This is a genomic window from Streptomyces sp. NPDC034049, assembly GCF_055575575.1.
Map to the genome: position 1 here is coordinate 1 of NZ_JBVISJ010000021.1, position 112285 is coordinate 112285.

The window sequence follows — 112285 nt, forward strand, 5'->3', positions numbered from 1 at the left end:
AGAGCTACCTGGCCGGACTTCATCTCCGCGCAGCCACCATCTGGATCGGCAGCCTTCTGCAAACCTGATGATCCCAACTAGAGACGCGCCCTAGCGGGGCATCGGCGCTTGGCAGCAGGAGCTGACTGGCCTGGCTCCGGGTGCGGGCGTGAGCTCGGTGGCGATCACGCCGGCTTCGCTCAGAGCAGCCCGCGAGTGCGGGCGTTGGAGATGAGCTGGGCCCGGTTGCGGGCGGCGAGCTTGTGCATCATTTCCCGTAGGTACGTCTTCACCGATGGCGTGGTACGACGTCACGGCCCAGCCGTCCGTGCTCGTGGTGCGTCGGGCGTTGACGACGGACGTGGTCCGGCAGGTGGTTGTGGATGTGTGCGCGGTGGAGCATGGGATCGAAGGGCTCCCAGTCGGCCGGTGCTTGAGCTGGTACGGAATAGCGGAAGTAGATCAACTGGACGCGAGTGCGAGCTGGCCGCAACAGAGTTCACGGATGCACTCGACCAATTGACAAGCACGGGGCCCATCGAAGCCTGGAGCGTGCACCCGAGGTCAGGAGATCTGCACTGGACACACTGGCAGAACACGGATTGCGTAGATGCGGAGGCACGGCTCGCCGGTGACCGACAGACGCCGAAGGTCGCCGTCAGGGCGACGGGGGTGTCGCTCTCGTTCTCAGCGTCGCCGCGGGAGCCTGGTGGGCTAACGTCGAACTCCTGCCGCCCGCTTCTGAAGCGTCCGCTGAGCGGTCGGCGGCCTCGTCCTCACCCCGCACGCCGCCGCAGGCGACCTGTGGCTTCCCGACGGCAGCAGGACGACTCTGAGCGAAACCGTCGTCCCCGTCGGGAACCTCATTCGGCTGCGACCAAGTCCCGTGGCGCCCGCCGCCGCCGACCCCATGTGGGACCGGCAGCACGACTTCTTGGCGATCGCGGACAAGAAACACTTGCCCGCCTACGCGTCGCCGTCGTCGGCCTTGGCGGTGTGGGCAGCATCCTCGTCGAAGAACTCGCCCGGCTCGGCGTCGGGGATCTCGTCCTCATCGACAACGAAACCGTCGACGCGACCAACCTCCCGCGGCTGCTCGCAGCCGAGCGCAGCGATATCGGAAGCCCACCGAACTCGCCATCGAAATGCACCCCGAGGCCGAACGCGAACAGGCCCGGTACGTCCCCGGCGTACCCGCACCCAGCGTGATGCCCTTCAACACACTCGCCGTCGGCGAGGCCGTGACCCACTTCCTTCTCGCATCCGCCGGCCTGCACGAGAGCGGCGACGATCTCGGATCAGTCATCCACCGTCCTCGAACCCGCGAACGGCATCTCCAAGATCCCCGTCAGAACGCCCGCTGCCGCTGGTGTACGTCCACGGGCAACCTCGGACGCGGCCCCGACGGAGAACTCGCGACCCGGCAGACGGTAACCACTCGATCTTGAATGTCAAACGTAACCACAGGCAGCGGACATAAAGTGAACTGGCCTGGCCAGAAGGTAACCGGCTGGGGCCATCCTCGCCACGGATTCAGAGTCGACGACGATTCAAGTCCTCGCGGCAACTGCCGCGCGACGACTCAGCCACCACCTCGACCCCTTAGAGTTTTGGTGCCAACTATCCCCGGTATGTGACAACTAGCGTCTGTGGTCACAATCGATCAGCGCCGTACTCGGGGCATCCCCAGGCCGATCCACGAGATGATCTCGCGCTGGATCTCGTTGTTTCCGCCGCCGAAGGTGAAGATGACGGCCGAGCGGTAGCCGCGTTCGAGTTCGCCGTGGAGGACCGCGCCGGCCGAGCCCTCCTTGAGGGCGCCCGCGGCGGCGACGATCTCCATGAGCCAGGCGTACGCGTCACGGCGGGCCTCGGAGCCGTAGACCTTGACGGCGGAGGCGTCCTGCGGGGTGAGCGTGCCGTCCTGGACGGCGCTGACCATGCGCCAGTTGAGGAGTTTGAGGGCGTCGAGCCGGGTGTGGGTGCGGGCGAGCAGGCGGCGCACCCAGGGCAGGTCGATGACGCGGCGGCCGTCGGCGAGTTTGGTCTCCATGGCCCAGCGCTGCACGTTGTGCAGGGAGCGGATGGCCATCGTGCCGTGGGCGGCGAGGGTGACGCGTTCGTGGTTGAGCTGGTTGGTGATCAGCCGCCAGCCCTTGTTCTCCTCACCGACGCGGCGGGAGACGGGGACGCGGATGTTCTCGTAGTAGCTGGCGGTGGTGTCGTGGGAGGCGAGGGTGTTGATGAGGGTGCAGGAGTAGCCGGGTTCCGTGGTCGGGACGAGGAGCATGGTGATGCCCTTGTGGGGCGGGGCGTCGGGGTCGGTGCGGGTCGCCAGCCACACCCAGTCGGCCGTGTCGCCGTTGGTCGTCCAGATCTTCTGCCCGTTGACCACGTACTCGTCGCCGTCGCGGACCGCGCGGGTCCTCAGCGACGCCAGGTCCGTGCCCGCGTCGGGTTCGCTGTAGCCGATGGCGAAGTCGATCTCGCCGGAGAGGACGCGGGGCAGGAAGTACGACTTCTGCTCCTCGGTGCCGTACTGCATGATCGTCGGCCCGACGGTGTTGAGCGCCATCAGCGGCAGGGGGACGCCGGCCTGGGCGGCCTCGTCGAAGAAGATGAACTGTTCGATGGCGGTCAGACCGCGCCCGCCGTACTCCTCGGGCCAGCCCACGCCGAGCCAGCCGTCACCGCCGAGGCGGCGGATGGTCTCCCGGTAGAACCGCTTCTGGGCGGCCGGGTCGGCATGGCGGGTGTAGGCGCCGTCCGGGACCAACTCGGCGAAGTAGGCGCGCAGTTCGGTGCGCAGCCGCTGCTGCTCGGGCGTGTATTCGAGGTGCACGGCGCCTCCAGGCTCCCCAGGGCCGACCTGACGGCGCACACGCTAGAACGTGTTCCAGTAATTGGGAACAGGCGAGGGCGACCCCCTTTTCACGGCACGGCGCGCGGCGCGGCGGTTCAGCGGAGGACGGCGAGGAAGTCCGTGCAGGCCTGGGCGCACTCGCGGCAGGTCTTGGCACCGTCCTCGGCGCCGGGGGTGTCGTCGAAGACGCGGGCGCACTCCAGGGCGACGGTCCGGCACCACTCCACCTGGAGCCGGATGGCGCCCTCGTCGAGGCTGGTCTGCTCGGAGAGCACCCTGCACGTGGCGTCGCACACCTCCGCGCACATGATGCCCTTGCGTCGCATCTTCTCCTGACCCTCGGGGCCGTCCGGATCGGCGAGGCTCGCCCGCAGCGCGCAGGCACGCGCGCATTCGGTGCAGGCCTGCGCACAGGCGAAACGGTCCTCGAGGAACCGGATGAGTTCCTGGTGGGATGTCGTCGTCGAGGTCACCCCGGGCGGGTAGCCGGAGGCGCCCCCGCCAAACACGGCCGCGCCCCCGCCGGCCAACGGCGGCGTCCCCGGCGAACACGGGGTGCGGCGCCCTCCCGCCCCCGGTTCGCGGGATTCCGTTTCCCCCGGTACCGGGCGGGGCACCCGTCCGCTCCCGGGCCGCCCCTGCGGAACGGGGCCGGTTCACTCGACATATTGGGGGTATTCATCCCTTATGAACATGGAATGGACTGATATAGCCGCAGAACGCAGTGTCCTGGGCGGTATCGCCCCGTTCCTGGCAGGCGTCGCGGTGGTGGCCATGCTGATCGGCGCGCTCTGGCTGGGCGCCCGTGTACGAGCCCGTGAGCCGCGCCGACCGCGCCCCGACGAGCAGCCCCGGATTCCCGAGGGCGGCCCTGTCCACGAGGAGCGGTCGCACCGCGAGCCGGACGAGATCCCCCAGAGCGACCGCCGGCTGACACCGTACGAGGTGCACGGCAACCAGGGGACCCGGCCGAGTCCCGACAAGGAGCGGCCGCGCTGGAGCAACAACAGCAGCGGCGGCTTCGGCAGCGGCGGCCTCGGCGCCCACTGACACCGACGGCTTTCAGGGCGCTCCCCCTGTGCGCGGCAGGGAGAGCGCCCACAGCCGTGCGCTCACCGGCCCTCAGCCGTGAGCGCCGCACGGTCGCGGCCCTACGCCGACCGGTGCCCCGCGTCGAGCGGGAGGCCCGTGTAGTTCTCGGCGAGTTCGGCCGCCGCGTGGCGCGAGGTGGCGACGCGGTCGAGCTGCGAGAGCTGGAGCCGGGTCTCGAACGGCGACTGCCCCGGGTCGGTGTGGAGGGTCGTGGTCATGAAGTACGAGAAGTGCTCGGCCCGCCAGACCCGGCGCAGACAGGTGTCGGAGTAGGCGTCGAGCAGGTCGGTCGAGCCGGTCTCCTTGAGCCTGGCGAAGGCGCGGGCCAGCACGATGACGTCGGTGGCGGCCAGATTGAGGCCCTTGGCGCCGGTGGGCGGCACGATGTGGGCGGCGTCCCCCGCCAGGAAGAGCCGGCCGTGACGCATCGGCTCGGTGACGTGGCTGCGCATCGGCAGGACCGCCTTGGACGTGACGGGCCCCCGCTTGAGCCGCCAGCCCGGGTTGGCGGTCAGCGCGAACCGGGCGTCCAGCTCGTCCCAGATCCGTTCGTCGGACCAGTCGGCCGGGTCGGTGCCGTTCGGGACCTGGAGGTAGAGGCGGCTCACGGACGGGGACCGCATGCTCGCCAGCGCGAAGCCGCGTTCGGAGTGGGCGTAGATCAGCTCCTCGTAGACGGGCGGGGCGTCGGCGAGGATGCCCAGCCAGGAGTAGGGGTACGTCCGCTCGTACGTCGTCCGCACGCCGTCCGGGACGGCGTCCCTGGCCACACCGTGGAAGCCGTCGCAGCCGACCACGTAGTCGCAGGTCAGCGTCTGCTCGCGGCCCTCGTGCGTGTACCGGATCACGGGCCGGTCGGTGTCGGCGCCCTCCACCGCGTGCACCTCCGCCTCGAACAGCAGCGGTCCGCCGTCGGTGAGCTGGAGGGCGATGAGGTCCTTGACCACCTCGGTCTGGGCGTAGACCCAGACGCGGCGGCCGCCGGTCAGCTCGGGGAAGTCGACGCGGTGGGCCCGGCCGTCGAAGCGCAGCTCGATGCCGTCGTGGGGGATGCCCTCGGCGTCCAGCCGTGCGCCTGCCCCGGCGGAGCGCAGCACGTCGACGGTGGCCTGCTCCAGGATTCCGGCGCGCTGGCGCTGCTCGACATAGGTGCGGTCCTTGCGTTCCAGGACCACACTGTCGATTCCCGCGTTGTGCAGCAGGCGGGCCAGCAACAGCCCCGCGGGGCCGCCGCCGATGATGCCGACGGTGGTGTGCATTGAGTACTCCTCGTCGTTGAGGACGAGCCGCGTCCCGTCCCCCGGGCGCCGACCTTGTTCGCCTTGTTCGTCTAGTGAAATTCACTTCACTCTCTGGGGTCGAGTCTGCGCCCGGCCCGTCCACCTGTCAACGGTCACCCTCCCCCATCGGCCGGTCCAGGAAGTGGAAGCCGGGGCGCGGATGCATCAGGAAGTCGTGGTGCGAGATGTTCCAGGCGTACGCGCCCGCGAGGGCGAAGGCCACCCGGTCCCCCGCGCGCAGCCCGGGGGCGTGGGCGTCCCGGGCGAGCAGGTCCTTCGGTGTGCACAGCTGGCCGGTGAGGCTGACGTACTCCCCCTCGGCCGCCGGGCGCGGCCAGGGGTACGGCCACTCCTCCACCGTCAGCACCGAGCACGGCTGGTCGTGCCCCTTGGTCGCCGGGGTGCGCAGATGATGGGTGCCGCCCCGGACCACGGCGAACTCCTCGCCGTGGCTGCGCTTCACGTCCAGCACCTCGGTGGCGTACCAGCCGCAGTACGCGGTGAGCGCGCGGCCGGGTTCGACACGCAGCGTCAGTTCCGGCTGGGCGTCGGCGAGTTCGGCCAGGCCCGCGCCGTACGTCCGCCAGTCGAAGCGGCTCTCGGGGCGTGCGTAGTCGACGGCCATGCCGCCACCCACGTTCACCTCGGAGATCGGTACGCCCAGGCCCGTGGCCCACTCCACGATCGAGCGGGCCACCGAGAGCAGTTCGGGTGCGTCGAGTCCGCTGGCCAAGTGGGCGTGCACGCCGCGGAGTTCGAGGTACGGGTGGGTGCCGTCCGTGAGGGGGCGGAGCACGTCCCGCGCCTGGGTGGGGTCCAGGCCGAAGGGGGTGGGCCGGCCGCCCATCGCGAGGGAGCTGCCCGCCAGCGAGCCGTCCGCCACCGCGAGGTTGAAGCGGAGCAGCACCCCGACCCGCGCGGTCGGCGCCGCCCGGCGGGCCAGCTCGGCGAGCACGCGCAGGTCGTGCTCGCTCTCGACGTGGAAGCGTCGGACCCCCCGCTCCAGGGCGGCCCGGATCTCGTCGGGGGTCTTGCCCGGCCCGCCGAAGGCCAGCGGGCGGCCCGGCACCGCCTCGGCGACGTGGGCGAGTTCGCCGCCGGAGGAGACCTCGTAGCCGTCGACGTACGGGCCGAGCGCGGCCAGGATCCGCGGCTCCGGGTTGGCCTTGGCCGCGTAGTACAGCTCGACCCGCTCGGGGAGCATCTCGCGCACGTACGCGGCGTGCTCCCGCAGCGCCGCCAAGTCGTAGACGTAGGCGGGTAGTTCGGCGGGTGACAGGGCGAGGACTCGGTCGCGCACGGCGGGGGTGGGGAGGGTCATCGTGGACTCCTGGCTCATGACGCGCCGGCGGCTCGTCCGGGGCTCGTGGTTCACCGGGGGCTCCAGCGCAGGACGTCCTCGGCGAGGGGTGAGGGCAGACGGACGTAACCGGCCTCGCGGTCGGCCTTGCGTTCCCAGCGGGTGAGGAGGTTGGTCTTGGCGGGGAGCGGGACGCCCGCCAGGAGGGCGGCGAGGCGAGGCGGGCAGCCCTCCTCGTCGGCGTAGTCCCGGATGGCCGCCCGGACCGCGGCCCACAGGTCGGCCTCGGTCTCGGGGTGCAGGTCGGCGAGCGCGGCGAGCAGTTCGGCGACATGGTTGACGAGCAGGCAGTACACCACTCGGTCCCAGCCGCGCCGGGCGTCGTACGACAGGGGGCCCGCCACCTCGGGCGGGAGCGCGGCGAGGGCGTCGGCGTGGTGGTCGGGGACGAGCTTGGTGCCCTCCAGGTCGCGGAAGAGGACCTGGGCGGGCATCCCGTCGCCGTCGACGCAGATCAGGACGTTCTGGAGGTGGGGTTCCAGAACGAGGCCGTGGTCGAAGTAGGCGGCGAGCACGGGCGGGACGAGCAGCCGCAGGTACGCCTGCCACCAGTGCAGGGCGGTCCGCGGTCCGGCCCCGTCGAGCAGGCGGGAGACGTGGGCGGCGCTGGTGGGGTACTCGTCGGCGACGGCGGCCGCCAGCAGCGGGGTCGTGCCCGGCAGCAGCCGCCGGGACAGGCCCTCGCGGACGATGACACCGAAGCCTTCGAGGAGGGACCGGTCGGGGGTGCCGTCGGGGCCGGGCAGGGCGAGGCTGCGGTAGGCGGGTTCGCGGAGCATCGCGCTGCCGGGGAAGCGGGTCTGCAGGTCGGTGAGGGCGGGGGCCAGCACGCGGGTGAGGGCGACGGCGCCGGAGAGTTCGTAACTGGCGTTCTTGCGCAGGCAGTTGGTGATGCGGACGTTGAGGCTGAACTTCAGGAAGGTGTCGCCGTCGAAGAGGGTGCGGACGGAGGCGGTGGCCGCGTACTCCCGGCCGCCGGGACCCAGGTCGAGGATGTCGCCGCGGCCCAACGCCTCCCGCAGCAGCCGGTGTTCGCGGAGCATCGCGTACTGCCAGGGGTGGGCGGGCAGCACACGGTAGCCCTCGGGGACGTCACCGCGTTCCCGGTCGAGCACGGCGGTGGCGCCCTCCTCGGCACTCTCTTCGGCGATCAGGTGGTCGCGGACGGCGAGGTGGCGCAGCGGGAAGGAGGCCCCGGCCTCGGGGGCGTACGACTGCCAGGCGTCCGCGTCGCCCGTGCGGGCCTTGGGGGTGGGGTGGAAGCGGTGGCCGAAGAGCAGCGACTGCTCGGAGGCGAGGTAGTCCGGCTGCCCGTCGGGGGTGGTGGCGCGCGGGCCCGGCGCGGCGGACTCACGCCCTGCGCGCTCACCGGCCGCGCGGCCCGCGAGCGCGGTGGCGACGGTGCGGTGGCTGGAGTCGATCTGGTGCAGGAACTCGTCGTTGCGGACCCCGGTGCGCAGGGACAGCTCGTCGTGCGTGTACTCGGCGAGCCGGCGCCAGTCCAGCGGGGCCCAGCCGGTGTCGGACTGCTCCTGGACGGGGCCGGTGAAGCGGTGGGCGCCCAGCAGCGACGTGCGCCGCAGGGCGACCCGGAGGAGGAGGCCGCGGCGGGGCAGGCGGAGCAGGAGGTGACCGTCGATGACGGCGGTCTGGTGTTCGGGGCCGGACACCTCGCGCAGCAGGCAGTTGAGGAGGGTGTGGGCCACCGCGTCGTCGGCGGTGGGCAGGTGGGTGGTACCGAGCGAGTCGGTGAGCGGGGGCATTCAGTGGCTCCAGCGGGTACGCGGATGTGGGGGAAGGAGGGTCGCGAAGACGGTGAGTGCGGCTATGCCGCCGCCTATGAGCACCGGGGCGGCGGGCCCGAACCGGGCGCTGCCCACGGCGGCGGTCACTCCGGCGGCGACGGCGCCGGCCTTGGAGAAGAACTCCAGGGAGCCGAACATCCCGCCAGGGGCGCGGCCGCGGGCGCAGTCGGCCGCCAGGACCGACAGACCGACCATGCCGAGGGTGAGTCCCGCGCCGAGGAGCAGCCGTACGGCGACGAGGCCCGGCAGGGTGTCGGCCACGCCGTGTCCGGCGAGGCCCAGGGCGATCAGTGCGAAGCCGAGGGCGATGCCGTGCCGGGGGCGGCTGCGGACGGCGCGGTGCACCGTCAGGGCGGTGAGCAGGTAGCACAGGTGCGGCAGGGCGAAGAGCAGGCCGGACAGGGCGGCGGAGGCCCCGGGGAGGCGTTCCTGGACGAGGGAGATCAGATAGGGGAAGGAGATCACGGTGGAGAACACGAAGGCGAACTCCAGGGCGTAGAGCCGGCGCAGGGCGGCCCTGGGGGCGGGGTCGGCGGCCTCCGGCTCCCGCTCCGCCGTCTCCTCGGCCTCGGCCGGTTCGGGCAGCGCGACGAGCAGCAGGGCGGCGGCGAGCGGGAGCAGGGCGAGGAGGGCGTATTGGCGGTGCGGGGAGAGCCACGGTGACAGCGCGCCGACGACGATCGGCGCGAAGACGAGGGCGGCCCGCGCGCTGCCCTGCATCAGGGTCAGCGCCCTCGACAGCCGCGGACCGTCCAGGGCGGCGCCCAGATAGCCGTTGGAGGCGGCGAACGTGCCGCCCAGGATGCCCTGGAGCACCAGTGCCGCCGTGAACATGGTGAGCGAGTCGGCCCAGCCCGCCAGCAGGAAGGAGACGGCGAGGCCCAACTGGGCCCGCAGCAGCAGTCGTTTTCGTCCGAAGCGGTCGGCGAGCCGCCCCCACAGGGGTGCCGCGAGTGCGCTGAACACGGTGGGCACGACGTACAGCACACCTGCCCAGCGGCCCGCGCGGTCGCCCAGTTCGGGCAGGATCTGGGTGAAGTACGGCGGCAGCCCCAGCGCGGCGAACGACGCCACGAAGTAGCAGGCGGCCACCGCGTGCACCTGTCGGCGGCCGAACGCGGGGCGCGACACCGCGAGCGCCTCGGCGGTCATGCCGAACCACCCTCCCCCAGGAGGTAGTTGGGCCCGGTGGTGTAGTGCTTGTTGATGTCGGCGGCGCCCGACCGGGCCTTGCTGAGCAGGGTCCCGGCGGTCACCATCGCCTTCACCGGCAGCTCGGGCGCGTCGAGCACCCGCGCCCGCAGGACGTCCGCCGCGTCCCCGCCGAGGCGGTCGACGGCCTCGGTGAGGCGGTCGCGGACCAGACGCAGCAGCTCGGCCAGCGGGGCACGGCCGTGCCGGGCCAGGCCGAACGCGTAGGCGCCGGCGCAGAGGTGGACGGTGATGGTGGTGAACAGGTCGGCCACCGCCCGGTCGTCGGTGGTGAAGGTGCGGGGGTCGTCGAAGCCCCGGCTCCCCCCGTCCGCACCGAGCCTGGCGGCCAGTCGGGCGCGGTTGACGCGGGGCCCGTCGTTGTCCTTCAGCAGCAGGCGCAGGTCTCCGGGGCCGGGGCCGAACACCAGGGAGATGTTCTGCTGGTGCGATTCCAGGGCGATGCCGTAGCCGAAGAGCGTGGTCTGCCAGTCGAACAACAGGGTGAGCACGGCGTCGAGCAGCGCGAGCGGGTCGCCGCCGTGGTGGCGGTCGGCGAGATGGTCGACGACCAGACGTCCGCCGGGGGCCTCGGCGAGGAGGGCGGCCATGGGGACGACGGCGCAGTCGTCGAGGTCCGTCGGATAGCGGCGGCACAGGACGGCGAGCAGTTCGTGTCCGGCGTGCGCGTACACCGTCTCGTCGGCGTGCAGCACCCGGCCCCGGAAGCGGGGCTCGCGGTCGGTCACCTCCGCGAGGAGCCGCTGTCCGGCGGCACCGTCGACGAGGGTCCCCGGCTTGATGGACCGCTTGTTGCGCAGGCCCAGGGTGGCGGTGGCCAGGGGCAGTTTGAGGTGCAGGGAGGGGGCGGAGGCGGGGGCGACCGTACGCATCGACAGGGTGGGGACGACCGGGAGGTACGCCCGGTCGGCGAGGACGGCCCGGTCCGCGAGCCCGGCCTCGCGCAGCGCCGCGTCCAGGGGCGCGCCGACGGTCAACGGGTGGACGGGCAGGGTGACATGGGTGTGGTCGAGGTCCGCGAGTCCGAGCCCGGAGGGGGTGGGCCAGCCGTCCGGGAGGTCCCCGGCGACGGTGACGGCCTCCCTGGGCAGGGCGAGCCACCGGAGCGCGAACGTCGGATGGAACTCGGGTGCGTGGTCCCGCAGTTGCCGCTCGTCGAGGCCGGAGCGGCCGCGTGCGGTCGGGTAGACGGGGTGGTCGAGTCGCGCCGCGAGCGTCTCGTACGCCAGGCCGCCGCGCAGGCCCGTCCAGTCGGCGAGGTCGTCGCCGTAGAGGTCGGTGAGCCCCTCGGCGATCTCCTGTGCCGTCTCCTCGTGCAGCCGCATCGTCGTGAGGGTCTGACGGCACTCCTCGGCGTAGGCGTCGAAGCCGTCGCGGTCGGCGGGGTCGGCCAGGGCGCGCAGGGCGGCGAGGACGGTGTCGCAGGTGGGGAGGTGGGTCCCGTCCGACTCCCGGACGAGCAGGGGCAGTCGGGCGGTGACGGGGTGCTGGAAGCCGTCCTCGGTGACCGGGAGGAGGAGGGCGTCGTCGCCGTCGGGGGTGGGCAGGCGCAGCCAGAGGCCGTCCGGCAGGTCGACGCGCGTACTGCGGGTGCGCAGGCCCACGACGTCCTCGCGGAGGAGGGCGCCGAGCACACGGGTGAGCAGTTCGGCCTCGGTGGTGTCGGCGGGGGTGGCCGTGCGGACAGCGGTGGTCTCGGGGGCCGTTGCGGTCATGGGGGTGCCCTCCGGGGGCACGGCGGTCGGGGCGGTCACGGCTGGATCTCCCAGCGTCGGTCGGCGAGGAAGTCCGCCACCGCACGGTCCACGCTCCGCTGAGCGGTGCCGGTGGCGCGGAGGACGCCGAGGTAGTCGCGGTTGGTCCGGTACAGCTCGTGGTGCTCGCCGGGCGCGCGCAGCGGGCGGTACGTCAGACGCACCCCGTCGACGGTGACGTCGGTCGCGGCGGGAGCGGCGACGAGGGTGCCGGCCCGGTCGGCGCAGGGGTACTCCAGACGGGCCGCGCCGTCGCGCCGGATGCCCAGGTCGTCGGGGAGCGGCTTGCCGAGGTGGGTGCGGAGGATGTGCTCGAACAGCGGGACGTCGAGGAGCTGGGCGAGCAGCAGATCGCACTGGTCGCCGATGGCACGGTAGTTGACCTCGATGATGCGGGCCCGGCCCTCGTGGACGACGAACTCGGTGTGACAGGCGCCGAATCCGACGCCCAGCGCGTCGAGTTGGGCGAGCACCTGAGCGACGACCGGCTCGGGGTGGGCCGGGAGGAAGGTGAGCCGCTCCTCGATGAAGTACGGCGGCGGGGACAGCTCGGTGTGGAAGCCGCCGAGCACGTGCCGGACGCGGCCGTCGCCGAGGGTCTCCAGGGTGTACAGCTCCCCGGGCAGGTACTCCTCGACGACGAGGGTGCTGCCCGGGCGCCGGGCCAGGATCTCCTCGGCGCGCGCCACGAGGTCCTCGGCGGTGTCGACGAGCACGACGTCCTCGCTGGCGACGCCCTCGCGGGGCTTGACGACCAGGGGGTACGGGGCGTCGACGACGAGTCGGCCGGTGAGGTCGGCCGCGGCGGTGATCTCGGCGGACCACACCGTGTCCACGCCTGCCGCGGCGAGGTGGCGGCGCATCTCGCCCTTGTCCTTGGCGCGCAGGGCGGCCCGCCAGTCCTTGCCCGGGAGGTCGAAGTAGTGGGCGGCGAGGGCGGCCTGGGTCTGGAGGTGGTCGCTGTTGGTGAAGACCGCGTCGGGCCGGTGGTGGCGGGAGATCCGGGTGATGACGGCACGGTGGTCCCGTACGTCGCAGTGGAGGACCTCGATCCCGGGACGGTCCGGGTACGCCGCGCGGTGCGCGTCGGGCTGATCGGTGAGGAGGGTGATGTCCAGGCCCAGCCGGGCGGCGGCGGGCAGGAAGCCCTCGGTGACGGAGTCGGTGGGGTTGAGGGCGAGCAGGTACAGGCGCATGGGGTGGGGCACGGCTTCCGCTGGCGGGTGGGGGGTCGGGCGGGGCGGGCCCGTCTCGTGGTGGGGCCCGCCCCTGGTACCGCGGGGGTTACTGCTTCGGGAGTTCGACGCCGGTCGCCTTCGCGATGTCGGCGAGCATCTCCTCGGCGGCCTGGACGCCGATGCCGGACATCCAGGTCTCGTCCGGGACCTCGAAGACCTTGCCGTCCTTGACGGCGGGCAGGTCCTTCCAGACGGGGTTGGAGGTGACCTGCTTCTGCTGGGTCTTGTCCGGGGTGTCGGCGGTGGTGACGAAGATCAGGTCGGCGTCGGCCTGGTCGATCTCCTCGGGGCTGACATCCTTCATGGTCACGGCCGGGTCGTCGGAGATCTGCGACTTCGGGCGCTGGAAGCCGACGTCGTCCAGGACGACACCGCTGTAGGAGTTGGAGGCGTAGAGGCGGGTCGGGCCGGCGACGAAGCGGACGACGGAGACGGTCGGCAGGGCGCCGTCCTGCTTCTCGATCGCCTCACCGAGCGCCTCGGCCCGCTGCTCGTACTCGTCGAGCTTGGCCTCGGCCTCGTCCTCCAGGCCCAGCGCCTCGGCGTGGACCTTGAGGTTCTCCTTCCAGACGCCGCCGGTGGTCTCGGTGAACACGGTCGGGGCGATGGCGCTGAGCTTGTCGTAGACCTTCTCGTGCCGGACCTTGGAGGACAGGATCAGGTCGGGCTGGAGGGAGGCGATCTTCTCCAGGTTCGGCTCCAGGAGCGGGCCGACGTCCGTGGTGTTCTTGAGGTCACCCTCCAGATACGTGGGGAAGCCGCCCTCCGTCTTGAAGTGCGGGGCGACGGCGCCGACCGGGTCGATGCCGAGCAGGGTGACGTCGTCGAGTTCGCCGGTGTCGAGGACGACGACCTTCTTGGGCTGCGCCGGGATCTCGACGTCGCCCATCACGGTCCTGAGGGTGCGGGGGAAGGCGGCGCCGTCGGCACCGGCCTGTGCGGCGTCGTCCGTCTTCGCCGTGTCGGAGTCGCCGCAGGCGGCCAGGAGGCCCGTGCCGAGGACGACGGTGAGCAGCGCGGCGGTGGGACGGCCGAATCCGCGCAGGGGTGATCGCTTGAGCATGAGGGGGTGGTCTTTCTCGGTGAAGGGGTGAAGGGGTGAGGGGAGGAGTGGGTGAGAGGAGTGGGTGAGTGGGGTGGGCGGTCGGTCGGACCGCGGGGGCGGGTCGGTCAGGCGGTGGCGGGCGTGGTGGTGTGCCGTGCCGCGCCGCTCTTCGGGACGACCAGCGGTGTGCCGGTCTCCGGGTCGGGGATGACCCGGCAGTCCACGTCGAACACGGACTTGACCAGGTCCGCGTCGAGCACCTCGGCCGGTGGGCCGGCGGCGGCGAGGCGCCCGTCCTTGAGCACGACCATGTGGTCGGCGTAACGGGCGGCCTGTCCGAGGTCGTGCAGCACCATGACGACGGTGCGGCCGGCCTCGGCGTGCAGGGCGGCGACCAGGTCGAGGACGTCGAGCTGGTGCCGGAGGTCGAGGAAGGTGGTCGGTTCGTCGAGCAGGAGCAGTTCGGTGTCCTGCGCCAACGCCAGGGCGATCCAGGCGCGTTGGCGCTGTCCGCCGGAGAGTCTGTCGACGGGCTGGTCGCGCAGCGCGGTGGTGCCGGTGCAGTCCAGGGCCTCGTCCACGGCTCGCTGGTCGGCGGCCGACCAGGGGCTCAGCAGACGCTGGTGGGGGAAGCGGCCGAGCCGGACGAGCGCCTCGACGGTGGTCGCCTCGGGGGTGACGGGCTGCTGCGGCAGCAGTCCCATCCGCAGGGCCAGTGCGCGGGCCGACATGCGGTGGATGTCGGAGCCGTCGAGGGTGACTGTGCCGGCGGTGGGGGCGAGCAGGCGGCTGAGCCCTCTCAACAGGGTCGATTTGCCGCAGGCGTTGGGGCCGACGATCGCGGTCACGGCCCCGCCGGGGAGGGTCAGGTCGAGCCCGCCGACGACTGTGCGGTCGCCGTAGCGCAGGTCGAGGTGGTGGGTGGAGAGTTGGTTGGTGGGGGGCATGTGGGGTGGGCTCCTGGGGGCGGGGGGGGTGGGGGGTGGGGGCGCGGTTCGTTGGGGGGTGCGGGGTTCGTCGGCGGGTGCGGCTCCGGTGGGGCTTCTCGCGCAGTTCCCCGCGCCCCTAAAAGACCAGGCCCCTGCGGGCCTGAAAGACCAGGCCCCTGCGGGCCTGAAGGACCACGGCCCTGCGGGCGTGAAAAGCAGCGCCCCTGCGGGCCTGAAAAGCAGCGGGGCTACTGGCTGAAAAGCGGCGGGGCTGCGGGCCTGGAAAGCGGCGGGGCTGCGGGCTGAAAAGCACGGGGCGCAGCCCCTGCTTTTCAGGGGCGCGGGGAACTGCGCGAGGGGCCCCATCCACCCGCACCCGACAACGCGCCCCCCGGCCCCCCACGAACCGCGCCCTCACACCCCCCTCCGCACCGGCGCGCTCTGGCGGAGCATCAGCAGCAGCAGCCACGGCGCCCCCAGCGTCGCCGTCACGGCGCCGACCGGCAGGCCCTCCACCGGGAGGACGTGCTGGACGACGAGGTCCGCGGCGAGGAGGAGGACCGCCCCGGTGAGCGCCGCCAGCGCGAGCGTCGCCGCCGTCGGTGGGCCGGTGAGGAAGCGGACGATGTGCGGGACGGCGAGGGCGACGAAGGTGACCGGCCCCGCGAGGGCCGCCGCCAGCGAGGCCAACGCGACCGCGACGAGGAGCAGTTGGAGGCGTACGGCGGAGGTGTCGAGGCCGAGCGCCCCCGCCGAGTCGTCGCCGAGGTCGAGCACGGCGAGACGGCGGTGGGTGATCAGCGCGGCGGCCAGGGCGAGCAGCACGGCGGCGCCCGCGCCCCAGACCTCCGTCCAGGTGCGGCCGTACACCGACCCGGTCGTCCACTGGAGGGCCGAGCCCGCGAGTTCGGCGGGGAAGCGCACGATCATCAGGTTGACCGCGGCGGCCAGGCCCGCCTGGACGGCGAGGCCGGTGAGGACGAGGCGGGTGACGGCGAGCCCGGACCGCCAGGCGAACACCCCGAGGAGCAAAGCGGCCAGCAGGCCACCGGCCAACGCACCGAGCGGGATGAGGAGTTGGGAGGCCCCGGCGGCCAGCAGGGCGACCGCGCCGAGCGAGGCCCCGCCGGTCACCCCCATCACGTCCGGCGAGGCGAGGGGGTTGCGGAACAGCCGTTGCAGGACGCAGCCCGCCGCCCCCAGGCCGGCGCCGGCCACGACGGCGGCGACGGCGCGCGGCGCCCGGAACTCCCGCACCACCAGGACGTCGCCCGGATCGCCGAACCCGAGCAGCGCGCGGAGCGCCACGGACGCGGGCATGTTCATCTCCCCCGTGGAGACGGCGACCGTGAGCAGAGCGAGGAGGGCGAGGAGGCCGGTGGCGCCGTACGCGAGGAGGCGGGGCCGGCCGGGTGGGCGGCGCATGCCGGGACGTACAACCGCCTTGTGCGTCAGGGTCATCGGGCGGCCTTCCGGGCGAGCAGGGCCAGCAGGGGCGCGCCGAGGAACGCGGTGACGATGCCGACCTCCAGTTCCGCGGGGCGGATGACCAGGCGGCCGAGGATGTCGGCGGTGAGCAGGAGCAGGGGGCCGGCGACGAGGCAGCCGGGGACGAGGAGGCGGTGGTCGCCGCCGAGGAGGGGGCGGACCAGGTGGGGCGCGGCGAGGCCGATGAACGCGACCGGGCCCGCGACGGCGACGGCGGAGCCGGCGAGGAGGACGACCGCGAGGCCTCCGGCGAGCCGGATGCGGGTGACGGGTACGCCGAGCGCCTGGGCCGAGTCGTCGCCCAGGGCGAGGGCGTTGAGGGCGGGCGCGACGGCCGCGGCGAGCAGCAGGCCGAGCACCAGGGACAGCAACACCGGCCAGAGCGTGTCGAGTTGGCGTCCCGCCAGGGAGCCCGCCAGCCAGAAGCGCGCCTCGTCCAGGGTGCGCTGACTGGCCAGCATGACGGCCGAGGTCCAGGACAGCAGCACCAGTTGGAGCACCGTGCCGCCGAGGGCGAGCCGTACGGGGTCGATGTCCCCGGCGCGGCGGGCCAGCGCCTGGGCGAGGACGGCCGCTGCGGCGGCCCCGGCGAAGGCGAACCCCACGTACTCGACGGGGTCGGTGAGTCTCAGCGCGAAGATGGCGACGACGACCGCGAACCCCGCACCCGCGTTGATGCCCAGGGTGGTCGGGGAGGCGAGCGGGTTGCGGGTGATCCCCTGGGCCACGGCGCCCGCGACGCCGAGGGCGGCGCCGACCGCGAGGCCGATGAGCGTGCGCGGAAGCCGAAGTCCCGTCACCACCAGGGCGTCCCGGCCCTCCGCGTGTCCGGACAGCGCGTCGAGCACGGTGGGCAGGGGGACGGAACGGGTTCCGAGGGCGAGGCTCAGCGCGGCGCACAGCGCCAGCGCGCCGATTCCGCCGAGGAACAGGGTCAGGTGCCTCAGGGCACGCGAGGGCGCGCCGGTCGGCGCGACCCCTTCGGTCGCAGTCACGAAACGTGAGCTTAGGTTAGGCATGCTTTAGCTTTCAACGGCTGTGGGCTCACTGTGATCCACGACGCCCTTGATCAACTCGTAAGTAACTTCGCTGGTCAACGACGTACACGACTACTTCACACGCCACCTGGTCATCGGCGCGCGATCTTGGAGCTAAGGTAAGCCTTACCTCCCTCGCTCGCCAAACCCTTCACGCTCTGGAGTTACCGATGACCGTGGCCCACCTGGAGACCGCCCAGGCCGACACCGCCACGTCCGTCCCGACACTCCTCTCGTCGGCCTACCGCCGCCTGGACGCGATGTGCGAGGCGCTGTCCGTACGGATCGGCGGACCCGGCCGAGCGCCCGGCCGGTCGCCCGGCCGAACCGTCGGCCTGACGGACGGTCAGGAGGACGTCGAGGCCTTCGTGGAGGCGGAGGCCGCCCGCATCCGCGAGCGTCACGACCACACCGCGCCCCGGCATGTCGCCGCCTCCCGCGCCCTGCACGACTACGCCTGGTCGGTTTCCCTGCTGATGAGCGGCGTGTGGTTCCTGGAGCGGCGCGTGCCCCGGATCGCCCCGGGCGACATACGGATCGACCTCGCGTCGGGCGCGTTCGAGGTCACCCCCGGCACCGATCTGGTCTGCCTCCCGGACGACCCCGCCGCCCTGCTGCCCGGCACCCGGACCGTCGCCCACCAGGAGGCGCTGCGCGCCGAGTTGAGGTCCGCCGTGGCGGACCACCTGGGTCCGGTGCTGGAGGCGATGGGCCCGTACACCCGCCGGGGCTCGCGCGCGCTGTGGGGGCTGGTCTCCGACGACCTGGTCTCCGGCCTCTGGTACCTCGGGCGGACCCGCGGCGACGAGGCCGCCGGTGTCCGGGCCGCCTCCGCGGTCCTGCCCGCCGCGCACGCGCCCTTCCCCGGCGGCGCCGGCTTCCGCTCCCTGCGCACGGACGACGGACGCGAGCACCCGACCCGCACCCGTCTGGGCTGCTGCCTCTACTACACGATCCGCCCGGCAGAGGCCTGCTCCACCTGCCCGCGCACCTGCGACGCGGAACGACTGCGCCGGCTGGAGGGCTGACCGGCTTTCGGCCGGTGCGGCGGTGGGGGCCCCTCCCGCTCGAAGCGAAGACGAGAGTGGGGGAGCGTGCCGGGCGCCGTGGGTGCTGTGCGGGACTTTCGGAGCACCCCCTGGCCCGCCCTCCCCGAAACTTTCGCTGCCACCCCGGACCCCTGCGCCGATTGACGCCACTCGGCGCAGATAGCAACACTCTTCGACGGGGTTTCCCACAGGAACTGTCAAAAGGTCGCAGCCTTGGAGGTCGGCTTGCAGGAGTACGCCGGATACGTCTTCGTCTACTTCACCGGCGAGGACGGCCCGGAGGGCGAGCGGATCCGGTTCGCGCTCAGCCGGGGCGACGACCCGCTGCGCTGGCGCGAGCTGAACGGCGGCGCGCCGGTGCTCACCTCGGACCTCGGAACGGGCGGGCTGCGCGATCCGTTCCTCGTGCGCGACCCCGACGGCGACCGGTTCTATCTGATCGCCACCGACCTCCGGATGCACGGCGAGCCGGACGGCGACTGGGACCGGGTGCAGCGCACCGGATCCACCTCGCTCATGGTCTGGGAGAGCACCGATCTGGTGCGCTGGACCGACCGCCGACTGGTGCGCGTCGCCCCCGACACGGCTGGCAACGCCTGGGCGCCCGAGGCCTGTTACGACCCGGAGCTGGGCGCGTTCGTCGTCTTCTGGGCGTCGAAGCTGTACGCGGAGGACGACCCGGAGCACACCGCCGACACCCACAACAGGATGCTGTACGCGACCACGCGTGACTTCCGGGTCTTCAGCGAGCCCCGGCTGTGGAACGACCCCGGCCACTCGGTCATCGACTCGACGGTGGTCCGGCACGACGGCGCCTACTACCGCTTCACCAAGGACGAGCGCGGCAACTCCCCCGCCGCGCCCGGAGGCAAGTTCATCACCGTGGAGAAGTCGAAGGGGCTGCGCGACACCTCCTACGACTTCGTCGCCGACCGGATCGGTCACGGGACCGTCGAGCAGGGCGAGGGGCCGATCGTCTTCAGGTCGAACACGGACGACCGCACCTGGTACCTGTTCGTCGACGAGTTCAGCGGGCGCGGCTATGTGCCCTTCGAGACCACCGACCTGGACTCCGGCGCGTGGACGCCGTGTGCGCGGTTCGCGCTGCCGCCCGGCGCGCGGCACGGCTCGGTGCTGCCGGTGACACGGGCCGAGTACGAGCGGCTCCTCGCCGGGTTCGCGCCGCCCGCGTCCGTCGTCGACGCACACGTGCCGGAGGGCCTGAAGGCGTACGCGCTCGTCGACGACGTCGCGTCGAAGGTCGTCCTGCCGGTACATCGGGACACCGAACTCGGCTCCCTCGCACCGGAGTTCGACCTGTCGGCGGGCTCCCGGATCGAGCCCCCGTCGGGCACCCCGCGCGACTTCCGCACCCCGCGGAGCTACACCGTCACAGCGGCCGACGGGACTTCCCGCACCTGGACGGTGGAGGCGGTGGCGATGCGCAGCCCGCTGCTGCCGGGGCTGTACGCCGACCCCAACATCCAGGAGTTCCACGGCCGTTACTACGTCTATCCGACGACGGACGGCTTCGAGGGCTGGGGCGGCACCCGCTTCGAGGTGTTCTCCTCCGACGACCTGGTCACCTGGGAGAACCACGGCGTCGTCCTCGACCTGGAGTCGGACGTGAGCTGGGCGGACGGCCACGCCTGGGCGCCGGCCGCCGCCGAACGCGACGGGTCGTACTACTTCTACTTCTGCGCCGACCAGCAGATCGGCGTGGCCGTCTCCGACAGCCCGACCGGCCCCTTCCGGGACGCCCTGGGCCGGCCGCTCATCGCGCGCGACGACTACCCCGGCCAGATGATCGACCCGGCCGTCTTCACGGACCACGACGGCACCGCGTATCTCTACTGGGGCAACACCGAGGCGTACGGCGTCCCGCTCGGCGCGGACATGGTGTCCTTCGACCCCGCGCGGGTACGGCGGTTCACCCCGGAGAACTTCCGCGAGGGGGCCTTCGTCGTCGAACGGCGGGGCGTCTACTACTACATGTGGTCGGAGGACGACACCCGCAGCGAGGACTACCGCGTCGCCTACGCCACCGGCCCCACCCCGCTCGGCCCGTGGACCGAGAAGGGCGTGATCCTGCGCAAGCGCCCGGAGTACGGGATCCTCGCCACCGGCCACCACACCGTGGTGAACGTCCCCGGCACCGACGACTGGTTCATCTGCTACCACCGGTTCGCGATCCCGGGCCCCGGCACCCCGCGCGGGGACGGCGTCCGGCGGGAATCCACCCTGGACCGGCTGGTGTTCGCGGCGGACGGCTCGATCGAGGAGGTCGTGCCGACGCTGGAGTCCATCGGCCCGGTGGCCAGCCGAGGGTGACCCGGGCGACGACCGGCAGGTGGTCGCTGCCGGTGGCGGGCAGCGCGCGGATGTCGGCGACGGTCGCCGAGCGGGCCATGACCTGGTCGATCCGGGCAAGCGGGAGACGGGCGGGGTAGCTGAAGGCGAAGCCGCGCTCCGCCGCGTTCATCCGTGCGGTGAGCGGCGCGAGACCGCGGTCGTCGACCGTGCCGTTGAGGTCGCCCAGCAGGATCACCGGGTCCCGCGTCTCGGCGGCGACGGCCCGGCCCAGCAGACCGGCGCTCTCGTCCCGCCGCTGCGACGCGAGCCCGCCCGCCCCGACGCGGACCGAGGGCAGATGGGCGACGTACACCGCGAGGTCGCCGTGCGGGGTGCGGACCGAGGCCCTGAGCCCTCGCCTCCAGTCCGCCGCGATCCCCTCGGGCCTGATGTCCAGCTGGCGGGTCCCGGTGAGCGGATGCCGCGACCAGAGCCCGACGGTGCCCCGGACCGCGTGGTGCGGGTACTCCGGCGCGAGGGTCCTCTCATAGACCGGCAGCGCCGCGGGCACCAGCTCCTCCAGCGCGATGAGGTCCGGCCCGGCGTCGGCCAGGGCGCGGGCCGTGCCCGCCGGGTCGGCGTTCTCGTCGCTGACGTTGTGCTGCACCACGACCAGCTCGCGCGGACCGGGCCGCGCGCCGGGCAGCAGCAACCCTCCGAAGGTGTACGTCCAGGCCGCCACCGGCAGCAGGAGGGCCAGCAGCGCGACGGCCGAGCGGTGCAGCAGTCCCACGGCCAGCAGGACCACGGCCACCAGGCCGAGCCACGGCAGGAACGCCTCCAGCAGACTGCCCAGCCGGCCCACGGAGTTGGGTACCGAGCGGGGGAACAGCACGAGCCCGGCGGTCAGCACGGCCACGACGGCGCTCACCCGTCCGGCACCGCGGCGGTCCGGCCGCACGCGCGCGCCGTCCGGCCGCACGCGCGCGCCGTCCGGGGCGGGCCGCATCGGCGGCCGGGGCGGGGACGGCGGGTCTTCGGCGGTCACGCATCGTCCTCAGTCGTGCGGTGCCTGGCCGCTGACCCGGTGGTCCGCGTGACTGAGCGCCTCCACGACCAGGCGCCTGAGATGCCCGTCGGCGAGGCTGTAGTGGATGTGCCGCCCCTCGCGCCGGGTGTCCACGAGGCCGGCGAGCCGCAGCTTCGCCAGATGCTGGCTGACGGCCGTGCGGGACGCCTCGCAGCGGTCGGCCAGCGAGCCGACGTCCGACTCGCCCTGCGCGAGCAGCCACAGCAGATGCAGCCGGGTGACGTCGGAGAGCATCGCGAACACTCCGGTCGCCTCGGTGAGCCGTGCGCTGTCGGGGGCGCGCAGATGCGCACCGGACGCAGGTGACACGGCGTGGCGTTCAGGCATGCCCCCAGCGTAGGCGCTCCGCTGGGGGCATGGGGGCACGGGGGCATGGAGGGCCGTCTTTCGTCCGCGGGTCCGTGGGGGCTGGTCGCGCGGTTCCCCGCGCCCCTTCGGGGTCGCCTCCTCAGGTCGTCATGTGCACAGATGCGCACATGACGACTACACTGGGCCGACCGATGTGACGCCACGCCGAGGGGAGCCCCGTCATGCTCGTCGTTCTGCGTCATCGCGCCTATCGGCGGCTCTTCGCCGCACAGGTCGTCGCCCTGGTGGGCACCGGGCTCGCGACCGTCGCACTCGGGCTGCTGGCGTACGACCTCGCGGGCGCCGACGCCGGGTCCGTCCTCGGTACGGCTCTCGCGCTCAAGATGGTGGCGTACGTGGTGATCGCCCCGGCCGTCGGCGCGGTCGCCGACCGGCTGCCGCGCCGGGCGCTCATGGTGACGGCCGACCTGGTGCGCGCGGGGATCGCCGTGTCGCTGCCGTTCGTCGGCGAGGTCTGGCAGGTCTACGTCCTGGTGTTCCTCCTGCAGTCCGCGTCGGCCGTGTTCACGCCCACGTTCCAGGCCGTCATCCCCGATGTGCTGCCCGAGGAACGCGACTACACGCGGGCCCTGTCGATGTCCCGGCTCGCCTACGACCTGGAGAGCCTCTTCGCCCCCGCCCTCGCGGCCGCGCTGTTGTCCGTCATGACCTACGACGGGCTGTTCACCGGCACGGTCCTCGGTTTCCTCGCCTCGGCCGCGCTGGTGGTCTCGACCGCCCTGCCCGAGCGGGCCGTCGGCGCCGCCCCGCGCACGGGCGGCGCGTTCGCCAGGGCCACCGCCGGCACGCGCCTCCTCCTGGGCGTGCCGGAGCTGCGGGCCCTCATCGCCCTGAACCTGGCGGTGGCGGCGGCCGGGGCGATGGTGACGGTGAACTCCGTCGTCTACGTCCGCGAGGTGCTGGGCCTGTCGGCGGGCGCCCTGCCGCTGGCGCTCGGGGCGTACGGGGCGGGGTCGATGGCCGTGGCGCTGGTGCTGCCCCGGGTGCTGGACAAGGTGCCGGACCGGGCCGTGATGCTGCCGGGCGCGCTGTCGCTGCCCGTCGTCTTCGCCGCTCTCGGGGTCGTCACGGGCGCGCACGGCGGGAGTTGGCGGCTGCCGGGGCTGCTGGTGCTGTGGGCCGCGTTCGGTGCCGCGTGCTCGGCGGTGCTCACTCCGGCCGGGCGGCTCGTCCGCCGCTCGGTGGCGCCCGGGGAGCGTACGGCCGCGTTCGCCGCCCAGTTCTCCCTCTCGCACGGCTGCTGGCTGCTGACGTATCCGCTGGCCGGCTGGCTGGGGGCGGCGGCCGGGCTTAACTGGGCGGTGCTCGCCCTGGGTTCGCTCGCACTGGGCGCGGCGCTGCTGGCCGTACGGCTGTGGCCGGCGGCATCGACGGCCGACGCGGCCCATGTGCACGCCGACCTCCCCGTCGGTCACCCCCATCTGGCGGGCGCCCGGCGCGTCCCGAACGGATGGCGGCACAGCCACGGCAACCTCACGGACGGGCTGCACGCCCACTGAGGTGAGGTCGCGGCATCACCCCGCGCCGGCGTCGGCCTCCCGTCGGCCAGGCCGGCGGAAGGGGCGGGGTTCCCTGCCCCTTCCGCCGGCCTGGCGAGAACCACGACCCGCCGCCGCGGCCCTGATCCCCCGATGGCAGCGCGCCGAGCAGCTCACCGACGAGTTGCAGGCGCCGCTCTGCACCACACTGACCGACCGGCAACGCACCGGGTTCGCCCGGCTCGTCGACGCCCTGACCGCCTCCCCCACCGCATGGCGTCGACCGGCATGGCCGTCGCCCGTGCCCCGGGGGACCATGGAGGCGTGATCACCATTCATCTGAAGTACGAGATCGACGCCGACAAGCTCGAGGACTTCGAAGAGTACGGCCGGCGCTGGGTTCGGCTCGTCAACCGTTTCGGTGGGACGCACCACGGCTACTTCCTGCCGAGTGAGAGCGACAGCGACATCGCCTACGCCCTCTTCTCGTTTCCCAGTCTCGCCGCGTACGAGCGGTACCGCACGGACAGCATGTCCGATCCGGAGTGCCAGGACGCCTTCGCGCTGGCCCGCGACACCCGCTGCATCAAGCGGTACGAACGCCGTTTCCTCCGGCCGCTCGACGACGTGTCCTGAGGAAAGGTGAGGCGCCCGTGCGCCGTGGTGCGGGTGGGTGGTGGGTGTTCAGCCCGCCGTCCACTTCTCCTCGATCCGGGCGAACCGCCAGACCAGCAGGGCGACCGCCCAGGTGGCGAAGAAGAGGCCGACGACGACATAGCCGACGGTGTTGAGGTCGAGGCCGGCGACCCCGTCCCAGAAGGTGCCGTGCAGCCGGGCCTTCTCGGCGACGAGGCCGAGGAGTTCGACCGTGCCGATGACGAGGGCGACGGCCACGGACAGACCCGTGATCACCAGGTTGTAGTAGACCTTGCGGACCGGGCGGGAGAAGGCCCAGCCGTAGGCGAAGTTCATGAACGTGCCGTCGACGGTGTCGAGGAGGGACATCCCGGCGGCGAACAGGACGGGCAGGCACAGGATCGCGTACCAGGGCAGCCCGGAGGCGGCGCCCGAACCGGCGAGCACCAGGAGCGCGACCTCCGTCGCCGTGTCGAAGCCGAGGCCGAAGAGCAGGCCGATCGGGTACATCTGCCAGGGGCTGGTGAGGGACCTCGTCAACCTCCCGAGGAGCCGGTTCATCAGGCCCCGGTTGTTCAGTCGCTCCTCCAGCGCGGCCTCGTCGAAGGTGCCCGAGCGCAGCTCACGGAACACCTTCCAGATCCCCACCATGATCACCAGGTTGACGACGGCGATGACGTACAGGAACGTCCCCGAGACGGTGGTGCCGATCCAGCCGGTCACGTCGTGCAGCGTGGAGTCGCCGTCGCGGGCCGGTCCGGCGAGCGTCTTGACGCCGAGGGTGAGCAGGAAGGTGAGGGCGAGCACGATCGAGGAGTGGCCGAGGGAGAACCAGTAGCCGACCGACAGCGGGCGTCGCCCCTCCCCCATCAGCCTGCGGGTGGTGTTGTCGATGGCGGCGATGTGGTCGGCGTCGAAGGCGTGCCGCATGCCCAGGGTGTAGGCGGTGACGCCCATGCCGATGCCGAAGGATCTGCTGCCGACGCTGTAGTGCTCGGGGGCGACGATCACCACCAGGGTGAACCAGCCGACGAGGTGCAGTGCCAGGATGAACCCGGCCATCCCGCCGAGGCTCGCCCACTCCCCCCGCGTCATCGAGGCGCGGATCCGCCGCCAGGAGAGACCGCCCGTCGCGGCGGTGGCCGAGGGGGCGGTGTCGGTGCCAGGAGCCATGGGGCGTGCGCCTTCTCTTCGTCCGTGGGGTCGGATCCCCTCAGCGTCGTGCGCCGAGTTGGCAGCTGCAAGTATGTTGCAGTAAAGCTCCCGTCTGCTTTCGGTCAGGTCGGGCACCTCGGCGTGGCGCGGGGCGTGCGCCGGGGTGTGAGCTGGTGCACGGCGCCTGCGCGCCCCTCGCCTCCGCTTGTCAGCCTCCTTGTCCGGGCACTACTGTCACCACGCCTTGGTGAACGGGAAATCCGGTGTGATGCCGGTGCGGCCCTCGCCACTGTGAATCGGGAAGTCCGGCTCCGGTCCTCACGGACAGCCACTGGGTCTTCGGACCCGGGAAGGCGGAGCACGGGCGGTGTCACCCGTAAGCCAGGAGACCGGCCAAGGCACGTCAACCATCCACGAGGTGCTGGAGAGGGTCTGCTGAGCCATGCACATAGCCGAGGGTTTCCTTCCTCCGGCGCACGCGATCGCCTGGGGTGTCGCGTCCGCGCCGTTCGTCGTCCACGGAGTCCGGGCACTCACACGTGAGGTCAGGGAGCATCCCGAGAGCACGCTGCTGCTCGGCGCCTCGGGGGCCTTCACCTTCGTCCTGTCCGCGCTGAAGCTCCCGTCGGTCACCGGGAGTTGCTCCCACCCCACCGGCACCGGTCTCGGTGCCATCCTGTTCCGGCCGCCGATCATGGCGGTCCTCGGCACCATCACCCTGCTCTTCCAGGCACTGCTGCTGGCACACGGCGGTCTGACCACGCTCGGCGCCAACGTCTTCTCGATGGCGATCGTCGGCCCCTGGGCGGGTTACGGCATCTACCGGCTGCTGCGACGCTTCGGAGTGCCGCTGATGGTGACGGTGTTCTTCGGCGCGTTCGTCGCCGACCTGGTCACCTACTGCGTCACCAGTGTGCAGTTGGCGCTCGCGTTCCCCGACCCGAGCAGTGGTTTCCTGGGCGCGCTCGGCAAGTTCGGCTCCATCTTCGCCATCACGCAGGTCCCGCTCGCGGTCAGCGAAGGTCTGCTGACGGTGCTGGTGATGCGTCTGCTGGTGCAGTCGAGCAAGGGCGAACTGACCCGGCTGGGCGTGCTCCTGACCGGGCGGCGCGACCGCACCGGGGCCGAGACGGAGACCGGGACCGAGGCGGTGGCCCGATGAACCGGAACACGAAGATCAACGTACTGCTGCTGCTCGCCGTGGCCGCGCTCGCCGTCCTGCCGCTGGCCCTCGGCCTCGGCGACCACAAGGAGGAGCCCTTCACGGGGTCCGACGGCGAGGCGGAGACGGCGATCACGGAGATCGAGCCGGACTACGAGCCGTGGTTCTCGCCCCTGTACGAGCCGCCCTCCGGTGAGATCGAGTCGGCGCTGTTCTCCCTCCAGGCCGCCCTCGGCGCGGGGGTCCTCGCCTACTACTTCGGCATCCGCCGGGGCCGGCGCCAGGGCGAGGCCCGGGTGCGGGCACTGCTGGACGCGGCGGACGAGACGAGCACGGCTCCGGAACAGCCGGCGGACGAGACGGTCGCGGCATCCACCGCGTCCGGCGTGTCCGGCACGCCCGGCGGTGAAGTCCCGCTGTCCGGTGGCTCCGGGGAGTCCCCCGCCGGGCGGGGCTGACGCGGGTGCTGCCGATCGACGCGGCGGCGCACAGCAGTCGCTGGCGCCGCCGCCACCCCGTGGACAAGGCCGTGCTCGGGCTCGGTCTCACCGTGCTCGCGATCTCCCTGCCGCCCTGGCCCGGCGCGGCCCTGGTCCTGCTGACCGCGCTCGTGGTGCTGCTGGGCCCCGCGGGTGTGCCCGGCCGTCGGCTGTGGCGGGCCTACCGGGTGCCGTTGGGCTTCTGTGTGACCGGAGCCCTGCCGCTGCTCGTCCAGGTCGGCGGACCCGACGGGTTCGTCACCCTCGCCGACGGCGGCCCGGTCCGCGCGGCGGAACTGCTGCTGCGCACCTCGGCCGCCTCCCTCGGCGTCCTCCTGTTCGCCTTCACCACCCCCATGTCGGACCTGCTGCCCCGGCTCGTGCGGGCCGGGGTGCCCGCACCGGTCGTGGACGTGGCCCTGGTCACCTACCGCATGAGCTTTCTGCTCCTGGACTCGGTGCGGCGGATCCGGGAGGCGCAGGCGGCCCGGCTGGGGCACACCACCCGGGCCGCCACCTGGCGTTCCCTCGCCGGGCTCGGCGCCACCGCGTTCGTACGGGCCTTCGACCGGGCGGCACGGCTACAGACCGGGCTCGCCGGACGCGGGTACGACGGCACCCTGCGCGTCCTGGTGCCCGAGGCCCGGGTCTCCGCACGCTTCACCGCGGCCAGTGTCGCGCTCCTCGCGGCCGTGGCCGCCCTCACCTTCGTCCTGGAAAGGCCGCTGACATGAGCGAGCCCGTGCTGGTCTCCCTACGGGGCGCGTCGTTCGCGTACGAGGACGGGCCGACCGTGCTGAGCGACCTCGACTTCGACGTGTGCGAGGGGCGCGCGCTCGCCCTGCTGGGCCGCAACGGCAGCGGGAAGACCACGCTGATGCGGCTGCTCAGCGGCGGACTGCGACCCCGTACCGGCGAGTTGACGGTCGAGGGGCGGCCGGTGACGTACGACCGCACGGGTCTCACCCGGCTGCGGACGACGGTCCAGCTGGTCGTCCAGGACCCGGACGACCAGCTCTTCGCGGCGTCCGTCGCGCAGGACGTGTCGTTCGGACCGCTGAACCTCGGGCTGTCCGACGCGCAGGTGCGGGCGCGGGTGGACGAGGCCCTCGGCGCGCTCGGCATCGCCGCCCTCGCCGACCGGCCCACCCATCTGCTCTCCTACGGCCAGCGCAAGCGGACCGCCATCGCCGGGGCGGTCGCGATGCGGCCCCGGGTCCTGATCCTCGACGAGCCGACCGCCGGGCTCGACCCCGACGGGCAGGAGCGGCTGCTGGCCACCCTGGACGAGCTGCGCCGGTCCGGTACCACCGTCGTGATGGCCACCCATGACGTCGACCTCGCGCTGCGCTGGGCCGACGACGCGGCGCTGCTCACGCCGTCGGGCGCCCGCACCGGACCGGTGGCGGAGATGCTCGCCCGCACGGATCTCCTCCACCAGGCGGGACTTCGGCTCCCCTGGGGCGTGGCGGTCGCCGGACTGCTGCGCGGACAGGGGCTGTTGGCCGAGGAGGAGGCGGGTCCGCGCACGGCGGACGAGCTGGCGGCCCTGGCGGGGGCGGACACCGGCGGGCCGGCGGTGCCTCAGATCCGCAGGCCGTAGACGCGGACGGCGGTGCCCGCGAAGACCTTCCGGTGTTCCGCCTCGCCGAGTCCGGACATCAAGGCGTCGGCCACGTCCAGGACTTCGACGTAGTCGGAGGCGAGTTGGCAGACCGGCCAGTCGGAGCCGTACATCAGCCGTTCGGGACCGAAGGCGTCCAGCACGGTGTCGGCGTACGGGACGAGGTCCGCGACCCGCCAGGAGTGCCAGTCGGCCTCCGTGACCAGGCCGGAGAGCTTGCACACGGTGTTCGGCAGGGCCGCCAGCCGCCGGATCTCCCCCGCCCACGGCTCCAGTTCACCGGAGGCGATGGGCGGCTTCCCCAGGTGGTCGAGCACGAAGGTGAGTTCGGGGAGGCCGGCCGCCGCCTCCACGGCGGCCGGGAGCTGGTGGGGCTTGACCAGGAGGTCGTAGACGAGTCCCGCGTCGGCGACCGCGGCGAGGCCCCGCCGGACGTCCGGGCGGGTCAGCCAGCGCGGGTCGGGTTCGCCCTGCACCTGGTGGCGGATCCCCACCAGGTACTGCCCGCCGGGGCCCTCGCGCAGTGCGGCCAGGGCGTCGGCGACGGCGGGTGAGGTGAGGTCGGTCCAGCCGACGACACCGGCGACCACGTCGCTGCCGGCGGCGAGGGCCAGGAACTCGGGGGTCTCCTCGGGCACGGTGATCGTCTGGACCAGGACCGTGGCGGTCACACCGGCGATGCTCGCGGCGGACTCCAGCTGGTGGAGGGTGAAGTCGCGGCGCAGCGGGGCGAGTTCGGGTCCGGTGATCCAGTCCTGGTCACGGACGGAGAGGTCCCAGACGTGGTGGTGGGCGTCGACCGTCCAGTCGCCGGTGTCATCCGTGTGCTCGCTGTCGTCCGGGCCGCCCGTGCCGTGCGGGCCGGTCACAGGTGCCACACCACGGGCAGGCCGGCGTCGGAGCCGTCCGCCGAGTAGTCGTGGACGACGTCGAGGAGTTCGGCCATGCGGGCCTGCCAGGCGATGTTGACCGGCAGTTTCTCCAGTTCGGCGATCATCGCCGGGTAGTTCTCGACCTCCAGCAGATGGAAGAGGTCGGTACCGCTGCGCCAGATCGTCCACTCGCTCACCCCGGCGGCGCGGATGGCGGCGGTCAGTTCGGCGGGCACCTCGCGGTGGGCCGCCTCGTACTCCTCGACGCGGTCGGCGCGGACCTTGGTGTGCAGGGCGACCCTCACGACGGCTCCTCGGGGTGCGGGACGGGGACGTTCGGGCCGAGCAGCCCCTCGGCGCGCAGCTCGTCCCAGAGGGCGGCCGGGACCAGGCGGCCGTGCAGGTCGACCGTGTCGCGCACCTCCTCCGCCGAGCGGGCGCCGGTCAGCACGGCCGCCACCGCCGGGTGGGCGGAGGGGAACGCCAGGGCCGCCGCGCGCAGCGGCACACCGTGGCGTTCGGTGACTGCTTTCAGCCGCAGGGCGCGGTCGAGCACGGGGGCCGGCGCGGGGGCGTAGTCGTACGGGGCGCCGGGCTTCGGGTCGATCAGCAGGCCGGAGTTGAAGGCGCCGCCGATCAGGACGCTGCGTCCCCGGGCGGTGGCCTCGGGCAGCAGTTCCGCCAGGCCCTCCTGTTCGAGGAGGGTGTAGCGGCCGGCGAGCAGGACCACGTCGACGTCGGTCTCGCGCAGGAAGCGGGTGGGTGCGGCGCACTGGTTCATACCGACGCCGATGGCACCGACGACGCCCTCGCCGCGCAGCCGCTCCAGTGCCGGGTAGGCCTCGCGCAGTGCCTGCTCGACGTGGTCGTCGGGGTCGTGGAGGAGGACCACGTCCACCCGGTCCAGACCGAGCCGGACCAGGCTGGCCTCCAGGGAGCGCCGGACGCCGTCGGCGGTGAAGTCGAAGACGCGGCGGTGGGTGGCCGGGACGGCGAAACCGTTCGCCAGGTCGTCGCCCTCGGGGGTGCTGTTCTCCACCAGCAGCCGGCCGACCTTGGTGGAGATCGTGTACGACTCCCGGGGGCGGCCCCGGAGCGCGGCGCCGAGGCGGCGTTCGGAGAGGCCGAGCCCGTAGTGGGGGGCGGTGTCGAAGGTGCGGATACCGGCGTCCCAGGCGGCGTCGACCGCTGCGGCGGCCTCCTCGTCGGGCACCGGGCGGAAGAGGTTGCCGATGCCGGCGGCGCCGTAGGCCAGCTCGGTGACGCGGACCGCGGTGCGGCCGAGGGTCCGGGTCCTCATGAGCCCGCCGGGCGCAGGCGCAGGCCCTGCATACCGCCGTCGACGGCGAGGGCGGTGCCGGTGACGGACGCGGCGGCGGGGCTCGCCAGGTAGACGATGGCGGCCGCGACCTCGTCGGCGGTGACGAGACGGCCGAGGGGCTGGCGGGCGTGGAGGGCGGCGCGCTCGGCTTCGGGGTCGTCGGCGGCGTCGAGGAGCCGGCCGACCCAGGGGGTGTCGGCGGTGCCGGGGTTGACGCAGTTGACGCGGATGCCCTCACGGACGTGGTCGGCCGCCATGGCCAGGGTCAGGGCGAGGACCGCGCCCTTGCTGGCGGAGTACAGGGCGCGCTGCGGCAGTCCGGCGGTGGCGGCGATGGAGCAGGTGTTGACGATCGCGGCGTGGGAGGAGGCGCGCAGCTGGGGCAGGGCCGCGCGGCTGGTGCGGACCATGCCGAGGACGTTGACGTCGAGGACCCGGTGCCACTGGTCGTCGGGGTTGTCCTCGACGGTGCCCTGTGCGCCGATGCCGGCGTTGTTGACGAGGATGTCGAGCCCGCCGAGCCGTTCGACGGCCTCGGCGACGGCACCCCGGACGGAGGCGTCGTCGGCGACATCGGCCCGGAGGCCGAGCAGCGGGGCCGTGGCCCCGGACGGGTCGAGGTCGAGGACGGCCACGGCGGCGCCGCGGGCGGCGAGCAGCCGGGCGGTGGCCAGCCCGATGCCGGACGCTCCCCCGGTGACGATCGCCCGGAGTCCGCTCAGCTCACCTGTCTGCCCGGTCATGCGACGTCCTCCCGTCCAGCGAGGTCGGCGGCCCAGAACGCGCCGTCCGGGTAACGGTATGCGGCGAGCGACCCGGGATGCATGGTCGCGGAGAAACCGGGGGTCAGGGGGGCGACGTAGTGGCCCTCGCGCATCACCACGGGGTCGGTGAAGTGCTCGTGGAGGTGGTCGACGTACTCGATGACCCGGTCGTCGGTGGTGCCGGACAGGGCGAGGTAGTCGAACATCGACAGGTGCTGGACCAGTTCGCACAGGCCCACGCCGCCGGCGTGCGGGCAGACCGGGACGCCGAACTTGGCGGCGAGCAGCAGGATGGCGAGGTTCTCGTTGACGCCGCCGACGCGGGCCGCGTCGATCTGGAGGACGTCGAGGGCTTCGGCCTGGAGGAGCTGTTTGAAGACGATGCGGTTCTGGACGTGTTCGCCGGTGGCGACCTTCACGGGGGCGACGCCCCGGCGGACGGCGGCGTGGCCGAGGATGTCGTCGGGGCTGGTGGGTTCCTCGATCCAGTACGGGTCGTACTCGGCGAGGGCCCGGGTCCACTCGATCGCCTCGTCGATGTTCCATCTCTGGTTGGCGTCGATGGCGATGCGTACCGAGTCGCCGACGGCGGCGCGGGCGGTGCGCATCCGGCGGACGTCGTCGTCGAGGTCGGCGCCGACCTTCAGCTTGATCTGGGTGAAGCCGTCGGCGACCGCCTGCTTGGCCAGCCGGGTGAGCTTCTCGTCGGAGTAGCCGAGCCAGCCCGGCGAGGTGGTGTAGCCGGGGTAGCCGCGCTCCAGCAGCCGGCTCTCGCGGTCGGCGAGTCCCGTACGGCCCCGCCGCAGCAGGTCCAGCGCCTCCTCGGGGGTGAGTGCGTCGGCGATGTAGCGGAAGTCGACCTGGGAGACCAGCCACTCGGGCTCGGCGTGGGCGAGCAGCCGCCACAGGGGCTGACCGGCGCGCTTGGCCGCGAGGTCCCAGACGGCGTTGACGACGGCGCCGATGGCCATGTGCATCACGCCCTTCTCGGGGCCGAGCCAGCGCAGCTGGCTGTCGCCGATCAGGTCGCGGTTGACGGAGCCGGGGTCCGCGCACAGTTCGTCGACGGAGCGGCCGACGAGGTGGGGTCGCAGGGCGCCGATGGCGGCGACCTGGACGTCGTTGCCGCGGCCGATGGTGAAGGTGAAGCCGTGGCCTTCGTGGCCGTCGGCGGCGTCGGTGCGCAGCACGACGTAGGCGGCGGAGTAGTCGGGGTCCGGGTTCATGGCGTCCGACCCGTCCAGCTCCCGCGAGGTGGGGAACCGGACGTCGTAGGTGTCGACCGCGGTGATCCGGGCGGGGGTTGCAGTCACGGAGCTGCCTTTCACGCTTGGCCGAAGGTCTGGCGCTGGCTCCCGAGTCCGTCGATCTCCAACTCGACGGAGTCACCGGGGCGGAGATAGGGGGTGCCGGGCAGGCCGAGGGCGACGCCCGCGGGCGTTCCGGTGTTGATCACGTCGCCGGGCTCCAGGACCATGTACCGGCTCAGGTAGGCCACGATCTCGTGGACCGGGAAGATCATGTCGCGGGTGTGCCCGTCCTGGCGCTTGACGCCGTTGACGGTCAGCCGCAGCCCGAGGTCCTGCGGATCACCGACCTCGTCGGCGGTGACCAGCCACGGGCCCATCGGGTTGAAGGTCTCGCAGGACTTGCCGAGGTCCCACTGCGAGGAGTACTCCAGCTGGAACTCGCGTTCGGAGACGTCATGGCTGACCACGTAGCCCGCGATCACCTCGGAGGCCTCTTCGGGGCCCGCCAGATAGCGGGCCCGCCGTCCGATGACGACCCCCAGTTCGACCTCCCAGTCGGTCTTGACCGAGCCGCGCGGGATCAGCACCTCGTCGTACGGGCCCACGACCGTGCTCGGGTCTTTCATGAAGACCACCGGGCGGGGCGGGATCGCGGCGCCGGTCTCGGCGGCGTGGTCGCGGTAGTTGAGTCCGACGCAGACGATCTTGCCGGGGCGGGCGACGGGGGCGCCGACGCGCAGGCCGTCGGTGTCGAGTTCGGGCAGGGCGCCGGCCTCGACCGCCGCGCGGGCCCGGTCGACTCCGCCGGAGGCGAGGAAGGCGCCGTCGATGTCGGAGGCCAGGGAGGACAGGTCGAGCAGCGTGCCGTCGTCGGTTCGGACGGCCGGCCGCTCCTCTCCCGGGGCGCCGACGCGTAGCAGTTTCACTGGGGCAGCTCCCTTGCCATGGGTTCATGCATTCATCGGAGGAATGACGCACCGCGACTTTAGGGGCAGTTCGGCGCCCTGACAACGTATTCCTCGGATGTATCTGATCGACGTCAGGCTTTCCGCAGCTCACAGATCCGACATGTGCGACTTCGCCGCGACCGGAGCGCCGACGCCGGCGCACGATCACCCCGTCGAATTCCTCGTGAGCGACCCCTTGTCAACCCGGGCAATGCCGTCGTAACGTCCTCGACGTCCGAGATACATCGGAGGAATCGCTCCACCACCCTCAGCGAGGTAGTGGCCCTTCCAACTCCGCTGCTCGTTCACCGGTTGACCCTCTCTGCCTCCCCTCCGTCGGTCCGCGTATGCCTCCCGGGGGGCGGCCTCCCTGTCTTGGCTAAGGAGAACCCGGCCATGAAGCTCGCTCGCACCCGCTCCACCGCCGCAGCGGCCTGCGCCCTCGCGGCCCTCACCCTCCTCACCGCGTGCAACCGCGACACCTCCTCCGGGTCCGCCGGCTCGGGCGGGGACAAGCCCGCCATCGGCGTCGACCTGCCCCGCTCCGACTCGGACTTCTGGAACTCCTACGCGGAGTACCTGAAGAAGGACATCAAGGCCGAGGACATCAACGCGCTGCCGATCAGCAACTCGCAGAACGACATCACCAAGCTGGTCGCCAATGTGCAGGTGTTCCAGAACACCGGTGCCAAGGCGGTGGTGATGGCGCCCCAGGACACCGGCGCCATCGCCTCCACCCTCGACACCCTGGCCTCGAAGAAGATCCCCGTGGTCAGTGTCGACACCCGCCCCGACAAGGGTGACGTCTACATGGTCGTGCGTGCCGACAACCGCGCGTACGGCACCAAGGCGTGCGAGTTCCTCGGCAAGCAGCTCGGCGGCAAGGGCAAGGTCGCCGAACTTCAGGGCGCGCTGGACTCGATCAACGGGCGGGACCGCTCCGAGGCGTTCGCGGAGTGCATGAAGACCAAGTTCCCGGACATCAAGGTCTTCGAGCTGCCCACCGACTGGAAGGGTGACGTGGCCTCCGCCAAGCTGCAGAGCCTGCTCGCCCAGCACCCCGACCTGGGCGGCATCTACATGCAGGCCGGCGGTGTCTTCCTCCAGCCGACGCTGGCGCTGCTGCAGCAGAAGGGCCTGCTGAAGCCGGCCGGCCAGAAGGGGCACATCTCGATCGTCTCCAACGACGGGATCCCGCAGGAGTTCGAGGCGATCCGCAAGGGCGAGATCGACGCCACCGTCTCCCAGCCCGCCGACCTCTACGCCAAGTACGCGCTGTTCTACGCCGAGGCAGCGGCCGAGGGTAAGACGTTCAAGCCCGGTGCCACCGATCACGGCTCCACGATCATCGAGATCCCGGGCGGGCTGGAGGACCAGCTCCCGGCACCGCTGGTCACCAAGGACAACGTGGACGACAAGACCCTCTGGGGCAACAACGTCGGCTAGGGGGTGTCCCCCCTGATACCCCCGTTTCCCCGGACCGCAGCCCGCTCGTCTCTCTCCCCTCGAAGGACGGTATCCACCATGGCGGACACCGCGACCGCCGCGGCGCACGGCGGCGGCCACCCCGCCGCCGGGAGCGGCGCCCCGGTGGCCGAGGCCACCGGCATCAGCAAGAGGTTCGGCGCCACCGTCGCGCTGCGCGACGCCCGGATCACCATCACACCGGGCGAGTCGCACGCCCTGGTCGGACGCAACGGCGCCGGCAAGTCCACGCTGGTGTCGATCCTGACCGGACTCCAGCAGCCCGACACCGGAACGCTCAGGTTCTCCGGCGGGCCCGCGCCCGCCGTCGGGGACATCGACGCCTGGCGCTCCAAGGTCGCCTGCGTCTACCAGAAGTCCACGATCATCCAGGATCTGACCGTCGCCGAGAACCTCTTCCTGAACCGGCAGAGCGACGGCCCGCTGCGACCCATCCGTTGGAAGCAACTGCGCGCCCGCGCCGAGGAGTTGCTCGCCGGATACGGTGTGGACGTCAAGGCCGACGCGCGAGCGCGGGACCTCACCGTCGAGCAGCGGCAGTTCGTCGAGATCGCCCGCGCCCTGTCGTTCGGCGCACGCTTCATCATCCTCGACGAACCCACCGCCAAACTCGACGCCCGCGGCATCAACCGGCTCTTCGACAAGCTCCGCGACCTCCAGCGGCAGGGTGTCGCCTTCCTCTTCATCTCGCACCATCTGCAAGAGGTGTACGACCTCTGCACCACCGTCACCGTCTACCGCGACGCGGCGCACATCCTGACCGCGCCCGTCGCCGAACTCGGTCACCGGGCACTGGTCGAGGCCATGACCGGCGAGACCACCCGCACGGCGGCGGCAGCCGTCGAGAACCGCCCCCCGGTGCGGGCGGGCGCCCCCGAGCTCCTCACCGTCGACGGCCTCACCCTGGCCGGCGCCTGCCGGGACCTGTCGCTCACGGTGCGGGCGGGCGAGGTCGTCGGCCTCGCCGGGGCGGCGGCCAGCGGCAACGTGCGGGTGGGTGAGACCGTCGCCGGGCTGCACCGCCCCGAGCAGGGCACGATCTCGGTCGGCGGTCGGCGGGTGCGCGGCGGCAGCGTGCCGTCGGCGCTCGCCGTCGGTGTCGGGCTCGTCCCGGAGGACCGGCACCTCCAGGGCCTGGTGAACAACCGCAGCGTGGCGGAGAACGCGACGCTCACCGTCACCGACCAGCTCGGCCCGTACGGCACCGTGCTGCCCGCCCGGACCCGGAGCTTCGCCCAGCGCATGATCCGGGACCTCGACATCAAGACCCCGGGCGGTGCCACGCCCGTGTCGGCGCTCTCCGGCGGCAACCAGCAGAAGGTCGTCGTCGCCCGAGCCCTGGCCACCGACCCGCATGTGCTGGTGGCCATCCGCCCCACCAACGGGGTGGACGTCAAGTCCAAGGAGTTCCTGCTGCGCCGGATCCGGCAGGTCGCCGACGGCGGGAAGGCCGCGCTGATCGTCTCCGACGAGCTGGACGACCTGAAGGTGTGCGACCGGCTCGTGGTGATGTTCCACGGGCGGGTGGTCGCCGAGTTCGACCGCGGCTGGAAGGACGAGCACGTGGTCGCCGCCATGGAGGGCGTGGCCGACCGGGCGGAGGCCCCCGGCGGCGCCGCAGCCCACGCAGCCCCTACCGGCGCCCACGACCCCGCCTCTGCCGGCCCCACCCCTGCCGATCCCACCGCCGGCACCACCGAAGAGCACGGAAGGTAGTCATGTCCGCCACCACTGATGTCACCGACCCCGCCACGAGCGTGGCGCGGGAGACCGGGTCCGGAGACACCCGCCGCGGGCTCGACCTCGGTCGCTTCCGTGAGCTGTCCCTGGTCCCCGCCATCCTCGTGCTCGGCCTGATCGGGTTCATCGTCTCGCCGGCCTTCCTGACCGCCGACAATCTCATCGGCGTGGCCCAGCAGTCCACCGAACTGAGCCTGCTGGTGCTGGCCACCGCGCTGATCCTGATCTGCGGCCGGATGGACCTGTCCCTGGAGTCCACGATCGGCGTGGCGCCCGTCATCGCGGTCTGGCTGGTGCTGCCCACCAGCGGGGCCCGGTTCACCGGGCTCGGGCTGCTGCCCGAGTGGACGGCCGTACCGCTCTGTCTGCTGGTGGGCGTGGTGATCGGCGCCGTCAACGGGTTCCTGATCCTGAAGCTGCGCCTGAACGGGTTCATCGTCACCCTCGGCATGCTGACCATGCTGCGCGGCCTCCAGGTCGCCCTCTCCGAGGGCCAGTCCATCGTGGAGCTGCCGTCCTCCTTCACCTACCTCGGCAAGGCGTCGTGGCTCGGAGTCCCGGCCGCCATCTGGATCTGTGTGGTCCTCTTCGCCCTCGGCGGCAGCGCGCTGGCGTGGCTGCGGCACGGCCGGGCGCTGTACGCGATCGGCGGCAACGCCGAGGCGGCCCGCACCGCCGGAATCCGAGTGGACCGGATCGTGTGGGCGGTGCTGATCCTCGGCAGTGTGCTGGCCGCGTTCGCCGGCATCCTCTACAGCGGTCACTACGGTTCGATCTCCGCCACCCAGGGCAGCGGCTGGATCTTCCAGGTGTTCGCCGCGACCGTCATCGGCGGTGTCAGCCTCAACGGCGGCAAGGGCTCGGTGTTCGGCGCGCTCACCGGTGTGCTGACGCTCCAACTCGTCGTGAACGTCATGACGTTGGCGGGGGTGCCGCCGCTGTGGAACCAGTTCCTCAACGGCGCGATCATCATCGTCGCCCTGATCATCTCCCGCTTCGCCTCGGGCGAGAAGCAGGAGTAGTCCCGCTGGAGGGAGGCACCTCGTGGCACTCACGGACGAGGCGATGGACAAGATCAAGGCGATGATCGTGGCCGGTGAGCTGGCGCCGGGCTCACGTCTGCCCAAGGAGGAGATCCTCGCCGCACAGCTCGGCCTGTCCCGAAGTTCGCTGCGGGAGGCGGTGCGGGCGCTGACCGCGATGCGGATCCTGGTCACCCGGCAGGGCGACGGCACCTATGTGTCGAGTCTGGAGCCGCATCTGCTGCTGGAGTCGCTCTCCTTCGCCTCGGACGTCTCGCAGGGGCAGACGGCCCTGCAACTGCTCCAGGTGCGGCGGCTGCTCGAACCGCAGGCGACCGGGGCGGCCACCGCCCTGCTCACCACCGCCGACCTCGACGAACTGGGCCTGATCCTGGAACGGTCGCGGGCGGCCGCGACCGTCGAGGAGTTCGTCGGCCACGACATCGCGTTCCATCTGCGGATCGTCGAGGCGGTGGGCAACCCGGTGCTGTCGATGCTGCTGCGGGTGCTCTCCACCCGCACCCAGCGGGCCCGGATCGTCCGGGGCAGCCGCACCGAGCGGGCCGTGGAGCACGCCCACCGCGAGCACGAGGAGATCCTCCGCGCCCTGCGGGCCCGTGACGCCGCCCTGGCGGTGTCGGCGGCGACGGTCCATGTCGCCGCCGTCGAGCAGTGGATGGCGAACGGGCTGGTCGGGGAGGATCCCCTCGGCGCGGCCGAGGGTGGACCGCCCGCGGCCGAGGGCTGACCGGCCTACAGGTCGGCGGCGTCCGCCAGTTCGCCGAGGTCGACGAACTTGAAGCCGGTCGCCGTGCGCGTGCCGCCCTCGCCGTCCGGGACCTCGGGGGTCTCCTGTCCGTCCTGGACGACGAGCAGGCCGCGCGGATAGCGGCTGCCCAGCGGGGCGTTGAGGACGGCCGCGCCGTCGCACTCCTGCACGGCGTCGAGGGTGTCCGAGGCGACCCCGACGCGGAAGCCGCCCTCGTACTCGTTGCCCTCGCTCACCTCGCGGTCGTACAGGGCGAAGGTGTCGTCGCCCTGGCTGGAGGCGAGCAGATAGCCGTCCCCGTCGCGCTCCTGATAGAGCGTCAGGCCCTCGACGTCGGCCGACAGCCGCTTCCCGCCGTAGCCGGGGTCGGCGCCCGGCACGCACTCCTCGGTCTCCTCGTCGTACGTGCCCGGGACGCCGTACTCCCTGGTCCTGTCGACCAGGACGGGCTTGCCGGTGAGGTCGGCGCGCAGACGCCAGATGCCGATGTCCTCCTGGCCGGCATAGAGGGTGCCGGTGGCGGGGTCGACGACCATGCCCTCGACCTGCGGGAGTTCACCGGGCTCACCGCACGGGCTCCACCGGGTGCCGTCGGGCAGCCGGAAGGAGGCGGGCAGGTCGAGGGTGCGGATCGTGCGGTAGCCGACCGTGCCGTTGGCCGCCGGGAGGAGTTCGAGGAGGGCGAGCCGGGTGCGTTCGCGTCGGCTGACCAGGGCGTAGGACCGGCCGGTGGCCCTGTCCGTCCAGGTGGCGAGGCCGTACGCGGTGCGCTGGTCGTTGATCTCGGCCTGGTCGGCGGAGAACACGGGGGCGGCGTCCGGTGCGGTGACGTCGGTCAGCGGGGCGGTCGGGCGGGCGGGGTCGATGCGGTAGATCCGCAGCCGGTCGTTGCCCCGGTCGCTGACCACGGCCACGTCGGCCCGGCCCGCGGGGGTGCGCAGTCCGGTGACGAGGTCGACGTTGTTGTAGCGGCCCGGTGCGTCGTCCGCCGTCGGCGGCTTCGGCGCGGCCAGGGACTGCACGAGGCGGGCGTCCAGATCGTAGACGCGCAGGCCTCCCTCCTTCGCGGTGGCGACGACGAGGCTGCGGTCCGGGTCGGCGGGGTTCCGCCAGATCGCCGGGTCGTCGGCGTCGGCGTTGCCGCCGGCCTCGTCGTCGTACAGCGCGGCCGACTCGCTCGTCGCGGTCACCGTCGGGAGGGCGGACGTACCCGCTCCGGCGGGGGACACCGCGAGGAACGTGGTCAGCGCGGTGCCCGAGGCGAGCAGGGCGACTCTTCGAGCAGTGCGGGGCGTTCTCACAGGCGTTCGCATCCTTACCGTCGTGACGGCCGTCGATGGTCGCGGCCGGGTCGGTGGTCGGGTCGGTGGTCGGGTCGGTGGTCGGGCCGTGCGGATGATCAGGGCCATGTCGATGGTGCGGAGAGAAGCTTGCGCGCAGACGGACGCGAGCTGTCCATCCCGACGTGGGGAAAGGGCCGCGGTTTGGCCGAAGTTCGCCCGGAGGTCGCCCGGTCCCGGTCACTTCACATGGCGCGCCGGGAGCGTACCGAGGTGCAGCAGATGCTCCAGCGGTCCACGGCGGAACCGGCGGGTCCAGGCGGTGGCGAGCAGCAGGGCGGCGAGGCTGTAGACGAGCAGGTCGACGAGGGCCGGGCCGGTCTCCTCCTCCATGCCGAACTCCCGGATGGCGAGGATGTGCAGGACGTACGCCGTCAGGGCCGTCATGCCGACGGCGCACACGGGCCTGGCGAGGCGCGCGCAGCGCGGCAGGCCGTCCACAGCCGTCACGCACAGCACCACCACGAGGAGCGCGACACCGGTGTTGCCGAGGATGGAGAAGGTCGTCTGGCTGTGCGGCGCGCCCACCAGGAGCCAGGCCGCGGGGGTGTCGCCGTCGAGGTTGCCGACGGTGTCGGACCACCAGGCGGACGCGGCCGAGTCGCCGTCCGTGGCGGCGGCGACGGTGGCCCGCGCGTGCGGGACGAGGCTCAGCGCCAGCCAGGACCCGCCGTGGCCGAGCAGGGCCGACAGGCCGCCCACCCACGCCAGTCGGGTGCGGACGGTGCCCAGGGTGAGGTCGAGCCGGGCCACCGCCATGCCGGCCAGCATGAACGACATCCAGGTGAGCACCGGGTACTCGCCCGTGAACAGCAGCTCCAGGAGGCCGTCCGTGTCGCTGATCCGGGCCAGCGGGTCGGAGGCGACGACCGCGTCCGCCCAGTCACCATCCTCGATCGACAGCCGTGTCATGTACAGGAGTTGGGGCATGCCGAGCGCTCCCGCGGCGGCGAGGAGGGCGAGCGTCCGGGCGCGCAGGCGGTGGAAGGGGAGGACGGCGAGGAAGGTCAGCCCGTAGAAGGCGAGGATGACGTCGACGTCGGTGCCGAGGGCGGTCAGGGCGAACCCGAGGGCGATCAGGACGAGCGAGCGGATGACCGTCCGGACGACCGCCTGCCGTCCGGCGCGCCCGGTGCGCGGGTGCGGGCGGCCGGTGATCAGGACGAGGGTGAAACCGGCGAGCAGCGCGAACAGCGCGGAGGAGCGGCCCCGCGCCAGTTCCATCACGAAACCCAGCGGTCCGCCGTGGGCCGGGTCCGGGCCGACGTGTGCGGCGTACATGCCGAAGACCGCGAGCCCACGGGCCAGGTCGATGCCGACCAGCCGCCCGGTGGACGGGTTCGCCGGGTCCCCGACGGCCGTGGGGGTCTCGGCGGGCGGGACAGCGGGGGCAGGAGCGGGGGCAGGAGCGCGATCGAGGTCGGGGGCGGGGACAGAAGCGGCGGTCGGGGCTGGGGCGGGAAGGGATACGGCGACCGGCTCGGACGACAGGTCCGTCGACGTGTCTGGTGTCATGGCCTTCAGCGTCGGGGGCGCGAGGGGCGCGTTCCCATCCCGCGGGTGGCTGGAGGAATCCCCGCCGACCAGCCGGAGCCGCCCCCGCCAGGTGACCGGAAACGCGGAGGAATGGGAACCCGGCGGCGACTTCGGACGTCGTAGCGGTTCCAGCAGAAGTCCAGTGGTGGTCCGACGACGAGCGGGGCACAGGTGATCCGGGTACTGGTGGTCGACGACGAAGCCCTGATCCGTACGGGCTTCGAGCACATCCTCAACTCCGCGGACGACATCGCCGTGGTGGCGGCGGTCCCCGGCGGCCGGGCCGTCCACTGCGTGCGGGAGCTGCGCCCCGAGGTCGTCCTGCTGGACATCCGTATGCCGGACGTGGACGGTCTCACGGTCCTCGCCGAACTCAGAAGACTCCCCCGCCCTCCCGTGGTGGCCATGCTCACCACGTTCGACATGGACGAGTACGTGGCGGCCGCCCTCCGCTCGGGAGCCGCGGGCTTCCTCCTCAAGGACACCGACCCGGAGCAACTGCCGTATCTTGTACGGACTTTGGCGGCCGGTGGGGTCGTCCTGTCGTCCCGGGTGACCCGGACGGTCGTCGACGGGTACCTGGACAACGGGCCCCGGGAGGCCGCCGTCCGGCTCGTGGACCGGCTGACCGAACGTGAGCGGGACGTCCTGGTCCTCATCACGGAGGGACTGTCCAATACCGACATCGGTGACCGGATGCATCTGAGCACGGGCACGGTCAAGGACCATGTGAGCGCGCTCCTCACCAAGTTGGAGGTGGGCAGCCGGGTGCAGGCGGCGCTGCTGGCCGAGCGTGCGGGTCTGCTCAGGCCCTCGCGCGCCGTCGGCGGCGGACGGGAGGCCGGATGAGGGCGCCCTCCCGTCTCCCGCACGCGGGGACGACGGACGCCGTGCTCGTCGCGGCCTGCCTGGCGGACGTGTGGATCCACGGCGTGGGTCCCCATCACCCCCTGGAGCTGGCGGCGGCCCTGCTCGCGGTCTGCGCGCTGGTCGTGCGCCGCGCGCTGCCGCTGCCGACCTTTCTGCTCACCCTGCCGACCGCCCTGTTCACGGACGCGGTGTTCGCCACGCTGGTGGCGCTCTACACCCTCGCCTCGCGCACCCCTCACCGGGTGCCGCTGGCGGTGTGCGCGCTGGCGTTCACGGTCTGCGACCTGACCTGGTGGTCGTGGCCGTCACCGGAGTTCACCGACCTCGACGACCGGCAGGCCCTGATCCCGCTCTCCTACAGCGTGGCGCAGGCGACCGCGCCCGTCTTCCTCGGGCAGCTCGTCCAGGCGCGCCGGGAGCTGTCGCTGCGTCTGGTCGAGGTGTCCGAGGCGCGCGAGCACGAACGGCTGCTGATCGCGCAGAGCGTCCTGGCGACGGAACGCGCCCAGCTCGCCCGGGAGATGCACGACGCCGTCTCCCACCAGGTCAGTCTGATCGCCGTGCGCGCCGGAGCCCTCCAGGTCGGCAGCCGGGACTCGGAGGCGAAGGAGGCCGCGGCGACGATACGGCGCCTGAGCGTGCAGACCCTGGACGAGCTGCGGCACATGGTCGGCGTACTGCGGGCCTCCGGGAGCCGCCCCACCGAACTCACCCCGCAGCCCTCCCTCGCCGATCTCGACCGGCTGGTCGCCGCCAGCGGCATCGACACCGACCTGCGGACGGAGCTGCCGGCCGACCTGCCGCCGCCGGTCCAGCGGGCCGTCTACCGCACCGTGCAGGAGGCGCTCACCAACATCCGCAAACACGCTCCCGGTGCCACCGCCACCATCCGGGTACGCCGACGGGACGGCACGCTGCTCGCGACCGTGACCAACACCGCGCCCAGCCGCCCGGCCCTCTCGCTGCCGGGCGCCCACCACGGCCTGATCGGTCTGCGGCAGCGGGCCGAACTCCTCGGCGGAACGGTCACCTCCAGGCATCTGGCCGACGGTGGTTACGAGCTGCGGCTGGAGCTGCCGATCGACAGCGCGCCCTGAGCCATGAAGAAACACGATCGCCGTGCCCGGCGGTGTCACGGGACCGCTGATCGTGGAAGCTCGGCCGGCGAAGGCTCTCACCCCAACTCCTGAGTCATCAGGACGTGTTGATCGTCCGGGACGGCAGCAGGATGACTTCCCTGCTGCCCAGGACCACCGGCTGACACGAAGGCGCCCCGGGCCGCAGCCGGCCCGGGGCGCCCTGTCACCCGCTACGCGACTCCGACGGTCTGGGCTCGGACCCCGCTCCGGCCCGTCAAGCGGAACGTTTCGTCCATGCGGTCCGTCCGGTCCGTCCGGTCCGTCCGCAGCGCCAGGATTCCCGCGCGCAATGCGGTCACGACGAGATGTGTGCGGTTCTTCGCACACAACTTCTCCCGGATGCTGCGCATATGGGAAGCCACCGTGCGGACCGAGATCGACAGCTGACGAGACATGTCCGCGTCCGACATGCCATGGGCTGCCAGAAGGAGGATCTCCATTTCCCGGGCGCTGAGTCGGCCGGAGCTGTCCAATGCCATGGGTGCCTGCCTTGTTCAAAGTGGGGGTCGAGGACCCGCGTGCCGTTCGTCTGCTGCGCTGTGACTCTTCCGTGACATCCGGGCAGCGGGCATCGACCATTCGACCGATACCCGGCAGTAGTCATCGGCCGATCGGCCTCGGTTCTCCGCTCCGGGGCGGAACTTTCGCCGGGTAAGCGCCAACCGCCCGATTCGGCGGGGGTGTTCGCCCGGCCGGCTTCCCCGGACCGCCGGACCGGCCGGATGATCCGTGGCATGCTCGGCCGCGTGAGCAGCACCCCCACACGTGTGATGATCGCCGACGATCAGGATCTGATCCGGGCCGGTTTCCGTCTCATCCTCGACGCCCAGGAGGGCATCGAGGTGATCGGGGAGGCCGCCGACGGACTCGCGTGCGTGGAGGCGGCGCGCGCGTTGCGGCCGGATGTGTGCCTGGTGGACGTCCGGATGCCGAAACTGGACGGGCTGGAGGTGACCCGGCTGCTGGCCGGGCCGGGGGCCACGCACCCGACGCAGGTCGTGGTGGTGACCAGCTTCGACCAGGACGACTACCTCAACACCGCGCTGCGCAACGGCGCGTGCGGTTTCCTCCTGAAGGACGCGGCGCCCGCGCTGCTGATCGAGGCGGTGCGGGCCGCGGCACGCGGTGACGCGCTGGTCTCGCCCGCGGTGACGGTCCGGCTGCTGAAGCAGTTGGAAGAGCGGGCGGCGGCCCCGGTGGACGGCGTGGGCGTGCCCGAATCCGCCCTGAGCGTAAGGGAGTTGGAGGTGGCCCGGCTGGTCGCGGTGGGCCGGACCAACCAGGAGATCAGTGACGAGCTGTGTCTGTCGCTGTCCACCGTGAAGACGCATCTGGGCCACATCCACCACAAGCTCGGCGTACGCAACCGCGTCGAGGTGGCGGCCTGGGCCTGGTCCAACGGGACGGTACGGACCGGACGCTGACGGGGATTCCGTGAACGCCCTGTAATGGATCTATGACGCTGCCCACACATCGATCCACTCCCTGCCGGGGAAGCATGTGCGTGCCTAGCCTCCGGTTGTATGACAACTTCGTCACTCGCGGCACTCTCGGCACGAGCGACCCAGCCGCACCACCACGGCCGCCCCCGGTCACGCGCACGACGGCTGGACCACCGCGCCCTCTACCCGGCGCTGGGTGTGCTGTGGCTGCTCGACGTGGGCATCATCGTGTCGCAGCAACGGGGCTTCCTCGACTGGCTGCCGCTGGTGACGGGCCCCGTCGCCCTGGCCCTGGTGCTCGTGCCCGACGAGCGGCTGAGCATCACCTGGCGCACGGGGTTCTGCGCGGCCGTCTCGACGGCGGTGACCCTGGGCACCTCCCTGATGGGCTGGGCCATGCCCGAGTGGGGGCTGCTGGAGACGGCGTGCATGCTGGTGCTGCTCGCCCGCACGTGCCGCGACGTGGCCCGGCCCCGGGTCGCCCTGGCCCTGGCCGCCGCGATGGGGGCCAGCGTCATCGACGAACCCCTGCGCACCGGGGGCACCGCCATCACCCTGACCTACCCGTTCCTGCTGACGTTCGCGGTCGGCGGCGCCGTCGGCGCCGGGTGCTACCTGCGCACCCTGGACGCCCGGCGCCGTCGTACGATCGCCGCCGTACGGCTCGCCGAGCGGATCCAACTCGCCCGGGAGCTGCACGACTTCGTGGCCCACCATGTGACGGGCATCATCGCCCAGGCGCACGCCGCCGGCGTGATCCACGAGAGCGCGCCGGATCAGGTCGGCCCCATCCTGGGCAACATCGCCGAGGCCGGGCAGCGGACCATGGACTCCATGCGCCGTCTGATCAAGGTGCTCCGCGAGGACGGCGAACAGATCTCCCTCGAACGGCCCGAGGAGCCGTACGCCGAACTCACCAAACTGGTCTCGGAGTTCAGCGGTCAGGGCGACGGGTCGACCGCCCAGCTGGAGATCACCGGAGCCGCCCGCAGAAGCGCGCTGCTGCCCGAGGTGGGCTCCGCCGTCCACCGTGTGGTGCAGGAGGCGCTGACCAACGTACGGCGGCACGCACCGGGCACCCAGGCCACGGTGCGCGTCCACCGCACCCGCGACGACCTGCTGCGGATCGACGTGTACAACGAGGGGCCGGAGCGCCGGGTGTCCCGTCCCACGGGAGGCCGCGGCGGCTACGGCCTGATCGGGCTGCGCGAGCGTGTGGAGACGGTCGGCGGCTCACTGGCGGCCGGCCCTGCCGACGACGGGGGATGGTGGGTCATCGCCCATTTCCCCGTGGCTCCCACGGCCGTGCCGTCGGGCGCCGAGGAGACCGGAGGGCCGGGTCAGGTGTCCCGCAGGCCGTCCGGGCGGCACGCGAAGCCGAACGCGCACGCGGAGCCCGAGCCGGATATGAGTTGGGACGCGAGTTGACCGATCCGCCGCGTGAATTAGGCAATTCTACGAATCGCACCCGGCCGGTCCGCCGTCTATCGTCGAGGAAAGAAAAAGGCGCCGGGACGGCCTTTCCCACGTCCCGCAGAGTGGTGAATCGGCCCGGACCGGGCCCTTTCGAGGGCCCGGTCCCCGTCACCCCACACCAGTGCGCGAACCGGTCGTTTCCCGTCCGCCCATGTCCGGGCCCGGAACCGGCGGCCGTCAACGAGGAGGCGCGGAGCATCCATGACTACGGCCGTCGTGGTGGGCAGCGGTCCGAACGGGCTCGCCGCCGCCGTCCTCCTCGCCCGTGAGGGCGTGGAGGTCACCGTCCTCGAAGCCGCCGACAGCATCGGCGGCGGCACCCGCACCAGCGAACTGACGCCCGGGCTGCTGCACGACCACTGCTCCGCCACCCATCCCATGGCCGTCGCCTCGCCGTTCCTGCGCGACCTCGACCTCGCCCGGCACGGCCTCACCTGGCGCCTGCCGGAGATCGACTGCGCGCACCCTCTGGACTCCGGCGAGGCCGGCGTCCTGCTCCGGTCGGTGCGGGAGACGGCCGACGGCCTCCCCGAGGGGGACGGCCGCCGGTGGCGGCGGCTCTTCGAGCCGCTCGCGGACGGCTTCGACGCGCTGGCCGACGACCTGATGCTGCCGCTCGCGCATGTGCCGCGTCATCCGCTGCGCCTCGCGGCCTTCGGGTCGCGGGCCCTGCTGCCCATCACCGCCGTGGCCCGCCGGTGGCGGTCGCCGGCCGCCCGCGCGCTCTTCGGCGGGGTGGCCGCGCACGCCTTCCGCCCGTTCCATCTGCCCGCCGGCGCCGCGGTCGGTCTGACCATCATCGCCGCGGGCCACCGGCACGGCTGGCCGGTGGCAGCGGGCGGCTCCCGGGCGATCAGCGACGCGCTCGCGGCCCGGCTCGGGGAGTTCGGCGGCCGGATCGAGACGGGCGTGCGGGTGCGCACCCCGGCCGATCTGCCCCCGGCCGACGTGGTCCTGTTCGACCTCGCGCCCCGCGCCGTCGCCGACATCCTGGGCGACCGGCTGCCGGGCCGGGTGGCACGGGCCTACCGGCGCTTCCGCCACGGCCCCGGAGCCTTCAAGGTCGACTTCGCGGTCGAGGGCGGTGTCCCCTGGACCAACGAGGCGGCCCGCCGGGCGGGCACCGTCCATCTCGGCGGGACGTTCGAGGAGATCGCCCACACCGAGCGGACGATCCAGGCCGGGCGCATGCCGGAACGGCCCTTCGTCCTGGTCGGCCAGCAGTACCTGGCCGACCCGGGCCGTTCCCAGGGCGACCTCCACCCGGTATGGACCTACGCGCATGTCCCGCACGGCTACGACGGCGACGCGACCGAGGCGATCATCGGGCAGATCGAACGGTTCGCCCCGGGGTTCCGTGACCGGGTCCTCGACATGGCCGTCCGCTCCCCCGCCGCGTTCGCGGACTACAACCCGAACTACGTCGGCGGGGACGTCGTCACCGGGGCGAACACCGCCCGGCAGCTGGTGATGCGCCCCCGGGCGGCGCCCGACCCGTACCGCACGGGGGTCCCGGGGATGTACATCTGCTCGGCGGCGTCCCCACCGGGGGCCGGCGCCCACGGCATGTGCGGCGCGAACGCCGCCGCGTCGGCCCTGCGTCACCTCGGGCGGCGGCGCGGTCGGGAATGAAACGGGAGCCGTTTGCCGCGGCATTCACCGGAAGGGCCCGGACCACATCGGTCCGGGCCTTTCCGCGTCCGCGTCCTGACTCCGGCGCACTGGACGCCTTTCGAGAATAGGCATTTTTATCGATGTGGCGGGGGCCTGCGAAGCCCTAATGTTTTCTCCAGAAGGGCGACGGAAGAAAAAAGAACTTCCGCAGTCCCGAATGCGAGAGGATGAAAGAAATGAGCAGCATCGAGAACGCGCTGAACAGCGTGGAAATCCCCGTCGAGGGTGTCGTCTACGTCGCCGCTCGCCCGACCCTGGGCACCCCGCGGATCGCCCGTATCGGCCGCATCGCCCAGGCGGCCGAGGGTATCGGTGCCATCGCGGCGGCCGCCACCGCGGCGGTCGGCGTCGCCCAGGCCGCGGAGGCCAACAACCTGGCGGCGGAGGCCAACGCCCAGAACGCGGCCGCTCTCGCCGCTGTCGGTGGTACGCCGCCCGCGGCCTGACGACCGGCGGTGAACGCATAGGAACCCGCTGTCGGACCAGAGGGCTGTTCTGGTCCGGCAGCGGGTTCCGCCGTACGCGAAAGACGAATTCGAAAGTATCAGGAAAAGAGGTTCCATGAAACTCGTCCGAAGGATCACCTCCGCGGTCCCGGACAGGGTCGCCTCCGCCGTGCTCGGCCCGATACCCGTCGGCCGGGACCGTGCGCTGGGCCTCTCGGAGCGGCTGGCCGCCGCGACGAGCCTCACCTCGTCCCTCGAATACCTCACCCAGCGCCACGAGATGGGCAAGGGGGGCATGAACGACTGGGACATCGCCAAGGACAGCATCGCGCACGCGAACCCCCTGCTGCGCCGAGTGATCGACATCGCCAGCGGACGCCGGACCACGACGGCCCTGCACGTCGCACGGGCCGCGGTCGCCTCCGCCATGCTGCTGCCGGGCCGGTCCGCCTGGCGCGGGGCGGGCAGCCTCTTCCTCGGTGCCTCCTCCGCCCTCCTCGGGCCCCGCCAGCACTACGGCAGCGACGGGGCCGACCAGGTCGCGACCCTCGTGCAGCTCGCCACGGGCGGCGCCCGTCTGGTGCCCTCGCCGGCCGCCAAGGACGCCCTGCTGTGGTACGTCGCCCTCCAGTCCAACCTCTCCTACCTGGTCTCCGGCTGGGTCAAGCTGCTCGGCCCGGACTGGCGCGACGGGTCCGCCCTGCCGGGGGTGATGCGCACCCACACCTACGGCCACGAGGGCATGCACACCTGGATCCGGAACAACCCCCGGCCCGCCAAGCTGCTCGCCCACGGTGTGCTGGCGCTGGAGTGCCTCTTCCCGCTCGCCTATCTCAAGGGCGGCAAGCTGACCCGTCCCGTCCTCGCGAGCGCCGCCGCGTTCCATCTCGCCAACGGCTACTTCATGGGGCTCGGCCGGTTCGCCACCGCCTTCCCCGCGATGCACCCGCTGATCGCCTACACCGCCGCTCCCCGCACGCACCCCGCGGTGGCCGGACGCGACGACCGCGCTCTGCCCGCCGCGCTCACCCTGCTCGCGGGCGCGGCGGCGGCCGCGGGCGTCACCGCCGTGCACCGGCGCATGCGCGCCACCGAGGGCTGGCGGACCTCCCGCGTGCTGACGACCCGCCACGGCAACCGGCTCCAGTACGAGGAGATGGCGGCGGGGGACACCGACCGGCCGGTCTTCGTGCTCGCGGCCGGCCTGCTGTCCACCAGCGAGCACTACGCCTGGATCAGCGAGCGCCTGAGCTACGAGACCGAGTACGGCGTCATCACCTACGCCCGCGCCGGATACGCCGGCAGCCACCGCCGGGCGACCACCGCCTACCGCCTGACGGAGTCCGTCGACGACCTCGTCGACCTGGTCAACGGAGCCGTGGCACCGCACCGCAAGGTCATCCTCGTCGGCCACTCGATCGGCGGGGAGCTGGCCCGCCGTGCCGTCGCGCACCTCGGCGACCGGGTGCACGGCGTCGTCTACCTCGACTCCTCGCACCCCGACCAGTTCCACCGCTCCCCTCAGCAGCGGGTGACCGGTGCCGGGCTGGCCGGCAGCTTCACCTCCATGAGCCGGGCCCTGCGCCTGGGCACCGGGGCCCTCCTCGCCCGCCCGTGGTGGATCAAGGAACTCCCCGCCGCCTACCAGGAGAAGGTCTTCGCCCAGTACGCCGACGCGCGGATGTGGGACGCGGCCCGCCGTGAATGGACGGCGCTGCGGGAGGACTTCGAGGCCTTCCCGGGCCGGCTCGCGCCGATCGAGGGCGTGCCCGCCCTGGTGATCTCCGCCCAGCGGACCGTGGACCGCGACCCCGAACAACTGCTGATGCACCGGGAACTCGCCGAGGCCCACCGGTCGGCGCCCACCGAGACGGTGGTCGTCGAGGGCGCGGGCCACGACACCCTGCTGATCAACAGCCGCTACGCCCACCAGGTGACGGACCGTGTCCTCGCGTTCTTCGCGGGCCTCGACGAGCGTCCCCGCAAGACCGGGCCCGGCCGGCCCGTCACCCTCGAGAAGGAGGCCTCCCGGTGAGCCCGACCCGACGCCCCGCGCTGAAGAACCCGTTCACCGGCGAGGGCGCGGCCTGGCGGATCGTCGGCGCCGCCATGCTGGTCGTCACCGTCGCGGGCCAACATCCCTTCGAACAGTTCTCCCGGTTCCGGGCGAAGGACGTGCTGTCCCTGGTGCCGAACTGGCGGTTCTTCGCTCCCAACCCCTGTATGCACGACAGTCACTTCCTCTACCGCACGGTGGACGCGGCGGGCAACGCCTCGCCCTGGCACGACGCGTTCACGACCGAGACCCGCAAGCCCCAGCACATCGTGTGGTTCCCGACCCGGCGCGCGGACAAGGGCGTCTCCGACGCGTGCGCCGACATCCTCCCGACCCTGGAGTTCGGTGGCTTCGAGGCCGCTGCCCGCGTGCCCGGCTACCGGATGGTCACCGAGCACCTGCGGCTGCTCATCAGGTCCGAGGGCCTCGCGTCCGACGAGGTGCGGGGTTTCCAGTTCGCCCTGGCCCGGGCCACCGGCTTCGACACGCGCCACCGTCCGGAGCTGATGTTCGTCTCCCCGTTCGTTCCCCTCGACCCCGAGGCCCCGGGCACCCCGCTGACGCCGGCCCCGGCCAAGACTCCCGCAAAGGTGTGACGTGACCATGGACTTCGCCCTCCCCTTCATCCTGCTCGCGATCCTGATCTTCGCGGTCGGCCTGCTCAAGGCCGGCCTGCGGCTCAGGTCCCAGGCGAAAGAGGAAGGGAGGGAACACGAGTGAGCCGGGCACGGACGGCCGCCACGGGGCCGAGGGCCCGGGATGAGTGACCTGCTCGCCGGCCGGGGGCGGCACACCCGCCCGCAGGACCCCCCGGTGAACCTGGAGAAGGAGGGCGGGCCCGGTGGAGGGCGGCGGGCCGGGCACCGGGCGGTTCCCCAGCTCGATCTGCATCTGCTGTGGGGCGAGGGCGCCAGACCCTGGCGGGCCATGGGCCGGCACCGCCGGCTGGTCCTCCTCGGTATCTTCCTCGGCCTGGTGGGCGCCGGGACCTCCCTGGCCCAGCCCGCGGTCATCGGCCAACTGGTCGGCGCCGTCGGCGAGGGTCGCTCGGTGACCGGACCGATCCTGGTGGGCGCGGCACTGTTCATCGCCGACGCGGGCCTCGGCGCACTGCACTCGTACGTCATCGGGCTGGCCGGGGAGAACATCGTCTACGACATCCGCCGGACCCTGGCCTCGCGGCTGCTGCGCTCCCGGTTCAAGGCGTACAGCGGACTGCAGCAGGGAGATGTGTTCTCCCGGATGGTCAGCGACACCATGCTCGCCCGCTCCACCATGACCCACGCGATCGACAGCATCCTCAACAACAGCTTCCTGGTCATCGGCGGGATCGTCCTGATGGCCTGGATCGACACCGTGCTGCTCGCCGCGACCCTGGCCTGCCTCGGGGTGACGAGCGCCGTCTCCCTCTGGCTGGCGCGCGGGGTGCGCCGGGTGTCGGTGCTCAACCAGGCCGACCTCGGCACCTTCGGCTCCGCCCTGCTGCGGGTGCTGGGGGCGATGCCGACGGTGAAGGCCTCCCGCGCGGAGGCCCGGGAGGCCGAGGGGATCGCGGCCATCGCCCGGCGCGCGAGGAAGTCGGGGATCAGGGTGACGGTGATGTCGTCGCTGCTCGACCCGACCATGAGCATCGGCACCCAGCTCGCCCTGACGGTGGTCATCGGTCTGGGCGCGGCCCGCACGGCGACCGGGGCGATGCCCACCGCCGATCTGACGGCGTTCATCCTCTACCTGTTCTACCTGGTGGCGCCGTTGCTGACGCTGTTCGAGTCGATCGCCCAGTTCCAGATCGGCAGGGCGTCGGTGGACCGGCTCGCGGAGCTGGGCAAGATCGAGGTCGAGACGGACGGGGCCGCCGTGCGGCCGGCCGCCGACCGGCCGCGGGTCCGCCCGCTCAGGCGCGACTACGAGCCGGGACTGCGCTTCGACAGCGTCCGGTTCTCCTATCCGGGCAGCGACAAAGTGGTCCTCGACGGGGTCTCCTTCACCGTCCCGGCGGGCGGGCTGACCGCCGTCGTCGGCCCCTCGGGCGGCGGCAAGTCCACCCTCTTCCAGCTGATCGAGCGGCTCTTCGACCCGGTGTCCGGGGCGATCCTCATCGACGGCACCGACATCACCGACATGCCGCTCAACCAGCTGCGGTCCATCGTGGGCTACGTCGACCAGGACCACACACTGCTGCGCGGCACCGTCCGCGAGAACCTCACGTACAGCGCGCCGGACGCGGACGACAAGGACATCGCCGAGGCCCTGCGCATGGCCAACCTGACCGAGGTGATCGCCGCGCTCCCCCAGGGCCTCGACACCGAACTCGGCGACCGGGGGGCAGGTCTGTCGGGTGGTCAGCGGCAACGCCTCGCCATCGCACGGACGTTGCTCCAGGCACCCCGCTTCCTGCTGCTGGACGAGGCCACCGCGAACCTCGACACCGAGTCGGAGAACGCGCTGCGCGACAGCATCGCCATGATCTCCGGCTTCTGCGCGGTCATCGCCATCGCCCACCGGCTGTCGACCGTCACCGAGGCCCAGCAGATCGTCGTGCTGGACCGGGGCCGGGTGCACGCCGTCGGCACCCACGACGAACTCCACCGCCACAGCGACCTCTACCGCCGGCTCGCCCGGCTGCAGGCGCTCAGCGACGTGGCGTCCTGACCCGACCTCCCTGAAGGAGACCCTGATGAACGACTTCCTGCTGATCCCGTTCGTGGTGGCCCTCGGCATCGTCGGCTTCCTGATCACCACCCGGGCCGTCAGCACCCCCGCGGTCCTCGGCGTCGCCCTCGTGGTGCTGCTCGGCGCCTGCTCCCAGGCCAGACGGAACGCCCATCCGAGGACCAGCCCACCCAAGAAGCGGAGGCAGCACCCATGAGCACCCCGACCACGTCCCCCACGTCCACCGCCCCCAGCACGTCCACCGCGCCCGCCACGAGCGGCACGCCCACCTCGAGCGGCATCGTCGACGACATCGGCTACGGCCGGCAGTTCGACGGCTGGTACCACCGCCTCTTCCCCGACGACGCGTCCGTCGTCGCCGAGGTGGACCTCCTGGCCTCGCTGCACCCCGATCCGGCCTCCGGGACGGTCGAGTTCGGCGTCGGCAACGGGCGCATCGCCCTCCCGCTCTCCCGCCGGATCGGCAGGATCACCGGCGTGGACTCCTCACCGGAGATGCTCGACCTGCTGCGCCGGGACCTCGCCGAGGACACCCCCGTGGAGCCCGTGCACGCCGACATCCGCACCTACACCGCCGACGGCACCGTGGGGCTGGTGTACGCGATCTGCGCCACCCTCTCCATGCTGCTGACCCCCGAGGAACAGCAGCAGGCCGTCCGGCGCGCCGCCGACCTGCTCGCCCCCGGCGGCCGGCTGGTCGTGGAGACCCACAACAAGCCGGCCGTTCTCGCCCTGCACGAAGGCCGGTCCCGGGCCACGTACTTCACTCCGTACCCGGAGCCCGGCACCGGCCTGCAGAGCCACTCCCTCCTCTTCCCCGAGGGGTCGCTCTGGCATCTCTCCCACGTCTGGTACGAGTCCGACGGCACCACCCGGGTCGGCACCGAGGTCTCCCGGCTGACCGCGCCCGAGGAGTTCGACGCCTACGCCCGTGCCGCCGGTCTCGAACCGGAGCGCCGCTGGGGCGACTGGCCGGCCGACGCGGCCCCGTACGGTCCGGACTCGCCCCTGGCCATCTGCGCCTACGTCAAGCCCTGTCCGCGCCGGAGGGCACTGAGCAGGACGACGTAGCGGCCGGTGCCGATGCCGACACCGAGGATGGTGCGCCGGCCGCGCGGGGCCGTTCGTTCGAGGTGCTGCTCGACCCGAGTGGCCGGACTGCTTCGTGCGCGTGGCCGTCGCCGGCCCTGCCGTCCGTGAGGCCTCCTCAGCGGCGGGTGACGACCGTCCCCGGGGTCGAGAACGTGACCTCGCACCGCACGATGAAGCCGTCAAGCCCGGCCCGTAGCGGGCCGGGCCGAGGGCCCCGGGTGGGTGCGGGCGTCCCGCGGAGTCAGCGGTCCGTGGCCCTCCTCGCAGACGACCACCGTCCGTACGGCGTCACCGCAGTCCGCGTGGCGCACCTCCAGGGGCGGCCCCTCGGGGTCGGCCGTGTAGCGGTCGCCCCACTCCTTGAGGGCGATCATCGCGGGCCACAGGTCCCAGCCCTTGCGCGTGAGCCGGTACTCGCGCCGGGTGCGGCTGCCGGGCTCGCGGTAGGCGACGGTCTCCAGGATCCCGGCCGCGACCAGCTTGCGCAGCCGGTCCGCCAGGACGGCCTCGGACAGCCCGACGTGCCGCCGGAAGTCGTCGAATCGCCGGACGCCGTTCATGGCGTCCCGCACGAGCAGCAACGACCACTTCTCGCCGACCAGCTCCAGCGTCCGGTGGACCGTGCAGTTCTCCGCGCTCGTCTCCAGCCACCTCATGGGCTCATCCTAGGCTGACTTCGCGATTGACAGCCAGAGGGACGCGCAGCTAGCTTCACTGAGGGAAGCCAGCCAGTCCGGGAGTGGAAATGCTCAGGTCACGTACGTTCGCGTGGGAGGACCCCACCCGCTCCGCCCGAGCCGTCGGCGAGCACAGCGGTCTCGAGTTCCTCCGGGAGATGCTGGCCGGGCGGCTGCCCTCCCCGCCGGTGGCCGCCACTCTCGGCTTCACCCTGGAGGAGGTCGAGCACGGCCGGGCCGTCTTCGTCCTGGTGCCGGGCGAGGAGCACTACAACCCGATCGGCAGCGTCCACGGCGGCGTGTACGCCACGCTCCTGGACTCGGCGGCCGGCTGCGCGGTGCAGTCCGTGCTGCCGCAGGGCATGGGGTACACCTCGCTCGACCTGACCCTGAAGTTCCTGCGCCCGATCACCGTCGACACCGGGAAGGTCCGCGCCATCGGCACCGTCCTCAACAACGGCCGCCGGACCGCCCTCGCCCAGGCGGAGCTGCGGGACTCCGAGGACCGGCTGCTGGCCCACGCCACCAGCAGCTGCATGATCTTTCCCGTCCCGGCCGGCTGACCGCCGCGCGGACCCGGAAGGGCCCCTTCCGGGCTCGAATCCCCTGCCGCGTACGCTCGTTCGCATGGTTGCGCACCGGATGATCGAAGCGAACGGAGTACGACTGCACATCGCCGAGCAGGGCACCGGCCCCCTCGTGGTGCTTCTGCACGGCTTCCCCGAGTCCTGGCACTCCTGGCGCCGCCAGTTCGACCCGCTCGCCGCGGCGGGCTTCCGTGTCGTCGCCCCCGACCAGCGCGGGTACGGACGCAGCGACCGCCCCGAGGCCGTCGACGCGTACACGATCCTCCATCTGGTCGGCGACGTCGTCGCGCTGATCCAGGCCCTCGGCGAGGAGAAGGCATACGTGGTGGGGCACGACTGGGGCGCGCCGGTGGCCTGGCACACCGCCCTGCTGCGGCCGGACATGGTGCGTGGGGTCGCCGGACTGAGCGTGCCGCCTCCCTTCCGGGGGAAGCAGCCTCCGCTGGTGGTGGCCGAGGAGAGGTTCGGCGGCCGCTTCTACTGGAACTACTTCAACCGCCCGGGCGTCGCCGACGCCGAGTTCGCCGAGGACCCCCGCACCACCCTGCGGAAGATCTTCTACTGGGCCTCCGGCGAGGCACCCCTCACCGGCGAGGAGAGGCAGCCGCTGGTCGACCCCGAGCGGGGCTGGCTGACGACCATGGCGGATCCCGGGGCGCTGCCGGAATGGTTCACCGAGGACGACCTCGACGTCCTCGTCGAGGGTTTCTCCCGGGGCTTCACCGGGGCCCTCAACTGGTACCGCAACCTCGACCGCAACTGGGAGCTGATGGCGCCCTGGCACCACGCCGTCGTCACCCCGCCCGCCCTGTACGTCTACGGCGACCGTGACCTGGTGCCCGCGTTCCCCGGTACGCCCGAACTCATCGCGGCCCTGCCGGACCTGATGCCCGACCTGCGGCGCGAGCCCGTCATGCTGCCCGGCTGCGGCCACTGGACACAGCAGGAACGCCCGGACGAGGTGAACGAGGCGCTCGTCGACTTTCTGACGGACTGTTCCCGCGCCGCCTGACGCTCAGCGGCCGGTGTCGGCCGCGGCGGGGGACGCGGGCGAGCACGACCGCGCTGCGGGCAGGCCGACCCATGAGCGTCACCGGCACCGAGGCCGGTGCCCGGCCCGGGGAGCACCTCCTGGATCCCCGAGGGGTGGTGCGAGGGGGCCGGTACGGGAAAGATCGCTCCGTCGGTCATCGAGCGAGTTCCTCGACCCCGGGCGGCCTCATGAGTCAGCACGCGCAGACAGAGCCGGACAGCCCTCGGATGCGGCTGCGCCCCCTGGACGAGACCGGGGCGCAGCAGATCGAGCACTGGTTCGACCACCCGGAGGTGCGGAGGCGCCTGGGCGGCCGGTCCTGGATCCACCGTCAGCTGCGGCTGCTCGGTGAGCAGTCCCGCACCACCTTCCGCGGCGCGACGGTGCTGCGCGCCCACGGGTGGCTCGGGCTGGATCCTGCCGGGACGCCGGTCGCGTTCGTCTGCGGGGATGTCTACGACCGCTGGGTCCGCTACCACGGCGAAGGCCCCGAGGGTCCCCTCCTGTGGCCTCGCCCACCTGGTCGATCCCGCACGGTGGGGCCACGGACACGGACGCTCCGCCCTGTGTGCCGTCCTCGCCCACCCCGACGTCGGCGACGTCGGGACCTTCTTCCTCGGCGTCGACGCCGACAACCACGCCAGTCGCCGCTGCGCCGCATCCGCCGGCTTCACCCTCGCCGACCCCGAACCGGACCACGAGGGGATGCTCTACTACCGCCGTATCCGGCCGAGTTGACCAACCCGGGGGCGGGGTCGCGGGTGCGTCAGATCACCGCCATGGCGTAGCAGGCGAAGGCGCCTGCCAGGAGCGCCACCACCGCCCTGCGCGAGCCGCGGATATCGGTCCAGGGCGCTTCGAAGCGGTGGGTGAGGCGGCCGAGGGCCAGCAGGGTGAGGGCGATGAGCGGGAGCCAGGCGAGCCGGGCGAGAATCCAGACTGCGGTGTCCGGGGCGGTGGTGAGCCCGGGCACCGGGGCGCCGAGGAGCGAGGTGGGGACCGCCAGGGTGAGCAGGGCCGTCTGGTGCCAGCAGAAGACGGTCATCGCGGAGAGATTGACGGTCACCACCGCCGCCCACAGTGCGCGTCGGCGCCGCAGCAGACCGTCGAGCCGGTCCCGCAGCAGGACCGCCGCGCCGCACTGCACACAGGCCAGCGCGAGGACGAGCAGGGACGGCGGGTGGGAGTTGGTGCGGGCGGTGCCCGGTACGCCGACCATGCTCGCCGGGTAGTGGAGGACGAGGAGCAGCACGGCGAACAGCGCGCCGCCGCCGAGCAGCATCAGCCGGGCACCGCGCCGCCCGAGTCTCCCCTCGCCCCAGCAGACGCCCAGTTGGTATGCGAACAGCCACCCCGGCCCGAGGTTGAGCAGGCCCAGCCAGGACGGCACGGCGTCGGCCCAGGGGCCGTACCGCAGCAGGTCCACGACGGCGACCGAGGCGAGCAGCGGTACGGCGGACCGTCCTCCCCAGGTCCGCGCGGCGCGTACGCACCACGGCGTGAGGGCCGTCACCAGCACGTAGATGCCGACGAACCACAGCGGCTGGACGACCAGCACCGCCCCGGTGCGCAGCGTCGTGGCCGGTACCCCGGCGGCGTACAGCACCGGCGGGAGCACGGCCCACACCGCCGCGACGCCGAGGACGGGGCGGCCGAGGCGGGCCAGCCGCCCGCGCAGCCAGGCCCCCGTCGACACTCCGCGTCCGGCCGAGCGGCGCAGGGAGAGGGTGGCGGCGCAGCCGCCGACCAGGAAGAAGATGCCGAGCATCTGCAGCACCCAGCTCACCGGGGCGAGGAACCCGAAGGTGGCGAGCGGGCTGGTGTTGTGCAGGGCGCCCTCGGGGCCGAGGGTGAGACCGCCGAGCATCCAGTGGCCCACGGGGACCGCGAGGAGGGCGAGGGCGCGCAGGCCGTCGAGGGCGCGGTCGCGGTGGACCGGTGTGCGCGCCTCGATGCGGGCGGCGGCCACGGAGAGGTCAGAGAAGGCCATGGCGGCAGTCCTTCGCAGGGGTGTCGGCGGTCGGGCGGGCGCAGGTGACGGCCCCGTAGTCGCCGACGGCGACGGCGGCGTAGTTGGTCAGGGACGCGGTGCCGGGTGCGAAGTAGCCGGTGTGGCCCTCGGCGCGGTCGGAGGCGACGACCCGGGCACCGAAGCCGGGCGCGGCCGGGTCGGCGCCGTGGCCGAGGCCGAGGAGCTCGACGGGAGGGACCCGGCTGATCCAGTCGGTCGCGTCGCGGGCGGTCGCCCACAGCCGGGCCCGGGCCCCGACCGGCACCTGGCCGGCGTGTTCCAGGCGCATGCCGGGCGAGGCCGCGACCACGAGGTCGGACGCCTGCCGTCCGGTCAATCGGCGGGCGGCGGCGCCGCACAGCACCGAGCCGTAGCTGTGGCAGAACACCGAGGGCGGGGCGACCGGGTGGGTGGTCGCGGCCAGGCCGTCGAGGAAGCGGAGCAGCCGGGGCGCCCCTTCTTCCGCGAGGTGCCCGGTGGCGGCGTCCCAGCCGACGCCGACCGGGGTCGTGTAGCCGACCCACACGATCACCGCGGGGTGGTCCTCCGGGGAACGCCGGGTCATCTCCGCGCGCAGATTGCGGGCCATCCCGGCCGCGACGTCGTACGAGCCGACGTCCGTGTCGGAGCCCGGCACGACGACCGCCACCCGGCGGGCGGTCCGCAGGTCGCCGTACACCTCGGCGACCTGCCCCCGGCCGCGCGGGTCGAAGGCGAGGACTCGGCGCCCGGGCGCCAGGAGCGCGTCGTACGTCGCGGCCCGCGCCCGTGCCTCGCGTCGGGCGCCGTCGGGCCGCGACGGGTCGGCGGCACGGGCCAGTTCGCGGTCGCGTCCGGCGGTGAGCGCGCGGGCGTTGGCGGCGTACCGGAGCTCGGGCGGGGCCCCGTCGAGGCCGCCCACGACGAGGGGGTGACGCTCGGCCAGTGTCGTGCGCCGCGCCGCCGTCAGTCCGGCGAAGAACCGGGCGATCTGTCGGGGAGCGGCCGACGCCGGGTCCGGCAGCCGTTCGCCGAGCACCCGGTCGGCCGTCCAGGCCGCCGTACCGGGAGGCGGGCCCGTGACGGCGGTCTGTACGTCGCCCGCCGCCCAGCCCGCTGTCCCCGCGACCGTCGCCAGCACCAGCGCGCAGGCGATGAGCCCTCGCTCGAAACGCCTCATGGTGTGTCTCCCCGCTTCCCCGTGCTCCGTGCTTCCGTGGCCGTCGGCCCGCGCTTCTCGGGGGCGGGCCGACGGGCGAAAGCTAGGAATCAGGGGTGCCGGCCGGCGTCACACCGGGGAGCCAACCTCGGGGTAGCACCGGGGTAGGGGGTGGCGGAGGGTGGGCTCCGCCGGGTGTCTCAGCGCAGGGTGAAGAAGATCATCGGGTTGTCGCGGCTCTCCCGGACGGGGTGGCCGAGCGCGAGGGACCGCTTGATGTCCTTCAGCCGGTCGTGGATCTCGGGAGCGTGGGCTCGGGAGGCGGTGAAGTAGGCGTTCTCCCGCTCGGCGAGCCAGCGCAGCACGACCGCCCCCTCGGTGAACGGCAGCGCCCTGCGCCCGTGGAAGACGTCGTGCACGCACACCGGGATGCCCGGCCGCAGCCGTGGGAACAGATGCTGGAGGTACCAGCGGGCGAAGCTCGCGGAGTGCGCCGCGTCGATGAACAGGAAGTCCCCGTCCTCCGGGATCTTCTCCAGGTTCTCCCGGGCATCCCCCTGGGTGAACGTCCAGCGGCCGGTGGACAGGGTCTCGGGGACCTCCTGTACGACGTGGTCGACGATGTCGTACGAGTACAGGTGCCCGGTGCCGTTGTCGCGCAGGGCGCGCAGGATCCAGGTGGTGGACCAGCCGTGGAAGGTGCCGATCTCCACCACCGTCGCCGGCCGGGCCTCGCGCAGGAGCAGGTACGTGATCTCCGCCTCGATGTCGTCGAGTTGGGCCTTCATCGAGGTGGGCGGCGCCAGCAGGGCGCGCTGGCGTTCGCGGGCGCGGTCGAGGTCCTCGGCGAAGGTGCGGTAGAGGTCACCGATGTGGTCGAGGTCGATGGGCCGGCCGCCGAGGAGGCCTCCGGCGGACCCGCCGACGGGCCGGCCTTCGTCCCTGCCGTGGCCGACCTTCCTGTGGCGGCCGGCGTTCGTGTCGTGGCCGGTGTTCCTGTCGTGGCCGGTGTTCCTGTCGTGGCCGGTGTTCCTGTCGTGGCCGGGCTGGTGCATGTCTCACGCTCCTGCGAAACCGTTTTCGTGATCGGGACGCGGTGATGCTGGAGCGTGGGCGGCGGGCCGCACATCACACCCGGGTGCCGACCTTCGTGTCACCCCCGGGTATGACACGCGGCCGGTCGGGCGGGCGGTCAGGCGGGCGACGCCCCGGGCACGACCAGTCCCGACTCGTAGGCGAAGACGACGAGTTGGGCCCGGTCGCGGGCGCCGAGCTTGGCCAGCAGGCGGGTCATGTGCGTCTTGACGGTCTGCTCGGCCACCACCAGCCGCGCCGCGATCTCGGTGTTCGACAGACCCTGCGCCACCAGGGCCAGGACCTCCGTCTCGCGGGGCGTGAGACCGTTCAGGCGGAGCCGGGCGGCCCGCGGCTCGACGGGGCGCCGCCGGGCCACGTCCTCGATGAGGCGCCGGGTGACGGACGGCGCGAGGAGCGCGTCACCCGCGGCGATCACCCGTACCGCCTGCACGAGTTCGGCGACCGGCGCGTCCTTGAGCAGAAAGCCGCTGGCGCCGGCGTGCAGTGCCTCGTAGACGTAGTCGTCGATGTCGAAGGTGGTCAGCATGAGCACCCTGGGCCGGTGCACCACGCCGCGCGGCGGGTCCAGCAGCCGCCGGGTCGCCTCCAGCCCGTCCATCTCGGGCATCCGTATGTCCATCAGCACGACGTCGGGGTGTGTGCGACGGCTGACCTCGACGCCGATCCGGCCGTCGGGGGCGTCGCCCACGACGTCGATGTCGCTCTGTGCGGACAGCAGCGCGGCGAACCCCGAGCGCACCATGTCCTGGTCGTCGACGACGACCACTCGAACTGCCGTAGCGCCAGCCATGCCGCCCTGCTTTCTCGAAACCGCGCCGGTACGTCGTGATCAGTGGAGGCCGAGGCCCGCCGCCGAGGCGAGCCACTGCGTGCCGAGGAGCACGGCCGCGGCCAACGCCGTGACCCGCGCCAGGTGCCGGTTCGTCCGCGCGTCGCGCGGCGCTGTCCTGGCCATCTCCGACTCCTCGCCCTCTGTCCCGGACCCCGCGCTCTCGCGGGGCTCGGCGGTCCACTCTGCTGCCCCGGAGCACACCACCGCCTCGGCCGAACGGCCAGAAGCCGGGGCCCGGGGCCGCCCGGCCCCGGCCGAATGGAGGAGAGGACGGCACGTGTCGGGGGAGCACGGCGGCGCGTGGCCCACCTCGTTCCCTACGGCTTCGTGGTACGGGGGTGGGTGGCCAGGCGGCCCGGCGTCGGGGCTCCCTCGACCTCGCCGATGTGCACCGCCATCTGCTGACGCGTCCGCTCGACCTCGGCCAGGTTCCGCATGAACGCCGGAAAGCCGTCGCTGTCGGCGACGGCGGGGTGCCGGGCGTCCCGCATGATCGCCTCGCGCTGTCCCCAGGCCACGAACGGGTCGGCCGTCGCGGGCGGCATGCCGACGGTCGTGGCCTCGGGGTCGTTCCCCGCGTCCGGGGTGACCCAGCCGCCGAGGCTAATGGCCTTCTCCCCGGCGGCCATCCGGTTGCCGGCGGAGTGGGAGCCGCGCAGGAACTCGGTGTTGCGGGCCATGTCCCGCACCCCCTTCCAGCCGAACTTCTTCACGTACCGGCTGTAGAGGCAGAGCGTCGCGTCGTCGTTCGGGTAGGCGGAGGCGATGCGGCCCCTCCACCTCGATCGGCGAAGTCCCGGACGCTGTCGGGTGCGTCCCGGCCGACGAGGGCCTTGTTGTACGCGGCGCCGAAGTCCAGGACGTCGGTGGCGATCCAGGCGCCGTCGACGTCCTTGAACCCGTTGTGCACCTTCCTCCCGCGTGGTCCTGGCATCGGAGTCGGTGGCCGCTCCGAGGGTGAGGCCGGCGACCGCCTGGCGGCCTGCACGGCCCGTCCTCGGGGCGCGACGGCCGGTCATCAGGGTGATCGAGAAGCCCGCGAGGAAGGCGAAGAGCGCCGTGGCCCGCCCGTGCGCCAGTTCCATGAGGAAGCCGGTCGTGCCGCCGGCGGAGGGGTCGGGGCCGGCGTGGGCCGCGTACATCCCGAAGACCGCGAGCCCTCGTGCCAGGTCCACGCCGATCAGGCGCCCGGCCCGGGGACGGGTGGTCCCGGGCGCGGCGCTCGGGTCGCTCACCAGGGCTTCGGTGGAGGGAGCACCCGGCGGGACGACCACCGTGCCGTCTGCGTTCTGGGTCATGTGTCCAGGCTGTGGAACGACCCGCGCCCGGAGTATCCGGCGAGGGTCCGGCCCACCCCGCCACCCGGCGGGGTGGGCCGGTCGCGGGCCCCGGGCGCCCGGCGCCGGTTTCCACCGGTTCCGGTGCGATGGCAGGCCCGGGCTCCCGGATGGAGGATGCTGTCGACGGCTGCCTTCCTCCGGCTCGGCGGGTCGTCGTCGACCTGGTTGGTTCACGACGAGCGGGTGAGAGTGATGTGCAGGTGGAAGCGGGGCGCCCCAGGGTGCCGGATCGGGTCGGGCGGTGGCGGTACCGCACTCAACTGGCCTGGCACTACGCTCGTTTCGCCACCCGCCGGGCTGCGGAAGGGAAACTGCTGGGTGCCCACACCGTGGGGCTGCTCGACGCAGTGGCACGGTGGCCGCTGCGACCTGGCCGTACGCAGGTCATGACCACACCTACCGACCTCACCGGGAGACAGACATGAAGATGCTGATCAACGTGGCCGAGAGCGTCGTCGCGGACGCGTTGCGGGGTATGGCGGCCGCGCATCCCGAGCTGACCGTGGATGTGGAGAACCGGGTGGTGGTGCGGCGGGACGCCCCGGTACCCGGCAAGGTGGGGCTGGTCTCCGGGGGCGGATCGGGACACGAACCGCTGCACGGCGGGTTCGTGGGGCCCGGGATGCTGTCGGCGGCCTGTCCCGGGGAGGTGTTCACGTCCCCCGTGCCGGACCAGATGGTGCGGGCGGCGGCGGCCGTGGACAGCGGCGCCGGGGTGCTGTTCATCGTGAAGAACTACACCGGGGACGTGCTGAACTTCGACATGGCCGCCGAACTCGCCGAGGACGAGGGCATCCAGATCGCGAAGGTCCTCGTCGACGACGACGTCGCCGTCACCGACAGCCTCTACACCGCCGGGCGGCGCGGCACGGGCGCGACGCTGTTCGTGGAGAAGATCGCGGGCGCCGCCGCCGAGGAGGGGCAGCCGTTGGAGCGGGTCGAGGCGCTGGCCCGGCAGGTCAATGAACACTCCCGCAGCTTCGGGGTGGCCCTGAGCGCCTGCACCACTCCGGCCAAGGGCAGCCCGACCTTCGAACTCCCCGCCGGAGAGCTGGAGTTGGGCGTCGGCATCCACGGTGAGCCGGGTCGTGAACGGCGCGCCATGATGACCTCGCGGGAGATCGCCGACTTCTCGGTGAACGCCGTTCTGGACGACATGAACCCCCGCAACCCGGTGCTGCTGCTCGTCAACGGCATGGGCGCCACGCCCCTGCTGGAGCTGTACGGCTTCAACGCGGAGGTGCAGCGGGCGCTCACCGAGCGCGGGGTCGCGGTGGCCCGCACCCTCGTCGGCAACTACGTCACCTCGCTCGACATGGCCGGCGCGTCGGTGACGCTGTGCGAGGTCGACGAGGAGCTGCTGCGGCTGTACGACGCGCCGGTACGGACCCCCGGTCTGCGCTGGGGCGTGTGAGCGGGCCGGGACGGACCGCCGCGCGGGGCCGGGCCCGCCCTCGGCAGCACCCCTCACCACCCGTCATGTCACCTACCACGCAAGGAGATTCCGTGCTCGACGCCGATTTCTTCCGTCGCTGGATGAAGGCCACCACGGCCTCGGTGGAACGCGAGGCCGAGCGGCTCACGGCGCTCGACTCGCCGATCGGGGACGCCGACCACGGCAGCAATCTGCGCCGCGGGTTCGCCGCCGTGTCGGCCGCGGTGGAGAAGGAGCCGCCGGACACGCCCGGCGCCGTCCTCGTGCTCTCCGGACGGCAGCTGATCTCGACCGTCGGCGGCGCGTCCGGCCCGCTGTACGGCACCCTGCTGCGCCGCACCGGCAAGGCGCTCGGCGACGCCGCCGAGGTGAGCGAGGCCCAGCTCACGGACGCGCTGCGCGCCGGTGTCGACGCGGTGATGACGCTGGGCGGGGCGGCCCCCGGGGACAAGACCATGATCGACGCGCTGGTCCCGGCGGTCGACGCGCTCGCCGAGTCGTTCGCCGCCGCGCGGACGGCGGCCGAGGAGGGCGCGGTGGCGACGACTCCGTTGCAGGCCCGCAAGGGCCGGGCCAGCTATCTCGGCGAGCGGAGCATCGGTCACCAGGATCCCGGTGCCACCTCCGCCGCGCTGCTGATCGCGGCTCTCGCCGCCACCGCCGACGCGGAGGCCGCCGATGTCTGAGGAGAAGCGGGTGGGCATCGTGCTGGTGTCGCACAGCGCCGCCGTCGCCGCCTCGGTGGCCGAGTTGGCGCGGGGTCTCGCCGGTGCGGGCGCCTCCGTTCCCGTCGCCCCCGCCGGGGGCACCGAGGGTGGGGGCCTGGGCACCAGCGCCGAGCTGATCTCGGCGGCGGCCGCCTCCGTCGACCGGGGCGCCGGGGTCGCGGTCCTGACCGACCTCGGCAGCGCGGTCCTCACCGTGAAGGCGCTCCTCGCCGAGGGCGACGAACTCCCGGCCGACACGCGTCTGGTGGACGCCCCGTTCGTGGAGGGCGCCGTCGCGGCGGTCGTCACGGCCTCGACGGGCGCGGACCTCACGGCGGTGGCGGCCGCGGCTTCGGAGGCGTACTCGTACCGGAAGGAGTGACGCTCCGGGCGTCCTCAGGGACGAGGCGACGCCTGCGGGGATACGCCGACATCCGGCACCCCTTCCGGTGGCCGGGAGCGACCGGCTCACGGCGGGTGACTGGCTCCGGGAGCGCGGCGAACGACCGGCCGGTGCTCCCGGAGTCAGTTCGTCGCCCCGCCCCGCATCGTGACGCCGCGGCGCACCACCGCTCCCTCCACCCACTGCCGGGCGCGTTTCTCGCCCAGTTCGACCGCCGCCGCGTGGTCCTCGATCGGGGTCACCTCGGAGTCCTCGAAGACGATGTAGGTGACGCCGGAGGCGGTGCCGCCGGTGCGCGGGTCGGGGCGGATGCCGAGCGCCTTGGCCGTGGCGTAGGAGGCCTCGCCGATGATGTTCTGCGGGCCGGTGTCGCCCAAGACGGCGTACTCGACCCGGTTCCCGTGGACGACGGCGGCGACCGAACCGCCCTTGATGCCGTGGACCCGGAAGTCCCACACGCGGCTCGGCGCGGGAACCACGACGAACGGCAGGCTCTCGGAGCGGAGGTATCGCCCGTCGGACTGCAGGAACGACGTGGCGGGCTGGAACCACGGGTCGGTCCCGCGGTTGCAGCGCGGACTCGGCCGGCCGTCGCAGTCGATGTCCATGTCGGCCTTCCAGTACACCGCGCCGTCGACGCCGCAGACGGGGATCACGGCCGGCTTCCCCGCGTCACTGCTGTACAGCCCCTCGGAGACCCGCACACAGCCGCGCGCCCTGGCCAGCAGGTCGGCGGCGGTCACACCGCCCTCGTACTGCACGAGGCGCTGCGGATGGGCCAGGGCGGGCAGGGCGACGGGGGCCAGCAGGGCGGCGCCGACGGCGGCCAGCGTCAACGAGCGGACACGCACGATGAGGAACCCTCTCCTGGGGAGACATGACGGACACTCACCCAAAGGTGGTGCGGGTCGGAGAGGACGGCCACCGGGAGGGGGCCGGACGGGCCACCGCTTCCGGCGTGCGGGTGCGCGGCCGAGGGCCGGGCCGGATTCGGTCCCGGCCGCTCGGCCGCCTTCGTCGGCGCGGGTTCGGCGACGACAGCGGCCCGCGCCGTACGGCATGAACTGGCCTGGCACGCGGGCGAGTTCACGCCGTTCAGGAGCACCAGCATACGTAGCCGCCGGCCGTGCCGTGAACCACGGCCGCCGCGGACCCACCCCCTTGATGTGACCGCGTCAGTCGTGCCATACATGGAGATAGGTACAGACCAATCCCGTGATGGCTCGACGATCGAGGGGGCAGGATCGTGCGACGCGTCTCCGTGCCGGCACTCGTCCTGGTGCCGGCGCTCTGTGGCTCACTGCTCCTCACGGCCGGCTGCGCGACGCGGGAGCGCCCCGGCGGCCGCCCGCCGCCCGCCCCGCCCGGCGTCACCGCCGACGCGGGCAGCGCCACCAGCGTGCACGTCATGTGGAACCGGGCGCCCGGGGACACGGAGATCGCCGGGTACGCGGTCTACCGGGGCCGCACCAAGGTGCGGGACGTCCCGGACGACGCGCACATGGTGGACGTCACCCGGCTCCGGCCCTCCACCACGTATGTGTTCACCGTGCGGGCCCGTGGCGCCTCCGGGGACCTCGGGCCGCCGAGTGCGGAGGTCCGGGCGACGACCCCCGCCGCCGGGACGGCCGACCGGCGGGCCCCGAGCCGGCCGGGGCGCCTCGGCGGGACGGTGCTCGGGAGCGGGACGGTGCGGCTGTCCTGGGAGCCGTCGACGGACGACCGGGACGTGGTGTCGTACGACATCCTGCAAGGCGGCTCGAAGATCCACTCGGTGGGCGGGCAACAGACGGCGGCCGTGGTCACAGGACTGCGGCCCGGCACCCGCTACTCCTTCACCGTGCGGGCACGGGACGCCGCGGACAACGCCTCGTCCGAGAGCGCGACGGCACGGCTGCGCACCGCTCCGGGAGCGGACGCCGGGCGGGGCACCGCGCCCACCGGATTCCGCGCGACGACACGCCGGGACGACGGGGCGTACTCCGTCGAGCTGTCCTGGCTGCCGCCGCGTGTCGACGAGGTGGTCACGGAGTACGACATCCAGCTCGACGGACGGCCGGCGACCACCCTCGTCTGGGGCGGGACGCCACCCCGGGGACGGGCCACGTACAGCTTCTACGTGGGGGAGGAGGCCGGGGTGACGTACCGCGTGCGGATCCGGGCGAAGCTGCCGGACGGGACCTGGGGCGGGTTCTCGGTGGAGCGGACGGTCACCACCGGCGGGTGAGCGCGCGCCGTCCCCCGCACGGCGGTATCCGTCACCTGCCCGGGTGTCGTCCGCATGCGGGCGCGGCGCGGGGCACGTTGGCTCACCCTGAGGCAGCACGGGTCCCCCGATCCTCGGCGGCGCAAGGGATGTGCCGTCACCGTGCCGCTGGAGGGCAGACCATGCGTACGTCTCAGCTACTCCTCCGCTCCGGCCTGACGGTGGCCGCCGCCGCGCTGCCGATCGCCCTGACCGCGCAACCGGCCGCGGCGGTCCCGGCGGGGATCTCGGTGAGCACCACGGGTTCCTCGGTCAGCGTGAACACGAGCGATTGCCCCGTCAGCACCAACGGCACGTTCGGCACCGCATCGCTCCTCTCGGGCGGGCAGGCGAACTTCTCCCAGGGGCGTCAGGTGCCCCTCACCGGCACCAGCACCACCCAGTCCGCCTCGTGGGCGAACGTGGGCCCGGGCACCCACACCGTGATCGTGGTGTGCAAGGACGGGACCACGGCGGGCACCCAGTCCGTGATCGTCACGGCGGCCACCCCCACCATCTCCACGACGGCCTCGCCCGCACGCGGCGTCATGGGCGGCGTCGGCGGGGCGACCCGGGAGTACGGCACCGTCACCCTCGTCGGCGGCGGTGCGCTGGTGGCCCTGGGGACCGGAGCGGCCGTCTGGTACCTGCGCCGCCGGGCGAAGCCGCACCGCCTCTGACCCCCCGGTGGGCGCTCGTCCCGAGACCTGGGTGAGCGGCAGCCGGTGACGCGTACGGCCCTCTACTCCCCGCCGGCGCTCTCCTGCTCGGCGCTCCCGTCCTCGCCGCCGCCGGTGTCCCCCGGCAGCGTCGCGAACTCCTCCAGGGCGTTCGTCAGCCACTGCGTCCAGAAGGTCTGCAGGTCGATCCCCGCCCGCAGGATCAGATGCTGGAGCCGGTCCTGGGCGGTGTCGCGGCCGGGCCCGAAGTCCCGCTCCTCGATCTTCTCGTACTCCGCCAACGTCCGCCGGTGCAGCGTGAGATGACGTCGCAGTTCGTCCTCCAGGCCCTCGGTGCCGACCACGGCTGCGGCGCGCAGCCGGACGAAGAGCGCGTCGCGCCACGGCTTGGGGTCCTGGGGCGCGGAGGTCCAGCGGGCCAGTTCCTCTCGGCCGGCCGGCAGCACCTCGTAACTCTTCTTCCGGCCCCGGGCGGGCCGCTCGGCGGGCAGGGCCCGGATGTAGCCCTCGCCCTCCAGTTTCCCGAGCTCGCGATAGATCTGCTGGTGCGTCGCCGACCAGAAGTAGCCGATCGACCTGTCGAACCGCCGGGTCAGCTCCAGGCCCGACGAGGGCTTCTCGAGCAGGGCGGTGAGGATCGCGTGCGGGAGTGACATGGGCTCATCCTAGGAAGGCCGGGGGTGCGCCACGGCCGCACGCACCCCCTCGGGCGGACTCCCGCGGCGCCTCCTACAGCGCCGCCGCCACCTCCGTGCCCTGCTTGATCGCCCGCTTGGCGTCCAGCTCGGCGGCCACGTCGGCACCGCCGATGAGGTGCGCGGAGCGCCCTGCGGCGATCAGGTCGTCGTACAGGTCGCGACGCGGGTCCTGGCCGGTGCACAGGACGACCGTGTCGACCTCCAGCAACTGGCGGACGCCGTCGACGGTGACGTGCAGCCCGGCGTCGTCGATCAGGTCGTACTGGACGCCGGGGACCATGGTGACGCCCCGGTGCTTGAGTTCGGTGCGGTGGATCCAGCCGGTGGTCTTGCCCAGTCCTGCGCCGACCTTGCTGGTCTTGCGCTGGAGGAGGTGGACCGAGCGCGGCGGGGCGGGCCGCTCGGGGGCGGCGAGGCCCCCGGGGGCGCGGTACTCCATGTCGACGCCCCACTGCCGGAAGTACGCGGCCGGGTCCTCGCTCGTCTTCTCCCCGCCGTCGGTCAGGAACTCGGCGACGTCGAAGCCGATGCCGCCGGCGCCGAGGATGGCGACGCGGTCGCCGACGGGGGCGCCGTCCCGCAGGACGTCCAGGTAGCCGAGGACCTTGGGGTGGTCGACGCCGGGGAGGTAGGGGGTGCGGGGGGTGACACCCGTGGCGACGACGACCTCGTCGTACGCCGACGGCGTGAGGTCGTCGGCGGTGACCCGGGTGTTCAGGCGTACGTCGACGCCGTGTGCGTCGAGCCGGTTGCGGAGGTAGCGCAGCGTCTCGTCGAACTCCTGCTTGCCGGGGACCCGGCGGGCGACGTTCAGCTGGCCGCCGATCTCGCTCGCCGCGTCGAAGAGCGTGACCTCGTGGCCGCGTTCGGCCGCGCTCACGGCACAGGCGAGTCCGGCCGGGCCCGCGCCGACGACCGCGACGCGCTTGCGCCGCCGGGTCGGGGAGAGCACGAGTTCCGTCTCGTGGCAGGCGCGCGGGTTGACCAGGCAGGAGGTGATCTGACCGCTGAAGGTGTGGTCCAGGCAGGCCTGGTTGCAGCCGATGCAGGTGTTGATGGCGTCGGGGCGGCCCTCGCGCGCCTTGTTGACGAAGTCCGGGTCGGCGAGCATCGGGCGGGCCATGGACACCATGTCGGCGTGGCCGTCGGCGAGCAACTCCTCGGCCAGTTCCGGGGTGTTGATGCGGTTGGTGGTGACGAGCGGGACGGAGACCTCGCCCATCAGCTTCTTCGTCACCCAGGTGTACGCGCCGCGCGGCACCGAGGTCGCGATGGTGGGGATACGGGCCTCGTGCCAGCCGATGCCGGTGTTGATGATGGTCGCCCCGGCCGCCTCGACGGCCTTCGCCAGCGTGACCACCTCGTCGAGGGTGGATCCGCCGGGGACGAGGTCCAGCATCGACAGCCGGTAGATGACGATGAAGTCTTCGCCGACCGCCTCGCGCACCCGGCGCACGATCTCGACGGGGAAGCGTGTGCGGTTCTCGTAGGAGCCACCCCAGCGGTCGTCGCGGTGGTTGGTCCCGGCGGCGATGAACTCGTTGATCAGATAGCCCTCGGAGCCCATGATCTCGACGCCGTCGTACCCGGCGCGGCGGGCGAGGCGGGCCGCGTTCGCGTAGTCGTCGATGGTCTGCTCGACCTCGGCGTCGGTGAGCGCGTGCGGGACGAACGGGCTGATGGGGGCCTGGAGGGCGCTCGGCGCCACCAGGTCGCGGTGATAGGCGTACCGGCCGAAGTGCAGGATCTGCATCGCGATGCGGCCGCCCTCGCGGTGCACGGCGTCGGTGATCTCGCGATGCCGGTCGGCCTCGGCGTCGGTGGTCAGCTTGGCGCCGCCCTCGTACGGCCGGCCGGCCTCGTTGGGTGCGATGCCGCCAGTGACGATGAGGCCCACTCCCCCGCGCGCCCGGGCCGCGTAGAACTCGGCCATGCGCTCGAAACCGCGCTCGGCCTCCTCCAGGCCCACGTGCATGGAGCCCATGAGCACGCGGTTGGGGAGCGTGGTGAAGCCCAGGTCGAGCGGGCTCAGCAGATGGGGGTAACGGCTCATGGGGCCCTCCGTGCGTGGCGTCGTCAGCAAGGTTGTAGACGACGCCACGCCGATTGTGCAACTAGTTGCACAACGACTGAGGGCAAGGCCACATCGGGGCGCGGGACCTCTCAGGCTCTGGTGCCGATGACCACGTGGGCGTGTCTCTCCTCCGAGACGGCCGTGCGGGCGGTGAGGCCGAAGCGGCGGAAGGTGTCGAGGGCGAGCGGGGCCTGGCGGCGGCTCGTCTCGACGAGGAGGCAGCCGCCGGGGGCGAGCCAGTCGGGGGCCTCGGCGGCGACCCTGCGCAGCACGTCGAGACCGTCCGCGCCGCCGTCGAGGGCGACCAGGGGTTCGTGGTCGCGGGCCTCGCTCGGCAGGAGCGGGACCTCGCCGGTGGGGACGTAGGGGACGTTCGCCGCGAGGATGTCGACCCGGCCGCGCAGACGGTCGGGGAGCGCGGCGAAGAGGTCGCCCCCGTGGGCGTGGCCGCCGTAGGGCGCGATGTTGCGGCGGGCGCAGCGGACGGCCGCCGGGTCGATGTCGGCGGCGTGCAGTTCGGCGCCGTCGAGCGACGCGGCCAGGGCGGCGCCCACTGCGCCGGAGCCGCAGCAGAGGTCGACCACGACGCGGGCGCCGGGGGCGGTGGCGAGGGCCTGCTCGACGAGGTACTCGGTGCGGCGGCGCGGGACGAACACACCGGGTTCGACGGTGATACGCAGACCGGCGAACTCCGCCCAGCCGAGGACGAGTTCGAGAGGGAGACCCGCGACGCGCCGGTCGACCATGGCGGCGGCCTCGTCGGGGGTGCGGGCGGTCGAGAGGAGCAACTCCGCCTCGTCCTCGGCGAAGACGCAACCGGCGGTGCGCAGGGCCGTGACGACGGAGGTGAGGGAGAGAAGTGGCATGACAGCCGAGGAGCCTTTCGGTGGGCCGAAGGGCGCTCCCGCGATGGCCTAGCGGCGGCGCATCGCGTCGTGTTGAGGTGAGAGCACCCGACCTGACACAGCGGTAATGGGTCTCACCTCCTCGGTCCACGTGCTGACTGGCCCGGCAACCCTACCCCATGGTCACGACCGGTTCTCAAGACGCCGGGCGGCTCCACGACGGCCCTGGCGAGGGGCTTCGCCGGGGCCCTTCGAGCACGTGGCCGCGCCCCTTCAGAGCGCGGGCCCCGGCTCGTCCCCTCCCCCCTCACACACCCACCCGCTCCTCCCCCGTCGCCGCCGCCGGCACCCGGGCCGCCATGAAGCGGGTGGTGCGGCGGAGGCGGAAGCCGAGGGACTCGTAGAGGCGGATGGCGGTCGTGTTGGCGGCGGCGGCGTGGAGGAAGGGGGTCTCGCCGCGCTCGCGGATGCCGTGGGCGACGGCGAGGACGAGGCGGGTGGCGAGGCCAGCGCCCCGGAAGGCCGGGTCGGTGCAGACCGCGCTGATCTCGGACCAGCCCGGTGGCCGCAGCCGCTCACCGGCCATGGCGACCAGCGCGCCGTCCCGGCGGAGGCCGAGGTAGGTGCCCATCTCGACGGTGCGCGGCAGGAAGGGGCCGGGCTGGGTGCGCTCGACGAGGGCGAGCATCTCCGGCACGTCCGCCGGGCCGAGCCGTACGGCCTCCTCGTCCGGGGCCGCGGCGACGCCGTCGTCGACGAGCTGCACGCCCGCCAGGTCGAAGGTGACCTCCCAGCCGGCCGGAAAGCCCCTGTCGTAGGCCGGGACCGGGACCTCGGCGCCCGGGCCCGCCAGGGCCGCGAGGTCGGCCCAGTCGGCGTCGTCCGGCTCGTCGGGCAGGCCCAGCCAGGGCGAGACGTCCAGCGGATAGCGCAGCACCCGGCCGCGCCGCTCGGCGAAGTGGGCGTGCGGCCCGGTGAGGGAGGCGAGGGCGGGGTTGTCGAGGACGTGCGGAGCGGTGTCCGTGCCCGTGCCGCCGTCCGTCGTGTACTCGGTCATGCGCTCTCCCACTCCGCTCCGCCGTCGCCCGGCCCGACCCTCGCGCCGGCCTGCCTGTCCGGCCTGCTCCGCCTGCCCGGCCCGTCCGGTGGTCGGCCGCCGGGGCGACCGGTCCGCCCGGACCAGCCACTGGCGGCAAGGAAGATCGCCGCGCCCCTATTCCTGGGGTGCCGCGGAGTTCACGTGGCCGCAATGATCACCACCCGCCCCCGGGGCCGGGGCACGCTCCGGCGGCACGTACGGTGGAGTGACCAGCAACCACCGCCGTCACGTTGGACGCCCATGAACGTCACCCGAGGTTTCACCGGACGCTCCCGCGTCCAGCACCCAGGACTGCCGCCCGGCCAGTACGACGCCGGCGACGACTGGCCCGTCCTGTCGGCCGAGGTCACGCCCGACCTGACACCCGCCGACTGGACGTTCCGGATCGACGGCCTGGTGGCGGAGCCCCGCTCCTGGGACTGGGACGAGGCGCACGCGCTGCCCGCGTCGGTGTACGAGGGCGACATCCACTGTGTGACGAGCTGGTCGAAGTTCGGGGTGCGTTTCGGGGGCGTCTCGCTGGACGCGTTCTGGGACGTGGTCCGGCCCGACGCGTCCGCCACGCACGTGGTCGCGTACGCGCACAGCGGCTACACCACGAACCTCCCGCTCGCCGATCTCACCGGCGGGCGCGCCTGGATCGCCTGGGAGTACGACGGCCGGCCGCTGCCCGCCGAGCACGGCGGTCCGGCGCGGCTGCTGGTGCCGCATCTGTACTTCTGGAAGAGCGCCAAGTGGATCGCGGGCCTGCGGCTGCTCGACCACGACGAGCCCGGCTTCTGGGAACAGAACGGCTACCACGCGCGGGGCAACCCGTGGGAGGAGCAGCGGTACTCCGGTGACTGAGTCGACAGCCCCGTACTCGCCGATCGCGCCACGGGCGGCCGGCGCGCCGCACACGGCCTTCGCGCCGCCGACCCGGTTCGCCGTGCCCGGCCGTATCGCGGTGAGCAACCGGACGGCGGCCCTGTGGCAGACGGCCACGCTGACGGAGATCCGGTCGGAGACGCCCCTGGTGTCCACGTTCCGGTTCGCGGTGCCCGGGTGGGCGGGGCATCTGCCGGGACAGCATCTGATGCTGCGGCTGACCGCCCGGGACGGCTACACGGCGCAGCGGCACTACTCGCTGGCGTCCCCGCCGGACGACGCGGGGCACATCGAGCTGACCCTGGACCACGTCGAGGGCGGTGAGGTGTCCGGCTGGTTCCACACCGAGGCCAGGCCGGGGGACACGGTGGAGGTGCGCGGCCCGCTCAGCGGTTTCTTCGCCTGGCCCGGGGACCGGCCCGCGCTGCTGGTCGGCGCCGGTTCCGGTGTCGTCCCGCTGATGTCGATGCTCCGCCACCACCGTCGGCGGGCGCTCGACGTACCCCTGCGGCTGCTGGTGTCCGCGCGCGGGCCGGAGGAGCTGATCTACGGGGCGGAGTACGGCGCGGAGACCACGGCCGTGTTCACACGGCGGGCGCCCGAGGGGGCGCCGGTGGGGCGGCTGTCGGCGGCGCACGTGGCGACGGTGCTGGCCGAGCCGCCGGCGGGCGGGTGGGAGGCGTACGTGTGCGGCTCCAACGCGTTCGCCGAGCACGCCTCTCGGCTGCTGGTGGCGGCCGGACAGCCGGTGGACCGCATTCGCATCGAGCGCTTCGGCTGACCCTTCGCGCCATGATTTATGGCGCAAATCATGCCATCACGCCCTCTTTCGGGTACACCGGAAGTGCGGACCAGTCCTAACCGGGGTTCTCGTATCCGAGGACCGTGCCGGTGAGGGAGGGCGAGATGCGAGGCCAGGTCTTCGGATGGCGTTGGCGCGCCAATTCGCTGCGGCGACGCTCGGACGTCGTCGAGGCGTGGACGGTGCTGTGCGTCGTGCTGCTGCTCGTCCTGGTCGCCCCGGCCGTGGGGGTCGCGGTGGGCCGCTGGGCCCACGGGGACGCGCGGGCGCACGCAGCGGCCGAGCGGGCCGCGCTGGACCGGGTCAGTGCCGTGGTCGTCGAGAAGGCGCCCGCCGCCCTGCCCTCGGCGCACGGCGACCGGCAGCCCCTGTACTGGGTGGGGGCCCGGTGGACCGAACCCGACGGCGGCTCCCGGACCGGTGAGGCCCGGGTGCCGGCGGGCACCGCGCGGGGCGATCGCGCCGATGTGTGGCTGGACGAGGCCGGGCACAGTGTCCAGCCGCCGCCGACCGCCACCGCCGTCTGGCAGCACGCGCTGGCCATGGGGACCTGCGCCACGGGCGGCGCCGTCGCCGTCGTGCTCCTCGGGCACGTCGTGATCCGCCGCATCGCCATTCGCCACCGGCTCGCCGAATGGGAGCAGGAGTGGGCGCGGACGGGGCCCGACTGGGGACACCGCTGGGCCTGACGCGGCGCGGGAACGAACCTCGCGCTTTCATGAGCGTGCTCGTCCATGCCTTGATCAAATAAGCGGAGACTCCCCTGACCTGCAACGATGGGCCTTGCCTAGGGTCCTGTTGGCTGTACGGGAAGAAGCACTCTCCAGGTGAGCAAGCGTGTCGGGTGGTACCCGCGTGTCCACGTCGAGGGCGGCGGCCGCGGGGTGGTCTCGCAGGCCGGCGCCGTGCTGCTCGTCGCGACGGTCCGCAAGGTGGGTCTGGACACCGCGATATCGGCGGCAATGGCGCCCTGCCGCAAGCCGCGGACGGTGCACGACCCGGGCAAGGTCCTGCTGGATGTCGCGCTCGCGACAGCTCTGGGCGGGGACTGCCTCGCCGACCTCGACCAGGTCGGGGTTGGCGAGTGGCATCGAGCCCACCCGTAGAAGTCGATGACCTGGGCGTTACGGTCGGGTGCAGCGGCGGGTTTCGCCGAAGCCGTTCATCCACGAGTTGGTCCGCCCCACCACCCACCTCTTGCCGATCCGGATCGGTGCGGGCAAGCCCTTGCAGGCGATCTGGGCGTCGAAGCCGATCTCGTCGAGCAACTCACGGGTGCGTTTGCTGTCATACCCGCGACCGATACCGGTCCCCGGCACAGTCGATGGTATGACGTGCATAATTTAACATTGAGGGCCACGTGCTTGACCGTCCCGCCGAGCATCCGCCGCGGCGGCACGGCTCGTTGCCGGTGCGCCTCGGAAGGTGCGCCGGTAGGCCAGTGGTGTGACGCCGATGGCGGCGTGCAGGTGTTCGCGCAGCGAGGTGCCGCCGGCGAAGCCGACCTGGCCGGCGATCTCGTCGACCGGCAGGTCGGTGGATTCCAGCAACTGCCGGGCCCGGTCGACGCGTTGCTGGATGAGCCAGCGTCCGGGGCTCAAGCCGACTTCTTCTTTGAAGCGGCGGGCGAAGGTGCGCTGGCTCATGTTCGACTGCTCTGCAAGGTCGCTCAGCATCAGCGGCTTGTGCAGGTTCTGCAGCGCCCACTGCCGGGCGGCGGACGTGTCGTTCGCCGTTGCGTCGGGGACCGGGTGTTCGATGTACTGCGCCTGGCCTCCGTCGCGCCACGGAGGGACGACGCAGGTGCGGGCCACACGGTTGGCGATCTCGCTGCCGTGGTCCTTGCGGACAAGGTGCAGGCAGACATCGATGCCGGCAGCGGCACCGGCCGAGGTCAGCACGTCGCCTTCGTCGACGAACAGGACGTTCGGGTCGAGTTCCACCTGCGGGTACCACTCCCGGAAGAGGCCCGTGGCGTGCCAGTGCGTGGTGGCCCGGTGCCCGTCGAGCAGCCCCGCCGCGGCCAGCACGAAGGCGCCGGTGCAGGTCGACACGATCCGGGTGCCGGGGGCCACGTACGCGAGGACTTGCGCCAGGTCGACCGACGTCTGACGGCGGGGGTTGCCGGTGTGGAACGGCGCGATGATGACGGTGTCGGCGGTGCGCAACGCCTCCGGGCCATGATCGACGCTGATGGAGAAGTCCGCGTTGGTGCGCACCGGGTGACCGTCGATGGTGCAGGTCACGACCTCGTAGCGGCCGTCCGCGGCGCCGAAGACGCGGTGGGGAATGCCCAGGTCGAACGGGTACACCCCGTGTGAGGCGAGGACAACGACGCGGTGCACCTTGATCACGGCAGGATCCCGTCGAAAATTGGCGATCGCGCGATTGTAGCGGCCTGTGACGGCGGCCAGGCTGGGCCCATGACGGACACCGAGACCATGCGAGCCATCAGCCAGGACACCTACGGCGCCCCCGACGTGCTGCAGGAGACCCTGCTGCCCAAACCGGCGCCAGGGGTGAGCGAGATCCTGGTCGCCGTCCACGCGGCCGGGGTCAACCCGACCGACTGGGGGAACCGTGCCCAGTCCGCGACCATCGCCCGGATGCCGCTGGTGCTCGGCTGGGACGTCTCCGGCGTCGTCGAGGCCGTCGGCGTGGGCGTCACGCTGTTCAAGCCCGGCGACGAGGTCTTCGGCATGCTGCCCTACCCGGGCGGAGTCGGCTCGCACGCCGAGTACGTGACCGGGCCGGCCCGCGTCTTCACGCACAAGCCCGCCGGCATCGACCACGTCCAGGCGGGTGCGCTGCCGCTGGCCGCGCTGACCGCCCACCAGGCACTGGTCGACACCGCCGGCGTCCGGGCCGGGCAGCGAGTCCTGATCCACGCGGCGGCCGGCGGCGTCGGTCACCTCGCCGTGCAGATCGCCAAGGACCGCGGCGCGTACGTGATCGGCACCGCCAGCGCCGCCAAACACGACTTCCTGCGATCCCTCGGTGCCGACGAGGTCATCGACTACCACAGCGTCGACTTCACCGAGGCGCTCAGCGACATCGACGTGGTCCTCGACCCGATCTCCCGTGACTCCGCCGCCCGCGCCCGATCCGTGGCCGTGCTGCGCCCGGGCGGCACACTCGTCTCGATCCTTCCGGTACCCGTCGACGCCGGCGAACTGGCGACGATCGCCGAGCGGGGGATCCGCTACGAGTCGCTGCTGGTCGAGGCCGACCACGCCGGCATGCAGGCCATCGCCTCCCTCGTCGAGACCGGCGCACTGCGCGCCCACATCGACGCCACCTTCCCGCTCGCCGAGGCCGCGAAGGCGCACACGCTCGGCGAGACCGGCCGCACCACCGGCAAGATCGTGCTGACTGTCCGAGACAGCAAGGCACAACTTGCCAAGCAACTGCTGCATGACGTGTTCGTCCTCGGCGACACGGCCATCGTCGATCGGGTCGTGCGGCCCGATTCCTACATCCAGCACAACCCCCTGGCGCCCGACGGAGCCGACGCCCTCAAGAACTTCAGCGGCGCCATGCGACAGCAGTTCCCGCAGGCCGCCTTCGAGCCCCGCCGGATCATCACCGACGGCGATCTGGTGCTGCTGCACTCCCGCTACGTCATGGTGCCGGGCACCCCGGGTCTGGCCGTGTTCGACCTGTTCCGCTTCCAGGACGGCAAGATCGCCGAGCACTGGGACGTCATTCAGGAAGTGCCCGCCACCACGGCCAGCGGCAACGACATGTTCGCCACGCTCAGCGAGCCGCGGACCGACGCGGTCGGGCAGCGGTGGTTCACCGCCTACCACAAGGAACTGGTCACCGCGTTCGTCGACCAACTGCTGGTCCGCAAGGACCTGACCGCCATCGATGCCTACGTCGGCGCCGACTACCACGAACACAGCCCGAACATCTCCGACGGCGCGGCCGGCCTCAAGGCCGACCTGGGCAGCTACTTCGACAAGTTCCCGCAGTCGAGTGTCACACCGAAACGCGTCATCGCCGAAGGCGACCTGGTCGCCGTGCACAGCCACTACGTCGACACGCCGGGCGAGCGTGGCCGGTCGGTCATCGACCTCTTCCGGGTCCGCGATGCCAGGATCGTCGAGCACTGGAGCTCCGAACAGGCCGTGCCCGAGACCGCCGCCAACGACAACACGATGTTCTGACAGCCGCCGGGGGCGGGGCGAATCGTGTCCAGCCCCCACAAGAGCGACCGGCATCAGCCTCGCGCTTTCATGGGCGTGCTCGTCCACGTCTTGATCAAATAAGTGGAGAGTGCTCCTGAACTGCAACGATGGGACTTGTCCAGGGTATCGGCGGTATGCCCGGCGCGACGTTCATCCAGGTGGTCAAGGCCGTGATGCTGGTCGCCGGGGTCACGGTGGTCGCGGTCCTGGTGCTGCACCGCTTCGACTGGGACATCGACGGGCTGCTGGCGTCCGCCACCGCGGGCAGCGGGCTGGGCGACGCCTATCTCCAGCCCGGTCTGCGCTACGGGGCGGGCCCCATCAGCAAGATCGACTTCTTCAGTCTGCAACTGGCCATCGTGCTCGGCCTCGCCGCGCTCCCCCACGTCATGATGCGGCTGTTCGCGCCGCGCCGGACCAGGGTGCTGCGCGCCTCGGTGGTGTGGGCGGTGGGCCTGGTCGGGTTCGTGTGCCTGATGGCCGGCGTGCTGGGCCTCGGCGCCACGGCCGTCGTCGGCCGGGAGACCATCGCCGACATCGACCACAAGGGCGACGCCGCCGTCCTGCTCCTCGCCCACGAGCTGGGCGGCGAGGTGATCCGCAAGGGCAGGGCCAAGGAGACGCAGGAGCTGGGCGTGGCCCGGATCGCCGCGGTGGTCCTGGGTGTGCTGAGCATGATGTTCGCCCTGCTGGCCTGGGGCACCAACACCGCCACCCTGGCGTTCCTGGCCTTCGCGATCGCCGCGTCCGCCATCCTGCCGACCATCGTCCACAGCCTGTTCTGGCGGGGGTTCACCGCGCGCGGCGCCCTGCTCAGCCTGTACGGCGGTCTGGCCACCTCGGTGGTGCTCGTGCTGTTCTCGCCGGTGGTCTCCTCCACCCCCGGGTCGGTCCATCCGCACGCCGACTTCGCCTGGTTCCCGCTGCAGAATCCGGGCATCGTGTCGATCCCCGCGGGCTTCCTGCTGGGCTGGCTCGGCTCCCGTCTCGGTCCCCGGGAGGACGAGAGCGTGTACGAGGACTTCGAGGTCCGGGCCCTGGTCGGGGCCGACCACCGGTGAGCCCCGGCACCCACCACGGGTGAACCGTGGGGCGTCGCGGTCCCGGCAAGAGCCCCTTGGCGGGCCGCGACCGCCCCACGTACGGTGTGATCATCCGCACCTCAGAACTCAAAAGGTGGTCCTTCATGGCCCTGTTCGACCTGCCGTTGGACGAGCTCCGTGGTTATCGAAGCGCTTCAACCGAGCCCGAGGACTTCGACGCCTTCTGGGCGAAGACGCTCCAGGAGGCGCGCGAGCACGACCTGGACGCCCGTTTCGAGCCGGTCGAGACCCATCTGAAGACGGTCGAGGTCCACGACGTCACCTACTCCGGGTTCGGCGGTCACCCGGTCAAGGGCTGGCTGGTCCTCCCGGCCGGGGCGACCGAACCGCTGCCCACCGTCGTGGAGTTCATCGGCTACGGCGGCGGTCGCGGCCTGTCCCACACCCACCTCCTGTGGGCCTCCGCGGGCTACGCGCACTTCGTCATGGACACCCGGGGCCAGGGCAGCGCCTGGGGCGGGGGCGGCGACACCTCCGACCCGGTGGCCGGCGCGCCCGCCTTCCCCGGCTTCATGACCCGCGGCATCGACGCCCCCGAGAACTACTACTACCGCCGGGTCTACACCGACGCCGTACGCGCGGTGGAGGCCGCCCGCGCGCATCCGCGGACCGACGCCGCGCGCACCGCCGTGGTCGGTTCCAGCCAGGGCGGCGGGATCTCGATCGCGGTCGGCGGACTGGTCCCCGACCTGGTGGCGGTCGCGCCCGACGTGCCGTTCCTGTGCGACTTCCCGCGCTCCACCACCATCACCGACCGGGATCCGTACCGCGAGATCGGCAAGTACCTCAAGACCCACCGCGGCCGCACGGAGCAGGTGGGACGCACCCTCTCCTACTTCGACGGCGTGCACTTCGCCGCGCGCGGGCGGGCCGCGGCGCTGTTCTCGGCGGCCCTGGAGGACCAGACCTGCCCGCCGTCCACGGTCTTCGCCGCCTTCAACGCCTGGGCCGAGGCCAACAAGCGCATCGAGGTCTACGACTTCAACGACCACGAGGGCGGCGGCCCCTACCAGGAGGCGGTCAAGCTGCGCTGGCTGGCCTCCCACCTCTGAGGGAGGCGGCCAGCATGGACACGGCGGAGGCCGCCCAGCGGTTCGTGGGGGTGTGGCAGTGGGCATGGGCCGCCCATGACGTGGACGCGATCCTGGAGTTGTACGCGCCGGACTGTGTGCACCGTTCGATGCCCTTCCGGGAGCCGCACCGGGGCCGCGACGAACTCGCCGAGTATCTGCGCTGGTCCTTCGCCGACGAGTGGGTGGACGACGTGCGCTTCTCGGACCCGGTGATCGGCCAGGACGGTGTGGCCGTCGCCGAGTTCCGGGTGCTGTCCGAGGTCGGCCAGGAGCCACAGACCCTCGCCGGCTGTGTCTTCGTCCGGTTCGACGCGACCGGCCTGGCCGTGGAGACCCGTGACTACTGGCATCTGATCCCGGTGCACACGGAGCCCTCCCGCCCGATGTTCCTGCCGCGGACCCCGCGGGGCGGGTGAGGCTGCCTCCGCCGCACGGCTTCCCTCCTGTCCGACCAGTCGGTATGTTCGGGGAGGCCGGGCGGCCCACGTCCCGGCGAACGGCGGCGGGCGACGGAGGGGTTCATGTCCGAGTCTCAGGTCCGGGGTCACTGCGAGGCGCGGTTCGCGGCCGTGCGCGGCGCGTTCGAGGAGAACTTCGCCGAGCGTGACGAGCTGGGGGCCGCGGTCACGGTGACGCTGGACGGCGAGACCGTGGTGGACCTGTGGGGCGGCTGGGCCGACGCGGCGCGGACCCGCCCCTGGGAGCGGGACACCGTGGTCAACGTCTGGTCGACGACCAAGGGCGCGACCGCGCTGTGCGCGCACGTCCTCGCCGACCGGGGGCTGCTCGACCTGGACGCCCCGGTGGCCGCGTACTGGCCGGAGTTCGCGGCGGCCGGCAAGGAGGGCGTCCTCGTCCGGCATCTGCTGTCGCACCGGTCGGGGCTCGCGGGGCCGCGCGAGCCGCTGTCGTTCGAGCAGCTCCTGGACTGGGAGCTGACCGTCGAACGGCTCGCCGCGCAGGAGCCGTGGTGGGAGCCGGGCACGCGGTCGGGGTACCACGCCATGACGTTCGGCTTCCTCGTCGGTGAGGTGGTCCGGCGGGTGTCGGGGCTGCTGCCGGGCGCGTTCCTGGCGCGGGAGGTGACCGGGCCGCTCGGTATCGACTTCACCATCGGGCTGCCCGAGGCGCAGGCGTCCCGGGCGGCCGAGCTGGTGCATCCGCCGGCCGCGACCACCAGTGAACAGGCGGCGGTCTTCGCCCAGTTGACGCCCACCGCGCTGGCCGCCCTCGCCAACCCGTTGGTCGGCGCGGCGGAGGCCAACAGCCCCGAATGGCGGGCCGCGGAGGTGCCGGCCGCCAACGGCCACGGCACCGCGCGGGCGGTGGCCGCGCTGTACGGGATCCTCGCGACGGGCGGCACCTGGGGCGGCCGGGAGGTGCTGTCCGCGAAGGCGGCCGCGCGGGTCCGTGAGGGACAGGGAGCCTGCCGTGACCTGGTGCTCGGCGCCGGGTTCGGCCGGGACACGGAGATCGGGCTGGGGCTGTGGCTGAGCGGTCCGCACGGCTCGTACGGACCGAACCCCCGGGCCTTCGGCCACGACGGCTACGGCGGCTCCTGCGGTCTCGCCGACCCGGAGGCCGGCGTCTCCCTCGGCTACGTCATGAACCGCATGGGTCCGCACATCGCCGACGACCCGCGCAAGACGGCGCTGGTGGAGGCGGTCCACAGCGCGCTGTGAGCCACGAGGCGGCCGGCCCCGTGGGGGTCCGGGGTCCTCACGCGGCTGAAGAAGGCCCGCTGTCCGGTCGTCGCCCCGGCCGACCCGCTCCAGCTGGAGGCGCTTCCCGACGGGGCCGGCCACCACGACGTGGCCATCGAGTCCACGGTGCGGGCGGCTCCCCCGCCCTGGAGCGCTTCCAGGCGGACCGGGCGGGCTCGCACACGATCGAGGTCGACTCCTCGCACGTGGTGATGGTGTCCCACCCGGACAAGGTCACCGCCCTCATCAAGTCGGCGGCGAAGTCCACCCGTCGAGGCGAGGACCCGGTGTGCGCTCAGCCCTCGCGGGTGGCCACCACCATGCGGCAACGGGGGCTGCCGTCGGGCCGTCGGCCGAACTCGGGCAGCGCGAACAGCTCCACCGCGAAGCCGGCCCGTTCCAGCTCGTGCCGTACGAGGCCGAGCCGGAACGGCCGGTAGTACATGACGAACGGCGGCCGCCAGACCGCGTTGCGCACCCGCATCGCCGCGTCGAAGCCCAGGGCCGCCCAGTACCAGGGGGAGCGGGCCGGGGCGGGCGCCGGCAGCGGGAACGCGAAGCGGCCGCCGGGTCGCAGGACGGAGTGGACCTCGGAGAACAGCCGCGGCAGTTCCTCCGGCAGGAAGTGCCCGAACGCGCCGAGGCTGACGGTCAGGTCGAAGGAGGAGGCGAACGGGAGGGCGAGGGCGTCGCCGCGCACCCAGGACAGGCGGGGCCCCTCGCCGTCGGCGAAGGCGCCCCCGGGGCCCACCCGCTCCCTGCCCACCGCCAGCATCCCGGCGCTGATGTCCACGCCGGTGACGCTCTCGCGGCAGACCTCGCGCAGCACCTCCATCCCGGCTCCGGTGCCGCAGCAGAGGTCGAGGCCGTCCTCGAACGGACCCATCGACGACAGGAACGCCTCGACCGCCTCCAGGACGGAGTCCGGCGTACGGAACGGCGTCCGGTCGAACTTGGGCGCGAGCAGGTCGTAGCCGTGTTCGACGGAGGAGAGCGCCTGAACGGCGAGTTCGCGGAGGCTGGGGCCTTGCGGGGTGAACATCGCCTCAGCTTAGGCCCTGACTCGGGGCAGCGGCCGGTGTGGAGTGTCGCCTAGGGTCCGGGCATGACTTCGTTCCGTCCCGCCCCGTCCTGGCTGGCCGACGCCGTCTTCTACCAGATCTATCCGCAGTCCTTCGCCGACTCCGACGGAGACGGCATCGGGGATCTCCCCGGGATCACCGACCGTCTCGACCATCTGTCCTGGCTGGGCGTCGACACCGTCTGGCTGAACCCCTGTTTCGTCTCCCCGTTCCGCGACGCCGGGTACGACGTCGCGGACTATCTGAACGTCGCCCCGCGCCACGGCTCGAACGACGACCTGGCGAGGCTCGTCGACGAGGCGGGCCGCCGGGGCATCCGGATCCTGCTGGATCTCGTCGCCGGCCACACGTCGATCGACCACCCGTGGTTCCGCGCCTCCGCGAACGACCCGGACGACCACCGCTACATCTGGACCGCCGAGGGCCGGCCCGACGGCTTCGTCGCCTCCCCCGGCACCCGTCCGGGCGCGTACCTCCCGAACTTCTTCGACTCGCAGCCCGCCCTCAACTTCGGTTACGCGCGCGCTCATCCGGCCGAGCCGTGGCGGCTGCCGGTCGACGCCGACGGGCCGCGCGCCAACCGCCGCGCCCTCCGCACGGTCATGGACCACTGGCTGAGCCTCGGCCTCTCCGGCTTCCGGGTCGACATGGCGGCGTCGCTCGTCAAGGACGACCCGGACCGGATCGAGACCGCCCGCATCTGGGCGGAACTGCGGCACTGGCTGGACACCACCCACCCCGACGCCGTGCTGCTCGCCGAGTGGGGCGAGCCGGAGATGTCGGTCCCGGCCGGTTTCCACGCCGACTTCTTCCTCCACTTCGGCGGCCCCACCGACGGCCTCGCCCTGCGCTCGCTGTGGAACAACGGCGGCGGCACGGTCCACACGGACTGGGACCCGCTCGACTGCTTCTTCGACGCGGACGGCCGGGGCTCACCGCGCCCGTTCGTCGAGGCCTGGCAGCGGGCGAGCGCGGCCGTCGACGGAGCGGGGTTCGTCTCCCTGCCCACCGCCAACCACGACTTCTCCCGCCTCAACTGCGGCCCCCGCACGCCCGATCAGCTCCCCGCGGCCTTCGCCTTCCAGCTGACCTGGCCGACGCTGCCGGCGATCTACTACGGCGACGAGATCGGCATGCGCTATCTCCCGGGCCTGCCCGACAAGGAGGGCAGCGTCCTCGGCCCCGACTACAACCGCGCGGGCTCCCGCACCCCCATGCAGTGGGACGACACCCCGAACGCGGGGTTCTCCACCGCCCCCGCCGACCGCCTCTACCTGCCCGTGGATCCCTCCCCCGACCGCCCGACCGTCGCCGCCCAGCGCACCGACGCCACCTCGCTCCTCCACCTCGTCCACCGCCTGATCGCCCTGCGCCGCCGGACCCCCGAACTGGGCTCCGGCGGCTCGGTGGAGGTGCTGCACGCGGGATACCCGTTCGTGTACGTGCGGGGCGGACGGTACCTCGTGGTGGTCAACCCCCAGCGGAACACGGTCGACCGGCCGTACGAGCACGCCGTCCGCGACACCCTGGAGGCGCGGGGCGTCGAGATCGCGGACGGCACGATCACCGCACGGGGCTTCGGGTTCGGGATCTTCGAACTCGACGGCTAGGGGCAAGGCCGCCCGCGCCGCCGTCGTACCGCTACGGCGCGGGCGAGCCGGCTGCCTTCGGCTCCTCGCCGTACGCCGTCAGGAAGCGGTCGCGGAAGGTGTCCATGCGCCAGACGGGGGCGTCGTCGCCGGGACGCAGTCCGTCCGACCAGCCCCAGTCGTCGATCCGGTCGAGGACCTCGGGGTCGTGGGCCACGACGGTGACCGGTACGTCGTGGCTCGCGCCGTTGCCGCTGACGCTGGCCATGGGCTGGTGGTCGCCGAGGAAGACCAGGACGGTGTTCTCGTCGCCGTACTTCTCCACGTACCGCAGAAGGCTGTGCAGCGAGTACTGGACGGACTTGCCGTACTCCTCCTTCACCTTGACGGGATCGGTGAACACGTCCGCGGGGTCCTTGCCGGCCTTCTCGATGTCCCGGTAGACGGAGCCGTCGCCGACCTCGTCCCAGCCGACCATCTTCGGCAGCGGGGCCCACGGCTGGTGGCTGGAGGTCAGGATGATCTCCGACATCAGCGGCTTGTCGCCCTTCTTCGCGGCCTCCAGACGCTGGAACGCGGTGAGGGCGTACTGGTCGGGCATGGTCGACCAGCTGAACTTCGGTCCCTGGTAGCCGAGATCGCGGGAGTCGTAGACCTTGTCGAGGCCGTAGAAGTCGCCCTCCGGCCAGTTCTTCTGCACCCCGGGCACGATGCCGACGGTCCGCCAGGCGCCGCTCCTGTGGAACGCGCCGGGCAGCGTGAGGCGTTCGCCGGCGGTGACGGTGCGGTAGCGGCTCTGGTTGTCGATCCACAGGCCCGTCAGGAACGTGGAGTGGCCGAGCCAGCTGCTGCCGCCGTACGTCGCGGAGGTCAACCAGCCGCTCTTCGCGGCGAACCCGGCCTCGGCCAGGGCCTTGCCCTCCTCGTCGAGGGCGGCGTTCACGCCGGGAGCGATGGCCGGCTCCTCCAGGGCCGCGCGGCCGTAGCTCTCGATGAAGGTGATCATGACGTCCTTGCCGCGCAGTCCGGTCAGCAGCCGGTCGGCGGGCACATCGGCGAACTCGTCCTTCTTGGCCTCCGCGGCGAACGCGGCCTCGTCCCGCAGGGTCTCCTGGACCCGGCCCCAACGGTCCTGCACGAAACCGATGGTGTTGCGGGAGGCGACCGCCGTGTTCCCGATCGGCGTCAGGCCGAGCGCCGCGCAGGTGATCCACACCGTCCCTGCGACGATCGTGCCCCGGGTCGCCCGGTCCCGGTCGCGGACCAGGAGGCCGACGAGCCGTACGACCGCCAGGGCCATGACGACGAACAGCAGCAGCACCAGGACGACGAGACCGACCACGGCGGCCGTCGCGCCCGTCGAGCCGAGCGTGTCCTGGACGTACGACTCGGCGTCGTCCAGCAGGCCCCAGTCGAGGACGACGTTGAAGCCCCGGCCGAGGAACTGGTTGAAGCCGATGTCGAGCGCCTTCACCACCACCAGCGCGGCCAGGCCGACGCCGATGACGACCGCGGCGACCAGCCTCGGCCGCCGGGGCAGCACCAGCATCAGGGCGGCGGCGAGGACCGGCTCCACGGGGATCCGCAGGAACTGCCGTGCCTCGAAGTACTCGACCTTGCCGGGCATCAGCAGCGCGAAGAACACCAGGGCGGCGGCCAGCGCCGTGACGCCCCACGACACGCTCCGCGCGGCGACCGGGTACTTCTCCTGGAAGGCCGTCCGGTACCGACGCCATCGACGGACGGGGGCGGCGGGCGCGACCGGTACGGCCTCCGCCGACGGCTCGCTCGCTTCGTCCTTCCCGACCGTCTCGTCCGCGTCGGACGCTGTGTCCACATCGGGTGATGTGTCCGCGTCGGGTGATGTGCTGGAGCGCGTGAAGAGCGACACGCGACGTTCCTTCCGTGCGAAGACCGCTGGCGGTGCGCCCATCTGTACGGGGGGCTCGCGAGATCAGTTCAACGGCCACGGGTAAGCCATCGGTAAGGAATCCCCGACGACCGGCCACCGATGGTGGTACATTGACCTTGGCACGTGTGCTACGCCCTTCTCAGGCGCCGGTGCCGCTCTCTCATCCTCGGCTTACGAGGTCTCTTCCGCTGAACCGCCCGTCGGGTTCCGACCGGCCGTCAGCTTTCCCGCACCGTCCGCGCCCCACCGGGCCGCCCCATGGGCGTGTGCCTCCCCCTCCCCCTTCCTTGTGTTTCTCCGACGTCCTCGAAAGGACCCCCGCTCATGACCACCACCACACTCGAACGCACGTCCACCGATCCCCGGCCCCCGGCCCGGGTCACCGGCGTCCTGGAGACCGCGCAGGGCGGACAGGGCCGGCTGCGCGTCGAGGGCTGCCTGCCCACCCCCGCCGACCCCCAGGTCCCCGCCGCGCTCGTCCGCCGGTACGGCCTACGCAGGGGCGACACCGTCGAGGGCGTGCACGACGGCCGGCGCGCCCTCACCGAGGTCGAGCGGATCAACGGCCGTACGCCCCAAGAGCTGCGCGGACGCCCGCACTTCCACGACCTCACCCCGCTGCACCCGCGCGAGCGACTGCGGCTCGAACACCCGGCGAGCGGCCTGACGGGCCGTCTGGTCGACCTTGTCGCCCCCGTCGGCAAGGGGCAGCGCGGACTGATCGTGGCGCCGCCCAAGACCGGCAAGACCGTCCTGCTCCAGCAGGTGGCCGCCGCGATCGCCGCCAACCACCCCGAGGCCCGCCTGATGGTGGTCCTGCTCGACGAACGGCCCGAGGAGGTGACCGACATGCGGCGCTCCGTGCGGGGCGAGGTGTACGCCTCGACGTTCGACCGGTCCCCCAAGGAGCACATCGCCCTCGCCGAACTCGTCGTGGAGCGCGCCAAGCGGCTCGTCGAGCAGGGTGAGGACGTGGTGATCCTCCTCGACTCCCTGACCCGGCTGTGCCGGGCGCACAACAACGCGGCCGCCTCCGGTGGCCGCACCCTCAGCGGCGGGGTCGACGCCGCCGCCCTGCACGGCCCCAAGCGGCTCTTCGGCGCCGCCCGGCTGACCGAGGAGGCCGGTTCCCTCACCATCCTGGCCACCGCCCTGGTGGACACCGGCTCCCGCGCCGACGGCTTCTTCTTCGAGGAGCTCAAGGGCACCGGCAACATGGAACTCCGCCTGGACCGCGCCCTCGCCGACCGGCGGGTCTTCCCGGCCGTGGACATCACCCCGTCCGGCACCCGGCGCGAGGAACTCCTGTTGACGACAGGCGAGTTGACGACCGTACGCGGTCTGCGGCGGGCCCTGCGGTCGCACGAGGGGCAGCCGAACCTGGAGACGCTGCTGGAGCGGCTGCGCGCCACGCCGGACAACGCGGCCTTCCTGCGGCAGGTACGGCCCACGCTGCCGGCGGCATGACATGCGGCATCCGGGTGCTCCATCCGTGCGCTCGGCCCGGGCATCCCGGACTGGGGCACGCCCCTTCCTACGTTTTCGGTATGACCATCGGATTCTCCTCCCGCGCTCCCCGTGCTGCTCGCGCCCCCCGTGCGGGCCGCGCTCCCCGTGCGGCCCGCATCGCCGTGTGCTGCACCGCCGTCTGCGCGCTCGGGGCCCTGGCCGTCGCGACCGACCCCGAAGCCGTCGGCCCCCGGCCGGAGACGGGCAGGCAGGACGCCAAGGCCGCACAGGGGTCACCGTCCCTGTACGGGCACGGGACACAGGTGCGGCGCCGGGCCGGGGCGCCCGGGGTGCCGCAGGACGTGTCCGCGGTGGCGTGGCTGGTCGCCGACGCCGACAGCGGCGCGGTGCTCGCCGCGCACGACGCGCACCGCCGGCTGCCGCCCGCGAGCACGCTGAAGACCCTGTTCGCGCTCACCGTGCTGCCGGGCCTCCCGGCGGGCCTGAGACACACCGTGAAGCGCGAGGAACTGGCCGGCATCGGCGCCGGGAGCAGCCTCGTCGGCCTCCAGGAGAACCGCACGTACACCGTCGCCGACCTGTGGCGCGGAGTCTTCCTCAGCTCCGGCAACGACGCCGTCCGCGTCCTCGCCCACCTCAACGGCGGCTGGAAGGCCACCGCCGAGCAGATGCGGGACAAGGCCCGCGCCCTGGGCGCCCGTGACACCCGCGTCGTCTCGCCCGACGGCTACGACGCGCCCGGCCAGGTGTCGTCCGCCTACGACCTGGCGGTGTTCGGACGGGCCGGGCTGCGCAACGCGGAGTTCGCCGGGTACTGCGCCACGGCCACCGCGAGGTTCCCGGCGGGCAGCTGGTCGTACGGCATCCAGAACACCAACCGGCTGCTCACCGGCGTCGGCGTCGAGCGCTATCCGGGGCTGATCGGCGTCAAGAACGGCTACACCACCAACGCGGGCAACACACTGATCGCCGCCGCGAAACGGGGCGGGCGCACCCTCGTCGTGACGGTGATGCGCCCCGAGTCGGGCGGCGGCCACGCCGTCTACGAGGAGGCGCGCTCCCTGCTCGACTGGGGGTTCGCCGCCGCCGGGCGGGTCGACGCCGTGGGCTCGCTCCTTCCGCCTCGTCCGGCGGCCGCGCCTCAGGCCGGCCCGGGGTCGCTGCCGGCGGTCCGCGCGGAGGCGGCCGGGGCGACCGTTCCCGGCTGGCCGGTGGTGGGCGCCATCACGGGCGCCGCCGGCGTGGGCGCGGCGGCCGTGGCCCTCGCGCTGCGGCTCAGGTTCGGCCGGTCCGCCCGGGGCTGACCGACCGGCAGCCACACCAGCAGACCGAGCGTGATCCACACATAGGTGTTGCCGCCGACGAAGCCGCCGATGCCGGACGCGTCGTCGAACCACAGCCAGACGACGCTGCTGCACAGCACCCCGTACAGCACCGCCGTGAGCGGCCGCAGCCGACGGTGGCGCAGCAGGACGGCGAAGGACGGCAGCAGCCACACCAGATGGTGCACCCAGGTGATCGGGCTGACCAGACAGCCGGTCAGCCCGGTGAGGGCGAAGGCGGCGATCCAGTCGTCGGCGCGGACCGCCGCCCGCGTCCGCCACGCCCACAGGCACACCACCACGAGCACCAGCGCCGCCCATACGACGCGGCTCGGTTCGTGCGGTGCCACGAGCCGGGCCAGGACGCCCTGCAACGACTGGTTGGAGACGTAGTCGAGACGGCCGACACGGCTGGTGTCCCACAGGGCCTCGGTCCAGTAGAAGCGCGAGGCGGCCGGGGCGATCCAGGCCGCCGCCGCGGTGGCGGCCGCGGTGACGGCCGTCGCGAGCCCGGCGGCCCGCCACCGCCGGGCGAGCAGCAGCAGTCCGATGAAGACGGCGGGTGTCAGCTTGACCGCCGCCGCAAGGCCGATGCCGACCCCCGCCAGGCGCCCCCGGCCCGTGGCCAGCAGCCGGGCGTCGGCCAGCACCAGGGTCAGCAGCACCAGGTTCACCTGCCCGAAGCTGAAGGTGTCCCGCAACGGTTCGAACAGGGCGAGCGCGCACAGGGCGAGGCCGACGCCGTACCAGCCGTGACGGCGCGGCGTCGATCCGGCCAGGACGTACAGCACGGCGGCGAGCGCCGCCAGGTTCAGCCCCAGGCAGATCACGATCGCGGTGCGCAGTCCGACCAGGGCCATCGGCAGCATGACGACGGCCGCGAACGGCGGATAGGTGAAGCCGTAGGTGGTGCCCGGCACCAGGTAGTCGTAGACATGGCCGTCGTGGTGGACCCAGCTGTCGATCGTGCCGTGGTAGACGCGCAGGTCGAAGAAGCCGCGCAGCAGCGGGACGGTCGCGGTGAAGACGGTGACGGCGAGGGCCACCCCGAGGAGGACCAGGAGACGGGCCCGGTCGCCGCGGGGCCGGAGCCGCCCCCGGTACGGTCCGCTCATGCCGTGCGCTCCAGGACCGGCGCCCGGGAAGCCTGTTCGGCCTGCCACAGCACGACCAGCGCGAGCACTCCCCCGCACACCGCGAGGACGAGCTGCTCGGTGTCCGCCGGGTTCCCGCTCGGCAGGACGGCGAGCGCGAGCACCCCGCTGGCGGCCGCGACCCGGCGCTGCACGGAGACCACGCGGGCGGCGGCCGCGATGAGGAACAGACCCCACAGGGCGTACCAGGGGCGGATCGCCGGGCCCAGCGCGGCCACGGCGGCCAGGCTCAGGCCGAGCGCGTACACCGGGCCGGGGCGCAGCCGGAACCATATGTGCAGCACGACGACGAGCGTCAGCAGCAGTCCGGCGGCGCGCCACGCCGGGAGGGCGAGGGGCGCCAGGTCGCTGCCGAGGTAGTGCAGCAGGGTGCCGGTGGCGCGGCCCAGAACGGTGGTGGGCGACCAGTTCTGCGGGGAGACGGGTGTGCGCAGCGCGGCGATCCAGCCGTATCCCGTGCCGGCCAGGGCGGTCGCGGCGGCGGTGGTGACGGCGGCGACGGCCAGGGTGCCCGCCGCGGTCCGGATCCGTGCCGTACGGCCGCGCATCACCACCACCGCCACCAGCCCGAGCGCGGCGGGTGCCTTCACCAGCGCGGCGAGCGTCACCAGGACGACGCCCACGAGGTACCAGCGGCCCCGCGCGAGCACCAGTCCGACGCCCAACAGGCCCAGCATCATCGCGTCGTTGTGGGCCCCGGCCACCAGGTGCAGGAGGACGAGCGGGTTGAGCGCGCCGAGCCAGAGGGCGACGGCCGGGTCGGCCCCGGTGTGCCGGGCGAGACGGGGCAGCGCCACGGCCATCAGCGCCACGCCGAGCAGGGCGATCAGGCGCATCCCGATGAGCCCGGCCGGTGTCCTGCCCTCGGTCAGGCCGGACAGCCCGGAGGCCAAGGCGAGGAAGACCGGGCCGTAGGGGGTCGCGGTGTGCCGCCACATGGGGGCCACCTCGTCGGCGAGCGGTCCGCCGAGGCGGGCGGGTCCGTGCAGGTAGACGTCCATGTGCGCGTCGACCATGGCGCCCTGGGCGAGATAGCTGTAGACGTCCCGGCTGAACAGCGGGGGCGCGAGCAGCAGGGGTGCCGCCCAGAGGGCCAGCACGAGCGACAGGGCGCGCGGAGTGGGTGGTTCGGGGCCCCGTACCACCTTGCCCAGCAGCGCCCAGGCGGCGGTGAGCAGGACGACGCCGAAGTAGACACCGACGAGGCCCAGTGCGCCGCGCCCCGAGGTCGGCGAGAGCAGTTCCCGCACGGGGAGGGCTCCGGCGGTCTCCCCTCCGAGGGCGAGGAAGGCGGATCCGGCCAGGCCGAGTGCCTGGCAGCGGCGCAGATCGACGGGAAGAGCAATGGCCAACACTCGGTCAGGCTGTCAACGCCGGGTGGCGCGGAAGCGACGTCGTGTCTTCCGGGCGGGTACCGGGACGTGACCATGAGCGAACCGCCGCCCCGGTCGACGAACGCGGTACCGGGGCGGTGGGTCCTGTACGGGTGAGGTCAGAAGATCGACAGCCCCGTCAGGGTGGTGAACCGGTCCAGGGCCGCCACCCCGGCCACCGAGTTGCCGCGCTCGTCCAGCCCCGGGCTCCACACACAGAGCGCGAGGCGGCCGGGCACGACCGCGATGATGCCGCCCCCCACCCCGCTCTTGCCGGGCAGGCCGACGCGGTAGGCGAAGTCACCGGCCGCGTCGTACGTGCCGCAGGTGAGCATCACCGCGTTGATCTGCTTCGCCTGACTGCGGGTCAGCAGTCGGGTGCCGTCGGCGCGGACGCCGTGCCGCGCCAGGAAGGTGGCGGCGAGAGCGAGATCGGCGCAGGAGGCGGTGAGGGAGCACTGCCGGAAGTACTGGTCGAGGAGGGCCGGTACAGGGTTGTCGATGTTGCCGTAGGACGCCATGAAGTGGGCGAGGGCGGCGTTGCGGTCCCCGTGGGCGGACTCGGAGGCGGCGATCTGTGGGTCGAAGGCGAGGCCCGGGTTGCCGCTCTCCTCCCGGAGGAAGGACAGCAGCGTGCCCGCCGCGTCGCCGGTGCGGGTGTGCAGGCGGTCGGTGACCACGAGGGCGCCCGCGTTGATGAACGGGTTGCGCGGGATGCCGTTCTCGTACTCCAGCTGCACCAGGGAGTTGAAGGGGTTGCCGGAGGGCTCGCGGCCCACGTGCTCCCAGAGGGCGTCACCCTCGCGCGCCAGGTCGAGCGCGAGGGTGAAGACCTTGGTGATGGACTGCGTGGAGAACGGCTCGCGCCACTCCCCCACGCCGTACACCGTGCCGTCCGGCTCCGCGACGGCCATGCCGAAGCTGCGCGGGTCGCGGGCCGCGAGTGCCGGGATGTAGTCGGCGGGCCGGCCCCGGCCCGGGGTCCGTTCGATCTCCTCGGCGATACGTTCCAGGATCGGCCGGAAGTCGGTGGAATCCATCAGGCCGGCAGGGCGCCGCTGCCCGCGAGGATCTCCGGCCGCAGCAGTTCCCGGAGCCGTTCGGCGGGCAACAGGCCCTTCTCCTGGACGAGTTCGGCCACGCCCCGGCCGGTGGCGAGGGCCTCCTTGGCGATGTCGGTGGCCGCCGTGTACCCGATGTGCGGGTTGAGGGCGGTGACCAGGCCGATGGAGTTCTCCACGGCGGCGCGCAGTGCGTCCTCGTTGGCGGTGATGCCGTCGACGCAGCGCTCGGCGAGCGTGAGGCAGGCCGCGCGGAGGTGGGTGAGGGACTCCGAGAGGGAGTGCAGGATGATCGGTTCGAAGGCGTTGAGCTGGAGCTGTCCCGCCTCGGCGGCCATGGTGATGGTGACGTCGTTGCCGATGACCTCGAAGGCGACCTGGTTGACGACCTCGGGGATCACCGGGTTGACCTTGCCGGGCATGATGGACGAACCGGCCTGCACCGGCGGCAGGTTGATCTCGTTGAGGCCCGCGCGCGGCCCGGAGGAGAGCAGCCGGAGGTCGTTGCAGCTCTTCGAGAGCTTGACGGCGATGCGCTTGAGGACGCCCGACATCTGCACGAACGCGCCGCAGTCCTGTGTGGCCTCGACCAGGTTGGCGGCGGTGACCAGCGGCAGTCCGGTGATGTCGGCGAGGTGGCGGCGGGCCGACTCGGCGTATCCGGCGGGCGCGTTGAGGCCGGTGCCGATGGCGGTGGCGCCGAGGTTGATCTCGTGGATCAGCTCGACGGCCTCGGCGAGGCGGCTGCGGTCCTCGTCGACCATGACGGCGAACGCGGAGAACTCCTGGCCGAGCGTCATGGGGACCGCGTCCTGGAGCTGTGTGCGGCCCATCTTGAGGACCTCGCGGAACTCGACGGCCTTGCGGGCGAAGGAGTCCTGGAGGACGGCCATCGCCGTGAGCAGTCCGCGCACCGCGAAGACCGTGGCGATCTTGACGGCGGTCGGGTAGACGTCGTTGGTGGACTGGCCGAGGTTGACGTCCTCGTTGGGGTGCAGATGCGTGTACTGGCCCTTGGAGTGGCCGAGCAGCTCCAGCGCCCGGTTGGCGATGACCTCGTTGGCGTTCATGTTGGTGGAGGTGCCGGCGCCGCCCTGGATCACGTCGACGACGAACTGGTCGTGCAGCTTGCCGTCGCGGATCTCCCGGCAGGCCGCGATGATCGCGGCGGCCTTCTCGGGGGCGAGCAGGCCGAGTTCCTCGTTGGCGCGGGCGGCGGCCTCCTTGACGGCGGCCAGGGCGTCGACCAGGTGGGGGTAGGCGGAGATGGGGGTGCCCGTGATGGGGAAGTTCTCCGTGGCGCGCAGGGTGTGGACGCCCCAGTACGCGTCGGCGGGGACGTCACGGTCTCCGAGCAGGTCGTGTTCGCTGCGGGTCGCGGCGGTCATGGTGGTACGGGTCCTCTTCTTTGAGGCGGGTGCGGGCGGCCGCCCCCGTCGGGCGCGGGCCCGGTGGGGCAGCGCCGTCGGAAGGCGGTTCGAAGGGAGACGAGTTCGCGGGGGCCGGGGGTTCAGATCTCGGTGGGATCCGTGAGCGGGTCGAGCGCCCTGACCGGCCGGACGTGTCCGACGACGTGGCCGCCGCCGAGCAGCGGGGCGCCGGCGAAGGGGGCGAGGGCGGCGGGGTCCACGCCGGCGCGGGCGAGGGCCGAAGCGGTGACGGGGACCCGGGCCCGGTCGGCGCCGTCGGCGATCTTCACGGCGACGGCGCGGCCGTCGGGCAGCGCGGCGACCTGGACGCCCTCGAAGCCGTCCTTGGTGAGCAGTCCGGGCACGGCCCGCATCAGCTCGGCGACGTCGCGTCCGGCGCCGGAGGCCATCTCGGCGTGGTCGCGCATGGCGTCGGCGACGGTCCGCTCCGGGGTGCCCTCGGCCGCGGTGATGATCCGGGTGAGAGCGCGGGCGAGACCGTGCAGGGAGACGGAGAACAGGGGTGCGCCGCAGCCGTCGACGGTGACCCGGGCGATGGCTTGCCCGGTGAGGTCCTCGACGATCTCCGCGATGGCCTGCTGCAGGGGGTGGGCCGGGTCGAGGTAGTCGTCCAGGGACCAGCCGTTGAGCCGGCAGGTGTAGAGCATCGCCGCGTGCTTGCCCGAGCAGTTCTGCGCGAGACGGGAGGGCTGCCTGCCCTCGCGTATCCACGCGTCGCGGACGGCCGGGGCGTACGGCATGTCGGTGACGTTGCGCAGGTCGTCCTCGGCGGCGCCGGCCAGCCGGAGGATCCGCCGGGCCCCGGCGAGGTGGCGTTCCTCGCCGGAGTGGCTGGCGGCCGTCAGCGACAGCAGTTCGCCGTCCAGCGGGAGTCCGGCGCGCAGCATGGCCACGGCCTGGACCGGCTTGAGCGCCGACCGGGGGTAGAACGCCGCCTCGATGTCACCGAGTTGGAGTTCCACCTCCCCGTCGGCACCCAGCACCACGACGGAGCCGTGGTGGATGCCCTCGATGACACCTCCGCGTACGAGGTGGGCGACGGGGGCGTGCAGCGGTTCCCGGATCGCGGGGGCCGCGGCCACCGGAGCCGCGGGGGTACCCGGGGCGCCGGTGGTCGAAGGGTCGTACGTCACTGCCTGATTCACGCATCCACTCCGGTCGACTTCCGGGCGACCCGGCCGCGTATGCCGAACCAGCCCGCCACGAGCGCGCCCACGATCAGCGGGACGCACAGCACCGTCGTGCGGCCGGCGCCGCCGTCGGCGTACATGAGGACCAGGACGGACGCGAGGAAGAAGAGCGTCACGAGTTCGGTCCAGGGGGAGCCCGGGAGCCGGTAGCTCGGCCGGGTCAGTTCGCCCTTCTGGGTCTTCTGCCAGAAGAGCAGGTGACAGATCATGATCATGCCCCAGGTGGCGATGATGCCGATCGCGGCGAAGTTGAGCACGATCTCGAACGCCTCGGCGGGCACGACGAAGTTGAGGCCGACGCCCAGCACACAGACCCCGCTGGTGAGCAGGATGCCGCCGTACGGGACCTGGCTGCGGCTCATCACACCGGTGAACTTCGGGGCGGAGCCGGCCATCGCCATCGAGCGGAGGATGCGGCCGGTGGAGTACAGCCCCGAGTTGAGGGAGGACATCGCGGCGGTGAGGACGACCAGGTTCATGATGCCGCCGGCCGCGGGGACGCCGATGTTGGAGAGCACGGTCACGAAGGGGCTCTCGCCGGCCTTGTACGAGGACCAGGGCAGCAGCATGGAGAGCAGCACGACGGAGCCGACGTAGAAGAGGCCGACTCGCCACATGATCGAGTTGATCGCCTTCGGCATGATCTTCTCGGGGTTCTCGGTCTCACCGGCGGCGACGCCGACCAGCTCGACGGAGGCGTAGGCGAAGACGACACCCTGGATGATCAGCAGCATCGGCAGGACACCGCTGGGGAAGAGGCCGCCGTTGTCGGTGATCAGGGCCGGGCCGGGGGTGTGGCCGTCCACGGGCTGCTGGGTGACGAGCAGCCAGATGCCGATGCACATGAAGACGACGAGCGCGCCGACCTTGATGATCGCGAACCAGAACTCCAGCTCGCCGAACATCCTCACCGAGATCAGGTTCACGGTCAGGACCACCGCGAGCGCGATCAGCGCGATCACCCACTGCGGTACGTCGGAGAACATGCCCCAGTAGTGGGTGTAGACGGCGACGGCCGTGATGTCGGCGATGCCGGTGGTGGCCCAGTTCAGGAAGTACATCCAGCCGGCCGTGTACGCGCCCTTCTCGCCGAGGAACTCCCGGGCGTAGGACACGAAGGCACCGGAGGAGGGCCGGTACAGGACCAGTTCACCGAGGGCCCGGACGACGAGGAACGCGAAGACGCCGCAGAGGGCGTACGCGATGAACAGGGAGGGGCCGGCGTCGGCCAGGCGGCCGCCGGCGCCGAGGAAGAGGCCGGTGCCGATGGCGCCGCCGATGGCGATCATGTTGACGTGCCGGGCCTTGAGGGACTTGCTGTAGCCCTCGTCGCCCGCGTCGACATGCGGTGCGGCCGGTGTGCGCGTCTCTTCTTCGAGGTGCTGCTCGCTCACGCCTCGGGTCCGCCTTCCGTGGAACTGTCCGTGCGCGGGGAACGCACGATGTCGGTGAGGGTGGTCTCGACGCGGTCGAGGTGGTGGGACATGGCCTCCACCGCGTCGTGTTCGGAACCGTCGATCAGCGCCTCGACGATGGCCCGGTGCTCCCGGTTGGACTGCTCGCGCCGGCCGCCCAGTTCGTTGAGGAAGGCCGACTGACGCGCCAGTGCGTCCCGGATCTCCTCGATCACCCGGCGGAACACCGGGTTCTGGGCGGCCTCCGCCACGGCCAGGTGGAAGAGGGTGTCCATCGCGACCCAGGCGGTGGTGTCGGTCTCCCGCTCCATCCGGTCCAGGAGGTGCGCCAGGTGGTCCAGGTTCTCCGGGGTGCGGCGGAGCGCCGCGTACCCGGCGACCGGGATCTCCACGTGTCGGCGCACTTCCAGCAGGTCGCTGGCCGCGTAGTCGCCGAAGGTGGGGTCCTCGACGGCGTTCGCGATCACGAAGGTGCCCTTGCCAGTGCGGGACTGGGTCAGCCCCATCACCTGGAGGGCGCGCAGCGCCTCACGCAGGACCGGACGGCTCACTTCGAGCTGCCGGCAGAGCTCCGCCTCCGAGGGAAGCTTGTCCCCGATGGCGTACTTGCCGCGCTCGATGGCGTCGCGGAGGTGGGTGAGCACCGCTTCCATGGCGCTGACGCGCCGGGGTGCCGAGCCACCTGTCTGGCTGTCTGACAGGTTCACGGGGGTGATCCTGCGGGTGACCGGAGGGGGCTGTCAAGGGGGCCGGTATTCGATCTTCCAGGTCACGGGCGGTGGCGGAGCGGCCGTCCGGCGAACCACGGCCGTCGCGCGGCAGGACTCCTCAGGCCGTGTCCGGCCACGTCACAGCACGTCAGCTGAGTCCACCGGCAGCGAGCAGCCCGAACAGCAGCACGCCCACCACGATGCGGTACGACACGAACACCTGGAAGGAGTGCCTGGTCACGAACTTCAGCAGCCAGGCAACCGAGACGTACGCGACCGCGAACGACACGGTGGTGCCGGCGATCAGTGGGGCCGCGCCCACCCCCGCGCCGAGGGCGTCCTTCAGCTCGTACAGCCCGGCGCCGGTGAGGGCCGGAATGCCGAGGAAGAAGGAGAGCCGGGTGGCAGCGACCCGGTCGAGGTCGAGCAGCAGCGCGGTCGACATGGTGGCGCCGGAGCGGGAGAACCCGGGGAACAGCAAAGCGAGGATCTGCGAACCGCCGACGAGCATCGCGTCCCGGAACCGGGTGTCCTCCTCCGCGCGCCTGCGCCGGCCCACCTGTTCGGAGACCCACATCACCGCGCTGCCGACGATCAGGGAGCCGGCCACCACCCACAGGGAGGCGAGCGGCCCCTCGATCAGCGACCGGGCGGCCAGCCCCACGACGACGATCGGGATCGTCGCCGCGATCACCCACCACGCGAACCGGTAGTCGCGCTCCTGCCGCTTCCCCGCGTCGAACAGCCCCCGGAACCAGGCGGAGCCGATGCGCGCGATGTCATGGCGGAAGTACACGAGCACCGCGGCGATGGCGCCGACCTGGATGACCGCCGAGAACCCGACGACCGCCCGGTCGTCGACCTGGATCCCCATCAGCCCTTCGGTGATCTTCAGATGGCCGGTGGAGGACACCGGCAGGAACTCCGTCACCCCCTCCACCGCTCCGAGGACGACTGCCTGACCGACACTGATGGTGCTCATGGGGTCCAGTTCTGCTCTGCGAGGGCATGACCGACGGGGGACATGGCTGAGGAGCGGCCGGCGACGGGGCACGGCGACCGTGATCGCGCCGGGAGAGCAGTCCTACTCCGGCCGGGTAAGGGCCGCGCTCAGGACCAGAGGGCCCGCGCCACCGCCAGCCCCGCGTAGACCGCGCCCAGCCCCGCCGTCACGCTCGCGAGCGCGTTGGCGGCGGCATGGAAACGGTCGCCGCCGCGGGCCAGACTCAGGGTCTCGTAGGAGAAGGTCGAGTAGGTGGTGAGCGCCCCGCACAGGCCCGTACCGAGGAGAAGGTGCAGGTGGGAGCCGACGGCACCGGCTGTCACGGCGCCCGTGAGGAAGCCCAGGACGCAGGAGCCGGCGACGTTCACGGTGAAGGTGCCCCAGGGGAAGGCCATGTCGTGGCGGGACTGGACGGCTCGGTCGGTGAGATAGCGCAGGGGCGCGCCGACCATGCCGCCGACGACGACGAGCAGCCAACTCACGACGACCTCTTACCTTTCTCGGGCCTCGGGGCGGGCCCGGCGCCCGGCCCGGCATCCAGCACGTGACGCGCCGTCGCCGTGGCGAGCCCGACCGCGAGGAGGGCGGCGAGGAGGGTCGCGGCCAGGTAGGCGAGGGCGGTGGCGGGGCGGCCCTCCTCGATCAGGCGCTGGATGTCGACGGCGTACGTGGAGAAGGTGGTGAAGCCGCCGAGGACTCCGGTGCCGAGGAAGGGGCGGGCCAGGCGATGGGCGGTCCACACCTCGGTGACGGCGACCATGAGGAGACCGATCAGGAAGCAGCCGACGACGTTCACCCAGAACGTGGTCCAGGGGAAACCACCGCCCCCGACGGGCCAGAGCAGGCCGGCTCCGTACCGGGCGCCGGCCCCGATGCCGCCACCGACAGCCACGACGGCGACCACGGGCGCCTGACCGTGCCAGGGGGCGGCCCGTGGCGGGTCGGCGACGGGGGCGTCCGGGGACTCGAGGCTCTCGGGTTCGCCGGTGGGTGGCCGCGATGCGGGCCGGGCGGGGTGTGCGGGCGGCATGGGTGTACGTCTCCTACTCGCCGGGGCCCGGGGAACCGCCGGGCGTGCTCCGCCGCAAGCAGGGACCGTTGTCGGCGTCGTCGCCGCGGTTCGGGCACGGCGGGCCCCACCGCCGTACCGCGACCGTGATCGCGGCTGGCCGCCAGCGTAACGCGCCGACCGCCACGACCGCACGCACCCGATCCCGGGGCTGGACGCGACGCGTGCGGCCGGGCCTGCGCTCTGCAGGACGGTGGCCGCCCGGCCGTACGCAGCCGCAGGCCTGCCCCGGGGCGGCTCCGGGCAGGCGCCAGGGCGGCGCCGGAGCGGCTCAACCCGTCTGGGTCGTGCCCTCGGTCGCGGCCATGGCCGTGGCCATCGCCCTGGTCGTCACCTCGCCGTGGCCGTCGCCGTCACCGTCCCTGTAGCCATCGCCATCGCCGTCACCGTTCCTGTGGCCATGGTCGTCACCGTCACAGTGGCCTTCGGCCATGGCCGTCAGCGTGGCCGTGGCCGAAGGCCGTAACCGCAGCCATCGCCGTCGCCGTGGCGCTCGCCTTGGCCGTCACCGTAGTCATCGCCGTGGCCGTCACCGTCGCCTGGCCCTGGCTCAGCCATGCCCCGGTCATGGGCCCCCCGACGCCGACCCCTGTCCCGGGCCCCCCGCCGCGCCGCTGCGCCTTGGTCCGGCCCGCCGCACCACCGCCCGAATCCCGCCTGCCTCACCCTCGCGCGCCCGAATCCGGCCTGCCCCACCCACGCCCTGGCCCGGCCCGCCCCACCCTCGCCCCCGCCGCGGCAGCCCGCCTCCCCGGGTCTCCGGCGACCCTCCCCGGCCTCAACCCTCCTCCCTCACCCCCACCCCCACTCCCTCGCACACCGCGATCCCCCGTTCCCACAGGCTTCCCAGGATCAGGTGGTTCCCGGTCACGCAGGCGCTCGTGACCATGCGGAAGCGGGAGCGGTGGGTGATGAGGGTGTGGACGACATGGCCCTCGTCGTCGACCGCGAGGGCACCGGCGAACCCGAGGGGCCGGAACGGTGCCCGTACCGCCACCCGGCTCGCGGCGCCGCGCACGGCCGGGCTCGCGCGGTGCAGCCGGTCGAGGGCGCCGATGCGCGGTCCGGCCAGCGCCACCCACAGCAGCCCGCTCACGGGGTCGCGCCACATGTTGTCGGGCGCCCCTGGCAGGTCCTCGACGAAGGGCTCGCTCGTGCCGGCCCCGGCGCCCGTGAGGTGGACGCGGGTCAGCCGGCGCGCCCCCGTCTCCGCGACCACGAGGAACGACTCGTCGGCCGAGAGCGCGAGACCGTTGGCGAACTGGAGCCCCTCCAAAACGACTTCGGGCGTCCCGGCCCCCGGCGTGAGGCGCAGCAGCCGCCCCGTCCCGGTGTGTTCGACGATGTCGCCGATCCACTGGTGGAGGGGGTAGCGGCGGCTGGAGACCGTGAACCAGACCGTCCCGTCGGAGAGCGCGACGGCGTTGCTGCAGAACCGCAGCGGCTCACCGCGCACCTCGTCGGCGAGGACCCGGACCGTGCCGTCGCCGGTGCCGACCCGCAGCAGTCCCCGCTCGGCGTCGCACACCACCAGGTCGCCGTCCGGGAGGAGTTCGAGGCCGAGGGGCCTGCCACCGGTCTCGGCGAGCGTCTCGACCCGGGCCCGCCCCGGCTCCGCGAGCCCGTCCACCCGCAGGACCCGGCCGTCCTCGACGCCGGTCAGCACCCGCCCGCGCCCGTCGGCGACGACGTCCTCGGGCCCGCGCCCGCCGATCCCGACGTACGCCAGCGGCTTCCAACCACCGCCGCGTGAGTCCGCCCTGTCCGCCGCGCCCGTCATGTCCGCCTCCGGTCGGTCCGCCTGATCGCCCCTGCCGGTCCATCCTGGCAGGGGGCCGGGCCGCCCGACCTGTCCTCGGGTTAGGTTGGCCGTCACCGACCAGGGAGACCGCCGTGCCCGCGCGCCCCCAGCTGCTGTACGTCACCGACCTCGCCTATCCGGCCCGGGGGCGGCGCTACTGCGACGAGGACATCCTCCTCACCTCCCGGCTGCGCGCGGAGTTCGACATCGCCCTGTGCCACCCGCTGGACGCGGCGGCCCTGATGGACGGCTTCGACGCGGTCGTGGTCCGCAACAGCGGGCCCGTCCTGCACTACCAGGCCGCCTACGACGCCTTCCGCGAGCGGGCGAGAGCTCTCGGCACCCGCGTCTACAACCCGCTGACCGGCCGCGCGGACATGGTCGGCAAGCAGTACCTGCTGGACCTGACCGGCGCCGGGTACCCGGTCATCCCCACCGTCGACCGCCCCGAGGACCTGGAGCGGCTGCCGGAGTCCGCCTCGTACGCGGTGAAGCCGAAGGCCGGCGCGGACTCGCTGGGCCTGCGCTTCCTGACCGGCCCCGAGCTGGCGGGTCTGACCTGGGGCGACGTCCTCGTCCAGCCGCGCGTCGACTTCCGCTACGAGGTGTCCTTCTACTACGTCGACGGCACCTGCCGGTACGCCCTCCACGCACCCGACCCCGACCGCCGCTGGGTCATGGAGCCCTACGAGGTCTCCGAGGCCGACCTCGCCTTCGCCAGGCGCTTCGTCGACTGGAACACCCTCGACCACGGCATCCAGCGCGTGGACGCCTGCCGCACCCGGTCGGGCGACCTCCTCCTGGTGGAGCTGGAGGACCTCAACCCGTACCTCTCCCTGGACAGCGTCCCGGAACAGGTCCGGGACTCCTTCGTCGCCGCCATGACGGACTCGCTGCACGCCTTCCTGGGCGCCTCCGGCCACTGACGTCGGAAGGGGCCGCACGCCGAGACGTACGACCCCCACCGATCCGTCAGCCGCGCGCTCACCGGTGGCCGAACCACGCCGCCGCCGGAAGCAGCCTGTCGTCGTAGCCGAACAGCGCCTGGTTCTCCCAGCCGTTGCCGGACGCCGCGTCCGTCGGGTCCCAGCCGTTGCCCGTGACCGCGGTCCACGTGGACTCCCAGTAGAAGATCCCGAGGCCGCGGCCGTTGGGGACGGCTTCGACGATGCTCGCGATGTCCTTCATCCACCGGGTCTGGCCGGCGGTCGTGGCCGGGTAGCCGGAGACCAGCTCGCTCGACAGGTCGATGATGTTCTCGTGCGAGTCCTCGCTGTCGAGGCGGAACGGGTACGCCGTCTCGGCGACGAACACCGGTTTGGCGTAGCGGGTGGCCGCGTCGTCCAGCGTGGTCTGGAAGTCCGCGAGCGTGCCGTGCCAGTAGCCGTAGTACGACAGGCCGATGACGTCGAACTTCACGTTGTTGGCGACGGCGTTGTCGAACCACCAGCGGGTGCCGGACAGGTCACCGCCCTTGGCGAGGTGCAGCGCCACCTGGGTGGAGGAGTTGACCGCCTTGACCGCGTCGTAGCCGGAGTTGAGCAGACCGGCGAGCTGCGACCAGTTCGAGGTGGAGCCGGCCGTCCACAGCATGCCGCCGTTGATCTCGTTGCCGACCTGGACCATGTCGGCCGTGGTGCCCTGGGACTTGAGGGCGTTGAGGACGTCGTAGGTGTGGTTGTAGACGTCCGTCCGCAGCTGGCTGTAGGAGTGGCCGGCCCACGCCGCCGGCACGCTCTGGGCGCCCGGGTCGGCCCAGGTGTCCGAGTAGTGGAAGTCGACCAGCAGCTTCATACCCTGCGCCTTGACGCGCTTGGCGGCGGCGAGCACCCGCGCCTTGTTGTTGTAGCCGTCGGCGGGGTTCACCCAGACCTTGACGCGGGCGTAGTTCTGCCCGGCGCCCTTGAGGATGGCGAGGGCGTCGCCGGTGGTGCCGGAGCTGTTCCGGTAGACGCCGCCCTTGGCCTCGCTCTTGATGAGCGAGGACACGTCGGAGCCCTTGACGGACAGGCCCGACGTACCGGACGCGAAGGTGAGGTCGTCGACGTTGATCCAGTTGCCCGCGTTCGCGTCGGAGTTGACGCTGATCGTGCACTGGTTGTTCGTCACCGCGATCGAGGTGACGATCCGGATCCAGCCGCTCGCGGAGACCGGGATGTCGGTGCGCTGCTCGGGACTGCCGCAGTTCTTCAGCGCGAGGTACGCGGAGTTCTGGCCGCCGCCGGAGCGCACCCACGCGGTGAGCTTGTAGTTCCCGTTGGTCAGGCCGGACAGGTACTGGTACGTCTCCACCTTGTACGCGGAGGACGACCAGTGGGTGAGGCGGTGGCTGCCGCCGTGGCCGCCGGACTCGGTGAACGAGGCGGCGTTCTGTCCGCCCGCCGAGTACGTCGACCAGCTGGCCGGTGTCGCGGTCCCGGTGCCGTCGGACTCGAAGCCCCCGTTGGTGAGGGTGGAGGCGGCGTGTGCCGAGCCGGCGGGCACGGTGGTGAGCGCCAGTCCCGCGAACAGCGGTATGAGCAGGGCCCTGAGGGCGCGTCTCGCGTGGAACATCGTCGTCCCTTCGACGAAGGTGGGGAGCCGTCGTGTGCGGTGCGGTGGCGGCGCCGCGCCCGAAGGCCGTGGGCGCGGCGCCGCCGGACCGACCGGATGTCCCCAGAGATCCGGTCGGCGTCGGAGGTGCCCGGGGCCGGAGAACGGCCCCGGGCGGGAGCGGCGGTGGTCACCCGTACGGCTCGGTGACCGGTCGCCGCCCACATCTGCTGGTCAGGCGTCGAGTCGTACGACCCTGACGGCACCGGCGGGTACGCCCAGGTGGCCCGCCGCTCGTTCGCCGGTCAACAACTCCGTGCCGGCCGTGTCCAGCGGCACCTTCGCGTCGAGCGCGGTGTGGTTGATCGCGAAGAGGAAGTCGCCCGACTCCCCCGCGCGGCGCACCACTTCGACGTCGCGCGGCAGGTCGGCGCGGGGGGCGATGCCCGCGTCGTCGGCGGCCCAGCCGAGGAGCGCGTCGAGGCCGTGCGCGTCGAGGCGGGTCGACACGTACCAGGCGGAGCCCTCGCCGAGCCGGTGCCGGGTGACGGCGGGCCGGTCGGCGGCGAGGCCGTCGGCGTAGGTCCACACCGGCTCGGCGCCGCGCGTCACGACGAACTCGGTCCACACGTCACCGGTGAGTTCGGAGCCGTCGGGGCCGGTGATGCGGACGCTCTCCCCGCCGAGCAGCGGCGAGAACTCCTCCACGGTCAGGCCCAGTACGTCCCGCAGGGCGCCGGGGTAAGCGCCCTCGTGGACGGCGTCGTGCTCGTCGACGATCCCGGAGAAATAGGAGACGACGAGGGTGCCGCCGTTCTCGACGTACGCCTTGAGGTTGTCCCCGGCGGCCTCGGTCATGAGGTACAGCGCGGGAACGACGACAAGGGGATAAGCCGACAAGTCGGCTTCCGGGTGGGCGAAGTCGACGGTGAGGTGACGGTCGTAGAGGGCCTCGTAGAAGGCGTCGGCGCGTTCGCGGGCCTCGTGGTCCTCGCTGGGGCGCCAGGCGAGGTTCTGCGCCCACCAGGAGTGCCAGTCCCACAGGACGGCCACGTCGGCGACGGTCCGGCTGCCCCTGATCTGGCTCAGCGAGTCCAGGGACGCGCCCAGTTCGACGACCTCGCGCCACACGCGCGACTCGGTGCCGGCCTGCGGCAGCATCGCCGAGTGGAACTTCTCGGCGCCGCGCCGGGACTGCCGCCACTGGAAGAACATGGCGCCCTCGGAACCGCGTGCCACATGGGCGAGGGAGTTGCGGGCCATCTGGCCGGGGGCCTTGGCGGGGTTGCGGGCCTGCCAGTTGATGCCCGAGGTGGAGTGCTCCAGCAGCAGCCAGGGGGCGCCGGCGCCGACCGAGCGGGTGAGGTCGGCGGCCATCGCGAGGTTGACGTGGGTGCGGCGGCCGTCGGTGATCAGGTAGTGGTCGTTGGTGACGAGGTCGACCTCGCGGCCCCAGGCCCAGTAGTCCATGGAGTCGCACTGGCTGAGCGCGGTCATGAAGTTGGTGGTGACCGGGATGCCGGGCGTGAGGCGGTGCAGGATGTCCCGCTCGGCGACGAAGTTCTCGCGGACCGTCTCGTCGGCGAAGCGCTTGTAGTCGAGGGCCTGCCCGGGATTGCCCACGGTAGGGGTCACGCGCGGCGGGTTGATCTGGGCGAAGTCGGTGTAGTGCTGGCCCCAGAAGGCGGTGCCCCAGGCCTCGTTGACCGCCGCAACATCGCCGTACCTCCGCTCCAGCCAGCGGCGGAAGTGCGCGGCGCAGGAGTCGCAGTAGCAGGCGGAGACGGGGACGCCGTACTCGTTGTGGACGTGCCACAGGGCGAGCGCCGGGTGGTCGGCGTAGCGCTCGGCGAGCCGGGTGGTGATGTTCGCGGCGGCGGCCCGGTAGTCGGTGTTGCTGTGGCAGATGGCGCCGCGCGAGCCGAACTCGTAGCGGGTGCCGTCGGCGGCGACGGGCAGGGCCTCGGGGTGCTCGCGGTAGAACCAGACCGGCGGGACGACCGTGGGGGTGCCGAGGTCGACGCGGATGCCGTTCTCGTGGAGCAGGTCGAGCAGGCGGTCGAGCCACGCGAAGTCGTAGACACCTCGTGAGGTCTCCAGCAGGGCCCAGGAGAAGATGCCGACACTCACCATCGTGACGCCGGCCTCGCGCATCAGCCGGACGTCCTCGTGCCAGACGGTTTCCGGCCACTGCTCGGGGTTGTAGTCCCCACCGAAGGCGAGCCTGGTCAGGCCCGTGGGGGTGGTCTCCGGCATGGATCTCTCCCGTTTTATCGATCATCTGGGAACGTGCACACACAGCGGCGGCGGTGCGAGCCCAACATAACCGCACAGCAACAACCATTGACAAGTGTCCAGGATGTTTCTCTACTGTGAACGCTCACAGACGCACTGGCTGTGAACGCTCACAGCAGCATGGCATGGTCTTCGCAGCACGCGAGGACCCAGGTCAGGGGAGAACGATCCATGCCCAACATCACGAAGCACCGGCGCTTTGTGGCCACCGCCGTCGCCGTCACGCTCGGCGCCACCACACTCGCCGCCTGCGGCGGGTCCGACGACGAGAGCGAGACCCGGTCGGGGCCGGCGAAGCTCACGTACTGGACCTGGACGCCGGGCATGGACAAGGTCGTGGACCTGTGGAACAAGGGCCCCGGCAAGGAGCAGCAGATCACCGTCACGGTGAAGAAGCAGGCCTCCGGCGACACCCTGGTCACCAAGATCCTCACCGCGCACAAGGCGGGCAAGGGCCCGGACCTGGTACAGGCCGAGTACCAGGCGCTGCCGACGCTCGTCAGCAATGACGCCGTCGCCGACATCGCGGACGAGGCGCAGGACGCCAAGGGCAAGTTCGCCGACGGTGTCTGGCAGCAGACCACGCTGGGCTCCGACGCCGTCTACGCGATACCGCAGGACATCGGGCCGATGATGTTCTACTACCGCGAGGACCTCTTCAAGAAGTACGACCTCACCGTCCCGAAGACCTGGGACGAGTTCGCCGAGACCGCGCGCAAGCTGAAGAAGGCGGACGCGGACCTCGACCTGACGACGTTCTCCGCGAACGACTCCGGTCTCTTCGCCGGTCTCGCCCAGCAGGCGGGCGCCCAGTGGTGGACCACCGAGGGCCAGAAGTGGAAGGTCGGCATCGACGACACCGCGACGCAGCGGGTCGCCGACTTCTGGGGCGGCCTGGTGAAGGAGGGCGCCATCGACAACCAGCCGATGTACACCCCGGCCTGGAACAAGGCGCTGAACACCGGTAAGCAGATCGCCTGGGTCAGCGCCGTGTGGGCGCCGGGCACGCTGACCACGGCCGCGCCCGACACCGAGGGCAAGTGGAAGGTGGCGCCGCTGCCGCAGTGGTCCGCCTCCGAGAACACCACCGGCAGCTGGGGCGGCTCCTCGACGGCCGTCACCACGGACTCGAAGAACAAGGGCGCCGCCGCGAAGTTCGCCACCTGGCTGAACACGGACCCCGAGGCGCTGACCGCGCTGGCGAAGGAGGGCGGCATCTACCCCGCCGCCACCACCGCGCAGACCAGTGACGCGTTCGCCGAGCCGCCGGCCTTCTTCTCCGACCAGGCCGACTTCTACACCGTGGCCTCCGAGATCGCGAAGACGACCGCGCCCTCCGCGTGGGGCCCGAACGTGAACGTCGCGTACACCACCTTCAAGGACGCGTTCGGCGCCGCCGCCAAGAACAAGTCCGACTTCGGCGCCGCCCTGAAGAAGATGCAGGACGACACGGTCGCCGACATGAAGAAGCAGGGCTTCGAGGTCGCGGAGTGACCAGCGCACGCCGGAGGTCGTACGGGGTCAAGGGGGCCCCGTACGCCTTCCTCTTCCCCGCGGCGATCCTGTTCGCTCTCTTCTTCGCGCTCCCGATCGGCTACGCGGTCTGGCTCAGCCTGCACAAGGTGCAGGTCAAGGGCCTCGGCCTCGGCTCGGGCGCGCGCAGCGAGGTGTGGGCGGGCCTGGAGAACTACACCGACGCGGTGACCGACTCCGAGCTGCTCGACGGCACCCTGCGCGTCCTCGGCTACGGCGCGATCGTGGTCCCGGTCATGCTCGGCCTGGCCCTGGTCTTCGCCCTGATGCTGGACAGCGACAAGGTGCGCCTCGCCCCCTTCACCCGGCTGGCGATCTTCCTGCCGTACGCCGTCCCGGGCGTCGTGGCGGCCCTGCTCTGGGGCTTCCTCTACCTCCCGGACGTCAGCCCCTTCTACTTCGTGCTGGAGAAACTGGGCCTGCCGCAGCCGGATCTGCTGGACGGCGGCGGTCTGTACGCGGCGCTGTCGAACATCGCGATCTGGGGCGGCACCGGCTTCAACATGATCGTCATCTACACCTCGCTCCAGGCGATCCCCGCCGAGGTGTACGAGGCGGCGAAGCTCGACGGCGCGACGCCGCTGCAGATCGCGCTGAGGATCAAGATCCCGATGGTGGCGCCGTCGCTGGTGCTGACCTTCTTCTTCTCGATCATCGCCACGCTCCAGGTGTTCAGCGAACCCACCACCCTCAAGCCGCTCACCAACTCGGTCTCCACGACATGGAGTCCGCTGATGAAGGTGTACCGGGACGCCTTCGGCGAGGGCGACATCCACTCGGCGGCCGCCGGCGCCGTCATCATCGCCGTGGCGACCCTGGTCCTCTCCTTCGGGTTCCTGAGGGCCGCGAACTCCCGTCAGAAGCAGGAGGCAGCACGATGAGTTCTCTTGCCGTACGCAAGGTGGCCCCGGCGGCGGGGACGACACCGGGCACCGCCCAGGGACCGCCGCTGCGCCGCCGGATCGCGCTCGTCCCGACGCTCACCCTGCTGCTCGGCGCGATCTACTGTCTGCTCCCCGTCGCCTGGGTGCTGATCGCGGCCACCAAGTCGGGCAGCGAGCTGTTCTCCACCTTCACCTTCCTGCCGGGCAGCGGCTTCGCGGACAACCTGTCCGACCTGAACGCCTACCGCGACGGCATCTACTGGCAGTGGATGGGCAACTCCGCCCTGTACGCGGGCCTCGGCGCCCTCCTGTCGACGGCCGTCTCCGCGATCAGCGGCTACGCGCTCGCGATCTACCGCTTCAAGGGCCGCGAGGCCGTCTTCAACGTGCTGATGGCCGGCGTGCTGATGCCGCCGGTGATCCTGGCGATCCCGCAGTACCTGCTGATGGCCAAGGCGGACCTGGCGGACAGCTACTGGTCGGTGCTGCTGCCGCTGGTCCTCTCCCCCTACGGCGTGTACCTCTCCCGGATCTACGCCGCTGCCGCCGTCCCGGCCGACGTGGTGGAGGCCGGGCGGATGGACGGGGCGAGCGAGTGGCGGATCTTCACCCGGATCGCGCTGCCGATGATGGTGCCGGGGCTGGTGACGGTCTTCCTGTTCCAGTTCGTGGCGGTCTGGAACAACTTCCTGCTGCCGTACATCATGCTCAGCGACGACGAGAAGTTCCCGATCACCCTGGGCCTGTTCACCCTCCTCGAACAGGGCGCGAACACGCCGGCTCTCTACACCCTGGTGATCACGGGTGCGCTGCTCGCGGTGATCCCGCTGATCGCGCTCTTCCTGGTCATCCAGCGGTTCTGGAGCCTCGATCTGCTGTCCGGAGCCGTAAAGTCATGACCATGAGCAACACGGGGGGCAGGCGCAAACCGCCGACCATTCACGACGTGGCGCGCGAGGCGGGAGTCTCCAGGGGAACCGTCTCACGCGTGCTCAACGGCGGTCACTACGTCAGCCCGACGGCAGCCGAGGCGGTCAACGCCGCGATCCGCAGGACGGGTTACGTCGTGAACCGGCATGCCCGCTCGCTGATCACGGGCCGTTCCGACTCGATCGGCTTCCTGCTGACGGAACCGCAGGAGAAACTCTTCGAGGACCCCAACTTCAACGTCCTCCTGCGCTGTTGCACCCAGGCGCTGGCCGCGCACGACATCCCGCTGCTGCTGATGGTGGCGGGTACGGAGGACGAGCGGCGCCGGATAACGCGGTACATCACGGCGGGCCACGTCGACGGTGTGCTGGTGGTCTCCAGCCACTCCGCGGACCCGGTCGCCCAGGAGCTGCGCGAGGCGGGCATCCCCCTCGTCCAGTGCGGCAAGCCCATGACCCCCGGCTCCAAGGTGAGCTACGTGGCCGCCGACGACCGCGACGGCGCCCGTGACATGGTGCGCCATCTGCTGTCGCTGGGCCGTCGCCGGATCGGTGTCGTGACCGGCCCGCTGGACTCGCCCGGCGGTGTCGACCGCCTCGCCGGCTACAAGGAGGTGCTCACCGAGGCGGGCGTCGAGATCGACGAGCGGCTCATCGCCTCCGGCGACTACAGCCGGGCGAGCGGCGAGGCGGGCACCGACCTGCTGCTGGAGCGGGCCCCCGACATGGACGCCGTGTTCGTGGCCTCCGACCTGATGGCGCAGGGCGCCCTCGCGGCACTGCGCCGGGCGGGTCGCCGGGTCCCCGAGGACGTGTCCCTGGGCGGTTTCGACGACTCGGCGGCGGCGACGGAGTCCGTCCCCGCGCTCACCACCATCCGCCAGCCCTACGACCGGATCAGCAACGAGATGGTGCGGGTCCTGCTGGCGCAGATCGGCGGCGAGGCCCCGGCCGCCGTGATCCTGCCGACGGAGCTGGTACGGCGGGAGTCGACGTGACGTCGGGGCCGCGTCCGGGCACGGGCGCGGTCCTCAGTGGTGCACAGGAGGCCGATGCCGAGGGCGATGGCCATGCCGTGGAACATCCACTGGTTGGCCACGGCGAAGTCCATGCGGATGGCGTCCGTGGAGTCCCGCAGCGCCGTGCCGGCGGGGCCGTCGCCGCTCGGTGCCTGGTCGTCGCGGTTGCCGGTGTCCGCTTCGGCGATGTCGCGGGCCGCGTCCCGCGCCGCGTCCTCAGGCACTCCCCGGGACGTCAGGGTCTCGACGACGTTGCCGGTGGCGGCCGCCCCGGTGCGGAACTGTCCGTGATGTCGATCATGGAGGGAATCCTCCCCTCACCTGCTCAATCGCGCATGCGCGAACGCATGCACGACAAGCAGCCGGGGCCTCCGTCATCACCCGAACGGCCGTCCGAAGATCGCGTGGTCACCGGGGTCAGGACGGCGACTCGGGGTACTCGACGAGCACCGGCCCCGGATCCGGTTGGACACTGGAGTGCGCCGGGGGGTGTGCCGACGGACGAGACCAGGAACCACTGCCATGAACAGCGACAGCGATCA

At 72.4% G+C, this 112285-nt stretch carries 100 protein-coding genes, 7 pseudogenes and 1 riboswitch (1 of these 108 cut by a window edge); of the genes and pseudogenes, 52 read left to right on the forward strand and 55 right to left on the reverse strand.

Annotated elements, in window-relative coordinates; all coding sequences use genetic code 11:
• Positions 1 to 891: 891 nt before the first annotated feature.
• Positions 892 to 1188 carry a ThiF family adenylyltransferase gene (locus ACZ52C_RS37825; protein WP_469079075.1) on the forward strand — a complete coding sequence of 99 codons (297 nt, stop codon included), beginning with the start codon at positions 892 to 894 and terminating at the stop codon, positions 1186 to 1188.
• A gap of 454 nt (positions 1189 to 1642) precedes the next feature.
• Here ACZ52C_RS37825 and ACZ52C_RS37830 read toward each other — a convergent pair whose 3' ends face one another.
• Positions 1643 to 2821, reverse strand: coding sequence for an acyl-CoA dehydrogenase family protein (locus ACZ52C_RS37830; protein WP_469079076.1), 1179 nt, complete (start codon positions 2819 to 2821; stop codon positions 1643 to 1645).
• Between the two features lie 116 nt (positions 2822 to 2937).
• Entirely contained in the window at positions 2938 to 3315 is a 378-nt protein-coding gene (locus ACZ52C_RS37835) for a four-helix bundle copper-binding protein (protein WP_469079077.1), read from the reverse strand.
• A gap of 214 nt (positions 3316 to 3529) precedes the next feature.
• Here ACZ52C_RS37835 and ACZ52C_RS37840 point away from each other — a divergent pair, with 214 nt between their 5' ends.
• The gene (locus tag ACZ52C_RS37840; protein ID WP_469079078.1) at positions 3530 to 3892 is read left to right on the forward strand and encodes a DUF6479 family protein; all 363 of its coding nucleotides are present in this window, start codon (positions 3530 to 3532) and stop codon (positions 3890 to 3892) included.
• 101 nt (positions 3893 to 3993) lie between these two features.
• On the opposite strand, the gene ACZ52C_RS37845 is transcribed toward ACZ52C_RS37840, so the two are convergent.
• The 10 genes from ACZ52C_RS37845 to ACZ52C_RS37890 form a co-directional block, all read right to left on the reverse strand.
• On the reverse strand, positions 3994 to 5193 hold the full coding sequence (locus ACZ52C_RS37845; protein ID WP_469079079.1) for a 4-hydroxybenzoate 3-monooxygenase: 1200 nt from the start codon (positions 5191 to 5193) through the stop codon (positions 3994 to 3996).
• A 127-nt stretch (positions 5194 to 5320) separates the two neighbouring features.
• On the reverse strand, positions 5321 to 6535 hold the full coding sequence (locus tag ACZ52C_RS37850; RefSeq protein ID WP_469079080.1) for a type III PLP-dependent enzyme: 1215 nt from the start codon (positions 6533 to 6535) through the stop codon (positions 5321 to 5323).
• Positions 6536 to 6585: 50 nt separating this feature from the next.
• Entirely contained in the window at positions 6586 to 8337 is a 1752-nt protein-coding gene (locus ACZ52C_RS37855) for an IucA/IucC family protein (RefSeq protein WP_469079081.1), read from the reverse strand.
• Positions 8338 to 9531: an MFS transporter gene (locus ACZ52C_RS37860; RefSeq protein WP_469079082.1), complete on the reverse strand. Its 1194-nt coding sequence runs from the start codon at positions 9529 to 9531 to the stop codon at positions 8338 to 8340. It lies immediately after the preceding gene.
• The gene (locus ACZ52C_RS37865; RefSeq protein WP_469079167.1) at positions 9528 to 11306 is read right to left on the reverse strand and encodes an IucA/IucC family protein; all 1779 of its coding nucleotides are present in this window, start codon (positions 11304 to 11306) and stop codon (positions 9528 to 9530) included. Before ACZ52C_RS37865 ends, ACZ52C_RS37860 begins: the two co-directional genes overlap by 4 nt.
• Before the next feature lie 35 nt (positions 11307 to 11341).
• Positions 11342 to 12541 (reverse strand): ATP-grasp domain-containing protein, encoded by a 1200-nt coding sequence (locus ACZ52C_RS37870; protein ID WP_469079168.1) that lies wholly within the window; start codon positions 12539 to 12541, stop codon positions 11342 to 11344.
• A gap of 88 nt (positions 12542 to 12629) precedes the next feature.
• The gene (locus ACZ52C_RS37875) at positions 12630 to 13646 is read right to left on the reverse strand and encodes an ABC transporter substrate-binding protein (RefSeq protein ID WP_469079083.1); all 1017 of its coding nucleotides are present in this window, start codon (positions 13644 to 13646) and stop codon (positions 12630 to 12632) included.
• 107 nt (positions 13647 to 13753) lie between these two features.
• On the reverse strand, positions 13754 to 14575 hold the full coding sequence (locus tag ACZ52C_RS37880; RefSeq protein ID WP_469079084.1) for an ABC transporter ATP-binding protein: 822 nt from the start codon (positions 14573 to 14575) through the stop codon (positions 13754 to 13756).
• A 396-nt stretch (positions 14576 to 14971) separates the two neighbouring features.
• Positions 14972 to 16018 (reverse strand): iron chelate uptake ABC transporter family permease subunit, encoded by a 1047-nt coding sequence (locus tag ACZ52C_RS37885; protein ID WP_469079085.1) that lies wholly within the window; start codon positions 16016 to 16018, stop codon positions 14972 to 14974.
• Positions 16015 to 16983 (reverse strand): FecCD family ABC transporter permease, encoded by a 969-nt coding sequence (locus ACZ52C_RS37890; protein WP_469079169.1) that lies wholly within the window; start codon positions 16981 to 16983, stop codon positions 16015 to 16017. Before ACZ52C_RS37890 ends, ACZ52C_RS37885 begins: the two co-directional genes overlap by 4 nt.
• A gap of 269 nt (positions 16984 to 17252) precedes the next feature.
• Between ACZ52C_RS37890 and ACZ52C_RS37895 the strand changes: the two genes are divergently transcribed.
• Both ACZ52C_RS37895 and ACZ52C_RS37900 read left to right on the forward strand, forming a co-directional pair.
• A complete protein-coding gene (locus ACZ52C_RS37895) occupies positions 17253 to 18110 on the forward strand; it encodes a (2Fe-2S)-binding protein (protein ID WP_469079086.1) in 858 nt (285 codons plus the stop codon).
• Positions 18111 to 18356: 246 nt separating this feature from the next.
• Complete coding sequence (locus ACZ52C_RS37900) at positions 18357 to 20462, forward strand: glycoside hydrolase family 43 protein (RefSeq protein WP_469079170.1); 2106 nt, start codon at positions 18357 to 18359, stop codon at positions 20460 to 20462.
• Here ACZ52C_RS37900 and ACZ52C_RS37905 read toward each other — a convergent pair.
• Both ACZ52C_RS37905 and ACZ52C_RS37910 read right to left on the reverse strand, forming a co-directional pair.
• Positions 20455 to 21432: pseudogene (locus ACZ52C_RS37905) on the reverse strand (endonuclease/exonuclease/phosphatase family protein); the annotation flags it as partial. The gene ACZ52C_RS37900 and the pseudogene ACZ52C_RS37905 sit on opposite strands and share 8 nt — an antisense overlap.
• Positions 21433 to 21480: 48 nt before the next feature.
• Positions 21481 to 21840: an ArsR/SmtB family transcription factor gene (locus tag ACZ52C_RS37910; protein WP_045555704.1), complete on the reverse strand. Its 360-nt coding sequence runs from the start codon at positions 21838 to 21840 to the stop codon at positions 21481 to 21483.
• A 203-nt stretch (positions 21841 to 22043) separates the two neighbouring features.
• On the opposite strand from ACZ52C_RS37910, the gene ACZ52C_RS37915 reads away from it, so the two are divergent.
• Positions 22044 to 23381 (forward strand): MFS transporter, encoded by a 1338-nt coding sequence (locus ACZ52C_RS37915; protein ID WP_469079087.1) that lies wholly within the window; start codon positions 22044 to 22046, stop codon positions 23379 to 23381.
• Between the two features lie 303 nt (positions 23382 to 23684).
• Complete coding sequence (locus ACZ52C_RS37920; protein ID WP_469079088.1) at positions 23685 to 23996, forward strand: NIPSNAP family protein; 312 nt, start codon at positions 23685 to 23687, stop codon at positions 23994 to 23996.
• A gap of 48 nt (positions 23997 to 24044) precedes the next feature.
• Here the strand turns inward: ACZ52C_RS37920 and nicT are convergent, their stop codons facing one another.
• A complete protein-coding gene (nicT, locus tag ACZ52C_RS37925; protein ID WP_469079089.1) occupies positions 24045 to 25169 on the reverse strand; it encodes a Nickel transporter NicT in 1125 nt (374 codons plus the stop codon).
• Positions 25170 to 25379: 210 nt separating this feature from the next.
• Positions 25380 to 25563: riboswitch (cobalamin riboswitch) on the forward strand.
• Between the two features lie 30 nt (positions 25564 to 25593).
• Between nicT and ACZ52C_RS37930 the strand changes: the two genes are divergently transcribed.
• Genes ACZ52C_RS37930 through ACZ52C_RS37945 form a run of 4 tightly spaced genes read left to right on the forward strand, consistent with a single transcriptional unit; the run spans position 25594 to position 28395 of the window.
• Complete coding sequence (locus tag ACZ52C_RS37930; protein ID WP_469079090.1) at positions 25594 to 26313, forward strand: energy-coupling factor ABC transporter permease; 720 nt, start codon at positions 25594 to 25596, stop codon at positions 26311 to 26313.
• Entirely contained in the window at positions 26310 to 26771 is a 462-nt protein-coding gene (locus ACZ52C_RS37935; RefSeq protein WP_469079091.1) for an energy-coupling factor ABC transporter substrate-binding protein, read from the forward strand. Before ACZ52C_RS37930 ends, ACZ52C_RS37935 begins: the two co-directional genes overlap by 4 nt.
• 5 nt (positions 26772 to 26776) lie before the next feature.
• Positions 26777 to 27526 (forward strand): cobalt ECF transporter T component CbiQ, encoded by a 750-nt coding sequence (gene cbiQ / locus ACZ52C_RS37940; RefSeq protein WP_469079092.1) that lies wholly within the window; start codon positions 26777 to 26779, stop codon positions 27524 to 27526.
• Complete coding sequence (locus ACZ52C_RS37945) at positions 27523 to 28395, forward strand: energy-coupling factor ABC transporter ATP-binding protein (RefSeq protein ID WP_469079093.1); 873 nt, start codon at positions 27523 to 27525, stop codon at positions 28393 to 28395. The genes cbiQ and ACZ52C_RS37945 overlap by 4 nt, the downstream gene beginning before the upstream one ends.
• Here the strand turns inward: ACZ52C_RS37945 and ACZ52C_RS37950 are convergent.
• From ACZ52C_RS37950 to ACZ52C_RS37975, 6 genes are all read right to left on the reverse strand, one after another.
• Positions 28377 to 29165, reverse strand: a complete 789-nt coding sequence (locus ACZ52C_RS37950) for an amidohydrolase family protein (RefSeq protein WP_469079171.1) — start codon at positions 29163 to 29165, stop codon at positions 28377 to 28379. The two genes, ACZ52C_RS37945 and ACZ52C_RS37950, sit on opposite strands and share 19 nt — an antisense overlap.
• A 116-nt stretch (positions 29166 to 29281) precedes the next feature.
• Positions 29282 to 29593, reverse strand: a complete 312-nt coding sequence (locus ACZ52C_RS37955) for an L-rhamnose mutarotase (protein ID WP_469079094.1) — start codon at positions 29591 to 29593, stop codon at positions 29282 to 29284.
• Positions 29590 to 30588, reverse strand: coding sequence for an aldo/keto reductase (locus ACZ52C_RS37960; RefSeq protein ID WP_469079095.1), 999 nt, complete (start codon positions 30586 to 30588; stop codon positions 29590 to 29592). Before ACZ52C_RS37960 ends, ACZ52C_RS37955 begins: the two co-directional genes overlap by 4 nt.
• The gene (locus tag ACZ52C_RS37965; protein ID WP_469079096.1) at positions 30585 to 31352 is read right to left on the reverse strand and encodes an SDR family NAD(P)-dependent oxidoreductase; all 768 of its coding nucleotides are present in this window, start codon (positions 31350 to 31352) and stop codon (positions 30585 to 30587) included. Before ACZ52C_RS37965 ends, ACZ52C_RS37960 begins: the two co-directional genes overlap by 4 nt.
• The gene (locus ACZ52C_RS37970) at positions 31349 to 32686 is read right to left on the reverse strand and encodes an L-fuconate dehydratase (RefSeq protein WP_469079097.1); all 1338 of its coding nucleotides are present in this window, start codon (positions 32684 to 32686) and stop codon (positions 31349 to 31351) included. The genes ACZ52C_RS37965 and ACZ52C_RS37970 overlap by 4 nt, the downstream gene beginning before the upstream one ends.
• A gap of 11 nt (positions 32687 to 32697) precedes the next feature.
• Positions 32698 to 33549, reverse strand: coding sequence for a fumarylacetoacetate hydrolase family protein (locus ACZ52C_RS37975; RefSeq protein WP_469079098.1), 852 nt, complete (start codon positions 33547 to 33549; stop codon positions 32698 to 32700).
• Between the two features lie 417 nt (positions 33550 to 33966).
• Between ACZ52C_RS37975 and ACZ52C_RS37980 the strand changes: the two genes are divergently transcribed.
• The 4 genes from ACZ52C_RS37980 (at position 33967) to ACZ52C_RS37995 (ending at position 38565) form a co-directional block, all read left to right on the forward strand.
• The gene (locus ACZ52C_RS37980) at positions 33967 to 35016 is read left to right on the forward strand and encodes a sugar ABC transporter substrate-binding protein (RefSeq protein ID WP_469079099.1); all 1050 of its coding nucleotides are present in this window, start codon (positions 33967 to 33969) and stop codon (positions 35014 to 35016) included.
• Positions 35017 to 35094: 78 nt separating this feature from the next.
• Complete coding sequence (locus tag ACZ52C_RS37985) at positions 35095 to 36771, forward strand: sugar ABC transporter ATP-binding protein (RefSeq protein WP_469079100.1); 1677 nt, start codon at positions 35095 to 35097, stop codon at positions 36769 to 36771.
• Between the two features lie 2 nt (positions 36772 to 36773).
• On the forward strand, positions 36774 to 37817 hold the full coding sequence (locus ACZ52C_RS37990; protein ID WP_469079101.1) for an ABC transporter permease: 1044 nt from the start codon (positions 36774 to 36776) through the stop codon (positions 37815 to 37817).
• A gap of 22 nt (positions 37818 to 37839) precedes the next feature.
• Positions 37840 to 38565 carry a FadR/GntR family transcriptional regulator gene (locus ACZ52C_RS37995; RefSeq protein WP_469079102.1) on the forward strand — a complete coding sequence of 242 codons (726 nt, stop codon included), beginning with the start codon at positions 37840 to 37842 and terminating at the stop codon, positions 38563 to 38565.
• 5 nt (positions 38566 to 38570) lie between these two features.
• Here the strand turns inward: ACZ52C_RS37995 and ACZ52C_RS38000 are convergent, their stop codons facing one another.
• Entirely contained in the window at positions 38571 to 39887 is a 1317-nt protein-coding gene (locus ACZ52C_RS38000; RefSeq protein WP_469079103.1) for a phytase, read from the reverse strand.
• Positions 39888 to 40106: 219 nt separating this feature from the next.
• Positions 40107 to 41441, reverse strand: a complete 1335-nt coding sequence (locus ACZ52C_RS38005; RefSeq protein WP_469079104.1) for a DUF418 domain-containing protein — start codon at positions 41439 to 41441, stop codon at positions 40107 to 40109.
• Between the two features lie 192 nt (positions 41442 to 41633).
• Between ACZ52C_RS38005 and ACZ52C_RS38010 the strand changes: the two genes are divergently transcribed.
• Complete coding sequence (locus ACZ52C_RS38010) at positions 41634 to 42311, forward strand: response regulator (protein ID WP_469079105.1); 678 nt, start codon at positions 41634 to 41636, stop codon at positions 42309 to 42311.
• Positions 42308 to 43429, forward strand: a complete 1122-nt coding sequence (locus tag ACZ52C_RS38015; protein WP_469079106.1) for a sensor histidine kinase — start codon at positions 42308 to 42310, stop codon at positions 43427 to 43429. The genes ACZ52C_RS38010 and ACZ52C_RS38015 overlap by 4 nt, the downstream gene beginning before the upstream one ends.
• 212 nt (positions 43430 to 43641) lie before the next feature.
• On the opposite strand, the gene ACZ52C_RS38020 is transcribed toward ACZ52C_RS38015, so the two are convergent.
• Entirely contained in the window at positions 43642 to 43950 is a 309-nt protein-coding gene (locus tag ACZ52C_RS38020) for a response regulator transcription factor (RefSeq protein ID WP_469079107.1), read from the reverse strand.
• 255 nt (positions 43951 to 44205) lie between these two features.
• On the opposite strand from ACZ52C_RS38020, the gene ACZ52C_RS38025 reads away from it, so the two are divergent.
• From ACZ52C_RS38025 to ACZ52C_RS38065, 9 genes are all read left to right on the forward strand, one after another.
• Entirely contained in the window at positions 44206 to 44895 is a 690-nt protein-coding gene (locus ACZ52C_RS38025) for a response regulator (RefSeq protein WP_469079108.1), read from the forward strand.
• A 99-nt stretch (positions 44896 to 44994) separates the two neighbouring features.
• Complete coding sequence (locus tag ACZ52C_RS38030) at positions 44995 to 46341, forward strand: sensor histidine kinase (RefSeq protein ID WP_469079109.1); 1347 nt, start codon at positions 44995 to 44997, stop codon at positions 46339 to 46341.
• 249 nt (positions 46342 to 46590) lie between these two features.
• Positions 46591 to 48021, forward strand: a complete 1431-nt coding sequence (locus ACZ52C_RS38035; protein WP_469079110.1) for a phytoene desaturase family protein — start codon at positions 46591 to 46593, stop codon at positions 48019 to 48021.
• A 218-nt stretch (positions 48022 to 48239) separates the two neighbouring features.
• Positions 48240 to 48509: a hypothetical protein gene (locus ACZ52C_RS38040; RefSeq protein ID WP_319101583.1), complete on the forward strand. Its 270-nt coding sequence runs from the start codon at positions 48240 to 48242 to the stop codon at positions 48507 to 48509.
• Between the two features lie 115 nt (positions 48510 to 48624).
• Positions 48625 to 50544, forward strand: a complete 1920-nt coding sequence (locus ACZ52C_RS38045; protein WP_469079111.1) for an alpha/beta fold hydrolase — start codon at positions 48625 to 48627, stop codon at positions 50542 to 50544.
• Entirely contained in the window at positions 50541 to 51161 is a 621-nt protein-coding gene (locus ACZ52C_RS38050; RefSeq protein ID WP_469079112.1) for a hypothetical protein, read from the forward strand. Before ACZ52C_RS38045 ends, ACZ52C_RS38050 begins: the two co-directional genes overlap by 4 nt.
• Before the next feature lie 163 nt (positions 51162 to 51324).
• Entirely contained in the window at positions 51325 to 53217 is a 1893-nt protein-coding gene (locus ACZ52C_RS38055; protein ID WP_469079113.1) for an ABC transporter ATP-binding protein, read from the forward strand.
• Between the two features lie 25 nt (positions 53218 to 53242).
• Positions 53243 to 53434 carry a hypothetical protein gene (locus ACZ52C_RS38060; RefSeq protein WP_469079114.1) on the forward strand — a complete coding sequence of 64 codons (192 nt, stop codon included), beginning with the start codon at positions 53243 to 53245 and terminating at the stop codon, positions 53432 to 53434.
• Entirely contained in the window at positions 53431 to 54309 is an 879-nt protein-coding gene (locus tag ACZ52C_RS38065; protein WP_469079115.1) for a class I SAM-dependent methyltransferase, read from the forward strand. The genes ACZ52C_RS38060 and ACZ52C_RS38065 overlap by 4 nt, the downstream gene beginning before the upstream one ends.
• 200 nt (positions 54310 to 54509) lie before the next feature.
• Here ACZ52C_RS38065 and ACZ52C_RS38070 read toward each other — a convergent pair whose 3' ends face one another.
• Complete coding sequence (locus ACZ52C_RS38070) at positions 54510 to 54986, reverse strand: winged helix-turn-helix transcriptional regulator (protein ID WP_469079116.1); 477 nt, start codon at positions 54984 to 54986, stop codon at positions 54510 to 54512.
• Positions 54987 to 55075: 89 nt separating this feature from the next.
• Between ACZ52C_RS38070 and ACZ52C_RS38075 the strand changes: the two genes are divergently transcribed.
• The 3 genes from ACZ52C_RS38075 (at position 55076) to ACZ52C_RS38085 (ending at position 57365) form a co-directional block, all read left to right on the forward strand.
• On the forward strand, positions 55076 to 55570 hold the full coding sequence (locus ACZ52C_RS38075; protein WP_469079117.1) for a PaaI family thioesterase: 495 nt from the start codon (positions 55076 to 55078) through the stop codon (positions 55568 to 55570).
• A gap of 64 nt (positions 55571 to 55634) precedes the next feature.
• Entirely contained in the window at positions 55635 to 56606 is a 972-nt protein-coding gene (locus tag ACZ52C_RS38080; RefSeq protein WP_469079118.1) for an alpha/beta fold hydrolase, read from the forward strand.
• A 471-nt stretch (positions 56607 to 57077) separates the two neighbouring features.
• On the forward strand, positions 57078 to 57365 hold the full coding sequence (locus tag ACZ52C_RS38085; protein WP_469079119.1) for a GNAT family N-acetyltransferase: 288 nt from the start codon (positions 57078 to 57080) through the stop codon (positions 57363 to 57365).
• A 28-nt stretch (positions 57366 to 57393) separates the two neighbouring features.
• Here the strand turns inward: ACZ52C_RS38085 and ACZ52C_RS38090 are convergent, their stop codons facing one another.
• The 6 genes from ACZ52C_RS38090 to ACZ52C_RS38115 form a co-directional block, all read right to left on the reverse strand.
• Complete coding sequence (locus tag ACZ52C_RS38090; protein ID WP_469079120.1) at positions 57394 to 58617, reverse strand: acyltransferase family protein; 1224 nt, start codon at positions 58615 to 58617, stop codon at positions 57394 to 57396.
• Positions 58604 to 59797 carry an alpha/beta hydrolase gene (locus ACZ52C_RS38095; RefSeq protein ID WP_469079121.1) on the reverse strand — a complete coding sequence of 398 codons (1194 nt, stop codon included), beginning with the start codon at positions 59795 to 59797 and terminating at the stop codon, positions 58604 to 58606. Before ACZ52C_RS38095 ends, ACZ52C_RS38090 begins: the two co-directional genes overlap by 14 nt.
• Before the next feature lie 179 nt (positions 59798 to 59976).
• Positions 59977 to 60831 (reverse strand): class I SAM-dependent methyltransferase, encoded by an 855-nt coding sequence (locus ACZ52C_RS38100; RefSeq protein ID WP_469079122.1) that lies wholly within the window; start codon positions 60829 to 60831, stop codon positions 59977 to 59979.
• A 137-nt stretch (positions 60832 to 60968) separates the two neighbouring features.
• Positions 60969 to 61664: a response regulator gene (locus tag ACZ52C_RS38105; RefSeq protein ID WP_469079123.1), complete on the reverse strand. Its 696-nt coding sequence runs from the start codon at positions 61662 to 61664 to the stop codon at positions 60969 to 60971.
• Positions 61665 to 61703: 39 nt separating this feature from the next.
• Entirely contained in the window at positions 61704 to 61829 is a 126-nt protein-coding gene (locus tag ACZ52C_RS38110; protein WP_469079124.1) for a hypothetical protein, read from the reverse strand.
• A 194-nt stretch (positions 61830 to 62023) separates the two neighbouring features.
• Complete coding sequence (locus ACZ52C_RS38115) at positions 62024 to 63004, reverse strand: hypothetical protein (RefSeq protein WP_469079125.1); 981 nt, start codon at positions 63002 to 63004, stop codon at positions 62024 to 62026.
• A gap of 463 nt (positions 63005 to 63467) precedes the next feature.
• Here ACZ52C_RS38115 and dhaK point away from each other — a divergent pair, with 463 nt between their 5' ends.
• The 3 genes from dhaK to ACZ52C_RS38130 all read left to right on the forward strand — a co-directional run bounded on the left by dhaK (position 63468) and on the right by ACZ52C_RS38130 (position 65570).
• Positions 63468 to 64460 (forward strand): dihydroxyacetone kinase subunit DhaK, encoded by a 993-nt coding sequence (gene dhaK / locus ACZ52C_RS38120; RefSeq protein ID WP_469079126.1) that lies wholly within the window; start codon positions 63468 to 63470, stop codon positions 64458 to 64460.
• 92 nt (positions 64461 to 64552) lie between these two features.
• Complete coding sequence (dhaL, locus tag ACZ52C_RS38125) at positions 64553 to 65167, forward strand: dihydroxyacetone kinase subunit DhaL (RefSeq protein WP_469079127.1); 615 nt, start codon at positions 64553 to 64555, stop codon at positions 65165 to 65167.
• Complete coding sequence (locus ACZ52C_RS38130; RefSeq protein ID WP_319101544.1) at positions 65160 to 65570, forward strand: PTS-dependent dihydroxyacetone kinase phosphotransferase subunit DhaM; 411 nt, start codon at positions 65160 to 65162, stop codon at positions 65568 to 65570. The genes dhaL and ACZ52C_RS38130 overlap by 8 nt, the downstream gene beginning before the upstream one ends.
• Positions 65571 to 65713: 143 nt before the next feature.
• Here ACZ52C_RS38130 and ACZ52C_RS38135 read toward each other — a convergent pair whose 3' ends face one another.
• Entirely contained in the window at positions 65714 to 66442 is a 729-nt protein-coding gene (locus tag ACZ52C_RS38135) for a glycoside hydrolase family 75 protein (RefSeq protein ID WP_469079128.1), read from the reverse strand.
• Between the two features lie 395 nt (positions 66443 to 66837).
• Here ACZ52C_RS38135 and ACZ52C_RS38140 point away from each other — a divergent pair, with 395 nt between their 5' ends.
• Both ACZ52C_RS38140 and ACZ52C_RS38145 read left to right on the forward strand, forming a co-directional pair.
• The gene (locus ACZ52C_RS38140; protein WP_469079129.1) at positions 66838 to 67818 is read left to right on the forward strand and encodes a fibronectin type III domain-containing protein; all 981 of its coding nucleotides are present in this window, start codon (positions 66838 to 66840) and stop codon (positions 67816 to 67818) included.
• A gap of 161 nt (positions 67819 to 67979) precedes the next feature.
• A complete protein-coding gene (locus ACZ52C_RS38145) occupies positions 67980 to 68516 on the forward strand; it encodes a hypothetical protein (RefSeq protein WP_469079130.1) in 537 nt (178 codons plus the stop codon).
• A gap of 62 nt (positions 68517 to 68578) precedes the next feature.
• Here the strand turns inward: ACZ52C_RS38145 and ACZ52C_RS38150 are convergent, their stop codons facing one another.
• The 4 genes from ACZ52C_RS38150 to ACZ52C_RS38165 form a co-directional block, all read right to left on the reverse strand.
• Positions 68579 to 69172 carry a PadR family transcriptional regulator gene (locus ACZ52C_RS38150; protein WP_469079131.1) on the reverse strand — a complete coding sequence of 198 codons (594 nt, stop codon included), beginning with the start codon at positions 69170 to 69172 and terminating at the stop codon, positions 68579 to 68581.
• Positions 69173 to 69245: 73 nt separating this feature from the next.
• Positions 69246 to 71267 carry an FAD-dependent oxidoreductase gene (locus ACZ52C_RS38155; RefSeq protein WP_469079132.1) on the reverse strand — a complete coding sequence of 674 codons (2022 nt, stop codon included), beginning with the start codon at positions 71265 to 71267 and terminating at the stop codon, positions 69246 to 69248.
• Positions 71268 to 71377: 110 nt separating this feature from the next.
• Positions 71378 to 72154: a putative protein N(5)-glutamine methyltransferase gene (locus tag ACZ52C_RS38160; protein WP_469079133.1), complete on the reverse strand. Its 777-nt coding sequence runs from the start codon at positions 72152 to 72154 to the stop codon at positions 71378 to 71380.
• Positions 72155 to 72440: 286 nt separating this feature from the next.
• The gene (locus ACZ52C_RS38165) at positions 72441 to 73190 is read right to left on the reverse strand and encodes a GNAT family N-acetyltransferase (protein ID WP_469079134.1); all 750 of its coding nucleotides are present in this window, start codon (positions 73188 to 73190) and stop codon (positions 72441 to 72443) included.
• A 282-nt stretch (positions 73191 to 73472) separates the two neighbouring features.
• Here ACZ52C_RS38165 and ACZ52C_RS38170 point away from each other — a divergent pair, with 282 nt between their 5' ends.
• The 4 genes and pseudogenes from ACZ52C_RS38170 to ACZ52C_RS38185 form a co-directional block, all read left to right on the forward strand.
• Positions 73473 to 74078 (forward strand): sulfite oxidase-like oxidoreductase, encoded by a 606-nt coding sequence (locus ACZ52C_RS38170; RefSeq protein ID WP_469079135.1) that lies wholly within the window; start codon positions 73473 to 73475, stop codon positions 74076 to 74078.
• Positions 74079 to 74100: 22 nt separating this feature from the next.
• Positions 74101 to 74880: a ferredoxin reductase gene (locus ACZ52C_RS38175; protein WP_469079172.1), complete on the forward strand. Its 780-nt coding sequence runs from the start codon at positions 74101 to 74103 to the stop codon at positions 74878 to 74880.
• A gap of 125 nt (positions 74881 to 75005) precedes the next feature.
• Positions 75006 to 75590 (forward strand): Rv1733c family protein, encoded by a 585-nt coding sequence (locus ACZ52C_RS38180; RefSeq protein ID WP_469079136.1) that lies wholly within the window; start codon positions 75006 to 75008, stop codon positions 75588 to 75590.
• Positions 75591 to 75728: 138 nt separating this feature from the next.
• A pseudogene (locus ACZ52C_RS38185) lies at positions 75729 to 75965 on the forward strand (transposase); the annotation flags it as partial.
• Positions 75966 to 76003: 38 nt separating this feature from the next.
• Here ACZ52C_RS38185 and ACZ52C_RS38190 read toward each other — a convergent pair.
• Both ACZ52C_RS38190 and ACZ52C_RS38195 read right to left on the reverse strand, forming a co-directional pair.
• Positions 76004 to 76205: pseudogene (locus ACZ52C_RS38190) on the reverse strand (IS5/IS1182 family transposase); the annotation flags it as partial.
• Positions 76206 to 76244: 39 nt separating this feature from the next.
• Positions 76245 to 77255, reverse strand: coding sequence for a GlxA family transcriptional regulator (locus ACZ52C_RS38195; protein ID WP_469079137.1), 1011 nt, complete (start codon positions 77253 to 77255; stop codon positions 76245 to 76247).
• An 87-nt stretch (positions 77256 to 77342) separates the two neighbouring features.
• Between ACZ52C_RS38195 and ACZ52C_RS38200 the strand changes: the two are divergent.
• The 6 genes and pseudogenes from ACZ52C_RS38200 to ACZ52C_RS38225 form a co-directional block, all read left to right on the forward strand.
• A pseudogene (locus ACZ52C_RS38200) lies at positions 77343 to 78278 on the forward strand (NADP-dependent oxidoreductase); the annotation flags it as partial.
• A gap of 33 nt (positions 78279 to 78311) precedes the next feature.
• Positions 78312 to 79070 (forward strand): annotated as a pseudogene (locus ACZ52C_RS38205) (nuclear transport factor 2 family protein); the annotation flags it as partial.
• Positions 79071 to 79204: 134 nt separating this feature from the next.
• Positions 79205 to 80152: pseudogene (locus tag ACZ52C_RS38210) on the forward strand (solute symporter family protein); the annotation flags it as partial.
• 125 nt (positions 80153 to 80277) lie between these two features.
• Positions 80278 to 81246: an acetylxylan esterase gene (locus tag ACZ52C_RS38215; protein ID WP_469079138.1), complete on the forward strand. Its 969-nt coding sequence runs from the start codon at positions 80278 to 80280 to the stop codon at positions 81244 to 81246.
• Between the two features lie 14 nt (positions 81247 to 81260).
• Positions 81261 to 81683 carry a nuclear transport factor 2 family protein gene (locus ACZ52C_RS38220; RefSeq protein WP_469079139.1) on the forward strand — a complete coding sequence of 141 codons (423 nt, stop codon included), beginning with the start codon at positions 81261 to 81263 and terminating at the stop codon, positions 81681 to 81683.
• Between the two features lie 105 nt (positions 81684 to 81788).
• Positions 81789 to 82949, forward strand: coding sequence for a serine hydrolase domain-containing protein (locus ACZ52C_RS38225; protein WP_469079140.1), 1161 nt, complete (start codon positions 81789 to 81791; stop codon positions 82947 to 82949).
• 316 nt (positions 82950 to 83265) lie between these two features.
• Here the strand turns inward: ACZ52C_RS38225 and ACZ52C_RS38230 are convergent, their stop codons facing one another.
• Positions 83266 to 84012, reverse strand: coding sequence for a class I SAM-dependent methyltransferase (locus ACZ52C_RS38230; RefSeq protein ID WP_469079141.1), 747 nt, complete (start codon positions 84010 to 84012; stop codon positions 83266 to 83268).
• Between the two features lie 63 nt (positions 84013 to 84075).
• Here ACZ52C_RS38230 and ACZ52C_RS38235 point away from each other — a divergent pair, with 63 nt between their 5' ends.
• Positions 84076 to 85662, forward strand: coding sequence for an alpha-amylase family glycosyl hydrolase (locus ACZ52C_RS38235; protein WP_469079142.1), 1587 nt, complete (start codon positions 84076 to 84078; stop codon positions 85660 to 85662).
• Between the two features lie 31 nt (positions 85663 to 85693).
• Here ACZ52C_RS38235 and ACZ52C_RS38240 read toward each other — a convergent pair whose 3' ends face one another.
• On the reverse strand, positions 85694 to 87532 hold the full coding sequence (locus ACZ52C_RS38240) for an alkaline phosphatase family protein (protein WP_469079143.1): 1839 nt from the start codon (positions 87530 to 87532) through the stop codon (positions 85694 to 85696).
• Positions 87533 to 87877: 345 nt separating this feature from the next.
• Between ACZ52C_RS38240 and rho the strand changes: the two genes are divergently transcribed.
• Both rho and ACZ52C_RS38250 read left to right on the forward strand, forming a co-directional pair.
• A complete protein-coding gene (gene rho / locus ACZ52C_RS38245; protein WP_469079144.1) occupies positions 87878 to 89020 on the forward strand; it encodes a transcription termination factor Rho in 1143 nt (380 codons plus the stop codon).
• An 80-nt stretch (positions 89021 to 89100) separates the two neighbouring features.
• Complete coding sequence (locus ACZ52C_RS38250) at positions 89101 to 90327, forward strand: D-alanyl-D-alanine carboxypeptidase family protein (RefSeq protein ID WP_469079145.1); 1227 nt, start codon at positions 89101 to 89103, stop codon at positions 90325 to 90327.
• 275 nt (positions 90328 to 90602) lie between these two features.
• Here the strand turns inward: ACZ52C_RS38250 and ACZ52C_RS38255 are convergent.
• The 12 genes and pseudogenes from ACZ52C_RS38255 to ACZ52C_RS38310 all read right to left on the reverse strand — a co-directional run.
• Positions 90603 to 91460 (reverse strand): annotated as a pseudogene (locus ACZ52C_RS38255) (glycosyltransferase family 87 protein); the annotation flags it as partial.
• Positions 91457 to 92845, reverse strand: coding sequence for a polyprenol phosphomannose-dependent alpha 1,6 mannosyltransferase MptB (gene mptB / locus ACZ52C_RS38260; RefSeq protein ID WP_469079173.1), 1389 nt, complete (start codon positions 92843 to 92845; stop codon positions 91457 to 91459). The pseudogene ACZ52C_RS38255 and the gene mptB, both read right to left, overlap by 4 nt.
• Positions 92846 to 92991: 146 nt before the next feature.
• Positions 92992 to 93912 (reverse strand): glutaminase, encoded by a 921-nt coding sequence (locus ACZ52C_RS38265; RefSeq protein ID WP_469079146.1) that lies wholly within the window; start codon positions 93910 to 93912, stop codon positions 92992 to 92994.
• Positions 93912 to 95321 carry an aspartate ammonia-lyase gene (aspA, locus tag ACZ52C_RS38270; protein ID WP_469079147.1) on the reverse strand — a complete coding sequence of 470 codons (1410 nt, stop codon included), beginning with the start codon at positions 95319 to 95321 and terminating at the stop codon, positions 93912 to 93914. The genes ACZ52C_RS38265 and aspA overlap by 1 nt, the downstream gene beginning before the upstream one ends.
• Before the next feature lie 122 nt (positions 95322 to 95443).
• Positions 95444 to 96496 carry an asparaginase gene (locus ACZ52C_RS38275; RefSeq protein ID WP_469079174.1) on the reverse strand — a complete coding sequence of 351 codons (1053 nt, stop codon included), beginning with the start codon at positions 96494 to 96496 and terminating at the stop codon, positions 95444 to 95446.
• Between the two features lie 8 nt (positions 96497 to 96504).
• On the reverse strand, positions 96505 to 97947 hold the full coding sequence (locus ACZ52C_RS38280) for an amino acid permease (protein WP_469079148.1): 1443 nt from the start codon (positions 97945 to 97947) through the stop codon (positions 96505 to 96507).
• A complete protein-coding gene (locus tag ACZ52C_RS38285; RefSeq protein WP_078853289.1) occupies positions 97944 to 98675 on the reverse strand; it encodes a FadR/GntR family transcriptional regulator in 732 nt (243 codons plus the stop codon). Before ACZ52C_RS38285 ends, ACZ52C_RS38280 begins: the two co-directional genes overlap by 4 nt.
• Positions 98676 to 98826: 151 nt before the next feature.
• Positions 98827 to 99660, reverse strand: a complete 834-nt coding sequence (locus tag ACZ52C_RS38290; protein WP_469079149.1) for an undecaprenyl-diphosphate phosphatase — start codon at positions 99658 to 99660, stop codon at positions 98827 to 98829.
• A 128-nt stretch (positions 99661 to 99788) separates the two neighbouring features.
• Positions 99789 to 100163, reverse strand: a complete 375-nt coding sequence (crcB, locus tag ACZ52C_RS38295) for a fluoride efflux transporter CrcB (RefSeq protein ID WP_469079150.1) — start codon at positions 100161 to 100163, stop codon at positions 99789 to 99791.
• On the reverse strand, positions 100160 to 100711 hold the full coding sequence (locus ACZ52C_RS38300; RefSeq protein WP_469079151.1) for a fluoride efflux transporter FluC: 552 nt from the start codon (positions 100709 to 100711) through the stop codon (positions 100160 to 100162). The genes crcB and ACZ52C_RS38300 overlap by 4 nt, the downstream gene beginning before the upstream one ends.
• 310 nt (positions 100712 to 101021) lie before the next feature.
• The gene (locus tag ACZ52C_RS38305; RefSeq protein ID WP_469079152.1) at positions 101022 to 101183 is read right to left on the reverse strand and encodes a hypothetical protein; all 162 of its coding nucleotides are present in this window, start codon (positions 101181 to 101183) and stop codon (positions 101022 to 101024) included.
• Positions 101184 to 101528: 345 nt separating this feature from the next.
• The gene (locus tag ACZ52C_RS38310) at positions 101529 to 102530 is read right to left on the reverse strand and encodes an SMP-30/gluconolactonase/LRE family protein (RefSeq protein ID WP_469079153.1); all 1002 of its coding nucleotides are present in this window, start codon (positions 102528 to 102530) and stop codon (positions 101529 to 101531) included.
• A 113-nt stretch (positions 102531 to 102643) separates the two neighbouring features.
• Between ACZ52C_RS38310 and ACZ52C_RS38315 the strand changes: the two genes are divergently transcribed.
• Positions 102644 to 103477 carry an ATP-grasp domain-containing protein gene (locus tag ACZ52C_RS38315; protein WP_469079154.1) on the forward strand — a complete coding sequence of 278 codons (834 nt, stop codon included), beginning with the start codon at positions 102644 to 102646 and terminating at the stop codon, positions 103475 to 103477.
• A 58-nt stretch (positions 103478 to 103535) separates the two neighbouring features.
• On the opposite strand, the gene ACZ52C_RS38320 is transcribed toward ACZ52C_RS38315, so the two are convergent.
• Both ACZ52C_RS38320 and ACZ52C_RS38325 read right to left on the reverse strand, forming a co-directional pair.
• Positions 103536 to 105104, reverse strand: a complete 1569-nt coding sequence (locus ACZ52C_RS38320; protein WP_469079155.1) for a glycoside hydrolase family 53 protein — start codon at positions 105102 to 105104, stop codon at positions 103536 to 103538.
• Between the two features lie 213 nt (positions 105105 to 105317).
• Positions 105318 to 107339, reverse strand: a complete 2022-nt coding sequence (locus tag ACZ52C_RS38325; RefSeq protein ID WP_469079156.1) for a beta-galactosidase — start codon at positions 107337 to 107339, stop codon at positions 105318 to 105320.
• A gap of 210 nt (positions 107340 to 107549) precedes the next feature.
• On the opposite strand from ACZ52C_RS38325, the gene ACZ52C_RS38330 reads away from it, so the two are divergent.
• The 4 genes from ACZ52C_RS38330 to ACZ52C_RS38345 are packed head-to-tail and all read left to right on the forward strand — an operon-like array spanning position 107550 to position 111722.
• Positions 107550 to 108872, forward strand: a complete 1323-nt coding sequence (locus ACZ52C_RS38330; protein WP_469079157.1) for an extracellular solute-binding protein — start codon at positions 107550 to 107552, stop codon at positions 108870 to 108872.
• Positions 108869 to 109792 (forward strand): carbohydrate ABC transporter permease, encoded by a 924-nt coding sequence (locus ACZ52C_RS38335; RefSeq protein ID WP_469079158.1) that lies wholly within the window; start codon positions 108869 to 108871, stop codon positions 109790 to 109792. The genes ACZ52C_RS38330 and ACZ52C_RS38335 overlap by 4 nt, the downstream gene beginning before the upstream one ends.
• Positions 109789 to 110694: a carbohydrate ABC transporter permease gene (locus ACZ52C_RS38340; protein WP_469079159.1), complete on the forward strand. Its 906-nt coding sequence runs from the start codon at positions 109789 to 109791 to the stop codon at positions 110692 to 110694. Before ACZ52C_RS38335 ends, ACZ52C_RS38340 begins: the two co-directional genes overlap by 4 nt.
• Positions 110691 to 111722, forward strand: coding sequence for a LacI family DNA-binding transcriptional regulator (locus ACZ52C_RS38345; RefSeq protein WP_469079160.1), 1032 nt, complete (start codon positions 110691 to 110693; stop codon positions 111720 to 111722). Before ACZ52C_RS38340 ends, ACZ52C_RS38345 begins: the two co-directional genes overlap by 4 nt.
• Here ACZ52C_RS38345 and ACZ52C_RS38350 read toward each other — a convergent pair.
• Positions 111611 to 111967 (reverse strand): hypothetical protein, encoded by a 357-nt coding sequence (locus tag ACZ52C_RS38350; RefSeq protein WP_469079161.1) that lies wholly within the window; start codon positions 111965 to 111967, stop codon positions 111611 to 111613. The genes ACZ52C_RS38345 and ACZ52C_RS38350 overlap by 112 nt on opposite strands.
• Positions 111968 to 112265: 298 nt before the next feature.
• On the opposite strand from ACZ52C_RS38350, the gene ACZ52C_RS38355 reads away from it, so the two are divergent.
• Positions 112266 to 112285: the 5' portion of a VOC family protein gene (locus tag ACZ52C_RS38355; RefSeq protein WP_469079162.1), read on the forward strand. It continues 781 nt past the right edge of the window; only the first 20 of its 801 coding nucleotides appear in the window; it begins with the start codon at positions 112266 to 112268; the stop codon falls past the right edge of the window.

Excerpts from the sequence above, each read along its gene's own strand:
- ACZ52C_RS37840 (WP_469079078.1), top strand. The coding sequence starts at position 3,530 with ATGAACATGGAATGGACTGATATAGCCGCAGAACGCAGTGTCCTGGGC.
- ACZ52C_RS37845 (WP_469079079.1), bottom strand. The coding sequence starts at position 5,193 with ATGCACACCACCGTCGGCATCATCGGCGGCGGCCCCGCGGGGCTGTTG.
- ACZ52C_RS37850 (WP_469079080.1), bottom strand. The coding sequence starts at position 6,535 with ATGACCCTCCCCACCCCCGCCGTGCGCGACCGAGTCCTCGCCCTGTCA.
- ACZ52C_RS37855 (WP_469079081.1), bottom strand. The coding sequence starts at position 8,337 with ATGCCCCCGCTCACCGACTCGCTCGGTACCACCCACCTGCCCACCGCC.
- ACZ52C_RS37860 (WP_469079082.1), bottom strand. The coding sequence starts at position 9,531 with ATGACCGCCGAGGCGCTCGCGGTGTCGCGCCCCGCGTTCGGCCGCCGA.
- ACZ52C_RS37865 (WP_469079167.1), bottom strand. The coding sequence starts at position 11,306 with ATGACCGCAACGGCCCCCGAGACCACCGCTGTCCGCACGGCCACCCCC.
- ACZ52C_RS37870 (WP_469079168.1), bottom strand. The coding sequence starts at position 12,541 with ATGCGCCTGTACCTGCTCGCCCTCAACCCCACCGACTCCGTCACCGAG.
- ACZ52C_RS37875 (WP_469079083.1), bottom strand. The coding sequence starts at position 13,646 with ATGCTCAAGCGATCACCCCTGCGCGGATTCGGCCGTCCCACCGCCGCG.
- ACZ52C_RS37880 (WP_469079084.1), bottom strand. The coding sequence starts at position 14,575 with ATGCCCCCCACCAACCAACTCTCCACCCACCACCTCGACCTGCGCTAC.
- ACZ52C_RS37885 (WP_469079085.1), bottom strand. The coding sequence starts at position 16,018 with ATGACCCTGACGCACAAGGCGGTTGTACGTCCCGGCATGCGCCGCCCA.
- ACZ52C_RS37895 (WP_469079086.1), top strand. The coding sequence starts at position 17,253 with ATGACCGTGGCCCACCTGGAGACCGCCCAGGCCGACACCGCCACGTCC.
- ACZ52C_RS37910 (WP_045555704.1), bottom strand. The coding sequence starts at position 21,840 with ATGCCTGAACGCCACGCCGTGTCACCTGCGTCCGGTGCGCATCTGCGC.
- ACZ52C_RS37915 (WP_469079087.1), top strand. The coding sequence starts at position 22,044 with ATGCTCGTCGTTCTGCGTCATCGCGCCTATCGGCGGCTCTTCGCCGCA.
- nicT (WP_469079089.1), bottom strand. The coding sequence starts at position 25,169 with ATGGCTCCTGGCACCGACACCGCCCCCTCGGCCACCGCCGCGACGGGC.
- ACZ52C_RS37930 (WP_469079090.1), top strand. The coding sequence starts at position 25,594 with ATGCACATAGCCGAGGGTTTCCTTCCTCCGGCGCACGCGATCGCCTGG.
- ACZ52C_RS37935 (WP_469079091.1), top strand. The coding sequence starts at position 26,310 with ATGAACCGGAACACGAAGATCAACGTACTGCTGCTGCTCGCCGTGGCC.
- ACZ52C_RS37945 (WP_469079093.1), top strand. The coding sequence starts at position 27,523 with ATGAGCGAGCCCGTGCTGGTCTCCCTACGGGGCGCGTCGTTCGCGTAC.
- ACZ52C_RS37960 (WP_469079095.1), bottom strand. The coding sequence starts at position 30,588 with ATGAGGACCCGGACCCTCGGCCGCACCGCGGTCCGCGTCACCGAGCTG.
- ACZ52C_RS37965 (WP_469079096.1), bottom strand. The coding sequence starts at position 31,352 with ATGACCGGGCAGACAGGTGAGCTGAGCGGACTCCGGGCGATCGTCACC.
- ACZ52C_RS37980 (WP_469079099.1), top strand. The coding sequence starts at position 33,967 with ATGAAGCTCGCTCGCACCCGCTCCACCGCCGCAGCGGCCTGCGCCCTC.
- ACZ52C_RS37985 (WP_469079100.1), top strand. The coding sequence starts at position 35,095 with ATGGCGGACACCGCGACCGCCGCGGCGCACGGCGGCGGCCACCCCGCC.
- ACZ52C_RS37990 (WP_469079101.1), top strand. The coding sequence starts at position 36,774 with ATGTCCGCCACCACTGATGTCACCGACCCCGCCACGAGCGTGGCGCGG.
- ACZ52C_RS38005 (WP_469079104.1), bottom strand. The coding sequence starts at position 41,441 with ATGACACCAGACACGTCGACGGACCTGTCGTCCGAGCCGGTCGCCGTA.
- ACZ52C_RS38015 (WP_469079106.1), top strand. The coding sequence starts at position 42,308 with ATGAGGGCGCCCTCCCGTCTCCCGCACGCGGGGACGACGGACGCCGTG.
- ACZ52C_RS38020 (WP_469079107.1), bottom strand. The coding sequence starts at position 43,950 with ATGGCATTGGACAGCTCCGGCCGACTCAGCGCCCGGGAAATGGAGATC.
- ACZ52C_RS38025 (WP_469079108.1), top strand. The coding sequence starts at position 44,206 with ATGCTCGGCCGCGTGAGCAGCACCCCCACACGTGTGATGATCGCCGAC.
- ACZ52C_RS38030 (WP_469079109.1), top strand. The coding sequence starts at position 44,995 with ATGACAACTTCGTCACTCGCGGCACTCTCGGCACGAGCGACCCAGCCG.
- ACZ52C_RS38035 (WP_469079110.1), top strand. The coding sequence starts at position 46,591 with ATGACTACGGCCGTCGTGGTGGGCAGCGGTCCGAACGGGCTCGCCGCC.
- ACZ52C_RS38040 (WP_319101583.1), top strand. The coding sequence starts at position 48,240 with ATGAGCAGCATCGAGAACGCGCTGAACAGCGTGGAAATCCCCGTCGAG.
- ACZ52C_RS38045 (WP_469079111.1), top strand. The coding sequence starts at position 48,625 with ATGAAACTCGTCCGAAGGATCACCTCCGCGGTCCCGGACAGGGTCGCC.
- ACZ52C_RS38055 (WP_469079113.1), top strand. The coding sequence starts at position 51,325 with ATGAGTGACCTGCTCGCCGGCCGGGGGCGGCACACCCGCCCGCAGGAC.
- ACZ52C_RS38060 (WP_469079114.1), top strand. The coding sequence starts at position 53,243 with ATGAACGACTTCCTGCTGATCCCGTTCGTGGTGGCCCTCGGCATCGTC.
- ACZ52C_RS38065 (WP_469079115.1), top strand. The coding sequence starts at position 53,431 with ATGAGCACCCCGACCACGTCCCCCACGTCCACCGCCCCCAGCACGTCC.
- ACZ52C_RS38070 (WP_469079116.1), bottom strand. The coding sequence starts at position 54,986 with ATGAGGTGGCTGGAGACGAGCGCGGAGAACTGCACGGTCCACCGGACG.
- ACZ52C_RS38075 (WP_469079117.1), top strand. The coding sequence starts at position 55,076 with ATGCTCAGGTCACGTACGTTCGCGTGGGAGGACCCCACCCGCTCCGCC.
- ACZ52C_RS38080 (WP_469079118.1), top strand. The coding sequence starts at position 55,635 with ATGGTTGCGCACCGGATGATCGAAGCGAACGGAGTACGACTGCACATC.
- ACZ52C_RS38085 (WP_469079119.1), top strand. The coding sequence starts at position 57,078 with ATGTCTACGACCGCTGGGTCCGCTACCACGGCGAAGGCCCCGAGGGTC.
- ACZ52C_RS38090 (WP_469079120.1), bottom strand. The coding sequence starts at position 58,617 with ATGGCCTTCTCTGACCTCTCCGTGGCCGCCGCCCGCATCGAGGCGCGC.
- ACZ52C_RS38095 (WP_469079121.1), bottom strand. The coding sequence starts at position 59,797 with ATGAGGCGTTTCGAGCGAGGGCTCATCGCCTGCGCGCTGGTGCTGGCG.
- ACZ52C_RS38100 (WP_469079122.1), bottom strand. The coding sequence starts at position 60,831 with ATGCACCAGCCCGGCCACGACAGGAACACCGGCCACGACAGGAACACC.
- ACZ52C_RS38105 (WP_469079123.1), bottom strand. The coding sequence starts at position 61,664 with ATGGCTGGCGCTACGGCAGTTCGAGTGGTCGTCGTCGACGACCAGGAC.
- ACZ52C_RS38110 (WP_469079124.1), bottom strand. The coding sequence starts at position 61,829 with ATGGCCAGGACAGCGCCGCGCGACGCGCGGACGAACCGGCACCTGGCG.
- ACZ52C_RS38115 (WP_469079125.1), bottom strand. The coding sequence starts at position 63,004 with ATGACCCAGAACGCAGACGGCACGGTGGTCGTCCCGCCGGGTGCTCCC.
- dhaK (WP_469079126.1), top strand. The coding sequence starts at position 63,468 with ATGAAGATGCTGATCAACGTGGCCGAGAGCGTCGTCGCGGACGCGTTG.
- ACZ52C_RS38130 (WP_319101544.1), top strand. The coding sequence starts at position 65,160 with ATGTCTGAGGAGAAGCGGGTGGGCATCGTGCTGGTGTCGCACAGCGCC.
- ACZ52C_RS38145 (WP_469079130.1), top strand. The coding sequence starts at position 67,980 with ATGCGTACGTCTCAGCTACTCCTCCGCTCCGGCCTGACGGTGGCCGCC.
- ACZ52C_RS38150 (WP_469079131.1), bottom strand. The coding sequence starts at position 69,172 with ATGTCACTCCCGCACGCGATCCTCACCGCCCTGCTCGAGAAGCCCTCG.
- ACZ52C_RS38155 (WP_469079132.1), bottom strand. The coding sequence starts at position 71,267 with ATGAGCCGTTACCCCCATCTGCTGAGCCCGCTCGACCTGGGCTTCACC.
- ACZ52C_RS38160 (WP_469079133.1), bottom strand. The coding sequence starts at position 72,154 with ATGCCACTTCTCTCCCTCACCTCCGTCGTCACGGCCCTGCGCACCGCC.
- ACZ52C_RS38165 (WP_469079134.1), bottom strand. The coding sequence starts at position 73,190 with ATGACCGAGTACACGACGGACGGCGGCACGGGCACGGACACCGCTCCG.
- ACZ52C_RS38170 (WP_469079135.1), top strand. The coding sequence starts at position 73,473 with ATGAACGTCACCCGAGGTTTCACCGGACGCTCCCGCGTCCAGCACCCA.
- ACZ52C_RS38180 (WP_469079136.1), top strand. The coding sequence starts at position 75,006 with ATGCGAGGCCAGGTCTTCGGATGGCGTTGGCGCGCCAATTCGCTGCGG.
- ACZ52C_RS38215 (WP_469079138.1), top strand. The coding sequence starts at position 80,278 with ATGGCCCTGTTCGACCTGCCGTTGGACGAGCTCCGTGGTTATCGAAGC.
- ACZ52C_RS38220 (WP_469079139.1), top strand. The coding sequence starts at position 81,261 with ATGGACACGGCGGAGGCCGCCCAGCGGTTCGTGGGGGTGTGGCAGTGG.
- ACZ52C_RS38225 (WP_469079140.1), top strand. The coding sequence starts at position 81,789 with ATGTCCGAGTCTCAGGTCCGGGGTCACTGCGAGGCGCGGTTCGCGGCC.
- ACZ52C_RS38230 (WP_469079141.1), bottom strand. The coding sequence starts at position 84,012 with ATGTTCACCCCGCAAGGCCCCAGCCTCCGCGAACTCGCCGTTCAGGCG.
- ACZ52C_RS38235 (WP_469079142.1), top strand. The coding sequence starts at position 84,076 with ATGACTTCGTTCCGTCCCGCCCCGTCCTGGCTGGCCGACGCCGTCTTC.
- rho (WP_469079144.1), top strand. The coding sequence starts at position 87,878 with ATGACCACCACCACACTCGAACGCACGTCCACCGATCCCCGGCCCCCG.
- ACZ52C_RS38250 (WP_469079145.1), top strand. The coding sequence starts at position 89,101 with ATGACCATCGGATTCTCCTCCCGCGCTCCCCGTGCTGCTCGCGCCCCC.
- ACZ52C_RS38265 (WP_469079146.1), bottom strand. The coding sequence starts at position 93,912 with ATGGATTCCACCGACTTCCGGCCGATCCTGGAACGTATCGCCGAGGAG.
- aspA (WP_469079147.1), bottom strand. The coding sequence starts at position 95,321 with ATGACCGCCGCGACCCGCAGCGAACACGACCTGCTCGGAGACCGTGAC.
- ACZ52C_RS38290 (WP_469079149.1), bottom strand. The coding sequence starts at position 99,660 with ATGAGCACCATCAGTGTCGGTCAGGCAGTCGTCCTCGGAGCGGTGGAG.
- ACZ52C_RS38300 (WP_469079151.1), bottom strand. The coding sequence starts at position 100,711 with ATGCCGCCCGCACACCCCGCCCGGCCCGCATCGCGGCCACCCACCGGC.
- ACZ52C_RS38305 (WP_469079152.1), bottom strand. The coding sequence starts at position 101,183 with ATGGCCGAAGGCCACTGTGACGGTGACGACCATGGCCACAGGAACGGT.
- ACZ52C_RS38310 (WP_469079153.1), bottom strand. The coding sequence starts at position 102,530 with ATGACGGGCGCGGCGGACAGGGCGGACTCACGCGGCGGTGGTTGGAAG.
- ACZ52C_RS38320 (WP_469079155.1), bottom strand. The coding sequence starts at position 105,104 with ATGTTCCACGCGAGACGCGCCCTCAGGGCCCTGCTCATACCGCTGTTC.
- ACZ52C_RS38325 (WP_469079156.1), bottom strand. The coding sequence starts at position 107,339 with ATGCCGGAGACCACCCCCACGGGCCTGACCAGGCTCGCCTTCGGTGGG.
- ACZ52C_RS38330 (WP_469079157.1), top strand. The coding sequence starts at position 107,550 with ATGCCCAACATCACGAAGCACCGGCGCTTTGTGGCCACCGCCGTCGCC.
- ACZ52C_RS38340 (WP_469079159.1), top strand. The coding sequence starts at position 109,789 with ATGAGTTCTCTTGCCGTACGCAAGGTGGCCCCGGCGGCGGGGACGACA.
- ACZ52C_RS38345 (WP_469079160.1), top strand. The coding sequence starts at position 110,691 with ATGACCATGAGCAACACGGGGGGCAGGCGCAAACCGCCGACCATTCAC.